This window comes from Lyngbya sp. CCY1209 (genome assembly GCF_055795065.1).
On record NZ_JAYFER010000639.1, the window covers coordinates 57,672 to 145,948 of the forward strand.

Below are 88,277 nucleotides of genomic sequence, written 5' to 3' on the forward strand. Positions count from 1 at the left end.
CCGGGAAATCATCACCCGATCCAGGAGAATCAATCCCACCTCTCCAACCCAGAAGACGAGAGCGGCGGCGAAAGCGAGCAGGAGGATGAATCCTTCGAGAGAGTAAGCCAGGGACAGCCAGCGGCCGACTTGTGAGAAGCTGCCCCATCGCACGACGGCATACATCAGAAAGTGGACGGCCAGCGACGCGACGATGATCAACAGCAGCAGTATCTCCTGCCAGTAACCGCAGGCGGACCCGAGTTGGGATTGGGATTGGGACTTGGATTTGGATTTGCGTTCCACGGCGATAACTCCGAAAAATGTTTCCACCCCACCTGTTCCCAAAATTGCATCCAAATTTCCCGGTCCTATTCGTCCGTCCCCCCCAACCCGCGATCAACGTCCAGTTGCACGGAAAAACCGAACCGGCGATCGCTGTACTTCAGCCACAATCGATCAATAGTGCGGAGGTCTTCGCAGGGGAAGTTGTAGACGCCGAGCAGTCCGGCAATCAGCCCGATGGCGAAGCTTTCCTCCCGATTGCCGATCGCCGAGATCAGGCGCCTTGTCTCCGCGTCCGCTTCTTCCCACCGCCCCGCCGCCAGCAAGTCGCGCAGTTCGGTGTAGTCCATCCCCACCGCCGATTCGAGTTCGACGGTTTCCAAAAAGTCGGGTTCGGCTTTGGACTCCCAGTCGGCTTCGGATTCCAACCGCCCCCAATGATCGAGGGCGATCGCGGTAGACAACAGCGACAACAGCGAGATGGCGGCTGCCGAGTGCAGTAATTTTTTCCGCTTCATGATGCCCTCCGATGAACGGTGCATGGTGCGCCCGTCCCCCCTCACAGTCCGCAGACAGTCCGCAGGTATCGAGGCGTTCGACACGGCCCGCGATACGCAGACCGCGATCGTCGCGCCCGGCGGTCTATCAAATTCACGGTTCCTCTGCCACCCAGACCCCCGAAACCCCTAAACCCTCGGCGTCGCGATCGCTTCCCGCTGATAGCGGATGTTCGCCTCTTTGAGCCGTTTGACCGCTTCGGCGAGGCGATCGCAATCCGCGATCAGACTGATGCGGACGTACCCTTCGCCCCCCGCACCGAAGGCATTTCCGGGCGTCACCACCACCCCCGTCTGCTGCAACACGGAGAGGGCGAAATCCGTGGAATCCATCCCCGGCGGACAGGGTGCCCACAGGTACATCGCCGCCTTCGGTTTGGGGATATTCCAGCCCAACTGGGCCAATTCGTCCACCAGAAAATCCCGGCGCGATTGGTAACGTTCTTGAACCTGATGCAGGTAGGAATCCGGCAGATTCAGGGCCGTTTCCGCCGCGCACTGCAGAGCCGCAAATAAGCCGTAATCCAAGTTGGTTTTCAGGGTCCGCAACCCCTGGATAATTTGGGCGTTCCCCACCACGAACCCGACGCGCCAACCTGCCATGTTGTAGGTTTTGGACAGGGTGTGGAATTCCACGCCGATCGCCTTGCCGCCGGGAATTTCCAGCAGGCTGGTGGGTTGGTAGCCGTCGAAAGCCAACTCCGCATAGCAGAGGTCGTGAACCAGCAAAATCTGGTGTTTGTGGGCGAAGGCGACCAGATCCTCGAAAAATTCCCGGGGCGCCGTGGCACCGGTGGGGTTATTCGGGTAGTTGAAATAGAGCATTTTCGCCCGTTCCGCGATGCGATCGGGGATGTCAGCCAGATCGATGATCCAGTCGTTTTCCGGCTTCAGGCGGACTCTGTAAATCTCCCCGCCGGAAATCACCGGGCCGCGAAAGTGGGCGGGGTAGGCGGGATCGGGGGCGATCACCACGTCTTCGGGGTTGACGTAGGCCAGGGCCAGGTGGGTCAATCCTTCCTTCGATCCCAACAACGGTAACGCCTCGCTGTTGGGGTCGAGGCTGACTCCGTAGCGGCGGTTGTACCAGTTGGTGATGGCGGCGCGAAATGTCGCCGTTCCTTCAAAGGGCGGGTAGCCGTGGTTGGCGGGATTTCTCAATGCTTGCACTGCCGCTTCCACAACCGGCTCGGGGGTGGCGCCGTCGGGGTTTCCCATCCCCAGGTCGATCAAATCCAGTCCCTGTTCCCGGGCGCGGGCTTTCAATTCATCCAATCGGGCGAAAACGTAGGGGGGAAGCTGTTTGACCCGATCTGCGGGGCTAATCCAATCTAAAGTCATATTCGATCCGTCGTAAATAGGTTGTTGAGTCGTCGGGGGTATGCCAGGAGAGCAGACAGACGGCAAGCCCATTTCACCGGTTCCGAGCCGGAGTCAAAGAGATGAACAAATGAGAGCATCCGCGATCGCCCGGTCGGTAGATTTACTTAACCTAATTGTCGGGTTAAAGTTGACTCTCCCGGAAATTGTTAACCTTTAATTTTTAATTCTTCAATCGGTGCAGTTGTAGACACCATCGCCGCCATGAGCGATTCCGGACAAACTTTAAAGGGCAGTCGGTGAATGTCGGATCGATCGCCGCAGGCCAGTTCCGCCGACCGCCGCAACTGGGCCAGGGTCGCTTCTCCCAGCCCGAGATCGGCGAGGGTTTGGGGCAGGCCGATGCCGTAAAATTTCAAGAGTTGCTGTCTGGCGGAGGCGGCGAGTTGATTGCCCTGAAGCATCTCTTCGAGGCGCAACTGTACCAAAATGCCATAGGCGACTTTTTCTCCGTGAAGGGTTTTGTGACTCGCGGGCAGGTGGGTGAGGCCGTTGTGGACGGCGTGGGCGGCGACGGTGCGGCACTGCGCCCCCCCCAGGCCCCCGATCGCCCCCGCCAGGAGTACCGTGGCGTCCACCACTTCCCGCCAGGTGGCCCCGCCCGGTTCGCTGAGGGCGGCGACGGATTTTTGAAACAGGATGTCCCGCAGGACTCGCGCCTGTTGCACCGCCGCCACGATCAGGGTTTGCTCGGAATGTCCGCTGCTGACCGAGGCTTCGTACCACTTGGCGATCGCATCCCCAATGCCGGCGATCAAGGTGCGCTGGGGCGCCGTCTGAATGAGGCTGTAGTCGAGGATGAGCAGATCCGGACATTTGGCTAACCCCACATCATACAGGAACTCCCCCCGATCTGTATAGATGTTGGAGAGGGCGGTCCAGGCGGCGCAGGTGGCGCCGGAGGTGGGGACGGTGACGATGGGACATTGAACCCGGTGGGCGAGGAGTTTGGCCGCGTCCAGGGCCTTGCCGCCCCCCACCCCGATGACGAAATCGGCTTGATGTTCGGTGAAGTGGTGCTGGAGTTGTTCTAAACTGGCTTCGCTACAGTCGGGACGGTAGGAAATCCAGGCCGCTTCCAGGGGGTGGCGGTCGAGGATCGGTTGCAGGGGGGTGCGGATCAATTCTAAGGTGCGATCGCCCCCGACAATTAAGGGACTCGAGCCCAATGCCGCGATCGCCTCCCCCGCCGCCGCCAGCGCGTCGATTCCCCGCATCACTCGGGCCGGCGCAATGCTCAACACTGCGGGGGGTGCGAGTTCGCAGGGATTGGCGGACAGGTCGGGGGAGGATAATGGTTGCATGGAGGCTCCTCGCAGAAGTGACTAAATTTTTGATTTTAGCGTAATTTTACCCGGGTGGGGGCAGATCCGATCCGGACGGGGAGATTTTTGTCGCGGCCCCCTTCACAAGTCAAAATTCAAAATTCAAAATTCAAAATTCAAAAGCCGAAAGTCTGACTTTTTGATGAATTCGGCGGAGTGAACGAGGAATGGGTGATTTTTTGCTGCAATTTTTAGGATTTTTAACCGATTTTTTGACCTAAAATTGATCGGTGATTTTTTTTATTTTTTCCTTCGTCCACCGGTTGCCCCGAGCCGCGATCGCCTTCAAATTCAAACCATTTCCGAACTTATTGTTTCCAGCAATTTTATCGATTTTCCGAACGATCGTCCCGGCATCCGGGGGGCGGTTGCCCGGAAAGGGATCGATCAAATGATCGATCAAATCCATAAAATCCCGGGATAAATCGGACGTTTTCCGCCGCCACGACAGGCGGCCGTTGCGGGGACTTTCCGGAATTTGAGAGGGGGAATAGCCCGTCAGTAAATAGACGAAAGTCCGTCCCAATGCGAAAAAGTCGGATTGGGGGCAGGCGTTCAAATTCGTCTGTTCGGCGGGGATGTAGCCGGGGGTGACGATGCGGGTGGCGTAGGTGTCCTGTTGCCGTTCCGACCAGTTTTGTCGTTCCAGCCAGAAGTTAATTAATGCCAACTGTCCGTCCGGTTTCAAGAGAATATTTTTGGGTTTGATATTTTGATGAATGAAGTTGTGGTCGTGGACGATCGCCAATATTTCTACGATCTGCTTCAACCAAGCGATCGCCACGTCTTGGGTGATGGGTTCCCCTCCTCGGGATTCCATCCACTCCGTGAGGGGGATGCCCTCCATTTTTTCGACGATCAGGTAATGTAAAAATGGGTCGGATTCTTGGAGTTCTTCTTGCAGGGAACGGGTGTCGTCAATTTCGGGAATTCCGGGGTGGGAATCGATATCTTTGAGTAATTCGGCTTCTTCCTCAAAGAGTCGGACGGCTTTGGGTTGTCGGGAGGGTTTGGGGTTGAGGACTTTTAACAGTTTCGGCGTTTCTCCCACAACCATCTCAAATGTCGTGTCGAACGGGTTGCTGTCGAGACATCCGACAATTTGATAGTGGGCGGATAAAAGCGCCAAGGTGCGATCGGCGATGGGATGGGACGGGGACTGAACCTGGGAGGGTTCGGGTTGCGGTTGAGGTTGGACCATGATCGGTTTAAATCATCTCTTCAATTTGTCATAACCTAAATTAGCGCAAAGTGACAACTGACGGAAGTTTGAGTTGTCCGGAGTGCGATCGCCGTCTCAATATGAGATGATGGGAGTTGATGCGCGCTCGCTGTCACTAATAATGACAAGCGAAAACCCCCGCATTTTGAAGCCGGGGGTGTTAGTCGAGTAGCTCTCTTAAACTGTAGGTTACTGCTTAGTTTGCCGGTTGCAACGACAATTTTTTAGAGGTTTCCAAAGCTTGTGCGAGAATGCGATTGATGGACTCTTTGTCAGAGACGAGAGTTTGGACATATTCTCTAACTTCGCCTTGGAATTTTTGAAACTCAGCCGGAACAGTGAGAATTTGTTGACGTTGTGTTTCAGGCAGTGCGAAAAACTCGCGTGCTGCATAACCTGTAGCAAAAAACATAACTAGATTTGTCGTTGCGTCAATCAACCCAGTTGGGGCGGGTATGTTCTTGCTCAAGAAACCTAGCCCTAACGCTGTCAGTGTGTTGGTTCCAAAGGCAAGTCCAAAGACAGCCAGAATTTCTCCTTTCTCTTCCGAAGATTTTAGGTCGTTTCCGTAAATATGTGAAATTTCATAACAAAGTTGAATCAAAAGAGGTGTAGTTTGAAAAAAATCAGCTAAAAAAGAAGCGGCGGGAACGGAGACAGAACCTGAAAGTAATCCGACACCAGCAGCCCAAACGGCTTTTTCAAAAATCAAATTTTCGGCAATTGTTGAGTTGTCTGCATTGGGATACATTTCCCGCTCTTTCCGGACATTTTTTTTGATTGTGTCAGGGTCGATTACTTTTAAAGAGTCGATTATGCGATCGAGCCAATGTCGATCCCACAAGTCGATAATTGTCTTTTGCAAGCGTCGATCGCACCCCCGATTTAAGTAATTTTACGGAGAGCTTTCGCAGAAAAAGGATGGTTTCCCTTCCCTCTGGGAGATCGGGGAGATTGAAATAATGTTCCGAGTCGGGCGGGATATGAGATGATGGGGGGTGACGCGCTGTGAGATTGGCCATGTCAATGCAACCGCCCCCCCCTCCGTCAATTACCCCCCGCCAAATGAACTTGCTGCGGGTCGTCGCTTCGATGGCCTGGGCCGATGGCGAACTGGCTCAGGAAGAAGTGGATGTGATGCTGCGGGAATTCGGCAGTCTGTTCGCCAGCGGAGAGCAGCAGGAACAGATCGCCCAAGAACTGCGGGATTATCTGATGCAGAATATTCCCTTGGAGGAGTCGATTCCCAAATTGCAAACCCAGCAGGAACGGGAACTGGTGTTGGCGTTGGGTTATGAAGTGATCGCATCGAGTTCTCGGGTTCCCGACGAGCCGAAAATTAATGACGATGAAGCGATCGCCTATCAGAAATTGAAACAATTGTTGAACCTCCCGGAAGCGAGGGTAAAGGAACTCGAAGCCGGGGTTGACGCCCAGTCCAATGACTCCGAGGGATTGGTAGATTCCATCAGCCGCAAGTTGGGCGAATTTATTCGGGAGATCGGAAAATAAGATCGGGTTTTTGACCCGTCCTTTCATCATCCCCCCCAGCCCCCCTTTGTAAGGGGGGAGCCAGATTAATAAGATTGGGTTTTTGACCCCCGATCCCCCCCAACCCCCCTTAATAAGGGGGGAGGTAGATTAACCGGATTTAATATGGAAAAAGATGGTCGATCAAATTGATGATATTGCTCGGCAGGCTCACCAGGGCAGTGTGGCCGCCATCATTCAGGTGCTCAACGATCGCCTCGCGGAAACCGGGGTGAAAACTCGGGCGGTGTGTTCGGGCGGCGTCCTGCAATTGTTGTGCGAGGCGAACCGGGCGGAACATCTGGAAAAATCCGATTTGGTGGGGCGGGTAAAGGAGATTTTGGAGGCGATCGCACCCCGAAATATTCGCCGCGTCCGCGTCAACAGCCGCATCCTCCAAAATCAAAGGTTGCTGTGGTTGGAAGATATCATCCGCGACCCGGATAATCAACTGCTGTGGTCCGAAGATATTATCCTCCGACAGCCGAACCCAATTCAACAGTTTATGGCGGATTTTAAAAGCAACAAAAATCGCCCGATCGCAGTCAATTCGACGGAACGCATCCGGGAAGAACGGCAGTTTCGGCGGGGGTTGCTCATCGGCGGCATGAGCATCTGTTTGCTGTTGATTATCGGGGGATTTGCTCTCTATCAGTGGTGGAATTCGCAACTGCCGGAGGGATTCGAGACGCAGGAACCCGGCGTCTCGTCCCCCCAGAGTCCCCCGCTGGACTCCCTCTCCGACGAGGAATTGTTCAAACGAGCCGTGGATCTCGCCCAGGAAGCCGTCGCCTTGGGAAAAGGGGCGGATACCGAGGCTCAATGGTCTGAAATTGCCGACAAATGGGGGGAAGCGGCGGATTTGATGGCGGCGGTTTCCCCGGATTATCCCCGCCACGCCACCGCCCAAAATCGGGTGGCATTGTACCGCCGCAACCGGGATGTCGCCCAAGAAGAGGCTCAAAAGCGTCAAAACAATTAATAATTAATCATTAACAATTAATCATTAATAATTATAAAAAACAGATTTAAAATTGCCGGTGGGGGCAACCGTCTCGGGTTGCCCGATGTCAAAACAATCTCGGGTTGCCCGATGTCAAAACAATCTCGGGTTGCCCGATGTCAAAACAATCTCGGGTTGCCCGGTGTCAAAACAATTAAGAATTAATCATTAATAATTATAAAAAAAACGAATTTAAAATTGCCGGTGGGGGCAACCGTCTCGGGTTGCCCGATGTCAAAACGAGCCGATTTCTGAGTATTTAACCCGATTTAATATCAGGATAAAACCGGACTAAATATCAGGGATTGACTGCGACTTGATTCTGGACGGTGGCGACAACTTGGCTGGCGATCGCTTCCGGAATGCGGGTATATTCTAACCCTTGATTGAGGGTTTGACCCTGACCGAGAACCCACCCCACCATATCTTTTACCGCCTCGGCTTTTTCGGGGTTTTCATACTGCTGTTTCACCAGCAGCCAGGTGATCCCGATGATGGGATATCCGCCGTCGGGATCTTGGAGGTTTGCGGCTTTAAAATCCTGATAAAAACGCACTTGGGAGAGGGCGCGGTTCGCCTCATCCAGGCTGGGCGCGACGAATTCGCCGGCTAAATTTTCGAGTTGGGCGGTGAGTAGATTTTGTTGACGGGCGAAGGTGTCTTGAACGTAACCGATCGCCCCCTGCGTTTGTTTGACGGTGTTGGCGACACCCTCATTTTGAGCACCTTTTAGGGGGGTTCCCGGCCAGTTGGGAGCGGTGGAGACGTTGACATTATTTTTGAAGGTGGGACTGATGGCGCTCAGGTGGCGGGTAAAAATGAAAGTGGTACCGCTGGAGTCTTCCCGAACCACGGGTTTGATGGGGAGATCGGGCAAGTTGACGCCGGGGTTATCTTTGGCAATTTTTGGGTCATTCCATTTTGTGATTTTCCCCAAAAAAATATCGGAAAGGGCGGTTCTGGACAGTTTGAGATCGGAAACACCCGGCAGGTTGTAGACGACGGCAACCGCACCCCCGGCGGTGGGAACGCGGACCATACCTTTGGGCATTTGGTCGATTTGGGATTGACTGGGGGGGGCGTCCGAACCCGCAAAGTCAATGCTGTCGGCGATGAAGCGATCGATGCCGCCGCCGCTGCCGATCGCGTCGTAGGTGACGGTGATTCCGGTGTCTTGTTTGAAGGCGGAAAAGTATTTTTGGTACAGGGGGGCGGGGAATGATGCCCCGGCTCCTTTTAATGTCACCGCGATCGCCGAACTGGCGGAGGTAAATGCCAGGGCGAGGGTCGCGATCGAGGCAGAAAGCACTCGTTTTGTTAACACCATGATTGTCTTCTCCTCCCGGGGAACGAGAATCGTATTTAATCTGGGCTAACTATACCAAAGTTGCGATTCGTCTAGGCGGTGCTTAATGTTTTTTTACACCCTTAAACTGCCCTTAACCTTCGCAACAAAAATACAACATCGGTCGAGTCTGTGCCGTCTATTTTTTGTCTGGATTATTAATTTTATCATAAATTAGAGCTTTTCTTCAATCTCGGTCAATCCGAAAATCGCTCCCAAAAAGATCCGTTAAAAAAATACGTTGTTGCGCTTTAGCGCCCCAGCAACTGATATGGATTCAACTCACAACTCAAAAGAAGAATGAACCCTGTTTCCGCCTTGACTTGCGATCGCTTGTCAATTTCTGTCAAAATAATACAGACAAAAACTGAGGGCATAAAATGCGACAATACTATAACAAACTCGTCCGCGATCGCATCCCGGACATCATCCAGAAAGCCGGGTGTCAGTGCGAGACACAAATTTTGTCCGATTCGGAATATCGTCATGCTTTGCGGAACAAACTGCTGGAAGAAGCGGAAGAAGTCCGGACAGCAGAAAATTCAAAATTGCGAGAAGAATTGGCGGATCTTCTGGAAGTGGCGGAAGCGTTGATGGAGAGTCATGGCATCTCGGCAGAAGACATCAGATTAGAACGCGATCGAAAACGTGCGGAACGGGGCGGGTTTGAACGGAAGATCCTGTTATTGTGGACGGAATAACATCTTCTGAAAATGAATAATATCTTTTCCGACATTCAAAATCACTGGGCAAAAAATGGCATTTTAAAACTGGCAGAACGGGAACTGGTGAAGGGATATCCGGATCGCACCTTTCGCCCCGACGCTCCCATCACCCGCGCCGAATTTGCAACTTTGATGTGTGGGGTATTTCCGGAAGCGGAACGGGTTAAAAATGCCGTCGATTTTGTGGATGTTCCCGGGAGTCACTGGGCGATCGCATCCATTCAGACGGCTTCCGAAAAAGGCTTTTTCGCCGGATATCCAGACCGCACCTTCAAGCCGGAACAGAAGATTCCGAGGGTGCAGGCGATCGTCGTTTTAGCCGCCCATCTCAAAGCTGATATTCCCGACAATCCTGATTCTATTTTACAACAATTTTATGACGATTTCAACGATATTCCAGCCTATGCAAAATCCCCCGTCGCCGCCGCCACCCTCGCCGCCCTGGTGGTCAACTATCCGCAATTACGACAACTCAATCCCAACCGAAACGCGACCCGGGGAGAGGTCGCCACGCTACTCTGTCGGGCCTTAAATTATCCCGTCATCCCCGGACGCTACATCGTCGGATTCGACGTCATTCCGATGGAATTGCGGCCCCTGACGGGTGGGTTAAATAATACCCCTACCTTCAACAGCAACAGTCCGGAATTGGTCAAAACGGAAGGCATTTTACTCTCCACATTTCCCCCCGCCGGAAAGCGGGTCGGTTCCGCCCATCTCGACTTTGCCTTCGAGGGTCAATTCGATATTTTTTCTCACCATATTTATCGCGCCGAAACGGAGGCGGAATTGCAGTCCTGTTACCAGGGCATTCTCCTCCACAATCCCACGGCGGAGACTGTCACCGTCCGGGTGTCGGCGGCGGCGAGTTATTTGGGGACTCCCGACGCGCCATTTATCGACCTACCCGAACAAAAAGATAATTCGGATGGCGACATCTATTCCGGGCCGGGAAGTCGCACGACGGGGGCGATTTTGCGGGGGGAAAGAATGGAACAATTCCCGGCAGAATTTATCATCGAATCCGGAAAAAATTACCTGTTGATGAACGAAGCGATTCCCCTTCCCGGAGTCCCCGCATCCAACGGGCGATCAACTTTAATCCGATTGGAAACAACGGGAAAAATTCATATTGCAGATTTGATAAAATTGGGGGATTCTCAACCGCCGAATTTGGCAGACTGGATCGCATTATTAGAAACGGGAGATTTGGCGAAACCGAGGGACGCGACCCCCACGCCATTGGAACCGGAAATTGTGTTGCCGATTGTCTTCAGTCGGGTGGCTGGCGTGTCTCGGGGAACCCGCTGGGAAGCCACGCTAACGGACAAGCCGGAGTTCCAAGATTTGAGTCTTCCCCCAGTCGGAAAGGCGTTTTCCTATGTGTTGGGAACGATTCATAAAATTACCCTGGGAACCGGACAGATTCAAAGCGCAAAGATGATGTCTCGGTATCCCGACACGGCTTATTTTGCCCATGCGAATTACGGCGTAGAGTATGATATTACTATACCCTTCTACAATTCTCTCAGCGAAACCCAGACCGTCGAAATTATTGTCTCTTCCCCGGTTAAGAATAATGAAATTGACGGCGTTCAAACGGAGTTGAAATTCTTGAAAAATCGCGATCGCATTTTCTTCCGGGGCACCGTCCGCCTCAGTTATGAAGACGAAGGCGGAAATACCCGGACTCGCGACATCCATTTGACGCAATATCGCGGACAGCAAGGTTCGCCTCTGCTGAGTTGGGAAATGCCACCCCTGTCTCGGCGCCGTATCCGCCTACAATTCATCTACCCCCCCGACTCTACGCCGCCCCAAGTCCTGACGGTTCGGACTGTCCGATAGAGACATATTGGATGAATGGGCAAAGGGTGGTATAATCGGCACGAATTGCCGGAAATGTAAATGGTGCGATCGCTTGCCAAACATTGGGATCGCGATCGCAGTTAATCTATCAGAATTGACCGATGCTAAACTACTATCTTTTGATGCCGAAAATGATGGCTTATTTTTATTTGCCCTACGCCTATATGGGCATGATATGGATGCCGTGGATGTATCCTTACTTTGCCTTATTTTACAAACAATCCGACGGCGATCGCAAGGCATCTCTAAAGCCACATCAAACCCCCCCCACCGCATCCCAAAATCACCGATTGAAAACCGAATACCCGAAACCAATATCCGTCCCCAAAAACAATCACAAATCCGCACAAAATTTGCCCGCAACTTCAGAAGCGGAAACCACAAAACCGACGGTGGAAACGGTTGATAAAATTGACAATAATCAAGTCAAAGAAGTTGCGGAAAAAGAACCCGAACCGAAACCGATCGCATCCGTTCAACCCCCCGAAGTCACTCCCCCTCCGCCGGTAACACAAACCCCGGAATATCCGCCACCTCAAACCGAGAACGTTGCCACACCCATCCAAGGCAATGAGGATTTAAAAACGGCCCGCCGCCTGGTGAATTTGATGGCGATCGCATCCCTAGAAGATGTCGATCGCCTGACGTTGATGCGGGCGAAACCGCTGCTAAAATCCCTCGGTATCTCGCAATCCACCAACGGGAAGAAAAAGAAGGTGGGAGAATTGCGGGATGAACTCAAACAAAAGTTATTGGCTTTTGAATTGGTGTAATTTCACCTATCGACAATCGGAAGGCTTCAGGGTTTCGGTGAAGATTTCCCAGTCCGCCTCGACGCGATCGCCGTATTCCGTGGCGATCGAACTCACCAATCGGCGAAATTCCTCGTGGTTGCCGTCCGTCAACTCGCCGACTTCCGCCTCCAAGGAATGGGGGATGTATTGGGGATCGAAATCGCGATCGCTGCGGGCGTGATCGGTGGCGATAATTTGCCCCCACTGTTGTGACATTTCAATCATTTCCTCCGTTTTATTAAGTTTGTCGGTGGAGATATCATCTTTGTAGGGCGACATTTCCCGAACCGAATAAAACCCGTCGGCAAGTTGCATCCAACCGAGATAATTATCCGCCGTTCCGAGAAGGGCTAAATAGCCGATTTGGTGGCGTTGGGCATCATTTTCAAACAGGCGATCGTACTGTTGGCGATCGCCCTCCGAGAGATAGTCGTAGGGGGTGGGTTTGGACTGCTGTTTGACATCCAACAGGCGATCGTCATCGTCGGATTTTGTTTCCCCTTCAATTAATACATAATAACGCGGCGTTCCCAAGGAACCCGTCCCCGCAAAAAGCCGGCGGGCGACATCTTTCATTTGGAAATGTTGGGGATTGTATTGCAGATCTCCCGACAGGGTTTTGCCGTAATTTTCAATCGCCGTTTGAAATTGCCCCCTTTCCTCCGGCGTGAGGGCTTCGAGGCGATCGCGTTCCAGGGTGAACCGCCGCCCTGCTGCGGTTTTTTCGGTAAATAGAGTTAACAGTTTTTCGCGATTTCCTTTCTCTTCGACTGTTTCTAAAAGTTTCGACAGCCGGGGGTTGGTGTTGTCTTTGGTGAACTCGGTTTTCGTTTCGTCGTCGTTCCCCCGATATTCCTCCAAGGTGTCGAGGTAAGATGCCGCAAACGCATCGACGATCTCTTTTTCATCCTCAACAGAAAGGTCATTTTGACGGGCGACTAAAACCAAGCTTACGGCAAATCTCCAGACATCATATTGATAGTCGGCGAGGGTGGTTTCGTCGAAATCATTGACGTTGTAAATAATGTCGCCTTTGCCGGTATTGAAAGACCCGAAATTGTCCGTGTGGAGGTCGCCCTGTATCCAAGTTTTGGTGTTTTCATTGCCGAATTTTTGCCGGCGATCGTCCCCGGCGAAATCCATCCAAAACAGGTGGTTGGTTCCCCGATAAAACATGAACGGAGAGGCTGCCATTTTGCAATATTTAGCCTCCCGATCGCGCTCCGAAATGTTAGCGTTGCGATCGGTTATCGCCTCGATGACAGTGGTTTCGCGATCGCTTCCGGACAGGGGGGAACAGGCGACGGCGAACAGCAGCAGGGCGATCAGGTGATGTGAGGTTTTCATTGGGGTCAATTTCGGCTTAAACTAGAAATATAAAAGAACGTGCGATCGCAATGTCTATCAATCGAATTCGGGTGGCAAAAGATAAGGCGGAGTTGGTGCGGGCACTGACGGAATCGGAGGACAGAACCGGCCCCTTCCAAACCTACGCCGATGTCGTCGTCTTTGCGGCGGCGTTGGGGATACGGCGGAAAAAACGGATTCCCCTCGACGGCTTTTCCAAGCGAGATCCCGCCCCCATTTCCCTGGAAATTTTTATTTCCAGGGGTTACGACTGGGTGATTAAATTGATCGCGATCGCCCAAACTCGGACTACCAAAATTATCTCACCTTTTGACGCGGAATCGGAGGCGGAACGGGTGAAAATTTTCGAGGAATTTGCCAACGGGGGGCTGGAAATTTTGCGGGAAGAATGTCGCGGGGCGGTGGACTATTCCGATCGCCTGTTATTGCTGTTACTCTCGGAACGCGATCGCGGCGAGGAACCCCAGGAAGACTTCGATCTGAGTCGGTTTTTGGGGTGATACCGCCAGAGCCCATCCACGGGAGTCGCCTTCGCGATCGCCCCCGGTTCCAGAACGGCGGGATCGACGGCAATAAATCCGTTGTCGATCGGGTTATTTTGGCCGTCGAAAACCTGATAGTTGACCCTCAAGTTTCTCAGTGTATTGCAGGTTTTGTTGACGACCGTTCCCCGCAATATTTTGCCGTCGTCTTCGACTTCGGAAATCGAGATATTTTCGGGATTCATCTCAAAGCCCCCAGGATTGGGGGTTTGGGGGCGAGATCATTTTCAAATTATTTCTGATAGCGACAACTACCGCTGCACGCTTCTGGGATCGAGGGCATCCCGGAGGCCGTCGCCGAGTAAATTAAAGGCTAAAACCGTCAGAATAATTAACAGCGCGGGGGGCCAAATCAACCAAGGTTGCAACACCAAAATTGAGGCGTTTGTCGCCGAAGATAATAAGTTTCCCCAGGAGGGATCGGGCTGTTGAATTCCCAATCCGATCAGACTCAATACCGACTCGGAAATGATGAAACTCGGAATCGTCAGCGTCGCCGAAATAATCACGTAGGTCGCCGTCTGGGGAAGGACGTGGCGGACGATGGTATAAAATGAATTGGCACCCATCACCCTGGCCGCCTGTACGAATTCCCGCTCTTTGATCGAAAGCACCTGTCCACGAATCACCCGCGCCAACCCCGACCAAGTGATAAATGAAATAATAATTGTAATCAGTAAAAATCGCTGGGTACTCGTAATTTGGACGGGGAGAACTGCCGCCAAAGCCACCAGCAAATACAGCCCGGGAATGGTCATCAACACTTCCACGAGTCGCATGGCAATGGTATCCACCCAGCCGCCGAAATAACCCGAAATGCCGCCGACGATCATTCCGATGGGGAAAGAAATGGAAATTCCCACCAAACCGATGCTGAGGCTAATTCGACTGCCAAAAACCAGGCGGCTGAACTGATCTCGGGCCTGTTCGTCCGTGCCCAAAACGTTGATGTGCGCCGGCCCCACCGCGCCGAATAAGTGGCGATCAAAGGGGATCAAACCGAAAATTTTGTAGGGTTCTCCTTTAACAAATAATCGCAGTGGGGAGGGGTTGTCCCAATCCACCATCACCTGCCGCTCTCCGGTGTCGATATCGACGGGACCTTGGGTGGTGGGGTAGACGTGGGGGCCGATCCATTCGCCCTCGGGATTGACCCAATAAATTTCCGTGGGGGGGAGGAGGGACCCGTCCATTTGGGTTGTATAGGGGCTGTAGGGTGCCACGAAATCCGCCGCGATCGCCACCACATAGAAAAATATCAGCAATCCCGCACCCAACTGCGCCAGGGGATTTTTCCGAAGTCTTTGCCACCATTTCATAGGCTGTTTGTTAAAAGGGAAATTCGTTCGGTCAATTCAAATATAATTGTACCCGAAAATCTGCATTTAAACCACGTTCCGATCCGCCAATTTTTCCGGGGCGGATGCGCGATCGCCGTTTTGGGGCAGTTCCGAGAAAAATGAACCCGTCTGCGGCGGCAATTCGGGGTTGAGAACCACTTCGACGATACTCTTGATCACTCCGGTGATGGGAATTGCCAAGACCACGCCCAACAAGCCACTCACTTTTCCACCCAGCAACAGGGCCGACAAAATAACCACAGGGCTGAGGCCGGTCAAATTCCCCATAATTCGGGGGGCGACGACGTTATCTTTCACCTGCTGAACCGCCACGGCGATCGCCAACACCTGCAAAGCCAACCACCAATTCAGAAATGCCACGATAATCGTGACGCTGCCGATTCCCAACGTGGCGCCCACGAACGGGATGACTTCCATCAAACCAATAAAAACGGCGAACAACAGAAAATACGGCACGCCCAAAATAAAAAAGATCGGCGCGAGGACGGTGGTCATAAATAACCCCAGGAGGAACTGTCCGGAGACAAATCGTTGCAGATTTCGCTTCAAAGATTCGGTCAATACCGATCGCAGCGGGGGAGACAAAATTTTCGTCAATCCCGACCACAGCCGCTCGCCGTCGATGAGCATATAAAAGGAAATGACGACGATCAAAATCAGGTCGATCACCCAGTTAAACGTCCCCAAAACTAAACCCAAACTCCGGCCGGCGATCGCCTCGGCTTGTCCCTGCAATTTATTGAGGAGTTGCTGCTGCAAAATACCCACGTCGAAGGGCAGATTTCGCTCCGCACTCCAGCCTTGAAACACTTCCAACTGTTGCCGTCCGGACTCCCCCAACTCGGGCAGTTTGGCGATGAACTGGCGGGTCTGATTGAAAATGGGCGGCGCCACCGTCAAGACCGCGATCGTCACCACCACCGCCGCGGCTAAATACACCAAAGCGGCCGCAATTCCCCGGGGAATAAAGCGCTGAAGTCGGGCGACGGCCGCATTCAAAATAAAGGCGATTAATCCGGCGACAATTAAGATGGTGACTAACTCGCCGACATACTCGACGGCTTTCAAAGTCAGTCCCCCCGCCACCAGAATCAATACCCAGGTAATTAAAAATTTTTGCAATGGCGAAAAAATTGAGTTCATGACTGTCCTCAATATCGGGTCATCGGGAAGGCGAACAATCTATCATTATTAATTTTTAATTGTCAATTCTCTTCAGACAACCATTGCGGGTTCCGTCGTCTCGTCATGTTCGACGACAAAAACGTTGGAGTAGAGGTTGGCGACGATCTGCTTTCCGTGCTGGGTGAGGGAGAGGTAATTCAACCCGTCTTTGACGTAGGGATAGACCCCGTTCCAGTAGAATTGCGGATAGTTTCTTCGCAGATCTTCGGGGCTTTTGTAGCCGACTTTTTGGTTGAATCCCGTTTCCTCGAATTCGTAAAATAGGGCGCTAATTTTTTTCAGGTAGCGGGGGTCGGAAAGCTGACCGATCAGGTCTGCAGCCCTCACCAAACCGGGGTAGTTGACGGTATCTTGATGGTCGGATTCTTTGGGTACTGGAAACCGAGTCAACTCGATATTTCGCTTGATCACTTCGGCATCGATCAGTTTGTGGCCGCCGAATCGCTCCTCGATAAATAACTTGGCGCGATCGACGTGATAGGGCGTCAAACTCGCGTCCGTACAGCCCTCCGGCAGATCCACCATCGCCCCCCGCCCCGTGGCAAAAGCATTCTCTCGATCTTTCCGGCAGACACCTTTGACGTAGCCGATATCGTGACAGACGAGGGAGATGATATAGTGGAGCCAATCTTCGCAGGAAACCCCCCCTTCGCGGATGTGTTTTCCCCGCAAAATTTCCTGGCCGACCAATGTCACCAAAATTGTGTGTTCTACGTTATGATATAAAGCGTCGCTGTTGGCGATATTTTCGAGAGCCATATTTCCGGCCCATCCCACAATATCCTCATAGTTGGATTTGTAACCGCCGTAGGTGCGACGGTAGCCGTCCCGGATCAGTTCGACAAAGGCGTCAATCAAAAATTCTGTTGCATTAAAAACCATCTGGATGAATCCCGGTTGCTACTGAATGGATAGAAAACATCGTTCGGAAAAGGAGGAGAGTTTGGGAACCCGGATTTCAGTTTCAAGCCGACTCGTTTGGGAGGACTCGGAAACTCCCCGCCCAATGGGATGCGATCGCGGCCGTGAGGAATCTTTCCCCGACGTTATCGCATTTCTAGCATACCCAATGCTCCCCGCGCTATCGGAGCCGATGCGGGCCGGGTGCGGCGGGGCCGATCGCGTCCGAAAAAATGAGAAAATGTAACGATAAATCAAGAAATGTAAATATCAGACCCGGGGCCGCGATCGCGCCGATTCGCCGAACAAAATCGCGGAAATCTATAAATGGCGGGGCATACGCCGTCCGAACCCCCGATCACCCGGTCGGAAAATGGTAACGAAACGGCTCCGAAAACCAGCCGGAAACCCCGAAACTGTGCAACTTTTCTTTACAATGGAGTTAAGGATTGGCGGGAGGATCGCTTGTGGTTCATAAAGATATATTATCAGAGCTGGAAAACCAATATCAAGAAGCATCGCCAGATGAAAATGAGGTCTACCTTCCGGAAACAGACCCGGACCGGGACCCTCCCCTCGCGCCCCCCCCACCTCCCCGAGGCGGCGGTTGGCGACAAATCGCGATCGGCATCGGAGTCGGGGTCGCCGCCACGTTAGCCGTCCTCCACTTCGCCCCGGACGCTCTCAACTCGAACCCGGAAGAAACCCAGACCCCCGCAGCGGAAGCCGTTCCCGAGGAAACTGCGATCGCCACCCAGACCGTGACCGTGGCCCCCGTCGAGCTCGCCTCCGTCGAACGCACCCTGGACGTGACCGGAAGCGTCGAAGCCTACGACCTGCTGCCCGTTCTGCCCCAGGCCACCGGGCTGCAAATTCAACAGGTGTTGGTGGATGAGGGCGACATCGTGTCCGAGGGGCAGGTGATGGCGATTCTGGACGATTCCGTGGTGCGAACCCAGATCGCTCGGGCCGAAGCCGAAGTCGAGTCCGCCCGTTCCGGCGTCCGCCAGCGAGAAGCCAACCTCGGACAAGCCGAAGCCGCCCTCGCCCAGGCCCGGGCCAACCAAGCCGAAGCCGAGTCCCTCCTCGTCCAAAATCAGGCCCGCGTCGCCGAAGCCAAAGCCAACCTGGAACAGGCCCGCCGGGAAGTTGAACGCTACCAAGAACTGAGCGCCGAGGGCGTCGTCAGCCGCCAGGAACTCGAAACCCGACTCACCACCGCCAAAACCGCCGAAGAAGCCGTGCGGGTCGCCGAGGCCAACGTCGCCGCCGCCCGGGCCAAAATTAGCAGCGCCCAGGCCAACGTGGGCAGCGCCCAGGCCAACGTCGAAAGTGCGCGATCGGACATCCGCACCGCCGAAGCCGGAGTCCGCAGCGCCCAAGCCCAGGTGGAACAGTTGAACACTCAGCGATCGCAGAGCGTCGTCCGCGCCCCCATGAGTGGCATCGTCGCCGAACGCACGGCACGGGTGGGGGACGTCACCGGCGGCAATAAAGAACTCTTTTCGATCATCGCCGGCAGCCAATTGGAACTGCACGCCAAAGTCCCCGAAACCCAACTTTCCCAGGTCAAAATCGGTGCCCCCGTCACCGTCACCTCCGACGCCGATCGCAATTTAAATGTCCGGGGAACCGTGCGGGAAATTGCCCCCCTCATCGACCCGAACAGCCGCGAAGCCACGGTTAAAATTAACCTTCCTCCGGTGGGTGCGATTCCCGATTCTTTCCTGCGTCCGGGGATGTTCCTGCGGGCGGCGATCGCCACGACCCGGACTCAGGGGATGAAAGTGCCCGCCAAGGCGATCGTCCCCCAGGCGGACGGCACGTCGATCGTCTACCGTTTATTGCCGGATGAAACGGTGGAGGCGACAACGGTGGAAGTGGGGAAACTCGAAGGCCGTCCGGGCGATTTGGGTAACGCCACGGTGGAAATTAAACGGGGGTTGGAAGTGGGCGATCGCGTCGTGATTTCCGGCGCGAGTTACCTGAAAGACGGCGATCGCGTCAATGTCGTTTCTCGGTGAATTGGTCGAGATATCCCCCCCAGCCCCCATCCCCCCCAGCCCCCCTTTGTAAGGGGGGAGAAGGGGGGAGAATTGTTCTCGAACATGGCGATCGCCATCTCCGGCACGAGTCGCCCGGAGGATTGGGAATTTTGCTAAAATGCGATCGGTATTGTGGTGAGAAAAAGCGAACATGGTTGTCAGCAATTATCCCCGGAGCGATCGCGTCGTTCTCTACAATCTCAATTGGGAACAATTTAACCGACTTCTGGAGGATCTGGAGGAGTCGCGATCGCATCGTTTGGCTTACGATAACGGCAGCTTAGAAATTATGACACCCCTCCCCGATCACGAACGATATAAAAACGCCCTCAGCCTCGCCATTCAGGACATGGCAGATCTCCTAAATCTCGAATACGAATGTCTGGGCTCAACCACCTGGAAGCGGGAGGCGAAATCGGCGGGAGTGGAACCGGACGATTGCTTTTATTTCCAAAATGAACGGCAGATTCGCGGGTTATCTCGATTCGACTTAGATCGCGATCCGCCCCCGGATTTGGCATTGGAAATCGATTTGACCAACAAATCCATAAACCGCCTGCCGATTTACGCCCGCCTCGGAGTTCCCGAGGTGTGGAATTACGATGTCGAACGGGGGGAATTGACCATTTATCGGTTGCGGGAGGGAGAATATAGAATAACCGAAAATAGCGAAATTTTCCCACCAATCCAAATCCGAGAAATCCCCGCCATTCTCAACCGCAGCGGCGACGAAGGGCGACTCGCCAGCCGCCGCCGGTTCCGAGACTGGTTACAACAACAATTATAAACATCCGTTGTTGGACTTCAGCCCTTTTAATGCTATCCAAAAAAAGCAGATTCTATTTTTATATAAATCGAGGATTTATCAAGATGCAAGTTCAACTCGAACAATTGGTTGTCAACCCCGGCCAACAACTGCTTCTCAAAGATGTCAGTTGGCAAATGTATGAAGACTTGATAGAAGAGTTTGGAGAAAAACGCGGTTCTCGGATCAATTACAGTCATGGATTATTAGAAATTATGGTGCCTCTGCCAGAACACGAAGATGATAAGGTGATTATCGGAAACTTTGTCGAGATGTTGTTAGAAGAATATGATATCGAGTTTCGCAATTTGGCTTCGACAACATTTAAAAGTCAAAACATGAATCAAGGCATCGAGGCAGACCAGTGTTTTTATATCGAAAATGAATCGCTGGTTCGGGGAAAACAACGGATCGATTTAACCGTCGATCCGCCCCCGGATTTGGCGATTGAAATCGATATCACCTCCCGGACTCGGTTCGACAATTATCGGATATTGGGGGTGAGGGAATTGTGGCGATTTGACGGGGAAAAATTGGAAATCAATGTTTTGCAGGATGGCGAATATATACAATTGCAAGAAAGTCCGCATTTTCCGGGAATTCCAATTATTACAGCCATTCCCGATTATTTGAACCGCAGTAAAATTGAAGGGAGGAATAAAACAATGAAAGCCTTTCGCGCTTGGGTGAGAGAACAAATTCAATTCAGTCAAACGTCAAATAATAAACCGGAAAGCCGACCGTAGTAGTAGGGGCAACCGTCTCCGGTTGCCTCGTTTCTGAAGGGACGGGTTGCCTTTTTGAAAGGAGTTCTCCGGTATCAACATTGGCGATCCCCCTAAATCCCCCTTCCAAAGGGGGACTTTGAACTCGGTTAGCCGCTTTCCGGGTTTCTCACGATCGCTAGAAACCGGGTTTCTATCGAAATTGTAGATGACAACTAGAGATATTCCGAGAAACCCGGTTTATTCAAACTATTCTTGAAAACGGATTATTGCAAATTAACGATGAATCAAAACAGCTTTAACCTTTCCGCCTGGTCGATCCGAAAACCCGTCCCCACCCTGGTGATGTTTTTGATCCTCACCTTGGTGGGATTGATGTCATTTTTCCAACTGGGAATCGACGATACACCCAACATCGATATTCCCGCCGTCACCGTCACCGTGACACAACCCGGCGCCGGTCCCAACGAACTGGAAACCCAGGTCACGAAAAAGGTAGAAGACGCGATCGCGGGATTGGGAAATATCGACCAACTCACCTCTACGGTGACAGACGGCGTATCCAATACCACCGTCAGTTTCGTACTCGGAACAGATAGCGATCGCGCCACCAACGACGTCCGAAATGCGATCGCCCAAATTCGCCAAAGCCTGCCCTCAGATATCAACGATCCCGTCGTCCAGCGGCTGAGATTTGCCGGCGGTCCAGTGATGACCTACGCCGTCACCTCCGAAAAGCGATCAGTCGAAGAACTCAGCGATCTCGTCGATCGCACCATCAGCCGCGACCTCCTCAACGTCCCCGGCGTGGCCGAAATTCAGCGCTTGGGAGGCGTTGATCGCGAAATCCGCATCGAACTCAACCCAGACCGCCTGGAGAGTCTCGGCCTCACCGCCACCCAACTCAGCGACCAAATCCGCGCCTTCAACATCAACCTCCCCGGGGGGCGATCGCAAGTCGGCGGCAGCGAACAGAGTATCCGCACCCTCGGCAGTGCCCGAACCGTCGAAACCCTGCGGGATTACCCCATCATCCTCCCCTCCGGAAATTCCGTCCCCCTCTCCAGCGTCGGGACCGTCACCGACGGGGTGGCGGAAGTCCGACAAGTCGCCCAATTCGCCGATTTTCCCCTCTCCTCCCCGACCGATCAAATCGGCAATTCCGTCGTCGCCTTTTCCGTGTTGCGGAGCACCGGCAGCACCCTCGTCAGCGTCGAAGAAGGAATCCGCGATCGCGTCAAAACCCTCGAAACCACCCTCCCCGAAGACGTCGATTTAGAACTGATCGTCACCGACGCCGACTCCATCCGCGAATCCTACCAAGCCTCCATCGACGCCCTCGTTTTGGGCTCCATCTTAACCGTCGTCGTCGTCGGACTCTTTTTGCGGGACCCGCGGCCCACCCTGATCACCGCGATCGCCCTGCCGCTGTCCATTTTGCCCACATTCATGGTCATGCAAGCCTTCGACTACACCCTCAACGGCATGACCCTGCTGGCCCTCGCCCTGGCGATGGGAAACCTGGTCGATGACGCCATCTGCATGATGGAAAATATCGACCAGCACGTTCGCATGGGGAAACACCCGTTTCGGGCCGCACTGGACGCCTCCCGGGAAATCGGACTAGCCGTCGTCGCCACCACCGCCACCATCGTCGCCGTCTTCATTCCCGTGGCATTTATGGGCGGCGTCCCCGGACAATTTTTCCAACCCTTCGGCGTGACGGTAGCCACCTCCACCATGTTCTCGACCCTGGTGGCCTGCACCATGACCCCGCTGCTGGGGGCGAGATTGTTGAAACCCCGGAAACGGGACAAAATGCCCCAAAATTCGCCCCGTCCCCGGCGCCGATTTTCGCCCTACCGCCAGTTATTGACCTGGGCACTCCGGCACCGGATCACCACCTTATTATTGGCGATCGCATTTTTTATCGGCAGCTTGCAGTTGGTACCCCTGATCCCCAAAGGGTTATTTAGCAGCGGCGATACCGGGTTGAGCACCGTTTCCATCAACCTGCCGCCGGGTTCGACCCTGGCGGACACGGAGGCCACCGCCCAGGAAGCGATGGGACTGCTGGCCGAAAGTCCCGCCGTCGATAACGTCCTGGCTGTGGTGGGAAGCCGCGGGAGTGGGGCGACGGAAGTCAACAAAGGCACCCTTTACGTCAACCTGGTGCCCCGCGACGAACGGGAGATGTCCCAGGGCGAATTTGAAACCGAAATGCGATCGCGGTTCGGGCAGATTCCCGGGGCGAGGGTCAGCTTCCAATCCCAAGGGGCCGGCGGCAGCAGCAAAGATTTGACCATCGTCCTCACCGGCGACAACCCGGAATCCCTGCTATCGACCGCAAACGCCCTCGAACGGCAGATGCGGGAACTGCCCGGACTCGTGGAAGTCACCTCCTCCGCCAGTTTGGTGAAACCGGAGATCCTGATCCGCCCCGATCCCAAGCGGGCCGGGGATTTGGGCGTATCCGTGCAGGCGATCGCCCGGACGGCGTTATTGGCGACTTTGGGAGATAACGAAGCCAATTTGCCCAAATTCGACCTGCCGGACCGCCAGATTCCCATCCGAGTCCAGTTGGCCGAAGAATTTCGCAACGACTTCGAGGCGATCGAAAACCTGCAAATCCCCGCCAACGACGGGCGCCTCGTCCCCCTCTCTGCCGTCGCCGACATCACCATCGGCAGCGGTCCGGCGGCCATCGATCGCTATTTCCGATCGCGGCAAGTCCAGTTGGAAGCCAACCTGGACGGCCTTTCCCTCGGGGATGGGGTAGCAAAAGTCCAGTCCCTCCCCGCCATGAACCCCCTCCCCCCCGACGTCAAACAGCAGTCCGAAGGTGACGCCAAAATCATGATCGACATCTTCACCCGCTTCGTGGGGGCCTTGGGATTGGCCGTCCTGGGAATTTACGCCATTTTGGTCCTGCTGTACAACAACTTCATCATCCCCATCACCATTTTGATGGCCCTGCCGCTATCTCTGGGCGGTGCACTATTCGCCCTGATGATCACCCAAAAAGAGTTGGGATTATTCGCATTAATCGGCATCGTCTTATTAATGGGACTCGTCACCAAAAACGCCATCCTTTTGGTGGACTGTTCGATGGCAAATCAGCGGGAAGGAATGCCCCGATTTCAAGCCGTCCTCGAAGCCGGTGTTTCCCGACTTCGCCCCATTTTAATGACCACCTTTTCCACCATCGCCGGAATGCTACCCATCGCATTAGAATTGGGGGCGGGTTCCCAAGTCCGCAGTCCGATGGCGATCGCCGTTATCGGCGGCATGACCACATCCACCCTGTTAACATTGGTGGTGGTCCCCGTGTGGTTCACCTACGTCGATAGTTTCCAAACCTGGATTCGCAACCCGTTCAAACGGCGGCGGCGGGAGAAAGCGTTTCGGGAGGCGACAGATATCGCGCCCTTGCAGGAATGATAATCTCAGAAACCGGTTATAATAGGCTGTATCAACGTTAAAACGCTCTGATGCAGCCCACCGCATTTCAATTCGTTGACAGCCTTGTGACATCAAATTTGATGCGATCGGATGCTGTCAGAAGATGAAATGATACATCACATCAAATAATTGAGATCTGTTCTGAAGCTAAAATCGCAAAGGAAATAGTAGATTATGGTTCGCAAATTTTACTTACCAAATCAGTTGATAATTCCGTTTGGAACGGACAAGAATTGGGATATTGAAAAGATAAATATTGAGCTGCCACGGAAATGAATTTCAAGGCTGATAGCAAAAGTCCACTCAAGTGGACTCGGCTTCGGTAATTGTGTCCTCATCGCCTTAGTAGTTGCTATAATATTAGCTCCGGTTATTTGCCCGCATCGCCTCCCCAATCCTCTTTAGAGGATTTGTGCTATGAGCTTGGGAATTGATTCCCAAGCGGGCTGTCAATTAAAACCGATTTCGAGCAACTCCGAGTCAGAGTATCAGATGTTTAATTGACGAAATCGATAATTTCTTGGTGAAGGAAACTGACCGTCAATAATTTTTCAGGGATCATGATATAATACGATGGGAAGTAATCGACCATAAAATTACTGTCAAAGCCATGATGATTCGAGCGATTATCGAATGGGATGAAGAATGCCAAGCTTATTCGGCAACCTGTCCCGAACTGAATTTTGTCTCATCCTTCGGGGAAACGAAAGACGAGGCGATCGCTAATTTAAAAGATGCCATCAATCTCATGTTAGAACCCATTCCGGATGAGTTTTTATAAACCGGCAATACCAAAGAAGTCGTGAAACTGGCGCTGTAGAAAAATTATCATGTCGCCAAAAGCACCCCGATTGACAGCGAAACAGGTTATCAAGCGTCAGATTCGCCAATTTCTCGATCAATTTATAAAACGTTGTTTTGATAATATATCCTTGCCGCTATCAAGTCAAATGGAGTCAATATCGGAAAATTTTCCAAGATTTCTCCATCGCCCGCCCCTTGATTTTGTAAAGAAATAATTGTCCAAACCGGAATGCGGGTATTGCGAATTCGGGCGTTTCCCCCACAAACACCCGCAGTTTTTTGAATGATTCTGCCGGTCAATTTTTGTTGAAACAAGGCATAATCTTCTGCGGACAGCGATTCGACCATTTGAACCAAAGATTCGACGAGTTTTGTATTCATTGGTAATAGAGAAAAGTTGGAAATTTTGAGATTCAGTTCAATCGACTGTCGTCAAATACAAACAATTATCACGATCTGACGGGACAGCTCAATTGAACCTCAGAATCTATTATACTTTACACCCATCACTGTCACCCCTACGGTTCCAACTCTTAACCCTCCCTCTCTGCGTCCTCTGTACCTCTGTGGTGACACCCAAAATATAGTAAAATATTCCCCGTCAACTGACCCCCGAAGCCGCCATGAATCCTTACACCATCCTCAGTCAAACCCGACGCCAGCGAGTCAGCGATCGCGCCACCCTCCCCATTTTAACCGGCTGCGAATCGGGCGATCGCATCCTCATGTTAATCTGGCCGCAACTGGGGGATTTTGACAGCCTCGAATATGCCTGGTGGCTACAGCGAGAAGCCGAAAAAATTCGCTCCCAAGGAATCACCATTCGGGCCGTCGGAATCGGCGATCGCGACTCCGGACTGAAATTTTGCGAATACACCGAATTTCCCCCCGAATGGCTATTTGTCGATCCCACAGCCGAACTCCACCGACAATTGGAACTCTACTCCGGATTATCCTTCAAATTGCCCCTCCTTTCCCCCGGTCAAAATGCCTGGGCAAACCTGATGTTGATGTGTGCGGGGATCGGCAGTCCCGGAACCCTGGCGGAAGTGTTTCGGGGTTACAGAGGCGATCGCGACGCCCCCCAATTATTCGGCGAAAAAGAAGTCGTAAAAGCCAAACCCTTACCCGCCTTCAAAGGCTCATTTTTCAACCTCGCCGGCGGCGAAGGCTTTCAACGACCCTTCGAGCTCGCCACCCTGCGACTGCGGAACATGACCGAAGTCCTCGGACACTGGAAAACCTACGTCCCCAACCCAGTTTACATGACCCAGCGGGGCGGAACCTTCTTATTTGACAACCCAGGAAACTTACTCTACGAATACCGCGATCGCGGCATCCTCGGTTTCGCCGAAAACATGAGTTATCCCCTATCATTTTTATCGATATGATCCGGCATTCAATCGGATTTGATATTATGGCACTACGGGAATACGTTGGGACAGTTTTGAATTTTCACCACAGAGGCACAGAGAACACAGAGAGAGGATCTGTCCTAACCTAAATGCCTACTGCTATAAAAGATCTCTAATGAAATCTTTGCTGTGGGGGCAACCGTCCCCGGTTGCCCATCAATTTCAACTCAACAAAAACGTGGGGGCAACCGTCCCCGGTTGCCCATCAATTTCAACTCAACAAAAACGAAATATCTACAACTTCACAAAAGGACACCCCAGCCAAGCACTGAAATTTCGCTCCTGTTCCGGCGTCGGTTCCGCCACAGAAGCGATCCGGTAACTGGTGGGACGGGGAGACGCCAGAGTCGCCCGACGGGTTTGCAATTCATCTTGGTGGAAAAACGTCAATTCCACCATATCCCCCGCCTCAAAATCCTTGAGCCGATCGCCCCAAGTTTCAGCAGTAATCCGGAAACCGTTCAACGCCAAAATCTCATCTCCCGCGTCAATTCCCGCCGACTCGCCGCCGCTTCCGGCCTCCACAAACTTGACGATCGCCTTCCCATTTTCCGCCGCCAATTTCAAACCCAAATCCGGCGTATCATTCCCATTTTCCGCTTTCAATTGTAAACCGAAAGGCTGCAAATATTCATCAAAAGGCAATTCTTCCAACCCGTCAACATAAAGGTCGAAAAACTCGTCCAAATTCGTTTCCGCCACCGACGCGATCGCTTCCCGCAACTCAGCCTCCGTATAGCCGATTTCGTCCTTGCCGAATTTCTCCCACAGGTGCACCATCACGTCATCGAGCGATCGCCGATTGTTGCTCCCATTCCGAATCAGCAGATCCAGCAAAAACGACACCAATTCCCCTTTCAAATAGTAGGAAATTTGATTATTGTCGCTGTAGGCATCCCGGCGATACAACTTGATCCAAGCGTCCCAACTCGACTCGCTCAACGGCTGCACCAGCCGCCCCGGCGTGGTTTGGAACCGGGAAATATCTTTGCTCAACCCCTTGAAAAACGTTTTGACATTGAAAATACCCGCCCGGAACGGAATCGCCAGATCGTAATAACTCGTCGTCCCCTCGCAAAACCACAGGGACGGGGTGTAACATTCCCCCTCGTAGTTGAAAACTTCCAGCTCTTTGGGGCGGAGACGTTTGACGTTCCACAGGTGGAAAAATTCGTGGGCGACCAACTGCATGAAGCGGTTGTATTTATCGCGATCGCGCAGTCCGAAACGGGGATAATTCAAAGAACAGGAATCTTTGTGCTCCAAGCCGCCGTAACCCTGCCCCGACAAATGCAGCAAAAATAAATAGCGATCGTAGGGGAGTCCGCCGAACAAGTCCGCCTCCACCTCGATGATTTTCTCCATATCCCGGAGCAGGCGATCGGGTTGGGCATTTCCCCGACCCCAGATCGCCAGTTGGTGGGGTTTTTGGCGCACTTCAAAATCATAAATTTCGTGGGTGCCGATCTCGAAGGGACTGTCCACCAGGGTATCGAAATCCGTCGCTTCAAAGGTATTTTCTGTACCCGCAACGGCCGGCAAACTCGTCGTCACGACCCAATTTCGCGGCGGTGCGATCGCTACCCGGATCGGCTGTTTTTCCGCCCCCGGGACGTAGAAAAACATCGCCGCCCCGTTGAAATAGCCGTGGGTTCCGTCCAGGTGGTTGGTTCGCACCGTCAACTCGTTGGCGTAGATGCGATAAGTCACCGTGACAGTTTCCGCGTCCCCCGCCTCGACGCGCCAATGATTTTTGCTCACCTTCATCCAAGGCAGGGATTGGCCAGAGCGATCGCAAACCCGAAAATTCTGCAAATGTCGGGCATATTCCCGCACCAGGTACGATCCCGGCGTCCAGACCGGCATTTTCAAATCGATCACCGACGACTCCGGGGCCGTTCCGCACAGATTTGGGCGCGACAAGTCCAAGCGCACCTCGAACAGGTGGGACTCCGGTTGGGGCATCGAAACCCGATAATGTAGGGCGGGAATGGGAGCACGAGAATGGCGCGGTGGGGTTTGAATGGCTTCTCTCATCAGGATGGTGTAAAGTGACAACATCGCACCCGACCCGCACAACCGCCCCCCGAAGGCGACGGGAAGACCCATCTACTGATTCGCCAACTGATTCAGGTGTTTGAGGTTGAGCAAATGGATCGCCTGCCGTTCCGGATCGATATTGATCCAGCCCTTGCTGTGGAGCTTCTCCATAATTTTGCTCGTCTCCTCCAAACTGATGTCAGTGACGTCGGCCAGATCCTGTTCAGGAATGTTGAAGATGTCAGTCCCCTTTTCCGTCAACTGGCCGTAATTTTCGGCCAACTCCACCAGGGTATTGGCCAATTTCACCGCCGGGGGGCGGTGGCGGATCTGGTAGCGCTGGTTGGTTTGGCGCAGGCGTCGCACCATCAGTTGCAGCATTCGATGGTGCAGTTGTGGATCTTTGAACAGGGTTTGGATGAACCGCTGCGCCGAGACGCTGATCAGGCGCACAGCGGACAGGGCGATCACGTCATTTGATCGCGGGGACTCGTCCAAAATCGCCATCTCGCCGAAAAAATCGCCCCGCCCCAAAATCGCCAGGGTGACGACATTATCCCCCGACAGGCGCCGCACCTTGACCCAGCCGGAAACGATAAAATAGACCGCGTTTCCCCAAGCATCTTCCATCACGACCGCCCGATCTGCCGGATACTCGTGCTTCACGGCGACGGACAACAGCCATTCCAGAGTTTCTGGGTTCGCCCCTTTAAAAAGGGGAAAAAGCTCACTAAAAGCTTCAGTCTGCATGAGAATTCGCTACAGTCCAAATATTGATGTTGACACGCTCCCCCGGGAACCGCAAGGTTCCGGATGGCTCTCAAAGAGATCCGGTTGACACCGATGGGCGGGGAAACGATGCGGTCAGCCGGCCGTCAATCCCTGGGAATCCAGACCCGGTGTCCGAGTGAACCTCCCGCGCCGCCTTCTCCAGACCGCTGTTGCGGTCGGGCATTTTAATTATACTAGCGCGATCGGCAACCTCGGGTTGCACCGATTGTATCAAAACCCGGCCCGCCGTCGCCCCTGTCGTCCCCCACCGCCACCGATCTCCATCTGCCGCTCCGGCAAACGGATAAAAATCCCCCTCCCCGGCTAAATTGGTACAAACTATAACAGACATTTACCAAGGCGAGTGCAACACTTATAATTAAGTGCAACCTCCTTTGCGAATCGAGCCGTCGGCCGCCATTCGCCGTCAGCTCGGCAAAAGTTATTAAAATTTTGCAGACTTTCCGCAAGCCGACCATCGCATCTCGACGCTCCCAAACCGATAGTCCCCAACACGACCACAGTTCCAGCCTGTTTGGTAAAGGTTTATGAACTCTGCATCTCCAAACAATTCGATGCCTCAAAATCCTGCCGTCTCCGTCACGGTCGATGTCGATATCATCGCCGGAGAGGGCGGTAACTCGACCCACCCCCGCCGTCCCATCCGGCGCATGGGGGGTGAAACCCCCGATGTCGTCCCCCCATCATCTTCAGGCTTGGCCCGTCGCGGCGGCAGTTTTTCCAACCTGTTGGCTCCCCTGAAAAAAGAAACATTTGTCGAAGCCGTCAAAGATGTCGAGGAAAAGCTGAAAACTGTCAATCAAACCCTCTCGATGCTCGACAACCTGCTCGACGCCCAGGGGTTTGAAGCGATCCTCAACGAAATGCTCTCCTCGATCACGTTCAAAACCGGGGAACTGCTGAACGCCGATCGCACCACGATCTGGCTGATGGACGAGGAGAAACACGAACTGTGGTCGATCGTCGCCAAAGGGGAAGACGGACAACCCCTGGAACTGCGAATTCCGGCCGGGGCCGGCATCGCCGGAGAAGTCGCCACCGAAAAGGAAATCGTCAACATCCCCTACGACTTCTACGACGACCCGCGATCGGCCGCGGCCAAAAAATTCGACGAAAAAAATGGCTATCGCACCTACACCATGATCGCCATGCCGCTGCTCAACAACGACAGCGGGGAGCTGGTGGCCGTCGTCCAACTGCTCAACAAACTCAAGCCGGACATCGATCCGGCCACCCCGCTGTCCGAAAAAGTCGATCGCGAAGGATTTACCCGCAAAGACGAACAACTCTTCGACGAATTCGCCCCCTCCATCCGGTTGATTTTGGAGTCCTCCAAATCCTTCTATTCAGCCACCCAGCGCCAGCGGGCCGCCTCCGCCCTCATGAACGCGGTCAACGCCCTGAGCAAGAGCAGCCTCGACCTGCAAGACACCCTCACCAACGTCATGGGGCAGGCGAAAGAACTGATGAACGCCGACCGCTCCACCCTGTGGCTCCTCGACGAAGAGGCGGGGGAACTGTGGACGAAAATCCCCATCAACGGGGAACTCACCGAAATTCGCATCCCCCGCACCGCCGGTTTCGCCGGCATCGTCGCCGAAAGCCACGAACCCCTGCTCATCCCCTTCGACGTCTACAACGACCCGCGATCGGAACAGTCCCGAAAAACCGACCAAAAAACCGGCTACCGCACCTGCAGCCTGCTGTGTATGCCCGTCTACAACGCCGACGACCAACTCATCGGCGTCACCCAACTGATCAACAAGAAAAAACAGGGCGAGTATCCCCCCTACGACCCCGCCACCTGGCCCGATCCCCCCGAGCAGTGGAAAGCCAGCTTCAATAAAAACGACCTGGAATTCATGCGGGCCTTCAACATCCAAGCCGGGATCGCCCTCCAGAACGCCAAACTGTTCCAAAAAGTCAAAGAGCAGGAACAGCGCCAAAAAGACATCCTCCGCAGCCTCACCAACGGCGTCATCTCCGCCGATCGCGAAGGCCGCATGATCGCCACCAACGAATGCGCCATGCAACTGCTCGGCCTCACGGAAGCCGACGTGGGACAGCGCCCCTCGGTGCGGGATCTGATCCACCTCAAGGACGGCGACTTCGCCCGCTGGTTCGACCTGGCCCTGCAGCCCAAAGAATCCAAAGACCGCCAGCAATACTACCCCGACCAAACCCTCCTGTCCGGAGCCTCCGAAGACCCCCAGAGCATCAACCTCTCCATCAACTCCATGTCCGACATCAGCGACCCCGAAAAGGTCAGCGGCGCCCTGGTGGTCATGGAAGATATCAGCGGCGAAAAAGAAGTCAAAAACTTGATCTACCGCTACATGACCCCCGCCGTCGCCGAATCCCTCCTGGCCAGCGGCGAGATCAAACTGGGGGGGACCCGCAAGCACGTCACCGTCCTGTTCAGCGACATCCGCAGCTACACCACCCTCACCGAAAAGCTGCAGGCCGAAGAAGTCGTCACCATGCTCAACGAGTATTTCGAGGAGATGGTGGATACGGTCCTCAACTACCACGGCACCCTCGACAAGTACATCGGCGACGCCCTGATGGCCGTGTTCGGGTCGCCGGCCCCCCTGGAAGACCACCCCTGGATGGCCCTGCAGGCCGCCGTGGAGATGCGCCACCGGCTGGCCGAGTTCAACCAACACCGGGTTTCTCAGGGGTTGATGCCGATCAAAATTGGCATGGGCCTGCACTCGGACGAGGTGGTGAGCGGCAATATCGGCTCCAGCAAGCGCATGGAATTGACCTCCATCGGGGACGGGGTGAACCTCGCCTCCCGCCTGGAAGGCACCAGCAAGCAGTACGGAACCGATATTATCATCAGCGAAAATACTTACCACCCCTACGCCAGCCGCCTGGTCGTCCGGGAACTCGACTTCATCACCGTCAAGGGCAAGAGTCAGCCGGTGCGGATTTACGAATTGGTGGGCATCCGGTCCGGGAAACTCGCCCGCCCCATCTCCGAGGAACAGCAGCAGATCATCGACCACTATCACCGGGGCCGGGAATTTTACCTGAAACCGGCTAAGGACAAGCTGGCCGACGCCGACCTCGTCCCCCTGTTGGAGGAGTTGGAAACCCTGTCCGAAAGCCAGTTGAAAAAGCTCTCCTACAGCGATCGCGAACTGCTCGGCCAAATGTTGGAAGAACTGCCCCTCAAGGACTTGGAAGCCATTCTCGGCGAAAATACCCTGCGACGGCTGTCCCTGGCCGAGGCGCGGTTGGCCCCGCCGGACGAAATTTGGGATCGGATTCTGGAGGCCGTCAAAACCCTCACCCCCCGGGAGGCGAAAAAGTTGCTGGCCGCCAAAGTGCAACACTTCGCCGGCCGCCCGGAAACTCAGCAAATGTTGGCCGACGAAGCCGCAGAACTCTCACTTCCGAAGCTGCGGAAACTCATCGACCTGTGCCGGAAACGATTTGCTGCCACGGCGAAAGATGCCTTCCGGGAAGCTAAACACGAATTTTTGGAAGTTTTGAAGCTCGACCCGCAAAATAAAGCGGCGAAACTTCATGTGGATCGGTGTATACTGTATGAGACCACAAAGCCCCCGAGTGAAACCTGGGACGGTGTTTGGAAGCTCACGGAAAAGTAGTCCCCGGTCAGGGATTTCTCTTCTCTGAGAGCCCCTTGTCAGTCACGGCTTCGAGTCCAAAACTCGCCGAATCGCGCCCCTCGGTCTGTTCGGTTGACCTCTCGAAGTCTTCGCCCCACCCGACCCTCACTTTGATATCATGTCCGCTCAAATCGTTTTTCTAAAAACGATTTTTGTCATTCAGTCATCAGAAATCTGTATGAGAACTGATGAACCGAACTGGATGGGACGGGCGCGCGCGGCCGCACTCCACGACTTTGCCGGTTTCTGTTGATTCGGCCGGGGGGGGTACTCGGGGGCAGATGCGGCTTCCGGAGTCCTCCCACCGGGGCACGGAAACGACCTCGGGGCGACGACGCCTTGCGATCGCGTCGCTCTCGGGATTCCCGGGCGATCGGTTCCACCCCGCCCCTGTTGTATTCGATCTCGAAGTTTGCGTTGAAAATGACTGAGTTGAACTCTCCATCCTCCGACCGCAGATGGATCGAACAGGTGAACGACCTGTTGATCCAAGTTGCCCGGGCATCTCTGGCGGACATCCCCACATTGCCGACCGCAGTTTCCACCTCCGCCCTCCCCCTGGCCCGACAGGCCCAGGCGATCCAAGACCAAGTCGCCACCTCCCCCGCCGCTGGCGCCAACTGGCGGGGAACACAGCAAGACTGGCTCGAACAGGTGCGGCAGTTTCTGTTGGAATTGTCCCGCATCGCCCTCTCGGACCGCCCCAAACTGCCCGAAAATATCGCCCACCGCGCCCTCAGCCTAGCCGAGACCGCCCAAGATATCCAGGAAGCCCTGGAAAATGGCGACGAGGGATCGGACGGCCCGGGGGAATCCCACGATCGCAAGGGCGCGACGGATGTCAATACCCGGTTCGACCAGTTGCGCGAACAGTTGAAGGCGGAATGGGGCAACAGCACCGAGGCCGGCAACCCGGGCTGGCAGCAAGTGCTGACCCTGCTGGACGTGGCGCAAACCCAGTACAACGATTTGCGACAGAAATAATCGGGCGGGTGCGGGATGCCGATCGCTTTGGCGTTGGCGATCGGGTGTGATATAATGCGGGAGCGATTGTTCTCTCTCAGTCCGACTTCGCATCCTCCGTGCAAAAATTTTAAATATGGAATCAGACAGTCAACCTGTCAGTTCGCCTGGCAGTTCGACCCACCGATTTGCAGATTTGGTTGGGACGGTTATCGCCCTCGTAACACTCATCTTCCCCCTGCTGGCGATCGCGCGCTACTCGCCGAGCCAGGTCGAAACGCTGCAACCGACCTCCTATTCGATCCGGACGCTGCGCGATCGCCCCTCGCCCCCCTGAAGCAAAAGTCGAGAATGGGTTGGAGGATCGTGCGATCGCGCCTAGAATCTTATAGGGGGAAACCCGCCAACTCGCGCCCGGTTTCCCCCCAACCCAACACAAGCTTGGAGAACGACTCAGATGGATCTATCGCTGATTCCCCCCGAACCCAAACCCGGATTGCTCAACATTTTGATCGAGATTCCGGGCGGGAGCAAAAATAAATACGAATTCGACAAAGACCTGCAGGCCTTCGCCCTCGACCGCGTGCTGTACGCCTCCGTCGAGTACCCCTTCGACTACGGCTTCGTCCCCAACACCCTCGCCGACGACGGCGACCCCCTTGACGGTATGGTGATGATGGACCAGCCCACCTTCCCCGGGTGCGTAATTGCCGCCCGCCCCATCGGGATGCTGGAAATGATCGACGGCGGCGATCGCGACGAAAAAATTCTCTGCGTCCCCGCCAAAGATCCCCGCTACGCCGAGGTCAAGTCCCTGAAAGACGTCGCCCCCCACCGGCTCGACGAAATTGCCGAATTTTTCCGAACCTACAAAAACCTCGAGAAAAAAGCCACCGAAATTCTCGGCTGGAAAGACGTGGACCAAGTGAAACCCCTCGTCGAAACCTGCATCAAAGCCGGTTCAAAATAACTGGATTTCAGGACAAAACGTCCGTAACCCCCCAATCCCCCGCCTTCCGGCGGGCGGATTCTCAAATCGGCGATCCTTTGAATTTACAATATGCACCGCACCCTGTTGTCCGCTAAAATCCATAACTGTACCTTGACGGAAGCCAACCTGAACTACGTCGGCAGCATCAGCATCGACCAACATTTGCTCGATGCGGCCGGAATTCTCGTTCACGAACAGGTGCAGGTGGTCAACACCACCAACGGGGAACGACTGATCACCTACGTCATTCCGGCCCCGGCTCACTCGGGCGAGATCCAACTCAACGGCGCCGCGGCCCGTCTGGCCATGCCGGGGGACCGCCTGATCGTGATGGCCTACGCCCAACTGACGCCGGAAGAAATCTCAACCCACCGGCCCACGGTGGTTCTGGTGGATGAAAATAACCGGGTCGTTGAAATTCGGGGCTACAATAATCCTAGTGAGACACTAACTTGGGCTTAAGCAATTCTGGAAACTGCGGTGCAATTCTAGACGATCGGTCGATCGGAACTTAACGATCCCAGAAGGTTCGGTCTCAAGTCTCAAGTCTTTCACCTACTGTAAAACGTCCGCCGTCAACCAAGATGTCAGTTTCAGATCCGCCCGCTCGGAATCCCCAGATTTCCAACGAAAACACGATGAATGACAATTCCAGTTCTCCGGAATTTTGCGTGCAGTTTTGGGGCGTGAGGGGGAGCGTTCCCACCCCGGGCCGCCAAACGATCCGATACGGAGGCAACACCTCCTGCGTGGAAATGCGCCTCGGGAACCAGCGCTTAATTTTTGATGGGGGGACGGGATTGCGGGTTTTGGGCCTGGACTTGCTCAAGCAGATGCCCGTCGAAGCCCGCGTCTTCTTTTCCCACACCCACTGGGACCACATCCAGGGGTTTCCGTTTTTCGTGCCCGCCTTTATTCCCATCAACCGCTTTCACATCTACGGGGCGATCGCTCCCGACGGGACGACCATCAAAGAACGCCTCTCCGACCAGATGGTACACCCCAACTTCCCCGTCCCGATGCACGTCATGCAATCGGATATGAAATTTTACGATATCGTCCCCGGCGACGCGATCGCCCTGGACGGGGGAATCAAAATCGAGACGGCCCCCCTCAACCATCCCAACGTCGCCATCGGCTACCGCGTCACCTGGGAAGGCCGCACCGCCGTCTACTGCAGCGACACCGAGCACTTTCTCGATCGCTTCGATGAAAATGTCCTCCACCTGGCCCGCGATGCCGACCTGCTGATCTACGACGCCACCTACACCAACGAGGAATACCACGACCGCGAGTCCCCGAAACTCGGCTGGGGACACTCCACCTGGGAAGTGGGGGTGGAGGTGGCTAAAAAAGCCGGGGTGAAGCAGGTCGTCATGTACCAGCACGACCCCTCCCACGACGACGACTTTCTCGATGCGATCGAAACCCAAGTCCAAGCCCATTTCCCCAGCGGAATGGTCGCCCGAGAAGGTATGATCCTCACGTTAGACTAGGGCGGCGATCAATGCCCCCTCCACCGATGTTTGATTCCAAATTCTCCCACCCGCAGCGATCGCGGCGACGGTCCCTACTGCTGCGATGCTTCTGCATCCTGATTGCCGTCTGCCTCGCCGTCGGCATCACTTCCCGTGGCACCACTCAAACTCCCAACACCTCAATTGGAACGGTCGATTGGGTCCCGCCACAATATCAACTCGGCCAGGAACTCTACCTGGAAAACTGCGCCACCTGCCACATCCCTATCCCGCCACAAGTCCTGCCCCGACAGACCTGGCAGCAAATCCTCCAAGATACCGATCATTACGGCGTCCAAATCGACCCCCTCATCGACCCCCCCAGGCTCCTGATCTGGAACTATCTCCGCACCTTTTCCCGGTCAATGAGCGTCAACGAGGAACGCATCCCCTACCGGATCGAGCGATCGCGCTTTTTCAAAGCCCTGCATCCCCAGGTGGAATTTTCCAAACCCATCACCCTCAATAACTGCCAGACCTGCCATCCCGGCGCCTCGGATTACGATTTTCGCAGTTTGAGTGCACAATGGGAAAGAATTGATCATTGATAATTGATCATTGATAATTGTAGCAACGATCGCGACAAGTTCAATGCCCGAACCCCTGGGAAATCAATTTTCCAGCTAACAGCTCAAATCATATTCAGAGGATTGCAGAGTCTGTTCGATCAAAAAAACACACCTCATCTTAAATCCGGTTGAATACTCGCAACAAAACGGGTTGGATATAAACACACGAGCGCGATACTTGCGATATTAGCAAAAATCATATCAAGTCCTGTCGATCGCCAACAGCTTCATATCAACCCATATCGCCGTATATCAGGAGTTTGAGCCGATTGACGGTTTGGATTTATTTCTGGTGATCGAGCGGATTTTATATGATATAACAGTTGGGTAGCACGGGCATCCGGCCTGTATTGAATGACAGAAATCATTTTTATAAAAACGATTGTTGCGGACATGATATCATTTTTCATTTTTCACTCTTCACTTTCCCCACTCCCCACTTCAAGACTTGTTCGGACGGTTGATGGGTTCTCCCGCAACCCAAGTAATTCCGTCTTTCTCTTCGGGTTTGGGGAGGCGTTTGTCGAGCAGGGTTTCGATGTTTTCCAACTTGTTATTCATCCCACGCAGTTCTTTCGCCACCTGCTCCATGCTGTGGGCTATAATTTGCAGGGATTCTTGTTTGCCAAATTTTCCGCCGATCATATTTTTGACTCCAATTATTCGACTCTTTTTCGAGTCTCTCACGGCTCTCGGCCGGAAAACGACCCCCCAGAGACAGATTTTTCGCCGGAAGCCACCGCACGAAAGCAGAATTCCTTTTTCTCGTATTCGCGACAACAGGGGTGGGGGCGATCGATGAACCAGTGCTCGCATCCCCGCCGAGACAGGCTTGAAATCTGGCTTCCGGCACTCTCAAACGCTCCGTGCATACAAATATTGCCTTCGTGTTCTCTCAAAATAGCCTTCGCCACATCGATGGTAAATTCTCCCTCACGGCGCCGACACAGCGTCCGGACGCGACTTTCCCGCGAGTTGGGAGATGCTTCGTAAAATCCCCCTTCCGAGAAAATGCGGGCAAAATCGAAATCTTTTATTCCCTCACATAATCCCATCGCGATCGCGCGATCAACGACTCCGGGATGTCGCAAATTTCCCGCCGTTCGGATACTGAGATTGTTGGAAATCGATCGCGTCCCGTGGGTGACTCGTTCGGCAATCCAAAATTCTCCCGCCGTTTCCAATACCCAGGCTTCCGTGGCATCGGCAATCAGAAAAGAATTGTGATAATTCATCGGGAACGCTTCGGCACAGTTTCCCCCCTGTCCGTAGTGATTCAAAAGCTCGATCATACAGTCTAAAGCGGCTTTCGCCGTCTCGCCCCGTTCCAATCCTAACCGCACTAAATCCATTCCCAATAACCCATCGCTGCGATAGGGTTCCGTCGTCCAAACGGCTTCGTTGCCGATAACAACCCCGCACTCATTGGCACCCATTTCCGCCCCCCACATCCATCGCGGTTTGGAGAGGATGACGGCGAGGGTTTTCTCGACTTGGGGGATTTCGATATAAGTACACCGCAGACGATCGCCGGGGGGATAATACATTCTGGGGAGGGCGATCGCATCTTGCAGTTCTCCGGCGGGGCGATCGCTATTTTTTCCGAAAATAACGTGACCGTCGGGGGTCGCATCCGGCAGAGCAACGAAAGTATCGCACATGGTCTGATCTGAGCCACACTCTGTCAATTATGATATCAAAAACTTCCAGAAAAATCAATCCTTTTCGCCGAAAATACCTATCAAAATTTCGAGTCATGGTGTCAACTCTTCTGGGACGAGATAGCGTTTGGGATCGGGCTGGATGTAGCGATCTTGGCGGTGGAAAATACCGAACCGCCAATCCTCTACCGTGGTGACGATGCCCTATCATATCGGTGTATCGGATTGCGTCCAGCGTTCGAGGGCTAACAATGCGATCGCCAGTTGTACGATAACGCATTAATTAAGCTCGATTTTTTAACCACAGAGACACAGAGAAACACAGAGAGAGGATTGATTGCAATCTCCATGGTTTCTGATCGAAATCAGGGAGTTGTAAAAAGCAAATTTTTGGATTCGATCATTATGTTGATCGCCCCTCACTTTTCTCGCCCGCCCTATTCGGACTCTCTCGATTTTCCGTATCGGTAAAAACGACATCTTCATACAGTGCATCAAAGCTGATCCGAAAATCGATGCTTTGAAACTGAATTTCCTCGTCTGGCGTGTAGAATTTTACCCTCCAAACTCCATCGGATTGACGTTGAAAACAGTCCGCCCGCTTTTTGGTTTGATCGATCACAACATATTCTTGCAAGGTTTTCAGTTTCCGATAGTCGGCGAATTTATCGCCGCGATCAAATCCCTCGGTTTTCTTGGATAAAACTTCGACAATTAAACAGGGATATTTTTTAAAGGTATTCAATTCGCGATCGCGATCATCGCACGTCACCATCACATCGGGATAAAAGAAACGATTAGCCGCATCCACCTGGGCTTTCATATCCGTCATACATTTGCGATTTTACTGATGATAAATACTGCCGTAATTCTTTCTGTATTTAAAAGGCTAAATCAGCAATTAAGCAAAACAATCAGTACAGAAAATATGCAAATGTCTGGTGATACGGATTTGACGAAAAAGCGGGAACTGATTAATCAATATGCCGACCTCTTCGCCCACTGTCTGGAAGTCGCCCAAACCCGGTTTAAGGGCAAAGTTTCAGAAGCCGAACTGGAGAAATTGGCGATCGCATTTTTTGAACGTTCCTTGAATTCAGATGAGTCAAAAAAGGGGGGTTAAGAATTGTTTTAAAGGGATATTATGGCAACCGGAGAGGGTTGCTTCTACTGGATTGTCTGGGTTGGTTGTTGTGGGCGATGCCTACCCGACTGGATTCACAGGTGATGTGGGCAAATCAACTGTTTATATAAGCTGTGCTAATCAAACTGTCGAAATTATTTTAATTTACAAAATTTTTTCAGAAAATAATAAAATTTTGACTGAAAATTGTTCTCAAAGACTTGACGGCAGAATGGGGGTTCTGGTAGGATAGAGGAAACGCCTCCCAAGGGGTTCTCGTGTCTACTCGCCAAAATAGAGGCTCAAACCCCGATTATTTCGTGAAAAATTCGGATTTTTTGGAAAAATCGAAACACTGCGACGCACCAATTTTCCGAGTCCCCCGGGAGGGGGGCTTGACAAAATGGTAATTTTGTGGGTTGGGGAAAATGCGATCGCAAAATCCCCCCAAATTTTCAAGATTTCCGATTGACAAATCCCCCGACTTGACCGATGATTAAAGAATGGGAAAGTGTGCCGACATATATAGTCGATTTTAGGGCTTTCGTTCTTGATATCATTCCCCATTCCGAACGCGGATGAATGGGATTTCACAGATGACACTGTTGATTGATTCCCGACTTTATTAAGATTCCCACAGCCGCCGTCCGGTTCGCCCCCCGAGTCGTTCGTGGGTGTCCCGCAGCAGGCGGGGGATGTCGAGATTTTCGGGGCATCGGGGCAGGCAGTCGCCGCAGTCCGTACAGCGATCGCCGCGTCTTCCGGGAAACCAATGTCCGGCATTCTCAAACATACCGTAGCGGTATTTTCCGAATTCCACCATATCGTAGGCGATCGCCAGATTTCGCAGCCGCAACACTTCCGGGATATTGATCACTTCCGGACAGGGCAGACATTCGTAACACTGTCGGCAGGTGTCGGTTCCTAACGTCGTTTCTAAAGCCGTTTCCAGGCGTTCTAAGGCGGTTCGTTCGGCATCCGTGAGGGGGAGGTCACTGTCGCACACCCGCAGCGGTAAATCCAATTCTGGCGGGCTGGCGGGTCCGACGCTGAGGGTTCCGATGCGACGATCGCCCAACAGAAACCGATAGTTGAGTTCCAGGGGAGAAAAGGGGCGGCAGAGTTCGGCCAGTTTGGGGGGCGGGGTGTAGAGTCGTCCCCCCTTGTCCGCCGGGGAAATAATGAAAATGCCCATATCCTTTTCGTGGGCCCGGGCGATCGCGGGGGCGTTGCGTCGGAAAAAATAGTAATAGTGGAGGTTGATAAACTCGAAGCGATCGGTTCGGATGGCGTTTAAAATTACCTCCAGGGGGGCGTGGGTGGAAAAGCCGAGGTGCCGCACCCGTCCGTCCGCGATCGCCCGATCAATACCTGACATTCCCGCGATCGCCCGTTCGAGATGTTCAGCGGTATTGATGCCGTGGATAGCCAACCCGTCCAGAACATCCAGGTTCAGCCGCGCCAGGGAATCGTCGATCGCCCGTTCTAAAGTATCCGGATCGGGCGTCGGGGGGATCTTGGTGGTGATGTGAAGTGGCGATCTGGCCGCGGGCAAACCCGCCTTCAAAGCCGCACCCAGGTATTCTTCGCTCTTTCCGTAGCCTTGGGCGGTTTCGATGTGGTTGATCCCCATTAAAATAGCCCGTTCCAAAGTGTTGCGGGCATTTTCGGGAGATGCCAAGAACCGCATCGTTCCCAGAGAAAAAACGGACAGGTTCAAATTGGTTTTGCCAAACCGCCGGTAATGCATGGGACTCCAAGAATGGGGCGATCAGGTTGTCGCTCCGGGACGGAACGGGGATCGGACGATTTCACCGCCTATTGGGCTTCATCTTTGCGGACATCAGCCCGTCGAATCAGTTCTTCGGGACTGAGGTTGGCGACAAATTCTCGGAACGCCCGCCGTTCGGCTTCGTCGGCATCGCGATCGACGGGAATCGAAGCATCGGCGATCACCTCTTCCATGACCCAGATCGGGCTGTCCGTGCGGAGGGCAATGGAAATTGCATCGGACGGACGGGCGTCGATCTCCTTTTTCATCTCTCCTTGACGGACGACCAAGACCGCATAGAATGTATTGTCTTGGAGGGAGTGGATCACGATCCGCTCCAGAACCATATCCCAGGTTTCGATGAAGTTGACGAAAAGATCGTGAGTGAGGGGTCGGGGAGGTTTATGATTTTCGAGGGCGCCAATTATGGATTTTGCTTGATCCTGACCGATAAAGATGGGCAAGGCTCGTCGCTCCGTCGCGTCCCTGAGCAAAACGATGGGACTGCGGGTGGTAGCATCTAGTGCGATTCCGGCGACTTTCATTTCAATCATCGGTTCAGCCTCGATAAAATACGGTAAGCAAACGACTCGGTAGACCTGCAGACAGACATCCTGATTTCCAGTATGCCTCGATTTCGACTGGAATTGACAGCGGATTTGTCCCGAATTCCTTGAGAGGGGGGGATCGAGTGGGGGCGGTAGCCGGCGGGCGGGGGGCGATCGCAGGGCGTGAGATGTCCCGGCATACAACGGCGGGGAGCTAGAACGGGCAAGGCGGAAATAGACCGGATTTGACAAGGTATCAAGGGCGATTCTAGCTCACCAAAGGCAAAACGGGCATCGATGCTGGGGGTCGCGTCACCCGACGGGGGTGGCTCGGAAAATATAGCAGTGCGCGATCGTGTAGTTACAAGGTCTAGAAACGGGAGTCGGTATGAGGGAGTCGGGGGATTGAGAATTCTCACCCATCCGGTGTTTAACTACGCGGCTCGCACAGCGCTATATTTCTTAATCAAACTTTAATCGCATACGGGAAAAATGCCATGTTCACCGGATTAATTCAAGCCTTGGGAACCGTCGAACCCCTGGGGGACGATCGCTTCGGGATTGCCTGCGCGGCGGGGGATTCAGATGCAATTTTGACCGATCTGGCGATCGGCGATAGCGTCGCCGTGGACGGGGTGTGTCTGACGGTGGTGGAAATCCTCCCGGAGGGCTTCGTGGCGACGGCCTCCCCCGAAACCCTGAGCCGTACCACGTTGGGGGAAAATTTGCAAGCTTACGCCAATTTGGAAACCTCCCTGCGGGCCGGGAGCAAGTTGGGGGGACATTTCGTGACGGGCCACGTCGATGCGATCGGCTGTTTGGACTTCGCAGTATCCACCGGAAATTCCTGGGAAATGCGCTTCGTCGCCCCGAGCACCTCCCCCTTCTGGCATCAACAGATCGCCCCCTATCTCGTCCCCAAAGGTAGTATCGCCGTCAATGGCGTCAGTCTAACCATTGCGAATTGCGATCGCGGCGGCCGCTGGTTTCAAGTCGCTGTCATCCCCCACAGCTACGAATCCACCAACCTCCGCCACCTGCAACCGGGCAGTCCCGTCAACCTCGAAGCCGACATCCTCGGCAAATACGTCGCCAAATTCCTCGGCAACCACCCCGGTTCGCCCACAGACATCACCCCCGAATTTCTCGCCGAACACGGGTTTGGATAATTAACAATTAACAATTAATAATTAACAATTAATAATTGTTAATTTATTTTTTTAGAGCAACGAGCGCTCGCGTGGTTACAGTTGAAATGGGATCGGAAATCTTCAAACCCTTATAGAAAAGCAGTTTCAGTTCCCGACTCCCTAATACCGACTGCCGAAGACCGCGCGCAGCGCTATACCCACTGCTGCAGGGCTGTTTCATTCTCGGCTAAAGATTGTCGAAGATGACGAGGAAAACCGTTTATGGGAGACAGGGACAAGGGTTTTTTTCGGTCAAAAATACCGGGTCATTCCGAAACATCTCCCTCTGCTCCCCCTGCTCTCCCTGCTCCCGGTCGCCCCCTCCGCTCCCCCTGCCATTTTTCTGCGGAAAATGAAACGGCCGGGCCTACTGCTGGGCTTTTTCCACATTCTCTTTGAACCCAAAATTGAGAGTCGGGGGCTCGATATTGGGGACGACGATATCCATTCCCGGTGGGAGGGGGGGGAGTTGGGGCAAGCCGGTTTCCAGGCTCATCGTTTTTTCCGGGAGGGTGGCGATAAAGTCATCCGAGGGCACTTCGGTGACTCGCAGGGTGTTGATCAGTTGGGAGAGGGCGAATTCGACCTCCAATTTCGGATCGAGGGCCACCCAGCCCTGATCGGTCAATTTCCGCAATTCAAAGTGCAGGTGCGGTCCGGTGGACAGGCCCGTATTGCCCACCCGTCCGATCACGTCCCCCTGACTGACAAATTCTCCGGGTTTGACGAATAATTCCGACAGGTGAGCGTAGAGGGTTTCTTTGGATTTCTGCTCGTGGTTGAGCACCACCGACAACCCGTATCCTCCCAGCCAGTCGGCTAGGGTCACTTGGCCGGAATAGGAGGCGACGACGGGGGTGCCGGTGTCCGCCCCGAAGTCGATGCCGGTGTGGAAGCGGCCCGAACCCAAAATGGGGTGCTGCCGCCAGCCGAATAAAGATGTGATCGGGGCGGGGATGCTGAGGGGGAACAGCAGGCTGGTATCTCCGTTGCCGGGGACTTTGGGGGGACGCATGGTGCGGTTGTAGTAGGCCATGCCGGAGTTGGTCATGGAACTGAAGCTCACCGGGCCGACGGGAACGGGTCCTAATCCCGCCACCGGAACTTGGTAGGAATAATCCCCGGTCCAACCGCTATTGGCGGCGGCTGGATATTGTTGCCAGGTGGAATGGCCGCCGCCATAGGTGGGTTGGGTTCCCCCGGTCCGGCCGATTCCCCCGGTGCGACCGATCGCGCCAGGTGCCCCGGAGGTTCCAGGCCCCCCGGTGGCGTAGATGGGTTTGCCGTCGGCTTGGTAGGCGGGGGGAGTGGCGGGGGGGGCGCACAGTCCGGAAACGTTTTCGCCCACTCCGACAGCGGTTTGGCATCCCGTGGAGCGATCGGAGAAAATTACCGCGTCGGGGGCCTGGTAACTGTCGGTTGCCCCGATGCTGTAGTCGGTGGGGTCGATGAAGCTATTGGCGGGACTCCCGGCCGCGTTATTTAAATTGGCATTGGGTGCGGGCTCTGGTGAGGCGAACTGCTTCTGTGGCAGCTCGATGGGTTTTTCTGGCGGTGTGATGGAGTAACCGGAATTGTCAACGGCCGGGGGTTCGTAGTAGGGTTCCGGTTCCGCGTAGGATTCCTGAACCGGGGGTTCGTAGTAGGGTTCCGGTTCCACATAGGATTCCTGGGGGGCCGGTTCGTAGTAGGGTTCCGGTTCCACATAGGATTCCTGGGGGGCCGGTTCGTAGTAGGGTTCCGGTTCCATATAGGATTCCTGGGGGGCCGGTTCCCAGGTTTTGGCGGGTTCCGGCTCAGGGGTGTAGGTGGTCGCGGGTTCGGATGCCCCGGTATCGAGGGGGATGGAAAATTCTTCGTAGGCGATCGCTCGGTTGGCGATCGCACCGAGTACCCCCAGGAAGCTCAATCCCAGCGCCAGGGAACGCCGGGGAAGGCGGTTCGACGAGACGGCACGGTTTTCGGGTGTCAAATTGGGATTAGAGTAATTGGATTCGGTCATTTCCTCACAACCAGGAAGATAAATTGGGCAGGTTTGAAAAAAATCAGTCCGTCTGAAGGGGAGAGCCGGTTCGACGGCAGCAATCGCCGCCCGATCGCCGATTGAAAAGCTTGTTCCGTTGCCTGTCGGCTGTTTTCTATTGCCGAGCTTCGGCGTTGTCGCCGTAGCCGAGTCTTATTGTACCGGGAGCCAGAGCAATTTCCGACCCGATCGTCCCGGGGCGATCGGCTTCGAGTCGCACCCTCAATTCCCCCGCGGCCGTCACGCCGACGACCGTCCCGGGCCGTCCGCCCGCCATGACCCGACGTCCGATGTCGCCGAGCAGTTTCCGGTAAGCAGACCCGAACCCATCCGTTCCGAGTTGTCTCCATTGCCGGAACCCCAGTTGAATGCCCCACAGGACGAGGGCGGCTAACAGTTCGACGGAGTTGACCCCCGGCGATGTCGGATGGTCGGTGAAAAAATCCTCAAGGTTGATGCCCGTGGGGGGGACGGGGTTGCTCCAGTTCAAGCCGACGCCGATGACGGCTTGATTGATGCGCCCATTTTTAACTTTTGTTTCTGTCAGGATACCACCCAATTTCCGTTCTGTCAGGAGCAGGTCGTTGGGCCATTTGAGAACGACGGGAATCCCGCGATCGCGCAATGCCACGGCGATCCCCCAGGCGCTACACTGGGTCAACCCGGCCTGCTCCCCCGCCGGGATGTCCGGGGCGACGGCGTGGGACAGATACAGCCCCCCCGGGTCGGACTCCCACCGCCGCCCCCACTGGCCCCGCCCCGCCGTCTGTCGGGCCGCGATGACGGCGGTTCCCGGCGGCGCCCCCGAGGCGAGGAGTTCCCACAGGGTTTGATTGGTGGAAGCGAGGGTATCGAACGTTAAAATATTGACGGGATGTAAAGAATCGGAAGCGCTCGTTTGCAAGGTTTGTAAGGCGGCGAGGATGCGATCGCGGTTCATAGACTCGGGAATGGGGAATGGGGAATCAAGTCGCCCTGAAAGGGCGAGGCTTGAAACCCAGACTGGCGGTCAAAAATCGAATCTGATCTAACATGGGAAGGGCTGACTGGCGAGACCGACATCCCCCATGCACATCTGGACTTGGCAGGAGTGGCAGGGATTGCCCTACCTGACCTGTAGTATTTTAAGCCCGTGGCGACACGGTTTTTTTTCGAGACACTTCGGCCCGGGCTCCCCGGCCGATCTGGTGGAAGTCCTGCAACCGGGTGCCCCGGCTTACCGCACCAGACAGGTTCACGGCAACGAAGTGTTGAAGACCACCCAGGTGGCTCCCCTCTCTTCCGGGGCCGAAACCCCCCTCGCCGAGGCCGACGGCCTACTGAGCCACAAACCCCTGGAATCCGTCTGGGTGGCCAGCGCGGACTGCGTGCCGGTGCTGATCGGGGACGGGGTGACGGGGCGGGTGGCGGCCGTGCACGCCGGGTGGCGGGGGACCGCCGCCAAAATTTTACCGGAGGCGATCGCACAATTTAAACAGCAGGGGAGCCAGATCCCCGATCTGCGGGTGGCGATGGGTCCGGCGATTTCGGGCAAGGTTTATCAGGTGTCGAAGGACGTGGCGGTGCAATTGGCGGCTACCCTGCTGCTCACCGACACGGCGACTTCCCTGGCGGAGATTTGGGACCCCCTCTACCACCTGCCGAACCCGCCCCTGCTGCCGGACCCGGAACCCGACCGCGCCCGGGCGGACGTCCGCCGGTTCAACGCCCTGCAACTGGAACGCCTGGGGTTGGGTCCGGATCAGGTGGCCGTCTCCTCCCACTGCACCTACAGCCAGCCGGAGTTGTTTTTTTCCTACCGGCGCGATCGCCTCAAGTCCGTCCAGTGGTCGGGAATCGTCAATTCATCCCCCGGATAGCCCCACTTCCGACGGAGATTGAGTTAAGCTTTAAGCGTGTGCCCCAAAAGTCGGGCGTCACCCCCTTTCCCGGAGATTGGGGGACGCCCCGATCGCGGCGCAGCCAAGTATAATGTAAAAACCCAAAGCCCAACCACCGTTGATCTCGGTCAGTGGAGGGATGGCTTGCGAAACTTGAAACCCACCCTCGATTGTCCGGCAACGAGGGGCGGGCTGACAAAAGAGACTAGATTGCAGTTGATAAAGTGCGATGAGCGAGCAAAGTCCCTATGAACAGCTTGGGGTCGCGATCGATGCATCCTTTGACGAAATCCAGGATGCCCGCGATCGCCTCAGACAACAGTACAGCGGCGAGCGCCGGGTTCTAGAATCCATCGAAGCCGCCTACGATGCGATTCTCATGGACCGTCTCAAAATGCGCCAGGAGGGGAAAATTAAAGTTCCCGAAGGCATCCGTTTCCCCCCCGAACCCACTGCCAAAGCCCCACCGAAAGAAGTCAAAGCCCAAAGTAGTCCCAAGACCACCTGGCTCACCCAACTGCTCGACACCCCGAGCCGTTCAGAGTTGCTCTGGCCTTCGCTCATTTACCTGGGCCTGGGCGCTGTGAGCCTGTACCCGGGGATGAACGTGTCCCTGCTGCAACTTCCCCTCGCCCTGGGAGTGGCCGGTGCCCTCTATTTCCTCAACCGCAAAGAGAACAAGTTCGGCCGAGCCGTCCTGTTGACGGTGGGCGGGTTGATTTTGGGCCTGATCCTGGGAAGTGCCCTCACTTCGATAGCCGGTGCCATCTCGGTGGAGCGATTTATCACGCTGGTGACGCTCATCGTCCTCTGGTTGACGAGCGCCTTCCTGCGGTAGGACACCGGTCCGACTGTGGCGGTTTCCGGACGATTCAATTTCTTTTTTTGCCCCCGACCGATGGGCTTTGTGCCTCGGGTGGTCACGGCTTTTCCCCGTCGGCGCCAGTCTCCGGGACTCAGGGCGGGGTCGCTGCTCCTTGGTTGCCTCGCGGCCGTCGGGGGGTGGAGTGTCCCCGTGCGATCGCAGAGCGTGCCGTCCCCCAACCTCAACATCGCCAAAAGTGCCAAACCCTGTTTTCCGGATAACGCCGTCCTGCCGAATCCCCCCCTCTCCCAGACGGGACTGAGCATCCCCAACCTTTGGTTAGCCCAGGAGCGCTACGGGGGGAAAACCCTCAAACATTGGTTCGTGGAAGAGAAGTTGACCCGCCTCCTCCCCGACGTCTACCTGGAGCGATTCGTGACCTTGGTCGTCGATCGCCCGTCCTGGAATCAAAAAAGCTATCTCGACCAATACGTATTCGTCAACCATTTTGCCGACGCCGCCCGGGACTACGGATATGACCTGCGCGTGTGCGGCCCCTCGGGTGAGCTGTTGGGCTATTATTCCTGCGATTTCCAGACGGCCCCCCTCTCCTGCGACGTGCAACTCAAGTCCGGCGGGTTTCGCCTCCGGGATTTTAAACCCTTCGACGGCATCCCGGAGCAGTGAGGAAGCGGAGGAAGCTTCTGTGTCCCTACACCCTACACCCTACACCCTACACCCTACACCCTACACCCTACACCCTATTCCCCATTCCCCATTCCCCATTCCCCACTCACAAATTCAGCCACTTTCGGGTTTCTTCCGACAGGCCGGAATTGTTGCCAAATTTCGCCCCCGCCACCGTCGCCTCGGTGATGTTGCTGCCGAAGAGATTGGCCTGCCGCAAATTCGCGCCGGACAGGTTCGCCCGAGCGAGTTGGGTGTGGCGGATGGCGGTCTCCATCAGATGGGTTTCGGTGAGGTTGGCATCGGCCAAATTCGCCCGGGTCAAGTCGCTCCGCTGCAGGTCGGCCCGGGTGAGGTCGGCCTCCCGCAGGGAGGCGTAGCGGCATTGGGTGGCAAACAACTTCGCACCGCAGAAGTTCCCCCCGTCCAGGATCGCCTCGTTGAGTCGGGCCCGGGAGAAATTGCTGTTCTGGAACCTCCCCCGGCTCAAATTGGCGCGATCGAGCCGCACCCGATACAACTTCGCCCCCCGAAGGTCGGCGGCCGTCAGATCCACTTCCGTCAGGTCCGCGTCGCTCAGGTCCGCACCTTGCAAATTCACCCCCCGCAAATCGGCGCCCCGCAGCTTGGCCCCCCGCAAATTGGCGTTTTGCAACTTCGCCCGGGTCAGGCAGGCCCGTTCCAGATTCGCAAACTGGAAGTCGGCCCCTTCGAGGTCGGCGTTTTCTAAGTTGGTTGACTCCAGGGCCGCTTCATAACAATTGGCCTCCCTCAAATCGGTGCGGTGGAGGTGGGCGCCGGCGAGGTGGGCGCGGGTCAAATTGGCCCGCCGCAAGTCGGCCCGCCCCAAGTTGGCGTCGAGGAGGCGGGCTTCCGAGAGGTTGGCGCCTTTCAAATTGACGATGAATAACTGCGCCCCATTTAACGTGGCCCCGTGCAGGTCGGCCCCTTCCAGGTTGGCCAGCCGCAGGTCGAGTTCGCTCAAATCGATCGCAGCCAGATCCGTCCCCCGCAGGTCAGCCCCCTTGAGATCCAGGCTTCTCAAATTGACCTGTTTGAAGTTGACCCGGCGCAGGTCCGGTCCTTTCAACTGACAGAACAGGCGGTAGGCGCTCAGGTCGTCGATCAGCGGCCCGGACACTTCGTCCCGGTCGATCTTGACGAGGTGGTACTGGACGTTTTCGGTGAAAATGGTGAAGACGAGGTTGAAGATTTCCAGGAAGAGGATGAAGTGGCGACAGCGCTCTTCTTCGTGTTTTTGATAAAACTGGATCAGTCGGGAGATTTTTAGCTCCAAGTGGGTGCGGGAGGAATGGCAGAGTAAAATCAGTTTCAACAGCAGGATCGCCAGGGTGAGGGCGCTGCCACGACCCATCATCAAGTTAAAAATAAAAGATGGATGGCGTCCATCTTCCGTGGTCAAAAATTCGATCAGCCGGTTGCAGGTGCGAATTTTTAAGCTTTTATCGAGGGGGTTTTCGTCGTAGTTTGGATAGATCTGGTCGAGTTTTTCGGAGATTTTTTCCCGCAATATTTTGATGGGATACTGTTCCCCCTGATGCAGCGCGAGGTACTCGGGTAAGGCGGTTTTGAAGTTCCAGTAGCTGACATTGGCGGTGGCTTTGAGAAACAGTTCCGCCTGGTGGGTGTAGCTGTAAATGCGCTGGGTGGAAATGGTTTTTTTGAGGAGTTCGAGAACGGCGTCGCCGAGTTGGGTGGGATTTTGAACCGGACGGACGGATGGGCTGCTGACGTGCGATCGCGCGATGTACATGGCGAGATCGAATTTGTACTGCTCCCGGAGCTGTTTGGAGAGTTTTCGCGCTACCTCCTGCTGTTCCGGCGAGTTTTTCGGGTTCATGTACTGGGGCACTAATAAATAGCTCCTGTAACGGCTGCTCCAGCCCTGACCGTGTTGGAAGGCGCAGTGGCGGATATCCTGATAGTCGGAACCCTTGAGAAAGTCTCGAACCCGGTTCCGGAGCTGCCCCAGTTGCGGGTCGATGATTTCGTATTCGTCCTCCGGGGCCGTCTCTATTTGTTTGAGTAACGTCTCCGCCGCCTGATAATTGCGGTTGATATACCAGTTGTTGATCAGGATGTAAAAACTGCGCTTGAGCAGCAGGTTAAAAGCGCCTTGTTCATCTCTCAGGTAAAACTGCAGGGCGCGATTGACGGGATCACAACTACTGTCCCCATTCCAAAAGGTCGCAAAAAATTCTTTCAGAACTGCCTCGGCATCCCAATTTTTGACAATTTCGATCCAAAAATCGCAGACGATTTCCTCCAATCCTTCCGGACTTTGAGGAGAGAATAGGTTTCCAGAAGAATCCATTGTCGAATTCTCGGCGGTACACCCTTTGGTCATGATCTGGTGTTTGAAAATGAAATGACGAACAGGTTACACTATAGCTTATCAAATAAAATCGTCGGTGTCAATTGACCCGCCACGATCCCGGATGCGATCGCCCGTTTACGACCCCCTCCATCCCACCCCGTTACCGCCCCAAACGGGGGTTTATTTCTCCAATTATAAGGACTCCAGCCACAAATTTTCAAAGCCGATTTTCCGCAGTTTCGCAACCGTTAATTTTTCCAAATCGTCGGTTTAAAATGTGTCAAAAAAACCGGTCGGTCGGCCGCGATCGCCATATTTTTAAATTAAACTAAAGTTTTGCCCCCTCTTCCGACAACTTTGGCACAATTGCGGTAAATCCACTGTAACCGCCGAGGAAACCGCCATGAATGCAGAAGAACTCTTAAATCGCTACGCGGCCGGAGAGCGCAACTTCCGGGATACGGACCTATTTCGGGCCGAATTGAGCAATGTCAATCTCAGCGGGGCTAACCTGTTCCGGGCTAACCTATTCCGGGCCAACCTGTTTCGGGCCAACCTCCTGGGGGTGAGTTTGTTCAATTCCACCTTGATCGGGGCGAACCTCTACTGTGCTAACTTGAGTGGAGCGGACCTGAGCGGGGCCAACCTCACCCGCGCCGACCTGACGGGCGCCGACCTGAGCGGGGCCGACCTGAGCGGGGCGGACCTGAGCGGGGCTATCCTCACCCACGCCAACCTCAGCTACGCCGACCTGACCCGAGCGAACCTGATGCGGGCGGAATTGGTGGACGCGGCCCTCAGCCACGCCAAATTTCAGGGGGCGAACCTGAAGGGGGCGAACTTTGCCGGGGCACTATTGCAGAATGCCAAACTCACTCAGATTATCGGTCTGACTCCGGCTCGCATCCTGGAATTGAAGGAACAGGGCGCTATTTTTGACGCGGCTCCGACTGCGGAGGTCAATTCTAAAGTCGGGAGTCGGGAGTAGGGAGTCGGGAGTCGGGAATGGAAAGCAGAGTGCCTCTGTTTCCTCTATTTCCTCCGCTCCCTGCCTGTCGAATTGAGATTGAGACGATTACTATGGCTGCATCCAAACGAAAGTCTTCGAGTCAGCACCGCACGGTTTACTCGGAGTTCGGCAATTCCTCCCGGTCGGAGGCGACGGAACGGGGGACTCCGGAGTTGCCCCCGAACCAGCAAAACGTGCGGGTGCAAGCCACCCGCAAGGGGCGAGGGGGGAAAACTGTGACGGTGATTTCCGGGTTTCAATGCAGTTCGGAAACTCTGGCGAAGTTGCTCAAACAACTGAAAAGTCAGTGCGGCACGGGGGGGACAGTGAAAGACCAGACCCTGGAAATTCAGGGCGACCACACCCAAAAGCTGGTGGAGGTGCTGACGAAATTGGGATACAAGGCCAAAAAAAGCGGCGGATGACGGAAATTCCCATTCACGAAACGTTTCAGGAAACGGTCCAGGGCGAGGGCTACTGGGCGGGGACTCCGGTGGATTTTATCCGCTTGGCGGGGTGTCCGGTGGGGTGTCCGTGGTGCGATACGGGATATGCGGACGGGGGGAAGGGGTTGCCCCGGCGGGTGCGGCGGTTTGAGGAGTTGTTGGCGGAGTTGCGATCGCCCCGGGTGGTGATTTCGGGCGGCGAACCGTTTATTTATCCGCAATTGCCGGATTTGGTGGAGGCGGTGGAAGAGACGGGGCGGCGGGTATCAATTGAGACGTCGGGGGCGTTTTGGCAGGCGGTTCCGGCTTCGACTTGGGTGACGCTGAGTCCGAAAGAACACGTCAGCCCCCGCTATCCGGTGGTGTCGCAGATGTGGGATCGGGCGGATGAGGTGAAGTTGGTGATCGAGACGGGGGAGGAGTTGGCGTATTACCGATCGCATTTGGTTGAATTGGGCGAGATTCCGGTGTTTTTGCAGCCGGAGTGGACCCGGCGCGATCGCACCTTGCCGCTGGTGTTGGAGTTGTTGAGACGGTTTCCCCGCTATCGGCTGTCGGTTCAGTTGCACAAGTATATCGGGGTGGAGTGACGGAAAAAGGGTGTATCGAATTGCTGAAAACTGACTGCTAATTGCTATACATGATATTATTTTTGAGGTTGCCAGTCATCGGTCGCCGCCAATTTTTCGGCAATTTCATCGGCGATCGCCCGATTTCCTGCGGGAGTCAAATGCAAGCCGTCATCGAAATAGCTTTCGAGGAGTTCCGGAGAACGGCCCGACCACACCCGATAAAAGTCGATAACCGGAACATTCATCCCGTTTAACTGTTTCAAAAAATCGGATTTGCGGGGAAATGTGTAAGCCGGATCGGTCAACTCCCGGAGTTCCGGGATCAAGATGACGACCGCCGGAATATCTTCGCGCTCTGCCAACTCGACAATGGTTTGTAAACTGGTCAAATTGTCCTGAAACTGGGCATCCAACTCCGATCGCGTCGGCGGTTCGGCATCGGCGGGAGTCGAATTGGATTGAGGTGCCAATCGCGGCCACAAGTAGCGATTCCAGGCTTCTGATAAAGCCGACCGGGGTTTGCGATCGGGAAAGTTGGGGTCTCGTCCGACGGGCTCGCCGGTACGGGTCGGTTGCGTCAAATCGTGGCTCCCAATTTCCACGATCAACAGGTCGCTTTCAAATAAACCGAATTGGAGCAAATATCCCAATTGGTTTCCGATCCCCCACGACCCGGCGGACGCATTCAAAACTTCGATCTTTTGATTGTCTTGGTCGGCCAACTGACGTTCCAGAAATTCCGAAATCGTCTCGGATTGATCGACGGAATTTCGGCCGTTCAAAATGGAATCGCCGGTCATCAAGATCCGAAAGGTATCGGGCGGTTTTTCTGAAGTGGTCGGTTCGGATCTTTGAGAATACTGGTTGTATTGCACCCGCCTGAAAAATCGGGTGATATTTTGATCGGGTTTAAAGCGATATCCGGTTTTCGGATCGGCCTGAAAGAGGACGGGATTTCCCAGCCCCAAGACGAATCGTAACAGGATTTCCGCCGCGACGATCGCCACAAATGCGGACCCCATTAACCCGATGAGTTTCGAGCGTTTCATTTTGATGAATCTCCGATTTAACTTGTCCGAATTTGAGATGGGGTCATCTGGAAAATGCGCCCCCCCTACCGCCGCCAAATCCAAACCGTTCCATCCTCATCCCCCCCCACCAACGTCTGACCGTCGATCGCGAATTGGAGAGAATTCACCGGCGCCGTGGCATCGGTTAAAGTATTGAGCAATTCCCCGGTTTGAACGTCCCAAATTTTCACGGTGCGATCGCGGCTGCCGCTGGCGATTTGTCGCCCGTCGGCACTCACCGCCACCGCCAAAACCTCCCCCCGATGACCCGTCAACGTCCTCACCTCTTCCCCCGATCGCAAATTCCAAAGTTTAATCGTATTGTCCGCACTGCCGCTCACCACCTGTTTTCCGTCCGGCGTAATAGCCACGGACCGCACCGCCCCCTCGTGCCCCCGCAACTGATACCGCAACTGCGACATCTCCAAATCGACGACATTGACCGTGCGATCGGCCGAACCGCTGGCCAACCAGCGACCGTTGGGACTGAAGGCCACCGAATACACCGTATCCGTGTGGGCGAGATCATTATAGAGAATCTGCCCCGTCTTCCGATCCCACACCCGCACCGTCGTGTCCGCGCTCCCCGTGGCGATCGCCTTATTATTCGGACTAATTTCCACCGCAAAAATCGGACCGGCGTGCTCCAGGGGCGAATACAACTCCCCGGTTTGCAAATTCCACTCCAAAACCCGCCAAAACTCCGTCCCCGACGCCAACTCCGTCCCGTCGGAACTAAAATCCACGGCGAGGATAGCCGAGGTGTCGCCCAACAGCGTCTCCGCCACCTCCCCGGTTTCCAAATTCCACAGCTTGATAGTATTGTCCCGGGAAGCGCTGGCGACCGTCCGTCCGTCGGGACTGACAGACACCGACTCCACCGCCGCCGTATGGTCCGCCAACGCCGTCGCCGACGCATTTTTCCAGTAGACCACCCCCTGGCACTGCCGCAGCAAGTCTTGAGCTTCGACGTACTGGCTGGAAGACTTAGGCACCGCCTTGGCCCGGGCGATGCACTCCTCGTAATTTTCCGCCGCCAGCAGACCGCCGATCTGCCGCACCTGTTCCCCCTCGAGTCGTTCCTGCCGTTCCCGGGCGACCTGTCCCTGCCTCCACTTTTGATACTCGTAAAACACGAAGGCCAGGATCGCGATCGCCAGGGAAATCGCCGCCAGGACGAACCAAAAATAAACGGGAGGGCGGGACCCGGATGCCGGTTTCGCAGGGAGTCGCGACCGTTTCCGGCGCCGGTCGATCCCCAGCCAAGCCGAGATCCCGTCCAGCCAGGTGCGGGGCAGGATGTGGCTCTCGATCAGGGCCACATCTTCGTCCGAAATGCCCAACATCTGTTGCAGGCGATCGAGTTCGGACCGGGTTTCCTCGCTGAACGGATATTGCTGCTGCACCGCCGCCGCCAGAGCCCGTTCGTAGCGTTCCCCCTTCTGGCGATATTTGCGGTAGGGGTTGAGAATTTCATCTTCGACCGCCTCCGCCTCCTCCTCGGTCAGTTCCAAATTCTGCCGCAATTCCTCCAAAATTTGCTGTCCGACCACCGAAATGTCCCCCCGGTGGTCGGCGCAGCGTTTCACCTCGTCCCGGTAGGTTTCCAATTTTTGCAGGTTTGCCGGGGTGCGATCGCGAAGCCACCGCTGGCCGATTTTTTCCAGGTCCGCCAACACCGCCTCCGCCGACTGATACCGCCGCCGGTAGTCGGCCTCGACCATCCGATCCACGATGTCCCCGAATTCGGAACTGACGATCGCCAAATGCCGCCAGACCAATTCCCCGGGGTTGCCGTGGTGGTTTTCCCGCAGTTTCCGCAATTCGTAGGGGGGGAGTCCGGTCAACGCTTGGATGGCGATCGTCCCGAGGGCGTAGATGTCGCTGTTGAGGTGGGGGTCGCACTCGAACTGTTCGACCGGCATATATTCCATCGTCCCGATCCGGCCCGTGGGGGGGTTGTTGTTCTGGCTGAAGCTGATTTCTTTCACCGCCCCGAAGTCCAGCAGCATCAACTTGCCGTCCGAGTCCCGCCGGATCAGATTCCCCGGTTTGATGTCCCGGTGGATCACCCCCTGGCCGTGGACGTAGCCGAGAATTTCCAGAACTTCTTTGACGATGGCGATGACCCGCTCCTCCGGCAGGGGCTGGCCGGGTAAGATCTCGTCGTTGAGGGAGTGGCCGCAGACGTAGGACTCGACGAGGTAAAATTCCTGGTTTTCTTCAAAATAGGCCAGCAGTTGCGGAATTTGGTCGTGTTGGGAGAGTCGCTCCAACACCTGGGCTTCCTGCTGGAACCGGCGGCGGGCAAGGTTGACCAGTTGGGGATCTTCGGCGAACAGTCGCAAATGCTTGACGAAGCAGAGGGACTCGCCGGGACGCCGGGTGTCTTTCGCCAAACTGGTGCTGCCGAATTCCCCCGATTCGATCACTTCGACAATTTGATAGCGTCCGTCTAAAAGCTGGTCAGTCATATTGCGGGGAATGGGGAATGGGGGATGGGGGACGGGCGTGAAAAGAGTTTGCTATCTGGGTTGCGGGATGGTGTCTTCTCCGTCGCGGCGATCGCTCTCAAGTCAGACCTCAACTCCACTGTGCTTGATTATGCCATTTTCTCATCTTCTCATTTTTGACGGGACGGGCCGGGTTCGGTTCGGGTGGGTTCGATTGGAAAGGGGGCGGGGGTTTGTGCGATCGCCCCCCGCCGCCGAGTGCGGATTTTCGGGGCGGGGGACTCGCTCCCCGGGGCGAAATTCGGAGCGGGCGATCGCCTCAAAAGCCTGACAAGGAAACGGTTTCGGGATTTGTTAAAAAATGTCAAAGGTTTTTTATTAAAAATTGTTGCACAAACTTGATCCCGTTGCTAAAGTGTGCGTATGAGTGAACGCTCGTAAAAAGGAGACGTATGAGCCATGTTCTACGCTACTGCCGTATTTGACCTCTCGTCGGCGATCGACTGAGTTCAGGTCTGATTGAAGATTGTCTCCCAGCGACCCGGGTCAGCCCTTCTCGACTTGTTTGCCGGAGATAGAGCCATCGCCCTTTCTCCAGACTGCTCAACCCAGAATTTAGGAATTTGGGTTTCCCTTCGGAACCATTGAAGACGCTCCAATTGAGTCCCATCCATCACTGACGAAAACACTACGCTTCGTTTCACCGCCATTTCGGATAGCGAGCCGTGCGATTGAATTCGCTGGCTCTCGGCTTCCCTGGGGTGAACTCCACACAGGAGGTATTTTATGGATATCAAAGGCATTACAGCTCTGATTACCGGGGCTTCCCGTGGCATCGGGCGAGCGATCGCCTGGGAGTTGGCCCGCAACGGCGCCCGTCGCCTATTGTTGGTGGCCCGCGATCGCCAAAAATTGGCGGAACTCGCGGCCGAACTGACGGCGATGGATGTCGAAGTCGTCACCCTCGCCCTAGACTTGCGGAAACCCGCCGAAGTTAATATGGCGATCGTCCGGGCATGGCGCTCCTACGGGCCCATCGACTTGCTGATCAACTGCGCCGGAGTCGCCCACCAGACCCCCTTCTTGCAGTCCAAACTTCCGGACGTCCAGGAAGAACTCTCCCTGAACCTGATGGGACTTTACACCGTCACCCGCGCCGTTGCCCGCCGCATGGCGACCCAAAAGCGCGGCACCATCGTCAACGTCTCCAGTGTGATGGGCAAAATCGCCGCCCCCACCATGTCCACCTACTCGGCCACCAAATTCGCCATCCTCGGCTTCACCCAAGCCCTGCGGGGAGAGCTGGCCGACCACAACATCCGGGTGATGGCCCTGCTCCCCACCCTCACCGACACTGACATGACCCGGGGCCTGAAATTGTTCCGCTGGGTGGTTCCCATGACCCCCGAACAGGTCGCCCAAGAACTGCTCCTGGGACTGCGGAAGGACTCCGCCGAGATCGTGGTCGGCTGGCAGAGCCACCTCGCCATATTGTGCAGCCGCATCGCCCCCGGGTTGCTCGACAAGGTGCTGAAAATGGCTTCCCCCCTGTCGGGAAAATCTGACAAATCCCCCGCATGGCGACGGGCCGGGGGGTTTTAGGAGCCAGGGGGGCCGCCCCATAAAAATCGGGCTTGTCATGCCAGAATCCCTGGCGCGGCAAGCCCTCGCGTTTTATGGAAGTTATCCGAACTCGGGGGTGATCGGCCCGTCCCGAGTCCGGATCAAAAGGAGTAGGCCGTCTGTAGGGCCCATCCAATCAGGAGGCCGATACTGCCCAACACCAGCAGCGAGGAAAGAATCACTGCGGCGGGGCTGTCCGCTCCCTTGAACTTCATAATTCCCCGATCTAAGTCTGATGGCATAGATACTGATTCCAACTCTAGGTTTAATTTTAGCGGAACTGTGGATATTTGAGATGGCAAGATGTTACAGTTCTTTATCAATCGAACCGCGCTCAATTTTTGGGGGCAAACGACCGAAGTTAACCGTCACTTCTGAAAGATTCGCCGATCGCTGAGTTGGCGATCGCCCGATGGCAAACAGTAGTAAACTGTAACATGAGGCGAAGATTCAGCCCTGAAAAATTAAAGATTTTTTTCCAAATTGGAGCATCCCCCTTGTCAGAAACATGAGAGCCGAGACCCCATGCAGGATGAAACCTATAAAATTTTATTGATCGAAGATCGCCCGGGCGATCGGGAACGAGTCCGCCAACTGCTTTCCGGGGCCAGTTCGTCCTCAATTACTCGGGGAATGTCTTTCGAGTTGACGGATGCTCCCGAACTTTCCGCCGGCCTGGAACTGCTCGACGGTCAATCCTTCGACCTGGTGTTGTTTTCCCTCGACTTGCCCGACCACCGGGGAATCGAAACGTTGATCGAGTTCAAACAAGTGGTTTCCCAAATCCCGGTCGTCATTTTGACGGCCGACAAAGACGAAACGGTGAGGGTGCGGGCGATGCAGTTGGGTTCCCAGGGTTACTTGGTCAAAGATCAGATCGATAGTAGTTTATTATTGTACAGCATTCGGTTGGCGATCGAGGGCCAGCAACAGTTGAAAATTTTGGAACAAAATCAGTGGCAGCAGTTTCAAGAATTGGAATTTCAGGGACTCGCCCACCTCGCCGACTCGATTAAAACCAACGTCACCGCCAAATTGTTCGGCCTAGCTCCTTTGCGGGAGGCTGTCCCCGACATCTTTTCAGAAATGGTCGAAAAATATGGAAAATTGCTGGAGTTGGCGTTGGAACAGCGGGCCTATAAAGTCGAACATAATATTTCGGATCATCTCCGCTCCCTGGCGGAACAGTTGGGGTTTCTGAAAGCCGGACCCCGGGATGTGGTCGAAATTCATACCCAGGCTTTGAAACAGAAAACCCGAAATACTAATGTGGTCAAAACCCAGGCTTATGTGGTGGAGGGACGGTTGATGGTTTTGGAATTGATGGGATATCTGACATCGTTTTATCGAAAATATTTTATCGGTTTGAGTAAACTGAATGTTTCCAAAAATTACGAGGATCTGAGCTAAGGATGAACAAATACTTACTCAAGCTCTACATCACGGGAAATACCCTGAAATCCCAGCGGGCGATCGCTAATCTGATCCGAATTTGCGACCACGAATTGACGGATCAATATGAATTAAAGATTATCGATGTCTTGGAACAGCCGGAATTGGCGGAAAATGAAAAAATCCTCGTCACGCCGACTTTGATCAAACAGTTGCCCCAGCCGATCCAGCGGATCATCGGCGATATGTCCAACACCGACAAAGTTCTGTTGGGACTCGATTTGGTGCCCCAAGAGGAAGACGTTGACGGATAACAGACCACTACACTTGCGAGCGATCGATTCATGAATGATTACAGCGAAGATTTTATTGAAAAATTGGAGACGGGCATTCCGGGATTCGACTTTTTGGCCGACGGGGGACTCCCCCAGGAACGGGCGACATTGATCGCCGGGACCGCCGGCAGTGCCAAAACCGTTTTCGCCTGCCAGTTTCTCGTGGAGGGCATCCGCCGGGGCGAACCCGGGGTTTTCATCACCTTCGAGGAACCCCCCAAGGCCATCCGCCGAAATATGCGCGGGTTCGGCTGGAATATCGAGGAGTGGGAGGCGAAGAAGTTGTGGGTGTTCGTGGACGCCTCCCCCCAACCGGGCGAAAAGCCGATGGTGACGGGGGAATACGACCTGGGGGCGCTGCTGGCCCGGATCGAGTTCGCCATCCGCAAGTACAAGGCCAAGCGGGTGTCGATGGATTCCCTGGGGGCGATTTTCAGCCACCTCGCCGACACCGCCCAGGTCCGCAGCGACTTGTTCCGGATCGCCTCGGCCCTGCGGGAGTTGGAAGTCACGGCGATCATGACGGCCGAACGCACGGAGGAGTACGGGGAAATTAGCCGCTACGGCGTGGAGGAGTTCGTCGCCGACAACGTGGTTTTGCTGCGGAACGTGCTCTCGGACGAAAAGCGGCGGCGGACGATCGAGATCCTCAAATATCGGGGGACGGACCACCAGAAGGGGGAATTTCCGTTTACCATCGTCCCGGGCCAGGGGGTGGTGATCATTTCCCTGTCCGCGATCGAACTCGAACAGCGATCGTCCAACATCCGCATCACTTCCGGCAGCATCGAACTCGATCGGATGTGCGGCGGCGGCTTTTTCCGGGATTCCATCATCTTGGTGTCCGGGGCAACGGGGACGGGTAAAACCCTGATGGTGACTGAATTTATGGCCGGCGGCGTAGCCAACGAGGAGCGCTGTCTGCTTTTCGCTTTTGAAGAAAGTCGGGAGCAACTGTACCGCAATGCGGTGGGTTGGGGCGTCGATTTCGAGCGGGCGGAAAAAGAGGAGATGTTGAAGGTGGTCTGCCGCTACCCGGAATCGACGGGTTTGGAAAATCACCTGATTAAAATGAAGGAAATTATCAAAGAATTTCGCCCCAACCGGGTGGCGGTCGATAGCCTTTCCGCCCTGGAAAGAGTCTCGACATTGAAGGGATTTCGGGAATTTATTATCGGCTTGACTTCGTTCATTAAACAGCAGGAAGTCGGTGGTTTATTTACGTCCACAACGCCCACGTTGATGGGGGGAACGTCGATCACGGAAGCGCACATTTCGACGATTACCGATTCGATCATTTTGCTTCGCTATGTGGAAATGTACGGGGAAATGCGGCGGGGAATCACCGTTTTGAAAATGCGGGGATCGATGCACGACAAGGACATCCGCGAGTTCTCCATCGACGGGAAGGGGATGCACATCGGGAAGCCCTTCCGCAACGTGACCGGGATTTTGGCGGGCACGCCGATGTATGTCGCCCAAAGTGAGGTCGATCGCCTCAGCAGTTTGTTTGAGGGAGGCGGCGAGATGACGTGAATATCAAATCTCGATAGTACCGCTTGGGAATCAATTCCCTTTTCTTATAGCGAAAATTCTCTCAAGAGAATTGGGGAGTTATATCAGATCCGCTCGTTTAACCGTCCCCCGTGGGGGCAACCGTCTCGGGTTGCCCGTCGGATTGTTCGATCAAATTTTAAATTACAGTGTATCCGGATCGATGTTTAATTCGCGCAACTTCGCCATCAAGCGATCGCTGCGTTGCCGTTCTGCTTCCAATTGTTCCTCGGTTTTCTGGGCTTTTTCCTCTGCTGCAAAGGCTCGCTGTTCCGCAGTTTTTGCCGCTTCTTCGGGAGTTGGAATTAACTGACCTTCTGAGTCAAAAAATCTCAGTTTCTGTTCATAAACACCCAGAAAAAGTTGTAGCTGTTCACTCCAAAGTAATCCTCGTTCGTTGGGTTGTAGGTTTTGATATTGACCCAATGTTAATCCAAATCCCTTCAACTCCAACGTGTCCGGAGAAAACCAAAAATATTCCGGGGTGCGGAATATATCTTGATAAATTTCTTTTTTGGTGGTGCGGTCTTGATTGGCCGTCGAATCCGACAACAATTCCACAATCACGTTGGGATATTTTCCCCCTTCCTCCCACACCACCCAACTTTTACGGGGTTTGCGTTCTGTGTCCAACACCACGAAGAAATCCGGCCCCCGGAAATTCTCGGTTTTTTGCCGATTCGGACTGTAATAAATCGTCAGATTTCCGGCAGCAAAATAATCGTTTCGGTCTTGCCACAGCCAGTCCAAACATTTCATCAACAGCAATAACTGTTGCAGGTGCAGATAACTTTCCAAGGGCGGCTCCTTACTTTCTAAATCTCCGGGGGGAGTTTCGATGTCTTCCCACTCGGTTTCATTTTGGAGTATTTCTAAATCTGGGGCGATCGCCATAATATCCTCCCGTGCGATATCCTATAGTTTGACATACGCTTCCGCGATAAAGCGGTCTTTTTCGGCCTCCGTAATACCGGATTTCGAGTGCCCGGCGCTTGGGGGAGGGGAAACTCATCCCGCAGGATTCCCCACGATCGCACATTTGTGTATTACAATTGTATTCTTAATGTTTCACGTCACGACCGTCATTCAGTCATGGCTACCTTTCGGGATATCTGCAACTACTTCCGACAGTATCATTCGCTGTCGCTGTTCAGTATCGGCGCGTCGAGCGCGTTTGAACTGATCGATCTCGTCGTCCCCTACGCGATCGGACAAATTTTAAACGTCCTGTCGGGTCGGGGGGCGGATCGGTTGATACAGGAACAAATCAGCGCGATCGCATCCCTCACCGGACTGCCGGACGACCAACAAACCGCTTTAATTGTATTACTCGGTTTGATCTTCGTCGTCACCGTCATTAAGGCGCCCGTGCAGCCCTGGTTGGGGTCGTGGTTTCACTGGTTTATCCCCCTCAAAGCTCGGCGGGATCAGCACCGCAACGCCATCCAAAAAATCCTCACCCTCCCCCTGGAATTTTACGACGAAAACAACCCCGGGCGCATTGCCAGCCGCGTCTCCAAAGGGGTCGCCAACCACACCTGGACTTACCCCGAAGTCGCGGGTCAGTTGATTCCCAAATTGGTGCGAGTTTTCGGTATTTTTATCGTGATTTTGTTGATCCAGTGGCAGATCGGTTTGTTCTTTATCGCGTCTTTTTTGTTTGTCCTTTCATTCACCATTAAAAAGCTCAAACACCTGACCGATTTAGAAGCAGCTCTCGATCGCCATCAAGAAAATACCGAGAGTCGCAACTCTGAAATCATCACCAACATCAAAACCGTCAAATCCTTTGCCACGGAAGAGCGGGAGTTGAAACGGCAAGCCACCCGCCTGAATCGGGAATTGCAAGTGGTCATCCACCGCATTCACAAGGGTTATGTTTACCTGCTTACCTATCAAAATACGGTGGTTCAATTTTGTCTGTTTGCCGTCTTGGGATTTACCTTGGCGGCGACAGCAGGCGGTAAAATTTCTTTGGGTTATTTTGTCACCCTGTACACCCTGGCGAGTATGGCCTATTCTGAACTGACTCCCATCAGCAATTTGGCCGAAGTGTTCGCCCGCCGCTACGCTTCGATGCTGCGGTTTCACGAATTCTTGCAGTTGCCGAAGGGCCGGGATGCCGCCGATCCGGAGGCGACAAAATCCGCGCCGGTTTACAACTTTACCGGAAAGGTGGAATTTTCCGATCTCAGCTTCGGTTACATCCCGGAAAAACCCGTTTTGCAGGATATCAATTTGGTCATCGAACCCTGTCAGACGGTGGCATTGGTGGGGCGATCGGGTTCCGGAAAGTCTACTTTGGTGAAGTTACTGTTCCGGTATTTTGAACCGAATCGCGGCCGAATTTTAATTGACGGCGAGGATATCCAATATTTGGATGTGGCGGGATATCGGCGGCGGTTGGCGATCGTCCACCAGGATGTTGATGTGTTCAACGGAACCCTGTTAAATAACCTCACCTACGGCAACCCAAAAGCTACTTTAACGGAGGTTAATGAAGCCTGCCGCATCGCCCGAGCGGATGAGTTTATCGCCCAACTTACTGAAGGATATAATACCGTCGTCGGGGAGCGCGGGGTGAGGCTTTCCGGAGGGCAAAAACAGCGTCTCGGCATCGCCAGGGCACTGCTGGTTAATCCGGATATTTTGATATTTGATGAGGCGACTTCCAGCTTGGATTACGAGTCGGAGCGATCGATCCAACTCGCCATGCACAACATCCTGGGAACTCGCACGACAATCATCATCGCCCACCGCCTCAGCACTATCCGCGAAGCCGATAAAATTGTCGTTTTAGATCGCGGTAAAATTGTGGAAGTCGGCAGCCACGACGAACTCCTGAACCGCCAGGGGATTTATCGGCGTCTGCACGCACTTCAGGAAACTGGAGATGTGATGTGATCGCCCCCAAACCCCCAATTCTGGGGGCTTTTAATGATAAGTGATGAGCCGTTTTATCGCCCCCAAACCTCCAATTCTGGGGGCTTTTAATGGGATAAAAGTCCCCCTTTTTAAGGGGGATTTAGGGGGATCGATTGTATCGCACCGATCGCACATATCGCGATCGCTTCAACAAAAATGAAATTTCGGCAACATTTATTGACAATCGACACCGATCGCAACCCGGAAATTACGGACTTTTATTGACACCGAAAAGCTGGTATAATTGGCAAATCGGGGTCAGGATTAATACTATGGCATCAACACCTTCGCTCAAACAGGCAAGACTCGGCGATCCGGAGGCGATCGCACAAGTTATCCAATATCTGCTTCCGGATCAAAATACTATCGTCCACACCCACTTAAAACAGGACTATCTGGAAATTATTCTTGAATCTCCAACAGTACCCGATCGCACTTCCTCCGTGGATTTTATCTGCCAAGCGATGGGGAAAATCGGAGCTCAATCGATTAAAACTGTTTTGATTCAAGGGCGAGAATTGGGAAAAGTTAATGTCGAGTGGAAAGAGTGTCGCGACTTCACCAAAGAAAGCGAAAAGAAACCATCAAAGTTCTTTCCAAAAATTAACGTTAAATGGCCAGCATGGTTTCCCTATCCCAGTTCTTGGTTGCGGGCGATCGCTCTGTTGTTGTGGCTGGGGATCGTAGTTGAATTTTTTCGATTTTGGGGTGTGGTGACAGGTGAAATAGCCACCGCAATTTCCGAGGATTATAGTTTTTATTTAATGGCTATAGGAGGTGTATTTTTCGGGTCAATATGTGTTTTTGCGTTGATCCATAATCTAATTTTATTTATTTTTAAAAATTCTAAATCAAAAACATGGTGGATTCCGGGTTGGCGAAGTTGGTGGGAAGGAATACTAGCCACCATTGTTTTATTGCTGTCGATCGCGATCGTTTTAATATTGATGATCCCCTTTTTGCCCGGAGATGACTGTTATTATTTCGGCAGTTTTGCAAATTCCTGTTATTACCAATATCGAGATCGGATGGAGGAATGGAATAATACTGCGACGGTCATTTGGCTGATTGCAATCCTTTATTTATATCAAGCAGAATTTTTGATTCGCAAGCATATCCGGGCTAAAAGCGTTATTAAATTCTGCACGATCGCCCTCGTTTCATGTGTCACGATTTCATCTATTTACGCATTTTCTCGACATACCGAATATATCGGAACGGTGATTAGCAGTTTTACCGATCGCACCCCTCCCGTCACCACGGCTGAAACGGTAGAACCGACAAAATCGGAAGCGATCGCACCATCCCAGGAAGAACCGAAACCCATTGAAACAGCAATTTCCGAACCCGAAAAACCGGAACCCGTCATCCCTCCCGATCCTTTCTCAGAAGCCGTCAACAAAGCGACGATCGCATCCAATTTGGCACAAACCGCCGACTCCGAAGAAGACTGGAATATCGTCGCCCAAAATTGGCAAGTCGCGACAGAATTGATGGGGCAAGTTCCCCCCGAAAGTGACAACTATGAAATCGCCCGCGATCGCGTCATTCAGTACCAGAAAAACTTCGATTACAGCCAGAAAATGGCGACAAAAGTATCGGCGATGAATTAGTAATTTTCGATTCAACTCAGTCATTTGATGAAGATCAACAACTTCTCCGTGTTCTCTGTGCCTCTGTGGTGAAATTTCCCAAATGTCCTCATTAATTCCTGTCGTGCCATAACTGACAACCTAAGATAAACTGAGAGTGGCGCTCAAGTTGGGGAGACTCGCGAGGGTGAAAGGGTTTATTTACTGGCTGATGGGCGATAGAGCCGGAAAAGTGACCATATCCGCCTGGAATTGGCTCTGGGGCAGCTCCGAAACCGAGGAAGCGTCCCCGGACTCCCTGGAAGTGGCGGAAGCGTCCCTGCGAACCATGCAGGAAACCGTCAAACAACTGGCTCAGGTGGTTTCCACCCAAATGGAGGTGTACCGGCGGGCGAAACAGCGGTACGAGGGGAAAGTGCGGGAGATGCAGCGACTCGAACAAAAAGCGATCGCCGCCCAACAAAACGGAGACACCGCCGGCGCCCGTTTGGCGGTATCAAATATCATGCAAATTGAGAAAATTTTACCCCAGTTAGAAGAGCGGGTGCGACAGGCGGAAAATTATGTGAATCTGTCCCAAAGCAAACTCAATCAAGAGCGAATGCGACTCGAAACCGCCAAAATGGAGTTAGACAACCTCAAAGATTTGCAGGAGATCAACGAAGCCCTAGCCGCGATCGCCAAAGTTAACGACGAATTCGATATGAACTCGGCGCGATCGCAATTTGAACAGGCAAAAAACGAAGTCGAGATGCGATCGCTCGAACAACAAGCCCTGGCCGAACTCTCTTCAAATTCGGCGGACACCGGAACCCTCGATGGCGATCCGAGCCGTTGGGAAGAAACCGTTTCTCAACGGTTAAAACAACTCGGGGAAAACCGTTAAAATCTCCATTTAAAGTGTAATTTGATCTGGCAATTAAAATCATGGCGAAACGAAGTGGCCCCCCTCCGATTGTCTATATTTTGATTTTCCTCATCCTCGCCGGCGTCGGTTACTGGTTCTTCAGCAAACAGTCCGCCGAGGAAATCCAAGGAAACGCCCCCACACCCCTCGCCCCGGCGCCGCCCCCGCCGCCCCCGCCGCCCGATGCCCTGGTGTTCACGCCGCCCACGTCCGTCCCCGCCGGAACCGCCGTCAGCATCGACGGGTCCACCGCAATGGTGACGATCAATCAAAACCTGAAATCCGGCTTTGAATCCAAGTTTCCGGGAACAACAGTTGACACCCAAGCCACCGGCTCGGACAACGGCATCCAAGCCGTTTTAAGCGGACAGGCGGACCTGGCGGCGATTTCTCGCCCCCTCACCCCCCAGGAACCAAATCAGGGGTTGGTCGCCGTCCCCGTCGCCCTCGACCAAATTGCCCTGGTGGTGTCCGCCGAGAACCCCTACCGGCGGGGGCTGACCTCCGACCAAGTGCGGGGAATTTTCACCGGACAAATTACCAACTGGTCCGAAGTCGGCGGACCCGACGCGCCGATCCGGGTTCTCAACCGTCCCCCCGTCAGCGGCACCCATCAAGTGTTCCAAGAACTGGCCCTCGGCGGTCAAAACTTCGGCAATACCCCCAACATCACCACCCTGCCGCGGGACGAAACCACCGGAATGCTGCGACAGTTGAATCAAGACGGCATCGGCTATGCCACCTACGCCCAGGTGGCGAACCAGCAAACCGTGCGGGTGGTTCCCATCGATGGAGTCACGCCGGAAGCCGCAAATTATCCCTACCAGCGACAACTGTCCTACGTTTACAAAACCCCAGTCACGCCGGAAATTCAGGCATTTTTGGGCTACGTCACCTCTCCCGAGGGACAGCAAGCCCTGCTGGGGGCAAACTGAAGCCTTGCCAGGGTTTCGGGATTAGTGCTATTTCTGATGGGTGCGTCTTCTCCCCGAGGCGGGGCCGTTTCATTCTCGGGTGAAAATAGTCGGGGGAGATGGTTGGAACTGGTGATGTTGGGACCCATCGAGAGTTTTTTTAGGTGAAAAATACCTTTATACTCCGAAAAATTTCCCCTGGGCCCCTGGGCCCCCCAAATGAAATGGCTCTGCTCCCCGGGGGAGCAATTTGCCGCCGGATGCGTCCGATCTGAAAAAACCTGAAACAATTTTTCGATGTATCAAAGATTTGCAATTCCCCTACTCGGTTTATTTCTGAGCGTCAGTTTTGGCTGGCCCGCGTTGGCGGAAACGGTTTTGGAGCGAATCGAGCGGACGGGCGTCCTGCGGGCCGGCGTGCGGACCGATGCCGTCCCCTTCGGTTATCTCGACGACGAGGGCGAGATCGCGGGATATGCCGTCGATCTGATCGAATTGATCCATTCTCAACTCGAAGAAGAACTGAGCCGATCGCTCGAATTGGATTTGACCGTCGTCACCCTCGGCGATCGCTTCGAGGCTGTTCAAAACGGCAACCTGGATCTCGTCTGCGAAGCCGCCAGCGTCACCATCGAACGGGAAGCCAAAGTCGATTTTTCCATTCCCTTTTTTACCACCGGGATTCAGCTCTTGGTCCGGAGTGAAGATCGCGATCGCCTCGATCCCACCCGAGTGTCCGAAACCCAACTCGAACCCGTCACCGCCGGACAAGTCACCGTCGGATTTCTGGAGTCCACCACCACCGACGACGATTTTCGCTCCATCTATCCGGAAGCGACGTGGGAGGCCCTCCCCGACCGGGCCGAAGGCGTCCGCCGCCTGCAAGCCGGAGAACTCGACGGCATCGCCGGCGACGGCATTTTACTACTCGGAGAATTGTGGCGACAGGGACAAGATTTCGACGCCTTCCCGCTGGTCCCCCGACAACCCGTCACCTTTGAAGATTACGGCTGCATCTTGCCCCTCAACAGCCGGGAGTGGGGAAGGGTGGTCAACTCGACCATCACCAGCCCGGAAAATACGGCACTCTGGAATCAATGGTTCGATTCGGAGCGGGGGCGGTTTCCCTATCAGAAATTTAGTTCCAATCCCGAATGAGTGAGAAGGGCACAGGGGCGACCGGAGGCGACCGGAGGCGACCGGAGGCAAATTTATAGTCAGATCCGTACAAATTCCCCAATCATCTGAATATGATTTTGGCTATTAGCTTGGGAATTAATTCCCAAGCGGTGCGGATGTTCCACCCGTTTCTCTTCCTCCGCTTCCCTTACTCCCTCCCCTCCCTCCGCTTCCTCCGCCCCCTTACCCCCTGCGCCCAAAAACCAAACGGGGAACGACCTGGACAGACCGATTCCCCGCTGGCAAATAACAGTATCCTGTAGCTGGACGTGATCGAACTCACTCGACGACGTGGAGCAACCCCCGGCGGAGGCGATCAAAAACTTCGTTAATGCAGTTGTGTTCTTCGTCGCTGAGGCATTCTTTGGATAGGAGCAGATTCATCAATTGTTTTTGATCGTCTCGGGTGATCTGGCGAGACATCAAAATTCGCTCGATGAGAGCATCTAGACTGGTAGAAGGAGGGGAAAACTGCGCCAGCATGGGAACTCAGATAACGCTATACTCCTATTATCTCTCCCCGTTTCCGAAATGACCGTGATGGGACGAGTCCGGGATTGTGATTTGAATCAACTCCCGCCGTGAGAGCGATCGCGATCGCGCGGACGGAGCGGCGAAGCGGGGAAACTGTCGCCCCCGGTTTAACACCTCCTACAGGCTAAAACCATGAAATTTCCAATTCTGACGACGATCGCCCTGTCTGTCGCCCTCCTCCCCTTCGGCCCCGCCCGGGCGGAGGATTTAGAGGCGATCCGGCAACTGCTGTCCACCCAACAATGCCCCAATTGTAATTTGGCCGGCGCCGGTTTGGTACTGGCCGACCTCGCGGGCGCCGACCTGGCCGGGGCCAATTTGGTCGGGGCCAACCTCAGCCGCGCCGACCTGACCGGGGCCAATTTGACCGGGGCCAACTTGACGGGGGCCAGCCTCCACGGCGCCAATTTGACGGGGGCGAACCTCACGGATGCGAACCTAGCAGGGGCGGACTTGCGGGGCGCCTACCTCAGCAACGCGATCGTGGAAAATGCCATGATCAACCAGGCCCAACTGGTGGGGGTGGTGGGACTGCCCGCCAGCGTCGGCAATGCCGAAGATTTCTATCGCCTGGGGGTTCAGGAAGCCCTGGAAGGCAATTATAATAATGCCATCGACTACTACAATCTCGCCCTCGACCTGAAGCCGAATTTAGCCGCCGCCTATTTCGCCCGCAGCATGGCCTTAGCCGACCTCGGCCAACTGCCCCGGGCGATCGCGGATGCGAAATACGCCCAACAACTTTACGCCCGGTTGGGGAGTCCGGAGGGGGAACAGGTAGCCGGCCAACTGGTGGAAGTGCTCGAAATTCGCCAAACCCCCACGGAGGTCGAGGGGGGCAGCGGGGTGTTCATGAGATTCTTTCAGACGGCGGCTCCCCTGCTGTTGCGATTCGTTTTTTAAAATAAAACCGGCCGCACGGGCCGTTTGAGACCGTCAAATTTTATGGAGTTGGGAATGATGGGCGATCGCAAAAAGTCGTCGTTTTGGAATGCTGTAAGCCAAAAGGTGTCCGACCTGCCCAAAAATGTGAGTCGGCAGGCTTCGGAGCTGGGAAAAAACGTCACCGAAAAAGCGACCGAAAACGCCCGAAAAACCGCCTCGGAAATGGGGGACGCGCTCGGACACCGGGCTTCGGAAGCCAGAAAAGCGGCCTACGAAACGGCGGGGGGCACGGTGGAGTCCGCCATCAAGCGGGCACAACATTGGGTGGAAAATATCTACCCGGAAACCGACGAAGAGAGCCCCGCCAGCACCGTCCAAGATTGGAGTAAGGACGAACTCTACCACATTTTTTTGCCCTCCCAACTCGCCACCTTTGGGGGAAATCAACCGGTCACGGTGATGACGGGAAAAAAATACGAGGTCAAAATCCCCCCGCACTGCACCGAAGGCACGAACCTGCGTTTGAAAGGGTGCGGATTGCAGGGAAAAGATGCCTTTTTGATCTTGCACACCCTCCTCAATTCCGCCTACAATATCGACCGCAAAATCAATTCCCTGGTCGTCCAATCTGCCATCCACGATCGCAGCAAAATTCGCTGTTTTGAAGCCTACAATCGCCTGATTTCGGGTTTGGAAACCGACGATCCGGCGGCGCTCAATTTGCTTGACCACCTCGTTTTTTCTTCCCCTTTATATTCGGAAATCGGCCAGCGCTACACCATCGCCACCTACAATTCCCGGTTGGTGGCGATCGAAAATTGCCTGGAATCCACCCTGGCGATCTCCGAACTCGACCCGCCCGAACAGCGGGCGCTCCGCACCACCTATCAATATTGGCGGGCGGGGGAAGTGATTCCCAGCTTCGAGAATTTGACCCGCCTGGATGCGATCGTCCTGACATCGGGCCGACCTATCATACTCAAAAAATATTATTTGCGGACGAGCGCGATCGCCTGGGTGACGGCCGTTGACGCGACAATGATCAACAGGATTTACACCGACCCCGCCATCGCCGAGGAGAACCGACAGGGGTTCCTCTCCACCTACGATCGCCTGCGGCGAGGCCGGGACACCTCCGACCCGGGACTCCTCGAAGCCTTCGACGCCTGGATGACGAAGGCGGAACTTCCCGAGGTGTGCCGGTCGATCTGCCGACTGCTGCGGGAGCGACCCCTCGAGTTCGAGGACGAATTTGACGGGGAAGATTGGCACGAATCCTGGGAGGCGATCGCGGCGGTCAAAGCCTCCGTCCTGGAGACTCACCCCGATGTCATTCCCGACACCGTCCCCGAGCGGGTGGAAGTCCGGCCCGGCGCCCTGGCTGAGTCCGCCTACGAAACCGTCTCCCGGGGGGGGCTCGGCCTGTTGTCCGGGATGCACGAAATCGGCGGGGTCAACGCCTTCCTCGAAACGGCGGCCCGGGTGGCTGTCGCCCGGGTGGCCGAACTCTCCCCCGCCGAAAAGCTGCGGTCGGGCATCGCCCACCCCGACCGGGACAGGGCGATCGCGGCGGATGCCCCGACATCGCGCCCGACCCGGGGTCAGACGTGGCAGGCGGTGGGCTCCCTCGGCAGTCCGGAAAACCACCCGTTCAGAGTCTCCTCGGGTGTCGCAGCCTACCGGAGTCTGATGGCGGAGTTGGACGGGGTGGACGCCCTGCGTCGCCGCCCGGACGGACACCCCGAACCGACGACGTTGAATTCCCGGTTGGACCTGCGGCAGTTGTTCAAACACCAGAAAAACAGACAGCAAACCCTCAAGGCCCTGGAAACTCAAATGTATTCCTAGGCACAATTGAGGGGGACCGCCATCACCGAGAGATATCATGCAACTGCGTTCCGACCCATCCACCGCCACCAAAATTCGCCGCATGAAACAGCGCGTGCGGTGGCAAGAACCGGCGATCGCCCGGCACAATATCGACCAAACCCGCCTGGTTTTCGGGGAGGCAGACCCGGATGAGTCCGAATTTTCCTTTCTGGCGATCGGCGACAGCGGCACGGGCTACCACCGCGGCCACCGCCCCCAGCGCCAGATCGCGGAACTGCTCCTGAAACACCGCCCCGACTGTCAATTTCTGCTGCACACCGGCGATGTGGTCTATCAGGTCGGGTCGAGCGAGTATTATTACCCCAACTTCATCAAACCCTACCGGGAGTTTCTGGTCGGGGGCGACAACCCCAAGGCGATCGCCTACGACCGCATGACCTTCGACTTCCCGATCCTGCCCGTCCCGGGAAATCACGACTATTATGACCTGCCCTTTCTCTACCAGTTCGTCGCCCCCTTCGTCGGCACCATCCGCCACCTGTTGCGATCGCAGGTGGATTTCGACATCGGCCGCCACGGCTCCTTCCAAGGCCAAGCCTACGCCCGGGCCTTTCTGGACTGTCTGGAACTGTACCGCGACGCCGAATTGAGGGAACACCTCGACCGCCACTATCGGGGGAAAGTCGGCAACAGCCGCTGCCTGCGCTACGAAATCGGGCTCTTCACCCGCCTGCCCAACCGCTACTACCAATTCCGCCGGGGCGGCATCGATTTTTTCGCCCTCGACTCCAACACGTTCAACGACCCGGTACCCCTCCCCAACACCCCGGAAGGCCGCGCCCGCCGGCGAGAACTCATCGACCGCCTCAATCAGGTCGAACGGGAAAAACAACAGTTCACCGAAGCGATCGCCCGCCTCAACCCGGACAGTCCCGAAGATCGCGACCACCTCGACGATCTCAACGCTAAATTGGAACAAATCGACGAAATTAAGCTCGACATCGAAAAAAATCTCCACGTCAATTCCAAATCCGTCATCGATTTCGAGCAACTCGGATGGCTGGAACGGGGATTGATCGAGTCCTGGAATACCTCGCAGGTGCGGGGGCGGGTGCTGTATTTCCACCATCCCCCCTACGTCACCGAAGCCACCAAGTGGAATCAGGCCCAAACCCTGGCGGTCCGCCACCGCCTGCGGGCGGTGTTGAATGCGGTCGCCGAGGCGATCGGCGATCGCAACGGAAGCCGTCCGGTGGTGGATCTGGTCCTCAACGGCCACGCCCACTGTCTGGAACACCTGTACACCCGCGATACCGGTTCGGCTGACTCCCACATCCACTGGATCGTCTGCGGGGGGAGCGGTTACAGCCTGCGCCGCCAGCGCCCCGAGGGGCCGGAACTCGAAGAGGCGATCGCGGGAAATGAGCGCCGGGTGGTGGCCGAATCCCGCCGATTTGTGGGGCGATCGGGCCACGGCAAGCACAAGCGCCGCCCCTATTCGGGGTTGCGGATCGATGTCCAATCCGGATGTCCCCCCAAGTTTTTGATTTACCCTCTGGTGGCCGAACGCATCCGGGGAGAGTGGCACTTTCCCGAGTCCGAGCCGTTTGTGGTGGGGGGGTGATATGATGTCCGCTCAAATCTAGTGCTGCGCCCAGGGAACAGGGAGTCGGGAGTCGGGAGTCGGGAGTCGGGAGTCGGGATAGGTTAACCCTCGCACCCGATCCCGTCGCCGTCCCGGTCGAACCGGTGGGGGTCGCCTCCCCTGACCGGGAAGTTGCGGTGGGGAATGTCACCGCAGTCCAAATCGGGGGAGTTCGGGGGGATGCAGAGACTTGGATAGGACGGGTCGCACCGATTCCGGGCGGGTGGGACACTCGCCGGACAATCGCCGTGGCGGAATTGTTCGGGGGGGCACTTCGGCTGGCTCCAGAAGCCGATTCGACTGGCTTTCGCCCGTTCTTCGGCCCTCAACAGGGCTTCCCGGCTGTCGGGGCACTTGTGCAGATAGCGGCGGTAGACGATCGCCCGCCCCTCCTCGACCAATTTCACGTTCACGTTGATGCCATTGCTGAACACCACCGCCACCAACCGCCCGTAGCGATCGCGATCGACCGGAATAATGGTCAAGGACGCCCCCGGCGGGGCGAGTTGCGCCAGCCTGCGGGTGGCTTCGGAACCCCCGGTCTGGCCGGATTCCGGCGCGTCGATGCAGGCCAGCCGGATCGTCGTATCGCGTCCCCCGGCATTGACGGTGAGGGTGTCGCCGTCGCCGATTCTCGCCACCGTGGCGACCATCTGGGCGGCGGCGAGGAGGGGGATGAGGGGGGCGGCAAGAAGGAATGGGTTCATATGGCGTGGCGCGTGGGTGTAGGGTGTAGGGTGTAGGGTGTAGGGAGAGAAAAGAAGTGAGAATTGAGAAATTCTGATCCTTCCTCACTTCTCACTCCCCGCTCCGATACCTTCGCCTACAGGGTTTCAAGGTCAGTCCTCCTCACCCGACTCTCAACACGCGAGCGATCATTGCTCGATCTCCAATTTTGGCAGTTCTAGCGGTCGCCCGAACAGTTGGGACATCACAAAATTCCCAGATTTCCGAAGGGTGGGAAGTTGACCGAAAGCGGATGGCTATCAAATTCCCGATCGCCGACTGCCGACTCCCGGGGCGATCGCATCCGTTTTCAGCTCCGATCCCGATGCACTGCAAAACTGGATATAATGCTAAACTGAACACCTATTTCAGTTTTCGATTGATTTGGATGCTCTCGCCCAATTGAGATGGCACAGCGCTATCGTGTATGAATTGTTAATGTCCGGAAAGTTGTCAGTGAATCGGCCGATCTGTAACATCTCTCAAGACTCAAAATCTCCAGTTCTCGATCGCTCTCCAGTCTTTCATCCCCAGTCTCTATGCCTTTGACACTCCTGGTTGTTGACGATGATTTGGGGACTCGCCTCTCGATTAGTGATTATCTGGAAATGTCGGGTTATCTGGTCATTTCCGCCGAAAATGGTCAGGAAGCCCTGAAGTTGGTGGAGAAGCACCAACCTCACCTGATTGTAACGGATATCGCCATGCCCGAGATGGATGGCTTCGAGCTAGTCAAGCAGGTGCGGTCCCAGCCGGCTTTCCGCCTGCTGCCGGTGATTTTTTTGACCGCCCATACCAGCACCCAAGAGCGAATTCGGGGCTATCAATTGGGGTGCGACAACTACCTCCCCAAGCCGTTTGAACTCGAAGAGTTGGGGGTGGTGATCCGATCGCTATTGGAGCGATCGCAGTTGATCGAGGCGGAGTGGAGAACCCGGCTTTCCGACCCGGGCCAGACCAACGCGAGTCCGACGGAAAACCGACACAATTCTGCGACGTTACCCGCCGTCACCATCCACCTGACGGAGCGGGAACAGCAGGTTTTGGATTTACTCGCCGAGGGCCTCTCGAACGCGAAAATTGGGGATTCTCTCCACCTCAGTTCCCGCACCGTCGAAAAGTACGTCAGCAGCCTGCTGAGAAAAACCGAGAGCAACAACCGCGCCGAACTGCTGCGGTTCGCGATCGAAAACGATTTGGTCAATTGACAATTAATAATATTAATCATGATTAATTGACAATCGACTCGGTGGGGGAGGGTCTAAAACTGCAAAACCTCGATTGTCGGGGGGGCGTTCTGGTCAATTGACAATTAAAATTGATAATTAACAATTAATAATGATTAATTGACAATCGAACGGTGTATCGACCCGGTGGGGGGAGGGTCTAAAACTGCAAAACCTCTATCCTCGGGGGGTGATGATTGTCAATTGACAATGATCAATCATCAATTATCAATTATCAATTAATTTCCTGTTGGCGGACGACGAATTCCAGGAGGCCTTCGCAGGCGTCGAGGAGCAGGTCGATCACGCGGTCGAACCCTTCCGGACCGCCGTAGTAGGGGTCGGGAACTTCCCGGAGGGTGTGGTGGCGGCAGAAGTCGCACATGAGTTTGACGCGATCGCGGTATTTTCCGGGGCGGTCGAGGTAGAGTATTTGCTGGTAATTGTCGCGGTCCATCGCCAAAATCAGGTCGAAGGCTTCAAAATCCTCCGGCATGAACTGGCGGGCTTGTCCTTTGAGGAAAATTCCCCGCTTTTTAGCCGCCTGGGTCATGCGGGGGTCGGGGGGGGAGCCGATGTGGTAGCTGGAGGTGCCGGCGGAATCGCAGACGATGCGATCGCCGAGGTCGGCCTTTTCGACCAGGTAATTCATGATATTTTCTGCCGAGGGCGACCGGCAGATGTTGCCGAGGCAGACGAATAGCAGCCGATAGGGTCTGGGTTTCACAGTCAGTTAGGGTCGAGTTCTGAAAATTATAGCGCTGTGCACTGGGGTGTAGCCCTTCGACTCCGCTCAGGGCAACGGGTGTAGGGATGGGAAATTCCCGGGTCATCAGGATTTCAAGGTTTTTCCCCCTGGACGAAACTGTAAACAGACGAGCGCTCGTCGCTATAACCGAAATATCTCGAGTGCGGTTCTCGGAAGTCGGGCATCGGGGGAAGCGGTTGGGGCTGCGGCGGTATCAAAAAGCGATCGCGAAAATCGCCCCGGCGTACATAGCCGTTCGAGTTCCGGTGTCCGCCCGAATCCGATCGCGGCGCAGCAGAAGGATTCTCCCCAACTTGGGGCGCTCGAAGTTAGGGAGATGTGCCAAAATCTATGGCGCTCGGCAGTCAACTTCGGGCCGTCAGCTTTCGCTTCGGAGTCCGTGAACGGGAGGTTTTGGGATGTTCAAGAGTCCCGACCGGGCGGGCGACTGCCACCTGTTTGTTTAGATTCCCGGCAAGTTCAGTCCTCCGGTCAACTCCTCCATGCGCTCCCGCATGGTGGTGGTGGAATTGTTGTAGGCATCCTTCATCGCCGCCAGGACGAGGTCGGACACCACGTCCGGCTCCTCGCCCAGAGCGTCCGGGGAGATTTCCACGCGGCGGGGTTCTTGGTTGCCGCTCAGATAGACCTTGACCAAACCGCCGCCGGCTTCTCCCAAAATTTCGAGTTCGTCCAACTCTTCCTGAAGCTTTTTGGCTCCCTCCTGGACCTGCTGCGCTTTTTTAAACGCATCGGCGAGTTCCTTCATTTTGCCGAGGCCGAAGCCGCCACCAAATCCTTTTCCTTGTGTCATAACTAATTTCCGTCGCGCTTAGAACACTCTGAGACTGTCGTGACATCTTCCCGGCGTTGACCCGGCGGGTCTGACGCGGGCTTCTGGGCCCAAACGGCGTGGGTTTGGGTTTCGCAGTTTAGAGTGAGGCGATGTCCGACCCCACTGTTGACATTGATCTTATCAGGAGTTGAACGCGGGTCGGTTTTGACTTCTCGTTCGCTTTCCGCTGCCGCCCCCGCGATCGGGTAATTCTTTGGGGTCGGACATTTTGTCGGGCGAGAATCGCCAACCTTGCCACTCTCGGCACTCCCAAGTGCATCGGGACTTCGATTCTACCGCCGGTCGGTTTCATTGTCTCCCCCCGACCGAGGGGTTGGCGAGTCAAAACCCGCCCCACCCTTTGTATTTTAGAGTAGCTCGATCCTAGGAGGCTCGAAACTCCCCCAAAATTTTGACTTCCGGTTCGAGCCGGAAGGACCACCGATGTTCCACCCGTTCTTGGACGTGGTGGATGAGTTGGAAAATATCGCTGGCCGTCGCCCCGCCGCAGTTCAAGATAAAGTTGGCGTGGCGTTCAGCGACCTGGGCCCGACCGATCTGATAACCCTTCAAACCCGTCTGCTCGATCAGCCACCCGGCGGCTTTCGGGCCAGGGTTGCGGAAGACGCTGCCGCAACTGGGGAGGTGGTAGGGTTGGGACATCCGGCGGCGGCGGAAATGTTCGGCCGTTTCGGCCATGACCCGACCCGGGTCGGCGCCGGGCTGCAACTGAAATGTGGCTTGGGTGACGAGGCGATCGCCCCCCTGCAAGTTGGAGGTGCGGTAGCGGTAATCGAGCTGGTCGGGGGTCAACACGTTCAACTTTCCGGCGCGGTCGAGGACGTTGGCGCCGACCAAAATATCCGCCGTGCAGGCGGTGTGGGCGCCGGCGTTCATCACGACCGCCCCCCCCACGGTTCCCGGGATGCCCACGGCCCATTCCAGACCCCGCCAGCCCATGCGAGCTGCCTTCCAGGCCAGCCGGGGCAAAGATGTCCCCGAACCCACCGTCAGCCGTCCGGTTTCCCGGTCGAAGTGGATCTGTCGCAGGTGGCGGGTGCCGATCACCAATCCCCGCAGCCCGCGATCGCTCACCAACAAATTCGAGCCGCCCCCCAACAAAGTGACGGGCAGGGCTTCAGAATTAGCCCATTCCAAACAGGCCCGCAACTGATCCAGGGAGCGGGGTGCCGCGTACCACTCCGCCGGACCGCCGACCCGAAACGACGTCAACGAAGCCAGGGAAACCCGAGACTGAATCAGACAGTCATTGCCCAACAGGGCGATGCAGCGATTCTCCTTCGGAGAGGATTGGCGAACGGGTTGCCCATTCACTTGACCTGGAGAGCCAGAGGAAACAGTCATGACCATAATCGAATACTTATTTAATTAGAAATGCCTGGAATTGAGTCAGCACATCGAGAGATCGAATCCCGTCACGCACATTCGGTCGGATGAGCCTCGGACTGGCCATCGGAGTCTTGAAAAAATGCCATGACTTCTGGAATGACTCGGTTGAGGTTGCCGGCGCCGAGAAACAATACCAAATCCCCCGGTTTCAGGAGTTCCCGCAGCCGGATTGTGACCGCCTCCAAGGTGGGCTGATAATCGACGCGGGGATGGTGGCGGGCGATGCGGTCGGCCAGTTGCTGGCCGTCGATCGCCCCGGAATCGGGTTCGCCGGCGCTGTAAATGTCCGTGAGGAGCACCAGGTCGGCGTCGCCGAAACACTCGGCAAACTCTTCGAGAAAAGCCCGGGTGCGGCTGTACCGGTGGGGTTGGAAAACCGCGATCACCCGTTTGATCGCGGCGGTGGGGTGCACGGAGGTGAGAGCTGTCGGGGGCGGGGGTTGCATCCGCAGGCGGGCGGCGGCCAAGGTGACGCGAATTTCGCTGGGGTGGTGGGCGTAGTCGTCCACAAATTGGATGCCGCCGCAATGACCCCGGTATTCAAACCGGCGCTTGGCTCCCTGGAATCGGGCCACCGCGTCGGCGATGGTGGAAAACTCCAAGCCGAGTAACCGCCCCACGGCCACGGCGGCCAGGGCGTTGCTGAGGTTGTGGCGTCCGAGCAGTTGCAATCGGAGCCGGCCCAAAGGTCGCCCGCCCTCGAACACCCGAGCGACGATGCCATCTGGGTGATATTCAACCTCATCGGCGGTGTAGTCCGCATCCGACTGGGGGTTGAGGCTGTAGCTCACTGACGGCCGGATGCGATCGCGGACGGTTTCGCAGTCGATGCAGCCGACGACGGTTTCGCACTGGCCGGCGAAGACTTGAAAAGTAGAGACGACTTGATCTAGGGTTTGGTAGTGGTCGGGGTGATCGAGTTCGATGTTTGTCACCACCCCGATCCGGGCGGCCAGTTTCACCAGGGAGCCGTCGGACTCGTCGGCTTCGGCGACCATGTAGGGACCGCGCCCCATGCGGGCGTTCCCTTCCCAAGCATTCACTTCCCCCCCGATCAAAATGGTCGGATCCAAACCCGCCTCCAGGAGCAGGAACGCGATCAGGCTGCTCGTCGTCGTCTTTCCGTGGGTGCCGGCGACCGCGATACTTTGGTAGTCCCGGATCAAGGCGGCCAGCAAGTCGGAGCGATGAAAGATCGGGCATCCCAATTGGAGGGCGGCTTGATATTCGGCGTTCTGGGGATGGATGGCCGTCGAACAGATCACCTGCGGCAGTTGGAACCCGGAAAACGATGGCCCTTTCCCGTTTGACCCGTCCGATGTCGGCGTCCCCGTCCCCCCATCTCCCCATCCCTCCCCCGGCGGGGATTCGGGACTCACGGCCGGGGCGGTCGCGCCGCTCCGATGCGACATCGTGCCGTTGCCATTGGGAGACCGAAAAATGTCAAAGTTGCTGGCATCTTGACTCCAAAAAATGTGGGCTCCCATCCCTTGCAAACGCCGAGTTATGTGGCTGGTTTGAAGGTCCGAGCCGAAAATGGGCAACTGGCGTTTCGCCAAAATGTAGGCGAGGGCTGACATTCCAATTCCACCGATCCCGATGAAATGAAACGGCCTGCCATTAAATTCAACAGTATTAGGCATCAATTGCTCCTCAACACACCACACCACGCCCGTAACAGGCGATTATCATATCAAGAATTGTCCGTTGCCGGACACTCATCAGTGGGCTCTCTCCAGAATGCATTCTAGGCGATCGATCCTCTTCGGTCAGAATTGAACGCTTTACGTAGTTGTATACTATATACCTGCAATAAGCGTAAATCACCGGATCGCATCCCGGGAAACCGGGGGTTCCGATGTCCGGCGACCGCCGTCGGAGAGGGGCGCGATCGCGGACGCCAGATGGAGTCGGCGGCCCCCGGTGGGTCCCCTTCTCCGATCGCGATCCCCCGACGATCCCCGGCGTTTTCGGCTCCGTCCCCCCCCATCCGACCCAGGACCCCCCGGAAAAGCGACTGGGGAGATGGGGGCCTGGGGGATTGTTGTCGGTGCCCCCTGACCCTTCCCGACTCCCCACCCGACGCCCGACACCCGAATTCCCGTCCGCGATCGCAAAAAACTCCAAGATTGAATACTGAAACGTAAGAAGAGGTCAGCCTTTACGGTATGATTGGGGTCAATAGGAACTCATTTTGAGAAGGCGTGAGCCTGAGTTGGGCGATGCCATCGTTAGGAGGAACAAGGTGATTAAAGTCGCAATCAACGGTTTTGGACGGATCGGACGCAATTTTATGCGCTGTTGGCTGACCCGAGGAGACAACACGAACCTCGACGTGGTCGCTATCAATGATACCTCGGACCCTAAAACGAATGCTCATCTGCTGAGGTACGACTCCATGTTGGGTACGTTGGAGGGCGTGGACATCAAAGCCGATGAAAATTCTCTGACGGTCAACGGCAAAACGATCAAGTGCGTATCCGATCGCAATCCACTCAATTTACCGTGGAGCGAATGGGGCATCGACTTGATTATTGAAGCGACGGGTGTCTTCGTCACCGAAGAAGGAGCCTCGAAGCACCTGTCGGCGGGGGCGAAAAAGGTACTGATCACGGCTCCGGGCAAGGGCGGTAACATCGGGACCTATGTGATGGGTGTCAACGACCACGCCTACGATCCCAACGCTCACAACGTCGTCAGCAACGCCAGTTGTACCACCAACTGTCTGGCTCCGGTGGTGAAAGTGATCCACGAAAAGTTCGGGATCATCAAAGGGACGATGACCACCACCCACAGCTACACCGGCGACCAACGCCTGCTGGATGCCAGCCACCGCGATGTCCGACGGGCGCGGGCCGCGGCTCTCAATATTGTGCCGACGTCCACCGGTGCGGCTAAGGCTGTCGCCCTGGTGATCCCGGATCTGAAAGGCAAGCTCAACGGAATTGCAATGCGAGTTCCGACTCCCAATGTCTCCGTGGTGGACTTTGTTGCCCAGGTTGAGAAGAAAACCTTCGCCGAAGAAGTCAACCAAGTGCTCAAAGAAGCTGCCGAAGGGCCGATGAAGGGCATCCTGGAATACAGCGACCTGCCCCTGGTTTCCTGCGACTATCGGGGACACGATGCCTCTTCCATCGTCGATGCCAGCCTGACAATGGTGATGGACGGCGATTTGGTCAAGGTGATCGCCTGGTATGACAACGAGTGGGGCTACAGCCAGCGGGTCGTCGATTTGGCGGAACTGGTCGCGAAGCACTGGTAAGACGGGATAACTGAACCGAAAAATTGGGGGATGTGACGGGGGAAAGGGAAGAAAATTGCTTTCACTCTTTTTTCCCGTGCCATCTTGCCCCGGGGGGTTTCAAAAATGCTGAAAGCCTTCGCTGAGGGTGAGGGGAGTTTCAATTTCCGATTCTCCCTCGCCTGTCAATATAATGTCGGGTTCGGCCGTCGTCATCCCGACGACGATCGCGCCCGCTTTTAATTCTGCGACCAACTGCTGGCCCGGGGCGGGCGGCAAAAATAACACCAATTCAAAATCCTCGCCGCCGTAGAGCGTCCACTTCATCGCCTGCTGCGACGAAACCAGCTTTTTCAACGCATCGGAGGTGGGCAGATGGCGGGTGTCGATTCTGGCCCCCACCCCGCAGGCTTGGGCGACTTGCACGATCGCGTCCGCCAGTCCGTCGCTGCTATCCATCCCGGCGACAATTAAATTCGGATCGGCTTCCCACAACTTCTCCAGGACGGGTAAAACATCCAATCGCGGCCGGGGATACTGGTGGGCAAAGATCAGCGATCGCCGTTCGGGTTCCGATAGGGACTCCCCTACATCCGAATTCAACAGCAATTCCAGCCCCCCCCGGGAATCTCCGTGCACCCCGGTGGCGATGATCATCCACCCCGGTTTCGCCCCCGTCCGCCGGATGACGCGATCGGGAGAAACCGCCCCGAAGGCCGTAATCGATACGGAGTTGACGGGGGACCGGCAGAGGTCGCCGCCCACGATGGGAGTCCGAAACCGATCCAGACAGTCCGCCATCCCCCGATAAAATCCCTCCACCCAGGCGACGGGCGTTTCTCCGGTTATCCCCAGGGCGGCGGTAATTCCCAAGGGCGATGCCCCCATCGCGGCTAGATCCGAGAGGTTGGCCGCCACCGCCCGCCACCCCGCCGCCTCCGGGGGGGTCGTGCGATCGCTGAAATGGCACCCCTCCACCAACATATCCGTCGTCACGACCAGGGCGCGATCGGCCGGACAATCGACCACCGCCGCATCGTCCCCCACCACGTCGGGGGGACAATATTTTTTGACGATTTTTAATAAACCTTGTTCGCCAATATCTCGAACGTACATTTGGGGGAAATTTTAGATGGTCGGGGCGCGACGGCTTGCGCCCTAATTTAAGCTCGCTTTTTCCTGTCCCGATGCCTCACCGCCACTTTTTTGTACTGTTCGATCGGGAGGGGTTGACGGGGAGGGGCGATCGCTGATAAACTATTGACATAAAGATTATAATCGGGTGGGTAAAAAAATAAAATTTTTGCAACTATTCCCATTATCTAAAATAATAGCGGAAGTCAAGCAAAAAAGCAACCCCCCCGGCAAAAAAAGGCGAAATTTTTAACATTTCTTTATTTTTTTTGAAATAATTAATTCCCCGTAGCCGGCGTTCGGTCGGTGCCGATAGAATTGGGGGAGATTGTGGTAGAATATCGAATCAATTCGTTATCGTCGATCGCGCCGATGTGAACAAACGACGAACCGGACGACATCGGAGAATTTTCGGGTTGCTGCTGGTGGCGATCGCGTTAATTTTGTGCCTGCTATCCAACCCCGCCACCGGCATTGACGTGGAATCGGTTGTCATTCCCCGAGACTCGGGACAGAACCTTTTCGCCCGCATTTACACCCCCACCGGACAACCGGCGCCCCACGGCGTGATGATATGGTGTCACGGGGTAAATAATAGCAAACAGATGATGGCGCCTTTGGCGGTGGAATTCGCCCGCCACGGAGTCGCCGCGATCGCATTTGATTTCGGGGGTTACGGGGAATCCTACCCGCTGAAAGTGGGGGAAAAATCCATCGAAAATTTGGATAAAAACACCCTCGCCGACGCCCGGACGGTTCTCGATTATATCCGCCGTCAACCGGGACGCTTTGATCGCGATCGCATCGGTATTTTGGGGCATTCTATGGGGGGAACCACCGCCCTGCAATTAGCGACTCAAGTCCGCAATTGCGATCGACGATAGTGTTGGGAATGGCGGGAAATGCCGCCCCCACTTCCCCCGCCAATTTATTCCTCGGCGCGGGAGTCTACGAACAGATCAACCCCCCAAAGACGTGCGGGAAACGCTGCGGAAAGCGACCGATAATCCCGACCCGCCCTGTATTAATAATAATAGTACAACTTGCGGTAATTGGCAAGAGGGAACGGCGCGAAAATTGGTGATTTCCGGAAGCGCCGATCATTTGATTGCCCCCTTCGATCCGCAATTGATGCGATCGCTGATTCGGTGGACTCAGCAAAGTCTCGATCTCCCGGAAATCGAAAAACCGTTTGTCGTCCATCGCTTCATTATCGGTTCATTTCTGATGTTCGGCGGGGGCATTTTCTTCGCCGTTTGCGTCTTCCTCCAACCCTACGAAAAGCCCTTTCCGCCGATGGCGCACCACCTCTGGCGGCGGTGCGTGGCGGGGCTGTTGGGACTGCTGATGACGGCGATTTGGGGGTTGGGAAGGACGGGGCCAGCTCCCGCGATCGGGGCCGGCAATATGCTATTATTTACTGCGGTATTGCTATCGGTGGGAAATTACGCCCTCAGCGACCCCCAGCGCTTCTCCAGGCGGGTGTGGGTGGGGGGTTTGTACGGGTGTGTTATCCTGGCGGCGGTGTTTCTGCCGACGCTGTTATGTGGCGTCAGAGAAATTGCGATCGCGCCCCGATACCTCCTGCAACTGCCTCAATTTCTCCTCCAGTAGCCGATTTTTTGCCTCTATAATTACACCCCAACCCTGAAACTATTTTTATTTCCGTCCCACACCCTAGAATTGCGGGTGAGTTGGCTATTTTTGGTGTGGGTTTGGATCGAGTTAATCGGGCTGGGGACTGTTGGGGTTGGCGTGCAAAATGCGATCGCCTGGGGTGTGAAAAAGTTGCGGCGTCCGTTGGTATTTCGGCGGGTTGAGGGAATTTCTGGCAAACAGGCGGGACTGTTGGGATTATTGCTATTTTTGTTAACAATAGTGTGGTCTTGGCGGGTGGCGGATGGGTTGGTGTCGGTGGTTTTCAATCAGGGTGGATTGGTGGCGCGGATGTTCGGACAGTTTTTGGTTCTCCCGATTGGGTTTATTATTGTTGTGGCGCGTTCCAAATGGTTTCAGAAATTGGAGAAATGGGCGGCGAGGGATATTGTCGGCGCGTTCCCAACCGTCACCGACCGACTTGACCGGTGAAAGATGAGTGGGAACGCACCCAACACTGCCATATAATTGGCTTGAAACCCTCGCATTTAATCGTAATGACCGCCGACGCAAATATGTAAATATATCGGTCATCGAATTTATAAATCAGCCGATCTTTTTGGGAGAGTCGTCGCGACCACAATCCGGAAAGCTGATGTTTGAGCGGTTCTGGCTTGCCCGTGCCTTTGGCGGGATCGCCTCGTAACATTTCCTTGAGAAGCCGACACAAAACGCGATGCTGTTTGGCATCTTTTTGTCTGAGGGCTTCATACACCAACCATGTATCCCCTTCAAACACCAAGGATCTCATCAGTTTCCTCACTTGAAGGTTGGTAGCCCTGGCTATTGCGATGGGTGTCAAAAGAGCGGGCGATCTGTTGCATCAAGTCGGTGTTTTGCAGGACGTAGAGGGTTTCTTGGATTTCTTCCCAATCCTCGACACCGATGACGATGAAGTCGGAACCGCTTTGCCCCGTAACTTTCAGGGGGTCGTGTCGATTGATGACGCGATCGATGCAATCTTGGAGGTTGTCGCGAAATTGCTTGAGGCTGATGCTATCCATCGGAGTTTTACGGGGAATTTCGTTTGACATTTTAACTCAGTATAGCAATGAGCGATCGCGATCGTAAATCCTGGAAAAAGGACTCGCCACCGACGTCCCCAATTCTGGGGGCTTTGAGCGGATCGAATTTTTACCTGTCATTTCACACGGCTATAGATAATTTGTGGAGATATCGATCTATTTTATATCGATCGCGGATAAAATAAGAGGAAAAAGATGTCAGTTGAACCGATGGAAATAATTGTGATTGGCGGCGGGGCGGCGGGTTTTTTTGGTGCGATCGCCTGTCGGGAAACTTACCCCCACACCCATGTTACCCTATTGGAAGCCGGAAAAACTCCCCTGGCGAAAGTCCGCATTTCCGGGGGGGGACGCTGCAATGTGACTCACGCCTGTTTCGATGCGGTTCAGTTTGTCCGCAATTATCCCCGGGGTGGAAAGGCGTTGCGGGGGGCGTTCAGTCGGTTTCAGGCTAAGGATACGGTGGACTGGTTTACCCGCCGGGGGGTGAGGCTAAAAACCGAGGCGGACGGGCGAATGTTCCCGACAACGGACGACTCGGAAACGATTATTAATTGTTTGATGAATGCGGCGAAAACTGCGGGGGTGAATTTGCGAACTCGGGCGGCTGCGGCGGCTGTCAAAAAATTGGATAACGGGTTTGAGGTGTCGCTGCGGACGGGGGAAGTTTTGAGGTGCGATCGCCTTTTATTTGCCACCGGAAGCAGTCCGGCGGGGTATCGCTGGGCGGCGGATTTGGGACATAAAATTATTCCTCCCGTCCCCTCTTTATTTACGTTCAATATTGCCGACAAACCCCTGCGAGAGTTGGCGGGGGTGTCGGTGGAAACGGTGAATTTGCAGCTTCCGGGGGCGAAATTATCCCAAACCGGGCCGTTGTTGATTACCCACTGGGGAATGAGTGGCCCTGCGGTGTTGAAGTTGTCGGCGTGGGGGGCGAGGTTTTTGCAGGAGTGTCGCTATCAAACCCCCTTGATTGTCGATTGGTTGCCGTCGTCGAATATGGAAAAATTGCGGGATCTGTTATCGGAGACGAAAGGGAAATTTCCGAAGCGATCGCTCTTTTCTCACTCCCCGGTAAATTTACCCCGTCGCCTCTGGCAATATCTGATTTTGCGGTTGGAAATTGACGAGAAAAAACGCTGGGCGGAATTGTCGAAAAAGGAGTTAAATCGATTAACGGAAGAATTGAAGCGGGGGCGATATCAAATCAACGGAAAAGGAGTCTTTAAGGAAGAGTTCGTCACCTGCGGCGGCGTGAGTCTGAAAGATGTGGATTTTAAGACGATGGAAAGTCGCCGCTGTCCGGGGTTGTATTTCGCCGGGGAAATCCTCGATATCGACGGGGTGACGGGGGGATTTAACTTTCAAAATGCCTGGACGACGGGATGGCTGGCGGGGAAGGGAATGGGAAATATGTTTGAAAATTAAAAATCCCCCTAAATCCCCCTTGGTAAGGGGGACTTTGACAACTTACGATGATATACTGTTATCGTGGGTTATCATCAATTGTAAAGTTTTCGACTTATCGGCAATGTCATTACAAGAAGAAATCGACAAAACAAGACGAGAAATAAAGACGGACAGTTACTCAATGTCTATCGGCGAGTTGATCAGCCTATATGAGGAAGGCGATCTCGAAATCAACCAAAATTCACTTGCTTTTAAATGGTCAAATCAACGCAAGTCAGCATTTATAGAATCGATCCTCATGGGGATACCAATATCGGCAATTTTGGTCAATCAAAGACATGATGGTATTTGGGAGGTGATTGATGGTTTGCAAAGACTATCAGCAATTTATGAATTTTTGGGCATTCTAAAAATTGAAAATTCCCATCAATACGAATCTTTTACGATGTTGCAAGACACGATATATTTGCCTTCATTGAACGGGAAAAAGTGGAATGATGAGAATGACCCGGAAAATTCTTTGACTCCAACACAGCGTTTGCTTATAAAACGGGCTAAAATAGCTGTTAATATAATTTTGGCGGACAATGAAAAAATGATTTATGAACTATTTCGACGACTCAATTCTTCTTAATTCCCATTTGAAATCGTAATACAGCAATTTAGAAAGTCCCCCTTTTCAAGGGGGATTTAGGGGGATCATCCGGATCTCATTGGATCGAAAACCGCTCTATCCAGATCCATTTTTTTAACCGTATTAAAGGAAATGGTGGGTTACGGCGCGGATGGAAAGTTGTGGGTTTTTCCGAAAAATTACTGCCGCGCCTAACCCACCC

Annotated in this window: 86 protein-coding genes (1 of these 86 only partly in view); 48 read left to right on the forward strand and 38 right to left on the reverse strand. The window is 54.9% G+C overall.

Features of this window, described 5'->3' with window-relative positions; translation table 11 throughout:
- The 6 genes from AC0QHF_RS25120 to AC0QHF_RS25145 all read right to left on the reverse strand — a co-directional run.
- Nucleotides 1–285, reverse strand: partial view of a hypothetical protein gene (locus AC0QHF_RS25120; RefSeq protein WP_324707004.1) — the start only. Its footprint begins 393 nt before the window's first position; only the first 285 of its 678 coding nucleotides appear in the window; the start codon lies at nucleotides 283–285; its stop codon lies beyond the left edge, outside the window.
- Nucleotides 286–350: 65 nt separating this feature from the next.
- Nucleotides 351–806: a GUN4 domain-containing protein gene (locus AC0QHF_RS25125; RefSeq protein WP_324707005.1), complete on the reverse strand. Its 456-nt coding sequence runs from the start codon at nucleotides 804–806 to the stop codon at nucleotides 351–353.
- A gap of 144 nt (nucleotides 807–950) precedes the next feature.
- Nucleotides 951–2,162 (reverse strand): aspartate aminotransferase, encoded by a 1,212-nt coding sequence (locus tag AC0QHF_RS25130; RefSeq protein WP_324707006.1) that lies wholly within the window; start codon nucleotides 2,160–2,162, stop codon nucleotides 951–953.
- A 188-nt stretch (nucleotides 2,163–2,350) separates the two neighbouring features.
- Nucleotides 2,351–3,505 carry an iron-containing alcohol dehydrogenase family protein gene (locus AC0QHF_RS25135; protein WP_324707007.1) on the reverse strand — a complete coding sequence of 385 codons (1,155 nt, stop codon included), beginning with the start codon at nucleotides 3,503–3,505 and terminating at the stop codon, nucleotides 2,351–2,353.
- A 238-nt stretch (nucleotides 3,506–3,743) separates the two neighbouring features.
- Nucleotides 3,744–4,727, reverse strand: coding sequence for a serine/threonine protein kinase (locus tag AC0QHF_RS25140; RefSeq protein ID WP_324707008.1), 984 nt, complete (start codon nucleotides 4,725–4,727; stop codon nucleotides 3,744–3,746).
- Between the two features lie 217 nt (nucleotides 4,728–4,944).
- On the reverse strand, nucleotides 4,945–5,613 hold the full coding sequence (locus tag AC0QHF_RS25145) for a hypothetical protein (protein WP_324707009.1): 669 nt from the start codon (nucleotides 5,611–5,613) through the stop codon (nucleotides 4,945–4,947).
- 161 nt (nucleotides 5,614–5,774) lie between these two features.
- Here AC0QHF_RS25145 and AC0QHF_RS25150 point away from each other — a divergent pair, with 161 nt between their 5' ends.
- The gene (locus AC0QHF_RS25150; RefSeq protein ID WP_324707092.1) at nucleotides 5,775–6,260 is read left to right on the forward strand and encodes a tellurite resistance TerB family protein; all 486 of its coding nucleotides are present in this window, start codon (nucleotides 5,775–5,777) and stop codon (nucleotides 6,258–6,260) included.
- A gap of 154 nt (nucleotides 6,261–6,414) precedes the next feature.
- Nucleotides 6,415–7,260, forward strand: a complete 846-nt coding sequence (locus AC0QHF_RS25155) for a hypothetical protein (RefSeq protein ID WP_324707010.1) — start codon at nucleotides 6,415–6,417, stop codon at nucleotides 7,258–7,260.
- Nucleotides 7,261–7,579: 319 nt separating this feature from the next.
- Here AC0QHF_RS25155 and pstS read toward each other — a convergent pair whose 3' ends face one another.
- Nucleotides 7,580–8,608, reverse strand: coding sequence for a phosphate ABC transporter substrate-binding protein PstS (pstS, locus tag AC0QHF_RS25160; protein ID WP_324707011.1), 1,029 nt, complete (start codon nucleotides 8,606–8,608; stop codon nucleotides 7,580–7,582).
- A 398-nt stretch (nucleotides 8,609–9,006) separates the two neighbouring features.
- Here pstS and AC0QHF_RS25165 point away from each other — a divergent pair, with 398 nt between their 5' ends.
- The 3 genes from AC0QHF_RS25165 to AC0QHF_RS25175 all read left to right on the forward strand — a co-directional run bounded on the left by AC0QHF_RS25165 (nucleotide 9,007) and on the right by AC0QHF_RS25175 (nucleotide 11,993).
- The gene (locus tag AC0QHF_RS25165; RefSeq protein ID WP_324707012.1) at nucleotides 9,007–9,327 is read left to right on the forward strand and encodes a nucleoside triphosphate pyrophosphohydrolase; all 321 of its coding nucleotides are present in this window, start codon (nucleotides 9,007–9,009) and stop codon (nucleotides 9,325–9,327) included.
- A 12-nt stretch (nucleotides 9,328–9,339) separates the two neighbouring features.
- Nucleotides 9,340–11,199, forward strand: a complete 1,860-nt coding sequence (locus AC0QHF_RS25170) for a DUF3370 family protein (protein WP_324707013.1) — start codon at nucleotides 9,340–9,342, stop codon at nucleotides 11,197–11,199.
- A gap of 122 nt (nucleotides 11,200–11,321) precedes the next feature.
- On the forward strand, nucleotides 11,322–11,993 hold the full coding sequence (locus AC0QHF_RS25175; protein ID WP_324707014.1) for a hypothetical protein: 672 nt from the start codon (nucleotides 11,322–11,324) through the stop codon (nucleotides 11,991–11,993).
- 6 nt (nucleotides 11,994–11,999) lie between these two features.
- Here the strand turns inward: AC0QHF_RS25175 and AC0QHF_RS25180 are convergent, their stop codons facing one another.
- Nucleotides 12,000–13,361, reverse strand: a complete 1,362-nt coding sequence (locus AC0QHF_RS25180) for a DUF2252 domain-containing protein (RefSeq protein ID WP_324707015.1) — start codon at nucleotides 13,359–13,361, stop codon at nucleotides 12,000–12,002.
- A 50-nt stretch (nucleotides 13,362–13,411) separates the two neighbouring features.
- Between AC0QHF_RS25180 and AC0QHF_RS25185 the strand changes: the two genes are divergently transcribed.
- The gene (locus tag AC0QHF_RS25185; RefSeq protein WP_324707016.1) at nucleotides 13,412–13,882 is read left to right on the forward strand and encodes a DNA phosphorothioation-associated protein 4; all 471 of its coding nucleotides are present in this window, start codon (nucleotides 13,412–13,414) and stop codon (nucleotides 13,880–13,882) included.
- Here AC0QHF_RS25185 and AC0QHF_RS25190 read toward each other — a convergent pair.
- The 4 genes from AC0QHF_RS25190 to AC0QHF_RS25205 all read right to left on the reverse strand — a co-directional run bounded on the left by AC0QHF_RS25190 (nucleotide 13,789) and on the right by AC0QHF_RS25205 (nucleotide 17,352).
- On the reverse strand, nucleotides 13,789–14,109 hold the full coding sequence (locus AC0QHF_RS25190) for an FxLYD domain-containing protein (RefSeq protein ID WP_324707017.1): 321 nt from the start codon (nucleotides 14,107–14,109) through the stop codon (nucleotides 13,789–13,791). The two genes, AC0QHF_RS25185 and AC0QHF_RS25190, sit on opposite strands and share 94 nt — an antisense overlap.
- Nucleotides 14,110–14,175: 66 nt before the next feature.
- The gene (locus AC0QHF_RS25195) at nucleotides 14,176–15,243 is read right to left on the reverse strand and encodes an ABC transporter permease (RefSeq protein WP_324707018.1); all 1,068 of its coding nucleotides are present in this window, start codon (nucleotides 15,241–15,243) and stop codon (nucleotides 14,176–14,178) included.
- A 66-nt stretch (nucleotides 15,244–15,309) separates the two neighbouring features.
- Nucleotides 15,310–16,428: an AI-2E family transporter gene (locus AC0QHF_RS25200; protein WP_324707019.1), complete on the reverse strand. Its 1,119-nt coding sequence runs from the start codon at nucleotides 16,426–16,428 to the stop codon at nucleotides 15,310–15,312.
- 72 nt (nucleotides 16,429–16,500) lie between these two features.
- Nucleotides 16,501–17,352, reverse strand: a complete 852-nt coding sequence (locus AC0QHF_RS25205; protein WP_324707020.1) for an Npun_R2479 family HD domain-containing metalloprotein — start codon at nucleotides 17,350–17,352, stop codon at nucleotides 16,501–16,503.
- A 485-nt stretch (nucleotides 17,353–17,837) separates the two neighbouring features.
- On the opposite strand from AC0QHF_RS25205, the gene AC0QHF_RS25210 reads away from it, so the two are divergent.
- From AC0QHF_RS25210 to AC0QHF_RS25230, 5 genes are all read left to right on the forward strand, one after another.
- A complete protein-coding gene (locus tag AC0QHF_RS25210) occupies nucleotides 17,838–19,394 on the forward strand; it encodes an efflux RND transporter periplasmic adaptor subunit (RefSeq protein WP_324707021.1) in 1,557 nt (518 codons plus the stop codon).
- 172 nt (nucleotides 19,395–19,566) lie between these two features.
- On the forward strand, nucleotides 19,567–20,202 hold the full coding sequence (locus tag AC0QHF_RS25215) for a Uma2 family endonuclease (RefSeq protein WP_324707022.1): 636 nt from the start codon (nucleotides 19,567–19,569) through the stop codon (nucleotides 20,200–20,202).
- Nucleotides 20,203–20,285: 83 nt separating this feature from the next.
- Nucleotides 20,286–20,966 (forward strand): Uma2 family endonuclease, encoded by a 681-nt coding sequence (locus tag AC0QHF_RS25220; protein WP_324707023.1) that lies wholly within the window; start codon nucleotides 20,286–20,288, stop codon nucleotides 20,964–20,966.
- A 261-nt stretch (nucleotides 20,967–21,227) separates the two neighbouring features.
- Nucleotides 21,228–24,386, forward strand: coding sequence for an efflux RND transporter permease subunit (locus tag AC0QHF_RS25225; protein ID WP_324707024.1), 3,159 nt, complete (start codon nucleotides 21,228–21,230; stop codon nucleotides 24,384–24,386).
- Between the two features lie 631 nt (nucleotides 24,387–25,017).
- A complete protein-coding gene (locus AC0QHF_RS25230; RefSeq protein WP_324707025.1) occupies nucleotides 25,018–25,188 on the forward strand; it encodes a type II toxin-antitoxin system HicB family antitoxin in 171 nt (56 codons plus the stop codon).
- 122 nt (nucleotides 25,189–25,310) lie between these two features.
- Here the strand turns inward: AC0QHF_RS25230 and AC0QHF_RS25235 are convergent, their stop codons facing one another.
- Complete coding sequence (locus AC0QHF_RS25235; RefSeq protein WP_324707026.1) at nucleotides 25,311–25,559, reverse strand: DUF433 domain-containing protein; 249 nt, start codon at nucleotides 25,557–25,559, stop codon at nucleotides 25,311–25,313.
- Nucleotides 25,560–25,834: 275 nt separating this feature from the next.
- Between AC0QHF_RS25235 and AC0QHF_RS25240 the strand changes: the two genes are divergently transcribed.
- Nucleotides 25,835–26,602 carry a peroxiredoxin-like family protein gene (locus tag AC0QHF_RS25240; protein WP_324707027.1) on the forward strand — a complete coding sequence of 256 codons (768 nt, stop codon included), beginning with the start codon at nucleotides 25,835–25,837 and terminating at the stop codon, nucleotides 26,600–26,602.
- 258 nt (nucleotides 26,603–26,860) lie between these two features.
- On the opposite strand, the gene AC0QHF_RS25245 is transcribed toward AC0QHF_RS25240, so the two are convergent.
- From AC0QHF_RS25245 to AC0QHF_RS25255, 3 genes are all read right to left on the reverse strand, one after another.
- Nucleotides 26,861–28,663, reverse strand: coding sequence for a M61 family metallopeptidase (locus AC0QHF_RS25245; protein WP_324707093.1), 1,803 nt, complete (start codon nucleotides 28,661–28,663; stop codon nucleotides 26,861–26,863).
- A 72-nt stretch (nucleotides 28,664–28,735) separates the two neighbouring features.
- Nucleotides 28,736–29,416: a Crp/Fnr family transcriptional regulator gene (locus AC0QHF_RS25250; RefSeq protein ID WP_324707028.1), complete on the reverse strand. Its 681-nt coding sequence runs from the start codon at nucleotides 29,414–29,416 to the stop codon at nucleotides 28,736–28,738.
- Between the two features lie 70 nt (nucleotides 29,417–29,486).
- Complete coding sequence (locus tag AC0QHF_RS25255; RefSeq protein ID WP_324707029.1) at nucleotides 29,487–29,789, reverse strand: hypothetical protein; 303 nt, start codon at nucleotides 29,787–29,789, stop codon at nucleotides 29,487–29,489.
- Between the two features lie 223 nt (nucleotides 29,790–30,012).
- Here AC0QHF_RS25255 and AC0QHF_RS25260 point away from each other — a divergent pair, with 223 nt between their 5' ends.
- The 7 genes from AC0QHF_RS25260 (at nucleotide 30,013) to AC0QHF_RS25290 (ending at nucleotide 37,115) form a co-directional block, all read left to right on the forward strand.
- Nucleotides 30,013–33,075: a GAF domain-containing protein gene (locus AC0QHF_RS25260; RefSeq protein ID WP_324707030.1), complete on the forward strand. Its 3,063-nt coding sequence runs from the start codon at nucleotides 30,013–30,015 to the stop codon at nucleotides 33,073–33,075.
- A 444-nt stretch (nucleotides 33,076–33,519) separates the two neighbouring features.
- Complete coding sequence (locus AC0QHF_RS25265; RefSeq protein ID WP_324707031.1) at nucleotides 33,520–34,080, forward strand: hypothetical protein; 561 nt, start codon at nucleotides 33,520–33,522, stop codon at nucleotides 34,078–34,080.
- 115 nt (nucleotides 34,081–34,195) lie between these two features.
- A complete protein-coding gene (locus AC0QHF_RS25270) occupies nucleotides 34,196–34,396 on the forward strand; it encodes a TLTLP motif-containing protein (protein ID WP_324707032.1) in 201 nt (66 codons plus the stop codon).
- A gap of 120 nt (nucleotides 34,397–34,516) precedes the next feature.
- On the forward strand, nucleotides 34,517–35,029 hold the full coding sequence (locus tag AC0QHF_RS25275) for an inorganic diphosphatase (RefSeq protein ID WP_324707033.1): 513 nt from the start codon (nucleotides 34,517–34,519) through the stop codon (nucleotides 35,027–35,029).
- A gap of 90 nt (nucleotides 35,030–35,119) precedes the next feature.
- On the forward strand, nucleotides 35,120–35,512 hold the full coding sequence (gene panD / locus AC0QHF_RS25280) for an aspartate 1-decarboxylase (protein WP_324707034.1): 393 nt from the start codon (nucleotides 35,120–35,122) through the stop codon (nucleotides 35,510–35,512).
- Between the two features lie 122 nt (nucleotides 35,513–35,634).
- Nucleotides 35,635–36,546, forward strand: coding sequence for an MBL fold metallo-hydrolase (locus tag AC0QHF_RS25285; RefSeq protein ID WP_375341466.1), 912 nt, complete (start codon nucleotides 35,635–35,637; stop codon nucleotides 36,544–36,546).
- Nucleotides 36,547–36,572: 26 nt separating this feature from the next.
- Entirely contained in the window at nucleotides 36,573–37,115 is a 543-nt protein-coding gene (locus tag AC0QHF_RS25290) for a cytochrome C (protein ID WP_324707036.1), read from the forward strand.
- A gap of 462 nt (nucleotides 37,116–37,577) precedes the next feature.
- Here the strand turns inward: AC0QHF_RS25290 and AC0QHF_RS25295 are convergent, their stop codons facing one another.
- The 3 genes from AC0QHF_RS25295 to AC0QHF_RS25305 form a co-directional block, all read right to left on the reverse strand.
- Entirely contained in the window at nucleotides 37,578–37,781 is a 204-nt protein-coding gene (locus tag AC0QHF_RS25295) for a hypothetical protein (protein WP_324707037.1), read from the reverse strand.
- Between the two features lie 38 nt (nucleotides 37,782–37,819).
- Nucleotides 37,820–38,797, reverse strand: a complete 978-nt coding sequence (locus AC0QHF_RS25300) for a C69 family dipeptidase (RefSeq protein WP_324707038.1) — start codon at nucleotides 38,795–38,797, stop codon at nucleotides 37,820–37,822.
- Nucleotides 38,798–39,200: 403 nt separating this feature from the next.
- Nucleotides 39,201–39,629, reverse strand: a complete 429-nt coding sequence (locus AC0QHF_RS25305; RefSeq protein WP_324707039.1) for a Uma2 family endonuclease — start codon at nucleotides 39,627–39,629, stop codon at nucleotides 39,201–39,203.
- A gap of 102 nt (nucleotides 39,630–39,731) precedes the next feature.
- Here AC0QHF_RS25305 and AC0QHF_RS25310 point away from each other — a divergent pair, with 102 nt between their 5' ends.
- Nucleotides 39,732–39,920, forward strand: a complete 189-nt coding sequence (locus AC0QHF_RS25310; RefSeq protein ID WP_324707040.1) for a hypothetical protein — start codon at nucleotides 39,732–39,734, stop codon at nucleotides 39,918–39,920.
- A complete protein-coding gene (locus AC0QHF_RS25315; protein ID WP_324707041.1) occupies nucleotides 39,898–40,173 on the forward strand; it encodes a hypothetical protein in 276 nt (91 codons plus the stop codon). The genes AC0QHF_RS25310 and AC0QHF_RS25315 overlap by 23 nt, the downstream gene beginning before the upstream one ends.
- 372 nt (nucleotides 40,174–40,545) lie before the next feature.
- Here AC0QHF_RS25315 and AC0QHF_RS25320 read toward each other — a convergent pair whose 3' ends face one another.
- Nucleotides 40,546–41,670: an aldo/keto reductase gene (locus AC0QHF_RS25320; RefSeq protein WP_324707042.1), complete on the reverse strand. Its 1,125-nt coding sequence runs from the start codon at nucleotides 41,668–41,670 to the stop codon at nucleotides 40,546–40,548.
- A 68-nt stretch (nucleotides 41,671–41,738) separates the two neighbouring features.
- The gene (locus AC0QHF_RS25325) at nucleotides 41,739–42,245 is read right to left on the reverse strand and encodes a bifunctional nuclease family protein (protein ID WP_324707043.1); all 507 of its coding nucleotides are present in this window, start codon (nucleotides 42,243–42,245) and stop codon (nucleotides 41,739–41,741) included.
- 491 nt (nucleotides 42,246–42,736) lie between these two features.
- On the opposite strand from AC0QHF_RS25325, the gene AC0QHF_RS25330 reads away from it, so the two are divergent.
- On the forward strand, nucleotides 42,737–43,408 hold the full coding sequence (locus AC0QHF_RS25330; protein WP_324707044.1) for a riboflavin synthase: 672 nt from the start codon (nucleotides 42,737–42,739) through the stop codon (nucleotides 43,406–43,408).
- A gap of 388 nt (nucleotides 43,409–43,796) precedes the next feature.
- Here the strand turns inward: AC0QHF_RS25330 and AC0QHF_RS25335 are convergent, their stop codons facing one another.
- The gene (locus AC0QHF_RS25335; RefSeq protein ID WP_324707045.1) at nucleotides 43,797–45,431 is read right to left on the reverse strand and encodes a M23 family metallopeptidase; all 1,635 of its coding nucleotides are present in this window, start codon (nucleotides 45,429–45,431) and stop codon (nucleotides 43,797–43,799) included.
- Nucleotides 45,432–45,567: 136 nt separating this feature from the next.
- The gene (locus tag AC0QHF_RS25340; RefSeq protein ID WP_324707046.1) at nucleotides 45,568–46,392 is read right to left on the reverse strand and encodes a biotin--[acetyl-CoA-carboxylase] ligase; all 825 of its coding nucleotides are present in this window, start codon (nucleotides 46,390–46,392) and stop codon (nucleotides 45,568–45,570) included.
- A gap of 127 nt (nucleotides 46,393–46,519) precedes the next feature.
- Between AC0QHF_RS25340 and pgeF the strand changes: the two genes are divergently transcribed.
- The 3 genes from pgeF to AC0QHF_RS25355 all read left to right on the forward strand — a co-directional run bounded on the left by pgeF (nucleotide 46,520) and on the right by AC0QHF_RS25355 (nucleotide 48,824).
- Complete coding sequence (pgeF, locus tag AC0QHF_RS25345) at nucleotides 46,520–47,311, forward strand: peptidoglycan editing factor PgeF (RefSeq protein WP_324707047.1); 792 nt, start codon at nucleotides 46,520–46,522, stop codon at nucleotides 47,309–47,311.
- A gap of 250 nt (nucleotides 47,312–47,561) precedes the next feature.
- Complete coding sequence (locus tag AC0QHF_RS25350) at nucleotides 47,562–48,170, forward strand: CPP1-like family protein (protein WP_324707048.1); 609 nt, start codon at nucleotides 47,562–47,564, stop codon at nucleotides 48,168–48,170.
- Nucleotides 48,171–48,230: 60 nt separating this feature from the next.
- Nucleotides 48,231–48,824 carry a hypothetical protein gene (locus AC0QHF_RS25355; RefSeq protein ID WP_324707049.1) on the forward strand — a complete coding sequence of 198 codons (594 nt, stop codon included), beginning with the start codon at nucleotides 48,231–48,233 and terminating at the stop codon, nucleotides 48,822–48,824.
- Nucleotides 48,825–48,930: 106 nt separating this feature from the next.
- Here the strand turns inward: AC0QHF_RS25355 and AC0QHF_RS25360 are convergent, their stop codons facing one another.
- Entirely contained in the window at nucleotides 48,931–51,159 is a 2,229-nt protein-coding gene (locus AC0QHF_RS25360; RefSeq protein WP_324707050.1) for a pentapeptide repeat-containing protein, read from the reverse strand.
- A 406-nt stretch (nucleotides 51,160–51,565) separates the two neighbouring features.
- On the opposite strand from AC0QHF_RS25360, the gene AC0QHF_RS25365 reads away from it, so the two are divergent.
- From AC0QHF_RS25365 to AC0QHF_RS25375, 3 genes are all read left to right on the forward strand, one after another.
- On the forward strand, nucleotides 51,566–52,150 hold the full coding sequence (locus AC0QHF_RS25365) for a pentapeptide repeat-containing protein (protein ID WP_324707051.1): 585 nt from the start codon (nucleotides 51,566–51,568) through the stop codon (nucleotides 52,148–52,150).
- A gap of 92 nt (nucleotides 52,151–52,242) precedes the next feature.
- Nucleotides 52,243–52,596 (forward strand): translation initiation factor, encoded by a 354-nt coding sequence (locus AC0QHF_RS25370; protein ID WP_324707052.1) that lies wholly within the window; start codon nucleotides 52,243–52,245, stop codon nucleotides 52,594–52,596.
- The gene (locus tag AC0QHF_RS25375; protein ID WP_324707053.1) at nucleotides 52,593–53,207 is read left to right on the forward strand and encodes a 7-carboxy-7-deazaguanine synthase QueE; all 615 of its coding nucleotides are present in this window, start codon (nucleotides 52,593–52,595) and stop codon (nucleotides 53,205–53,207) included. The genes AC0QHF_RS25370 and AC0QHF_RS25375 overlap by 4 nt, the downstream gene beginning before the upstream one ends.
- 56 nt (nucleotides 53,208–53,263) lie before the next feature.
- Here AC0QHF_RS25375 and AC0QHF_RS25380 read toward each other — a convergent pair whose 3' ends face one another.
- Nucleotides 53,264–54,238, reverse strand: coding sequence for an SGNH/GDSL hydrolase family protein (locus AC0QHF_RS25380; RefSeq protein WP_324707054.1), 975 nt, complete (start codon nucleotides 54,236–54,238; stop codon nucleotides 53,264–53,266).
- 65 nt (nucleotides 54,239–54,303) lie between these two features.
- Nucleotides 54,304–56,733, reverse strand: a complete 2,430-nt coding sequence (locus tag AC0QHF_RS25385; protein ID WP_324707055.1) for a serine/threonine-protein kinase — start codon at nucleotides 56,731–56,733, stop codon at nucleotides 54,304–54,306.
- Between the two features lie 130 nt (nucleotides 56,734–56,863).
- Between AC0QHF_RS25385 and AC0QHF_RS25390 the strand changes: the two genes are divergently transcribed.
- Together AC0QHF_RS25390 and AC0QHF_RS25395 are read left to right on the forward strand one after the other, a co-directional pair.
- The gene (locus AC0QHF_RS25390) at nucleotides 56,864–57,043 is read left to right on the forward strand and encodes a hypothetical protein (protein WP_324707056.1); all 180 of its coding nucleotides are present in this window, start codon (nucleotides 56,864–56,866) and stop codon (nucleotides 57,041–57,043) included.
- Between the two features lie 455 nt (nucleotides 57,044–57,498).
- The gene (locus AC0QHF_RS25395) at nucleotides 57,499–58,314 is read left to right on the forward strand and encodes an SDR family NAD(P)-dependent oxidoreductase (RefSeq protein WP_324707057.1); all 816 of its coding nucleotides are present in this window, start codon (nucleotides 57,499–57,501) and stop codon (nucleotides 58,312–58,314) included.
- 122 nt (nucleotides 58,315–58,436) lie between these two features.
- On the opposite strand, the gene AC0QHF_RS25400 is transcribed toward AC0QHF_RS25395, so the two are convergent.
- Nucleotides 58,437–58,577, reverse strand: coding sequence for a hypothetical protein (locus AC0QHF_RS25400; protein ID WP_324707058.1), 141 nt, complete (start codon nucleotides 58,575–58,577; stop codon nucleotides 58,437–58,439).
- Between the two features lie 283 nt (nucleotides 58,578–58,860).
- Between AC0QHF_RS25400 and AC0QHF_RS25405 the strand changes: the two genes are divergently transcribed.
- The 3 genes from AC0QHF_RS25405 to kaiC are packed head-to-tail and all read left to right on the forward strand — an operon-like array spanning nucleotide 58,861 to nucleotide 61,598.
- On the forward strand, nucleotides 58,861–59,745 hold the full coding sequence (locus AC0QHF_RS25405; protein ID WP_324707059.1) for a response regulator: 885 nt from the start codon (nucleotides 58,861–58,863) through the stop codon (nucleotides 59,743–59,745).
- Nucleotides 59,746–59,747: 2 nt separating this feature from the next.
- Nucleotides 59,748–60,041 carry a circadian clock KaiB family protein gene (locus AC0QHF_RS25410; RefSeq protein WP_324707060.1) on the forward strand — a complete coding sequence of 98 codons (294 nt, stop codon included), beginning with the start codon at nucleotides 59,748–59,750 and terminating at the stop codon, nucleotides 60,039–60,041.
- A gap of 30 nt (nucleotides 60,042–60,071) precedes the next feature.
- Nucleotides 60,072–61,598, forward strand: coding sequence for a circadian clock protein KaiC (kaiC, locus tag AC0QHF_RS25415; RefSeq protein ID WP_324707061.1), 1,527 nt, complete (start codon nucleotides 60,072–60,074; stop codon nucleotides 61,596–61,598).
- A 162-nt stretch (nucleotides 61,599–61,760) separates the two neighbouring features.
- On the opposite strand, the gene AC0QHF_RS25420 is transcribed toward kaiC, so the two are convergent.
- Nucleotides 61,761–62,510 (reverse strand): Uma2 family endonuclease, encoded by a 750-nt coding sequence (locus AC0QHF_RS25420; RefSeq protein ID WP_324707062.1) that lies wholly within the window; start codon nucleotides 62,508–62,510, stop codon nucleotides 61,761–61,763.
- 198 nt (nucleotides 62,511–62,708) lie between these two features.
- Between AC0QHF_RS25420 and AC0QHF_RS25425 the strand changes: the two genes are divergently transcribed.
- The 5 genes from AC0QHF_RS25425 to AC0QHF_RS25445 all read left to right on the forward strand — a co-directional run bounded on the left by AC0QHF_RS25425 (nucleotide 62,709) and on the right by AC0QHF_RS25445 (nucleotide 69,112).
- On the forward strand, nucleotides 62,709–64,520 hold the full coding sequence (locus tag AC0QHF_RS25425) for an ABC transporter ATP-binding protein (RefSeq protein WP_324707063.1): 1,812 nt from the start codon (nucleotides 62,709–62,711) through the stop codon (nucleotides 64,518–64,520).
- 293 nt (nucleotides 64,521–64,813) lie between these two features.
- On the forward strand, nucleotides 64,814–66,154 hold the full coding sequence (locus tag AC0QHF_RS25430; RefSeq protein ID WP_324707064.1) for a TDT family transporter: 1,341 nt from the start codon (nucleotides 64,814–64,816) through the stop codon (nucleotides 66,152–66,154).
- A 166-nt stretch (nucleotides 66,155–66,320) separates the two neighbouring features.
- On the forward strand, nucleotides 66,321–67,019 hold the full coding sequence (locus AC0QHF_RS25435; RefSeq protein WP_324707065.1) for a PspA/IM30 family protein: 699 nt from the start codon (nucleotides 66,321–66,323) through the stop codon (nucleotides 67,017–67,019).
- Between the two features lie 41 nt (nucleotides 67,020–67,060).
- Nucleotides 67,061–67,975 carry a phosphate ABC transporter substrate-binding protein gene (locus AC0QHF_RS25440; protein ID WP_324707066.1) on the forward strand — a complete coding sequence of 305 codons (915 nt, stop codon included), beginning with the start codon at nucleotides 67,061–67,063 and terminating at the stop codon, nucleotides 67,973–67,975.
- A gap of 276 nt (nucleotides 67,976–68,251) precedes the next feature.
- Nucleotides 68,252–69,112: an amino acid ABC transporter substrate-binding protein gene (locus AC0QHF_RS25445; protein WP_324707067.1), complete on the forward strand. Its 861-nt coding sequence runs from the start codon at nucleotides 68,252–68,254 to the stop codon at nucleotides 69,110–69,112.
- Between the two features lie 300 nt (nucleotides 69,113–69,412).
- Here AC0QHF_RS25445 and AC0QHF_RS25450 read toward each other — a convergent pair whose 3' ends face one another.
- Nucleotides 69,413–69,616 (reverse strand): hypothetical protein, encoded by a 204-nt coding sequence (locus AC0QHF_RS25450; protein WP_324707068.1) that lies wholly within the window; start codon nucleotides 69,614–69,616, stop codon nucleotides 69,413–69,415.
- A gap of 183 nt (nucleotides 69,617–69,799) precedes the next feature.
- On the opposite strand from AC0QHF_RS25450, the gene AC0QHF_RS25455 reads away from it, so the two are divergent.
- The 3 genes from AC0QHF_RS25455 to AC0QHF_RS25465 are packed head-to-tail and all read left to right on the forward strand — an operon-like array spanning nucleotide 69,800 to nucleotide 74,006.
- Nucleotides 69,800–70,570, forward strand: coding sequence for a pentapeptide repeat-containing protein (locus tag AC0QHF_RS25455; protein WP_324707069.1), 771 nt, complete (start codon nucleotides 69,800–69,802; stop codon nucleotides 70,568–70,570).
- A gap of 42 nt (nucleotides 70,571–70,612) precedes the next feature.
- Entirely contained in the window at nucleotides 70,613–72,400 is a 1,788-nt protein-coding gene (locus AC0QHF_RS25460; protein ID WP_324707070.1) for a hypothetical protein, read from the forward strand.
- A 37-nt stretch (nucleotides 72,401–72,437) separates the two neighbouring features.
- On the forward strand, nucleotides 72,438–74,006 hold the full coding sequence (locus AC0QHF_RS25465; protein ID WP_324707071.1) for a metallophosphoesterase family protein: 1,569 nt from the start codon (nucleotides 72,438–72,440) through the stop codon (nucleotides 74,004–74,006).
- Nucleotides 74,007–74,089: 83 nt separating this feature from the next.
- On the opposite strand, the gene AC0QHF_RS25470 is transcribed toward AC0QHF_RS25465, so the two are convergent.
- The gene (locus tag AC0QHF_RS25470; protein ID WP_324707072.1) at nucleotides 74,090–74,734 is read right to left on the reverse strand and encodes a thermonuclease family protein; all 645 of its coding nucleotides are present in this window, start codon (nucleotides 74,732–74,734) and stop codon (nucleotides 74,090–74,092) included.
- A 558-nt stretch (nucleotides 74,735–75,292) separates the two neighbouring features.
- Between AC0QHF_RS25470 and AC0QHF_RS25475 the strand changes: the two genes are divergently transcribed.
- Nucleotides 75,293–75,961, forward strand: coding sequence for a response regulator transcription factor (locus tag AC0QHF_RS25475; protein WP_324707073.1), 669 nt, complete (start codon nucleotides 75,293–75,295; stop codon nucleotides 75,959–75,961).
- Nucleotides 75,962–76,214: 253 nt separating this feature from the next.
- Here the strand turns inward: AC0QHF_RS25475 and AC0QHF_RS25480 are convergent, their stop codons facing one another.
- The 5 genes from AC0QHF_RS25480 to murC form a co-directional block, all read right to left on the reverse strand.
- Nucleotides 76,215–76,706 carry a low molecular weight protein-tyrosine-phosphatase gene (locus tag AC0QHF_RS25480; RefSeq protein WP_324707074.1) on the reverse strand — a complete coding sequence of 164 codons (492 nt, stop codon included), beginning with the start codon at nucleotides 76,704–76,706 and terminating at the stop codon, nucleotides 76,215–76,217.
- Between the two features lie 235 nt (nucleotides 76,707–76,941).
- Nucleotides 76,942–77,073 (reverse strand): hypothetical protein, encoded by a 132-nt coding sequence (locus AC0QHF_RS25485; protein ID WP_324707075.1) that lies wholly within the window; start codon nucleotides 77,071–77,073, stop codon nucleotides 76,942–76,944.
- A 117-nt stretch (nucleotides 77,074–77,190) separates the two neighbouring features.
- Nucleotides 77,191–77,541 (reverse strand): YbaB/EbfC family nucleoid-associated protein, encoded by a 351-nt coding sequence (locus AC0QHF_RS25490; RefSeq protein ID WP_324707076.1) that lies wholly within the window; start codon nucleotides 77,539–77,541, stop codon nucleotides 77,191–77,193.
- Nucleotides 77,542–77,946: 405 nt separating this feature from the next.
- The gene (murB, locus tag AC0QHF_RS25495) at nucleotides 77,947–78,933 is read right to left on the reverse strand and encodes a UDP-N-acetylmuramate dehydrogenase (RefSeq protein WP_324707077.1); all 987 of its coding nucleotides are present in this window, start codon (nucleotides 78,931–78,933) and stop codon (nucleotides 77,947–77,949) included.
- A gap of 65 nt (nucleotides 78,934–78,998) precedes the next feature.
- On the reverse strand, nucleotides 78,999–80,615 hold the full coding sequence (gene murC / locus AC0QHF_RS25500; RefSeq protein WP_324707078.1) for a UDP-N-acetylmuramate--L-alanine ligase: 1,617 nt from the start codon (nucleotides 80,613–80,615) through the stop codon (nucleotides 78,999–79,001).
- 602 nt (nucleotides 80,616–81,217) lie between these two features.
- Here murC and AC0QHF_RS25505 point away from each other — a divergent pair.
- Nucleotides 81,218–82,234, forward strand: coding sequence for a type I glyceraldehyde-3-phosphate dehydrogenase (locus tag AC0QHF_RS25505; RefSeq protein WP_324707079.1), 1,017 nt, complete (start codon nucleotides 81,218–81,220; stop codon nucleotides 82,232–82,234).
- 99 nt (nucleotides 82,235–82,333) lie between these two features.
- Here AC0QHF_RS25505 and thiL read toward each other — a convergent pair whose 3' ends face one another.
- Nucleotides 82,334–83,329 (reverse strand): thiamine-phosphate kinase, encoded by a 996-nt coding sequence (thiL, locus tag AC0QHF_RS25510; RefSeq protein ID WP_324707080.1) that lies wholly within the window; start codon nucleotides 83,327–83,329, stop codon nucleotides 82,334–82,336.
- Nucleotides 83,330–83,721: 392 nt separating this feature from the next.
- Between thiL and AC0QHF_RS25515 the strand changes: the two genes are divergently transcribed.
- From AC0QHF_RS25515 to AC0QHF_RS25525, 3 genes are all read left to right on the forward strand, one after another.
- Entirely contained in the window at nucleotides 83,722–84,231 is a 510-nt protein-coding gene (locus AC0QHF_RS25515) for an alpha/beta hydrolase (protein WP_324707081.1), read from the forward strand.
- A 91-nt stretch (nucleotides 84,232–84,322) separates the two neighbouring features.
- A complete protein-coding gene (locus AC0QHF_RS25520) occupies nucleotides 84,323–84,961 on the forward strand; it encodes a hypothetical protein (protein WP_324707082.1) in 639 nt (212 codons plus the stop codon).
- A gap of 75 nt (nucleotides 84,962–85,036) precedes the next feature.
- Entirely contained in the window at nucleotides 85,037–85,435 is a 399-nt protein-coding gene (locus AC0QHF_RS25525; protein ID WP_324707083.1) for a hypothetical protein, read from the forward strand.
- Here AC0QHF_RS25525 and AC0QHF_RS25530 read toward each other — a convergent pair.
- Nucleotides 85,413–85,754, reverse strand: a complete 342-nt coding sequence (locus tag AC0QHF_RS25530; RefSeq protein ID WP_324707084.1) for a Txe/YoeB family addiction module toxin — start codon at nucleotides 85,752–85,754, stop codon at nucleotides 85,413–85,415. The two genes, AC0QHF_RS25525 and AC0QHF_RS25530, sit on opposite strands and share 23 nt — an antisense overlap.
- Nucleotides 85,735–86,037 carry a type II toxin-antitoxin system Phd/YefM family antitoxin gene (locus tag AC0QHF_RS25535; RefSeq protein WP_324707085.1) on the reverse strand — a complete coding sequence of 101 codons (303 nt, stop codon included), beginning with the start codon at nucleotides 86,035–86,037 and terminating at the stop codon, nucleotides 85,735–85,737. Before AC0QHF_RS25535 ends, AC0QHF_RS25530 begins: the two co-directional genes overlap by 20 nt.
- A 186-nt stretch (nucleotides 86,038–86,223) precedes the next feature.
- On the opposite strand from AC0QHF_RS25535, the gene AC0QHF_RS25540 reads away from it, so the two are divergent.
- Both AC0QHF_RS25540 and AC0QHF_RS25545 read left to right on the forward strand, forming a co-directional pair.
- The gene (locus AC0QHF_RS25540; protein WP_324707086.1) at nucleotides 86,224–87,459 is read left to right on the forward strand and encodes a BaiN/RdsA family NAD(P)/FAD-dependent oxidoreductase; all 1,236 of its coding nucleotides are present in this window, start codon (nucleotides 86,224–86,226) and stop codon (nucleotides 87,457–87,459) included.
- Between the two features lie 103 nt (nucleotides 87,460–87,562).
- A complete protein-coding gene (locus tag AC0QHF_RS25545) occupies nucleotides 87,563–88,075 on the forward strand; it encodes a DUF262 domain-containing protein (protein WP_324707087.1) in 513 nt (170 codons plus the stop codon).
- The last annotated feature ends 202 nt before the right edge of the window (nucleotides 88,076–88,277 follow it).

Excerpts from the sequence above, each read along its gene's own strand:
- AC0QHF_RS25125 (WP_324707005.1), bottom strand. The coding sequence starts at position 806 with ATGCACCGTTCATCGGAGGGCATCATGAAGCGGAAAAAATTACTGCAC.
- AC0QHF_RS25130 (WP_324707006.1), bottom strand. The coding sequence starts at position 2,162 with ATGACTTTAGATTGGATTAGCCCCGCAGATCGGGTCAAACAGCTTCCC.
- AC0QHF_RS25135 (WP_324707007.1), bottom strand. The coding sequence starts at position 3,505 with ATGCAACCATTATCCTCCCCCGACCTGTCCGCCAATCCCTGCGAACTC.
- AC0QHF_RS25140 (WP_324707008.1), bottom strand. The coding sequence starts at position 4,727 with ATGGTCCAACCTCAACCGCAACCCGAACCCTCCCAGGTTCAGTCCCCG.
- AC0QHF_RS25150 (WP_324707092.1), top strand. The coding sequence starts at position 5,775 with ATGCAACCGCCCCCCCCTCCGTCAATTACCCCCCGCCAAATGAACTTG.
- AC0QHF_RS25155 (WP_324707010.1), top strand. The coding sequence starts at position 6,415 with ATGGTCGATCAAATTGATGATATTGCTCGGCAGGCTCACCAGGGCAGT.
- pstS (WP_324707011.1), bottom strand. The coding sequence starts at position 8,608 with ATGGTGTTAACAAAACGAGTGCTTTCTGCCTCGATCGCGACCCTCGCC.
- AC0QHF_RS25165 (WP_324707012.1), top strand. The coding sequence starts at position 9,007 with ATGCGACAATACTATAACAAACTCGTCCGCGATCGCATCCCGGACATC.
- AC0QHF_RS25170 (WP_324707013.1), top strand. The coding sequence starts at position 9,340 with ATGAATAATATCTTTTCCGACATTCAAAATCACTGGGCAAAAAATGGC.
- AC0QHF_RS25175 (WP_324707014.1), top strand. The coding sequence starts at position 11,322 with ATGCTAAACTACTATCTTTTGATGCCGAAAATGATGGCTTATTTTTAT.
- AC0QHF_RS25180 (WP_324707015.1), bottom strand. The coding sequence starts at position 13,361 with ATGAAAACCTCACATCACCTGATCGCCCTGCTGCTGTTCGCCGTCGCC.
- AC0QHF_RS25185 (WP_324707016.1), top strand. The coding sequence starts at position 13,412 with ATGTCTATCAATCGAATTCGGGTGGCAAAAGATAAGGCGGAGTTGGTG.
- AC0QHF_RS25190 (WP_324707017.1), bottom strand. The coding sequence starts at position 14,109 with ATGAATCCCGAAAATATCTCGATTTCCGAAGTCGAAGACGACGGCAAA.
- AC0QHF_RS25195 (WP_324707018.1), bottom strand. The coding sequence starts at position 15,243 with ATGAAATGGTGGCAAAGACTTCGGAAAAATCCCCTGGCGCAGTTGGGT.
- AC0QHF_RS25200 (WP_324707019.1), bottom strand. The coding sequence starts at position 16,428 with ATGAACTCAATTTTTTCGCCATTGCAAAAATTTTTAATTACCTGGGTA.
- AC0QHF_RS25205 (WP_324707020.1), bottom strand. The coding sequence starts at position 17,352 with ATGGTTTTTAATGCAACAGAATTTTTGATTGACGCCTTTGTCGAACTG.
- AC0QHF_RS25215 (WP_324707022.1), top strand. The coding sequence starts at position 19,567 with ATGGTTGTCAGCAATTATCCCCGGAGCGATCGCGTCGTTCTCTACAAT.
- AC0QHF_RS25220 (WP_324707023.1), top strand. The coding sequence starts at position 20,286 with ATGCAAGTTCAACTCGAACAATTGGTTGTCAACCCCGGCCAACAACTG.
- AC0QHF_RS25225 (WP_324707024.1), top strand. The coding sequence starts at position 21,228 with ATGAATCAAAACAGCTTTAACCTTTCCGCCTGGTCGATCCGAAAACCC.
- AC0QHF_RS25230 (WP_324707025.1), top strand. The coding sequence starts at position 25,018 with ATGATGATTCGAGCGATTATCGAATGGGATGAAGAATGCCAAGCTTAT.
- AC0QHF_RS25235 (WP_324707026.1), bottom strand. The coding sequence starts at position 25,559 with ATGGTCGAATCGCTGTCCGCAGAAGATTATGCCTTGTTTCAACAAAAA.
- AC0QHF_RS25240 (WP_324707027.1), top strand. The coding sequence starts at position 25,835 with ATGAATCCTTACACCATCCTCAGTCAAACCCGACGCCAGCGAGTCAGC.
- AC0QHF_RS25245 (WP_324707093.1), bottom strand. The coding sequence starts at position 28,663 with ATGAGAGAAGCCATTCAAACCCCACCGCGCCATTCTCGTGCTCCCATT.
- AC0QHF_RS25250 (WP_324707028.1), bottom strand. The coding sequence starts at position 29,416 with ATGCAGACTGAAGCTTTTAGTGAGCTTTTTCCCCTTTTTAAAGGGGCG.
- AC0QHF_RS25255 (WP_324707029.1), bottom strand. The coding sequence starts at position 29,789 with ATGTCTGTTATAGTTTGTACCAATTTAGCCGGGGAGGGGGATTTTTAT.
- AC0QHF_RS25260 (WP_324707030.1), top strand. The coding sequence starts at position 30,013 with ATGCCTCAAAATCCTGCCGTCTCCGTCACGGTCGATGTCGATATCATC.
- AC0QHF_RS25265 (WP_324707031.1), top strand. The coding sequence starts at position 33,520 with ATGACTGAGTTGAACTCTCCATCCTCCGACCGCAGATGGATCGAACAG.
- AC0QHF_RS25270 (WP_324707032.1), top strand. The coding sequence starts at position 34,196 with ATGGAATCAGACAGTCAACCTGTCAGTTCGCCTGGCAGTTCGACCCAC.
- AC0QHF_RS25275 (WP_324707033.1), top strand. The coding sequence starts at position 34,517 with ATGGATCTATCGCTGATTCCCCCCGAACCCAAACCCGGATTGCTCAAC.
- panD (WP_324707034.1), top strand. The coding sequence starts at position 35,120 with ATGCACCGCACCCTGTTGTCCGCTAAAATCCATAACTGTACCTTGACG.
- AC0QHF_RS25285 (WP_375341466.1), top strand. The coding sequence starts at position 35,635 with ATGTCAGTTTCAGATCCGCCCGCTCGGAATCCCCAGATTTCCAACGAA.
- AC0QHF_RS25290 (WP_324707036.1), top strand. The coding sequence starts at position 36,573 with ATGTTTGATTCCAAATTCTCCCACCCGCAGCGATCGCGGCGACGGTCC.
- AC0QHF_RS25295 (WP_324707037.1), bottom strand. The coding sequence starts at position 37,781 with ATGATCGGCGGAAAATTTGGCAAACAAGAATCCCTGCAAATTATAGCC.
- AC0QHF_RS25300 (WP_324707038.1), bottom strand. The coding sequence starts at position 38,797 with ATGTGCGATACTTTCGTTGCTCTGCCGGATGCGACCCCCGACGGTCAC.
- AC0QHF_RS25305 (WP_324707039.1), bottom strand. The coding sequence starts at position 39,629 with ATGACGGATATGAAAGCCCAGGTGGATGCGGCTAATCGTTTCTTTTAT.
- AC0QHF_RS25310 (WP_324707040.1), top strand. The coding sequence starts at position 39,732 with ATGTCTGGTGATACGGATTTGACGAAAAAGCGGGAACTGATTAATCAA.
- AC0QHF_RS25315 (WP_324707041.1), top strand. The coding sequence starts at position 39,898 with ATGAGTCAAAAAAGGGGGGTTAAGAATTGTTTTAAAGGGATATTATGG.
- AC0QHF_RS25320 (WP_324707042.1), bottom strand. The coding sequence starts at position 41,670 with ATGCATTACCGGCGGTTTGGCAAAACCAATTTGAACCTGTCCGTTTTT.
- AC0QHF_RS25325 (WP_324707043.1), bottom strand. The coding sequence starts at position 42,245 with ATGATTGAAATGAAAGTCGCCGGAATCGCACTAGATGCTACCACCCGC.
- AC0QHF_RS25330 (WP_324707044.1), top strand. The coding sequence starts at position 42,737 with ATGTTCACCGGATTAATTCAAGCCTTGGGAACCGTCGAACCCCTGGGG.
- AC0QHF_RS25335 (WP_324707045.1), bottom strand. The coding sequence starts at position 45,431 with ATGACCGAATCCAATTACTCTAATCCCAATTTGACACCCGAAAACCGT.
- AC0QHF_RS25340 (WP_324707046.1), bottom strand. The coding sequence starts at position 46,392 with ATGAACCGCGATCGCATCCTCGCCGCCTTACAAACCTTGCAAACGAGC.
- pgeF (WP_324707047.1), top strand. The coding sequence starts at position 46,520 with ATGCACATCTGGACTTGGCAGGAGTGGCAGGGATTGCCCTACCTGACC.
- AC0QHF_RS25350 (WP_324707048.1), top strand. The coding sequence starts at position 47,562 with ATGAGCGAGCAAAGTCCCTATGAACAGCTTGGGGTCGCGATCGATGCA.
- AC0QHF_RS25355 (WP_324707049.1), top strand. The coding sequence starts at position 48,231 with ATGGGCTTTGTGCCTCGGGTGGTCACGGCTTTTCCCCGTCGGCGCCAG.
- AC0QHF_RS25360 (WP_324707050.1), bottom strand. The coding sequence starts at position 51,159 with ATGGATTCTTCTGGAAACCTATTCTCTCCTCAAAGTCCGGAAGGATTG.
- AC0QHF_RS25365 (WP_324707051.1), top strand. The coding sequence starts at position 51,566 with ATGAATGCAGAAGAACTCTTAAATCGCTACGCGGCCGGAGAGCGCAAC.
- AC0QHF_RS25370 (WP_324707052.1), top strand. The coding sequence starts at position 52,243 with ATGGCTGCATCCAAACGAAAGTCTTCGAGTCAGCACCGCACGGTTTAC.
- AC0QHF_RS25375 (WP_324707053.1), top strand. The coding sequence starts at position 52,593 with ATGACGGAAATTCCCATTCACGAAACGTTTCAGGAAACGGTCCAGGGC.
- AC0QHF_RS25380 (WP_324707054.1), bottom strand. The coding sequence starts at position 54,238 with ATGAAACGCTCGAAACTCATCGGGTTAATGGGGTCCGCATTTGTGGCG.
- AC0QHF_RS25385 (WP_324707055.1), bottom strand. The coding sequence starts at position 56,733 with ATGACTGACCAGCTTTTAGACGGACGCTATCAAATTGTCGAAGTGATC.
- AC0QHF_RS25390 (WP_324707056.1), top strand. The coding sequence starts at position 56,864 with ATGCCATTTTCTCATCTTCTCATTTTTGACGGGACGGGCCGGGTTCGG.
- AC0QHF_RS25395 (WP_324707057.1), top strand. The coding sequence starts at position 57,499 with ATGGATATCAAAGGCATTACAGCTCTGATTACCGGGGCTTCCCGTGGC.
- AC0QHF_RS25400 (WP_324707058.1), bottom strand. The coding sequence starts at position 58,577 with ATGCCATCAGACTTAGATCGGGGAATTATGAAGTTCAAGGGAGCGGAC.
- AC0QHF_RS25405 (WP_324707059.1), top strand. The coding sequence starts at position 58,861 with ATGCAGGATGAAACCTATAAAATTTTATTGATCGAAGATCGCCCGGGC.
- AC0QHF_RS25410 (WP_324707060.1), top strand. The coding sequence starts at position 59,748 with ATGAACAAATACTTACTCAAGCTCTACATCACGGGAAATACCCTGAAA.
- kaiC (WP_324707061.1), top strand. The coding sequence starts at position 60,072 with ATGAATGATTACAGCGAAGATTTTATTGAAAAATTGGAGACGGGCATT.
- AC0QHF_RS25420 (WP_324707062.1), bottom strand. The coding sequence starts at position 62,510 with ATGGCGATCGCCCCAGATTTAGAAATACTCCAAAATGAAACCGAGTGG.
- AC0QHF_RS25425 (WP_324707063.1), top strand. The coding sequence starts at position 62,709 with ATGGCTACCTTTCGGGATATCTGCAACTACTTCCGACAGTATCATTCG.
- AC0QHF_RS25430 (WP_324707064.1), top strand. The coding sequence starts at position 64,814 with ATGGCATCAACACCTTCGCTCAAACAGGCAAGACTCGGCGATCCGGAG.
- AC0QHF_RS25440 (WP_324707066.1), top strand. The coding sequence starts at position 67,061 with ATGGCGAAACGAAGTGGCCCCCCTCCGATTGTCTATATTTTGATTTTC.
- AC0QHF_RS25445 (WP_324707067.1), top strand. The coding sequence starts at position 68,252 with ATGTATCAAAGATTTGCAATTCCCCTACTCGGTTTATTTCTGAGCGTC.
- AC0QHF_RS25450 (WP_324707068.1), bottom strand. The coding sequence starts at position 69,616 with ATGCTGGCGCAGTTTTCCCCTCCTTCTACCAGTCTAGATGCTCTCATC.
- AC0QHF_RS25455 (WP_324707069.1), top strand. The coding sequence starts at position 69,800 with ATGAAATTTCCAATTCTGACGACGATCGCCCTGTCTGTCGCCCTCCTC.
- AC0QHF_RS25460 (WP_324707070.1), top strand. The coding sequence starts at position 70,613 with ATGGAGTTGGGAATGATGGGCGATCGCAAAAAGTCGTCGTTTTGGAAT.
- AC0QHF_RS25465 (WP_324707071.1), top strand. The coding sequence starts at position 72,438 with ATGCAACTGCGTTCCGACCCATCCACCGCCACCAAAATTCGCCGCATG.
- AC0QHF_RS25470 (WP_324707072.1), bottom strand. The coding sequence starts at position 74,734 with ATGAACCCATTCCTTCTTGCCGCCCCCCTCATCCCCCTCCTCGCCGCC.
- AC0QHF_RS25475 (WP_324707073.1), top strand. The coding sequence starts at position 75,293 with ATGCCTTTGACACTCCTGGTTGTTGACGATGATTTGGGGACTCGCCTC.
- AC0QHF_RS25490 (WP_324707076.1), bottom strand. The coding sequence starts at position 77,541 with ATGACACAAGGAAAAGGATTTGGTGGCGGCTTCGGCCTCGGCAAAATG.
- murB (WP_324707077.1), bottom strand. The coding sequence starts at position 78,933 with ATGGTCATGACTGTTTCCTCTGGCTCTCCAGGTCAAGTGAATGGGCAA.
- murC (WP_324707078.1), bottom strand. The coding sequence starts at position 80,615 with ATGCCTAATACTGTTGAATTTAATGGCAGGCCGTTTCATTTCATCGGG.
- thiL (WP_324707080.1), bottom strand. The coding sequence starts at position 83,329 with ATGTACGTTCGAGATATTGGCGAACAAGGTTTATTAAAAATCGTCAAA.
- AC0QHF_RS25530 (WP_324707084.1), bottom strand. The coding sequence starts at position 85,754 with ATGAGATCCTTGGTGTTTGAAGGGGATACATGGTTGGTGTATGAAGCC.
- AC0QHF_RS25535 (WP_324707085.1), bottom strand. The coding sequence starts at position 86,037 with ATGTCAAACGAAATTCCCCGTAAAACTCCGATGGATAGCATCAGCCTC.
- AC0QHF_RS25540 (WP_324707086.1), top strand. The coding sequence starts at position 86,224 with ATGTCAGTTGAACCGATGGAAATAATTGTGATTGGCGGCGGGGCGGCG.
- AC0QHF_RS25545 (WP_324707087.1), top strand. The coding sequence starts at position 87,563 with ATGTCATTACAAGAAGAAATCGACAAAACAAGACGAGAAATAAAGACG.